Consider the following 101,814-nt stretch of genomic DNA (forward strand, 5'->3'; position numbering starts at 1 on the left):
GTTTACTTTATGATGATCTTGCAACTGAAGATGAGATGCATGGACTACGTGTAATGCCTACTTATTTCGATGGGGTAACGCCACTTTATACCATGTTGGGTTCACGCCGTAATGCAAAGTTTATTGCGGAGAAAGGTTTAGGCATGGTATTCGGTTTATTCTTCTCAGGCGATTTGGCTGAATGTATTGAGACGATTAAAATCTACCGGGAAAACTTTAAACCTTCAAAAGGAATGCCAAAACCTTCAGTATTGATCGCCCTTTATGCAGTGACGTCTACAAAGCGCAATATGAAGGAAGTATTAAACTATGCCTTAAATGATTGGATAGATGCACTAGAAGATGACAAACGGGCGTATCTAGAATTGATGGAAGTATCTGAAGCAAGGGACTTTGTGACAACGATTGATCCGGATGCAGAAGATAGACATGCTTCAAGAAAAGTGTATGGCACACCTAAACAAGTAGAAATGCAGTTACGCCGTTTGAAAGAAGAAACCAAAGCAGATGGCTTCTTGGTTGCCAACCAATTATCGGGATTTGCGAATCGACGCGCTTTGATTGAAATATTGAGTCAAGTAAATATTTAACGATATCATTGATTTTAGTAATAAGGTGAATTTAATAAAAGAAGCCTGGTTTGTCCGGGTTTCTTTCATTATAGCTAGTTATTTTAAGGAAAGGGGGGATTGTGATGGCACGAGCTTTATCCGATTCAGTGACGGTTTTGAAAGGTGTTGGCGCAAAAAAAGCGGCATTATTAGAAAAGGTTGGGATTTCAACGGTTGAAGAGTTACTTTACCATTTTCCTTTCCGTTACGAAGATGTGTCTGTAAAATCGGCTGGTGAATTGATGGATAATACCAAAGCTTCGGTAAAAGGCGTGGTAGTGACGGAACCCGTTGTCCAATACTTTGGGCGCAACCGTAACCGTTTGACCTTTCGCTTAGCTATGGACCATGAGGTGTTGCAGGTTATCTTCTTTAATCAGCCTTATTTAAAAAAGCATATTCAAGTCAACCAAGAAATTGTTGTTTATGGGAAATTTGAAGCGGCTAAACAGCAAATTGTAGGGATTAAACTCTTTTCCAACCACCAAGAAGATGAGAATGGTGATAATGATTTTGAAGCGATTTACCATTTAACTCAAGGCTTGTCGACTAAATCGTTAACGGACTTAATCAAACAAGCGATTGATTTATATGGAGACCTAGTGGTGGAATTATTGCCCGAAGCTTTGCGGGAAAAATACCAACTCATGCCGCATAAGTTCGCCATCCAGCAAATCCATTTTCCAGATAGTGAAGAAAATAACCGGCAAGCTAGGCGGCAATTGAAATACCAGGAACTTTTCTTGTACGCCTTGAAATTACAATGGCGCAAATTGCAACAACGCCGCATTGCCAATGGTGCCCAAGTACTTTATGATAACGACCACCTGCGTGACTTTATCCAGACGATTCCCTTTGAATTGACAGCTGGCCAAAAGGCTGTAGTGAATGAAATTTGTGCAGATTTACGGCAACCCTTTCAGATGAACCGCCTGCTTCAAGGAGATGTTGGATCAGGGAAGACGGTAGTAGCTATGATTTGCTTAGTGGCAACGATTGATGCTGGTTTTCAAGGCGCCATGATGGTACCTACTGAAATTTTAGCTGACCAACATTATGCCTCCATTGCAGGCTTTTTTGAAAAAACGGATTACAAAGTGGCTTTACTGACTGGTTCAACAAAAACTAAGGCACGACGGGAAATGTTAGCCGACTTGGTAAACGGGGACATTGACCTCTTAATTGGGACGCATGCCTTAATTCAAGATGATGTAAAATTCGCTGACTTAGGGATGGTGGTGATTGATGAGCAGCACCGGTTTGGGGTTAATCAACGGTCTAAATTAGTGGCAAAAGGGGAATTCAAAGCACCTAATGTTCTCTATATGACCGCGACCCCGATCCCTCGTACATTGGAGATTACCTTGATGGGGGATATGGACGTTTCTAAGTTAAAGGAAATGCCTTCGGGTCGTATTCCAATTGAAACGTCTTGGGTTCGTCATAACCGACAAGCTCAAGTAGATGAACAAATTTGGCGAGAAGTGCGAAAAGGCCGGCAAGCTTATATTATTTGTCCTTTAATCGGTGAATCAGAAGCCTTAGAAGCACAAAATGCTGAGCATATATACGAAACTTATGCTACTCAATTTGGCAGTCAGTTTTCAGTTGGTTTATTGCACGGACAAATGAGTGCGGACGAAAAAGACCAAGTCATGGAAGCCTTTAAAAACAATGCTATTCAAATACTGGTATCCACAACGGTGATCGAAGTAGGGGTTAACGTACCTAATGCGACTTATATGGTGATTTTAGATGCTGACCGGTTTGGTTTAGCCCAGCTCCATCAGTTAAGAGGGCGGGTAGGACGTGGTGAGCATGCATCATACTGCGTATTAGTAGCTGATCCAAGAACAGATAACGGTAAACAGCGGATGAATATCATGGTTGAATCGACAGATGGTTTTTACCTTAGTCAACAAGATCTGGAATTACGTGGTGCCGGTGATTACTTTGGTACCCGTCAGTCTGGTTTACCAGAATTTAAGGTGGCTGACCCAATAGAAGATGGTGTCATTTTAGAAGTGGCTCGTGAAGACGCCATACAGTTTATCCCTTATTTTGAAGGTAACCAAACTGAATTCGCTGATTTAGCCGGATGGCTTGACCAGCAAGTGACAACAATCAACGCTTAGGATTATTGGTGCAATAAAAATTGGGGAAGATAAGGACAATCAGGATCAAGGTGCTGTAAGTTTTCAAGCAGAAATCCTTTTGCCCTTATAGGCTACAAGTGTCACTGGGTATGCTATAATAAGAACAGATTTTTGAATTTATTGAATGTAGAAAGTAGGCATAGAAATGAGAATTGCAGTAGATGCAATGGGTGGCGATAACGCGCCTAAAGAAATCGTCTTGGGTGGCTTAAAAGCTGCAGCTGAACGTAAAGACGTCACCATCATATTTTATGGAGATGAAGATGCGATCAAAGCAGAAATTGAAGGGCCTACACCTGATAACGTGGAAATTATTCACGCAGCAGATAAGATTTTATCTGAAGATGATCCGGTTCGCGCTGTGCGTTCAAAACGTGAGTCATCAATGGTGATGGCAGCGCGTGCAGTCCGTAACGGTGAAGCAGATGCCTTGATTTCAGCAGGTAACACAGGTGCCTTATTAACATCAGGCTTACTAGTGGTTGGCCGAATGAAGGGTGTTGAGCGTCCAGCCTTAATGGCAGCTCTACCAAACTTAGCCAATATTGGGGACTCAGTATTATTAATAGACTGTGGTGCCAATGCGGAATCGAAAGCGTCTTATTTAAATCAATATGCAGTCATGGCGTCAGCTTATGCCCGTGCAGTCTTGAAAAAAGACGCACCTTCAGTTGGTTTATTGAATAACGGGACTGAAGACAATAAGGGGAATGACTTAACGAAAGAAGCCTTTGGTTTGTTGAAAGCCAATGATCAGATTCACTTTACTGGAAATGTAGAGTCTCGTGAAATTTTAAACGGGGTAGCAGATATTGTCGTAGCCGATGGATTTACCGGAAATGCCGTATTAAAATCAGTGGAAGGAACAGCGGCTGCTGTCATGAAATTGGTTAAAAATGCCATTATGGATGGTGGTGTGTCGTCAAAACTTGGTGGTTTATTGATTAAAGGGTCATTGAAAGATATGATGACAAAAATCGATTTAGACCAAGCTGGCGGTGGGATTTTATTTGGTGTTAAGGCACCTGTATTAAAGGCCCACGGGTCATCCAATGCGACGAGTGTCTTCCATACGATATTACAAGCGGCGACGATTGTGGATGCAGGTATTATTGAGGAATTAGCGACGACATTTGAAAATGAGATGGCTGCCAAGAAGGCAGAATAATTTAGATAATATTGGGGGCTAGCTCGGCCTAGTTTCCCCCTTTTAAAAAAAGAAAAATTTTTAGATGAAATGTTACTGAAGGTTTGATATAGGAGGATTTTCATGGCAGAGAGTACAACTTTTGATCAAGTAGCGGCTTTAATTGTGGAACGTTTCGGTGTGGAGGCTTCTAGTGTGACGCCTGAGATGTCGTTTACGGACGATTTGGGTGCGGATTCCTTGGATGTTGTGGAATTGGTGATGGAATTGGAAGACAATTTCGGCATCCAGATTTCTGATGATGATGTTGAAGAGATTAAAACTGTTGCGGATATTGTGAAGTATATCGATAGCCATAAATAGGCTTAGGAGTCGATGTTTGAGGAGGCTGGCAGTTGGTTGTCCAGCCTTATTTTATTGAAATTAAAGAAGGAGGAATTTTCATGGATTTGTCAGGTGTAAAGGCTCTATTAGCTGATCAGTTTGGTTTAGAGTTACAAGATGAAACGCACTATATTGAGGCGTTTACCCATTCTTCGTATGTGAATGAGAACCAAAAATTGGCGTTGTTGGATAATGAGCGGATTGAGTTTTTAGGGGATGCTGTTTTAGAGTTAGTGGTATCTAATTATTTATACCGAAATTATCCTAAGATGGATGAGGGACAGATGTCGTCTTTACGTGCTTTAATTGTTCGCGAGGAGTCATTAGCTAAACGTTGTGTTGAGTGTGGTTTTGACCAATTTGTCCGTTTGGGTAACGGTGAAGAAGCAAGTAATGGTCGCAAGCGTCCGTCTTTATTGTGTGACTTGTTTGAGTCTGTTTTAGGTGCGATTTATCTTGATCTTGGGTTAGATGCGATAGAGCATTTCATGTCCCTAACCATTTATCCTAAGATCAAGAATGGCGAATTTACGCGTTTATCTGATGCGAAGACGGCTTTACAGGAAGAATTACAGAAAAAGGGTGCTATCCAGTTGTCTTACGAATTAGAAAGTGAGTCTGGTCCAGCCCATAGTAAGGAGTTCCACGTGGCGGTTCGTTTATATGATGAAATCATTGGACGAGGTGTTGGCCATTCTAAGAAGGCGGCGGAACAAGCTGCGGCGGCCAATGCTTTAGAAATGTTGAAAAAATAGTGGGAGAAAGGAATTAGCCTGTGTACCTAAAAACAGTTGAAATGGTCGGCTTTAAGAGTTTTGCAGATAAGACGACAATCGAATTTGATAATGGGTTTACAGCTATTGTAGGACCAAACGGCTCAGGGAAGTCGAATATTACAGAGGCCATTAAGTGGGTTTTGGGGGAGCAATCTGCCAAGTCCTTGCGCGGGTCTAAGATGTCTGACGTGATTTTTGCTGGTGCGGAAGACCGCCGTAAGGGCCAATATGCCCAGGTAACCCTGACTTTTGATAACAGCGACCGGGCTTTGGATTTTGATACGGATGAGGTATCTGTCTCACGTCGTTATACAGCGGCTGGGGATTCTGAATATTTGATTAACCGCCGTCCATGTCGTTTGCGTGATATCACGGAATTGATGATGGATACGGGCATCGGACGAGATTCTTTCTCCATTATTTCCCAAGGTAAGGTGGAACAGATTTTCACCCAGAAACCGGAAGATAGACGGGGGATTTTTGAAGAAGCTGCTGGTGTTATGAAGTACAAGTCGCGTAAGCATGAAGCTGAACGGAAGTTGAAACATACTGAAGAGAACTTGCACCGAATTTATGATATTTTATCTGAACTTGCCGACCGGATTGAACCCCTTGAAATGCAAAAAAATGCAGCTTTACATTATAAGGAATCAAAGGCAGAGCTATCTGAAATTGAGATTGCTTTAACGGCTGTTCAGATTGAAACCTTGAATGAGCAGTGGCAAGTAGCGAAAAATGACATCGTAGCTTACGGTGAGGATATCCAGAAACGTCGAGCTGCGTTAACCGAAACGCAGACTTATCTAGCTGAACATAAAGGTAAAGCGAATGAAGCAGACGCGTCTGTTAATCAATTGCAAGAGCAATATGTTGATTTGGTGAAAAATGCGGAGCAACTACAAGCCAAAATTCAAGTTCATCATCAAAAAGTCCTTTTCAAGGAAAATAACCAAGCCAACCAAGCTGAAAACCTTGATAGTTTGAAGGCTGCAGTAAAAGACTTTAAAGCTTCTATTATCCAATTGAGAGCCCAGTTAGGGGATATGGAAAAGGCTATCGCAGAAAAAACGACTGACCGCGATAGTATACTGTCTGCGCTTGAAGACCTTTCGGATGATTCTGAAGCGGCAGTTCAAGCCAAACGGACCGAATATATTGCGGCCCTACAAAAGCAATCTAGCTTACAAAATGACTTGAGTCAGCTGGAAAAAGATATGGCGAATGAAGCGGCCTCAGTGGAAAAAGACCAATCTGACCGGTCTGAAAAAGAAGCGCAATTGGAAGACTTGAAAGACCAATTGGCCAAAGCTGTTGCTGATAAAGAAGCCCTGGGCCAAGAAATCGAAGCCTTGCTAAGCCAATACCAGGCTCAAGACCAAGCAGTCAAAGCCAAGCAAGACGAGGCCTACCGGGCCAACCAGGAAATGAACCAGGCCAATCAACGGTTGATGCAGGCTACTGCCCGTAAAGAGTCGCTAGAAGATTTGGACCGCGACCACGCTGGTTTCTACCAAGGAGTTAAGGCCGCTTTAGATCTATCGAGTTCTATCCAAGGGGTCCACGGGGCGGTAGCCCAATTGCTCCGCGTGCCAGATACTTATACTGGCGCCGTTGAAACAGCGCTAGCTGGCGCTATGCAAAATATTGTGACCCAAAATGGTCAGGTTGCTAGCCAATTAATTGGTGAATTGAAACGGCAACGTGCAGGGCGGGCAACTTTCCTACCTCTTGATGTAATTAAAGGCCGGTCAGTAAATCCCAATGACTTGAATAAAATCCAATCTATGCCTGGATTTATCGGTGTGATGGTTGATTTGGTTGACTTTGACAGCCAATACCAACACATCATGGCCAATTTAATGGGGAATGTCATTGTCGCTGATCATCTTGATAATGCCCGTGCGATTGCGAAAGCCTTGCATTCTCGCTACCGAATTGTGACCCTAGAATCAGATGTGATTAACGCTGGCGGGTCAATGACTGGTGGGGCAACGAAACGAAGTAACAATGCTGGTTTATTGTCAAGGAAAACGGACATCGACCACTTAAGCCAGGAAATCAAGACCTTGACCGCAACCGTAAGCAACTTGCAAGAAGAGATGCAGCACGCGTCACAAGAAGCTGAAGAGATGGTGAAAGACCTTGAAATCGTCAAGGCACAAGGGGATGAAGCGCGCTTTAGTGAACGGACTTTAACCAATCAAATTGACCAGTTAACCGGGCAAATTGCTGACTTAACTGAGGCTTTAAAAACCGGTGAAAGTCTGCAAGCTTCTGCTTCAAAAACAAAGGCCAAGCAAGAAAAAGCCAAAGCAAAGTTAGAAGCCGATTTAAAAGTTATTGACGACCAAGTAGACCAATTGAAAAATCTGATTGAGGATATGAACTTATCTGCTACAGATAAGGCTGAAAAACGGGCACAATTACAAGAACAATTGCAGGCTTCGGAGACCGAATTAGCGGTCTTGAGGTCCAAATATGAGCAAGTTGAAATCCAATTGCAGGGTCAGAAATCGGAACTAGCCGCAAAAGAAAACCAAGTCAGCCAAGTGGAAGCTGAACTCAAGTTAATGAGAGAGGCTATTTTGTCCAATTCTGAAACTTCAGGGACCTTGGAAGCTGACTATCAAGCGGCAGTTAAAGCCCAAAAAGACTGCGAAGCTGAATTGAAGGCCATACGCAAAGTCCGAAACGACGCCCAAACCAAGGCGGATGAACTGGACCAAGAAGTTCAAGAGATGAATACGCATCTCCAAGACTTGCTTGAAAAACAAGCTAAAGTGGAAGCAACAGCCTCACGTTATGAAGTGTCGATTGACAACCACTTGACCCACTTGCGGGAAGAGTACGGTTTGACCTTCGAACGGGCAAGAGCGACGTCAGAATTAACCATGTCCATGGAATCAGCGTCCCTTAAAGTGCGTCAGTTGAAAAAAGAAATTGAACAAATTGGACCGGTTAATTTAGCAGCCATTGATGAGTTTGAAGAAGTGAATCAACGGTTTACCTTTATGCAAAAGCAACGAGATGATGTGTTGGCTGCCAAAGAAAAACTCTATCAAACGATTTCTGAAATGGATGAAGAAGTGTCTGAACGGTTTGAACAAGCATTTGTTGCTATTCGGGACGCATTTGAAGAGATCTTCCCTAAACTATTTGGCGGGGGTCGGGCGAGTCTTAAATTGACACAACCGGACAACTTGCTGGAATCAGGGATTGATATTGAAGCGCAACCACCTGGCAAGCGACTTCAACACTTGTCCTTATTATCAGGTGGGGAGAAAGCCTTAACAGCAATCGCCTTATTATTCGCTATTTTAGATGTGAAAACAGTGCCTTTCTCTATCTTGGATGAGGTGGAAGCAGCCCTTGATGAAGCCAATGTTGCCCGTTACGGACGGTTCTTACGTGAATTTGCGGATAAGACGCAATTTATTGTGATTACTCATCGTAAGGGGACAATGGAGTCAGCTAATATCTTGTACGGGGTGACCATGCAAGATTCTGGGGTATCTAAATTAGCGGCAGTTCGTTTAGAAGATTTCGATGAGAAAATACTAGAATCATCAAATTAAATAGGAATTATTCGTGTTTCATTGGGAAATGTGGCAAAATGTAAGTAATTTAGTAGAAATATTGAATAGAAATATGAGGGTATTATGATTGAATTAATTGCAATTGATTTAGATGGCACTTTGTTACGGAACGATAAGACAATTAGTGAGGGTAACCGTGAAATGATCCGCAAGGCGATTGATAACGGTGTGGATGTCGCCATTTGTACTGGGCGACCACTTGAAGCCATTCAAAAATTTTTGGATACTTTAGAAACCAATTCTGCTGACCACTATTCAATTACTTATAACGGTGGGCTAGTTGTTCAAAATAAGACTGGTAAGGTGGCTAGCCAAGTGACCATGTCTATGGCAGATGCTAAACGGTTATATGACGTGATGGCGTCTTTAGAATTGCCACTTGAAGCCGTATTGATTGACGCAGTTTACCAATTCCCATTCCCTGAAAATCATCCAGGTCATTATCAACAAACAATGAATTTCTTACCGTTTAAACAATTTGATATGGCCAATTTAGATCCAGAAACGGCTATTTTTAAAGTAGTCGTGAATACAGAAACGGATCATTTAATGCGTGTGATTGATCAAATTCCAAACTGGGTATATGAAGATTTTGAAGTGATGCGTAGTCATCCTTTCCAATTAGAAATCATGCCTAAAGGGATTGATAAAGGAACTGGTGTGAGTCATTTAGCCGATATTTTAGAATTAACCAAAGACCAAGTGATGGTAATTGGTGACGAGGAGAATGACTTAGCGATGCTTAAGTGGGCTGGCACATCTGTGGTGATGGCAAATGGTCGACCAGATGTAAAAGCGTTCGCTGATTATATCACAGATTCTAATGAGAATGACGGTGTTGCTAAAGCAATCGACCATTTTGTTTTCTTTAAGACAGATGATTAAAAATAACGTTATAATTAGATTAATATACTGATTGATTTAAGTCCTTTAGGAGAATATTATAAGCCTTCGGCTTACACTTTTCCTATCATTGCCTTAAAATTAGGATGTGATGCAAGGATGTCCAGACAGGAGACGATGGAAGAATAGCGTGTATCACACAAGGTGTGATGCAAGGTATTCTGAAGCGGAAACCTGTCTATCCTGCAGAGCTCAACTTGCAGTGGGACCGGAATTAGCCAAGGTCTAATTCCTTGCCTGACGATTCATTCTGTAAGGAATAAATTTCAAACAGAATGATATGGGTCAGTCATCCTTTTTCACTGCGAAGGCATGATAGGAAAGTTCCAGCCTCATGCTGAATATGGAAAATACTATTTAGTACAATATATAATGAGTAAATTAAATTTATAAGTTGTATCAAAATAAATACTTTATTAAATATTGTTTGATTTTAGTAAAACTGTTTCAATTTTTACCAAAAATAGTATTTAACTTAGCGTTAAACAAGACAGTTATTTTTATCATATAAGTAGGTCTATTGGAATTATTACTTAACTTATAATGTTACGATTGCATTTAAAATTTTTAATTTAGTGAAGGAGTGATACGATGGGATTATTTGACCGTATTAAACGCGCGTTTACGGGTGAGGATGAGATTGTTGAACAACAGCGTCAATCTGAATCATCTAGTCAAGAGCAGATTGTCTTTGAAAAGTACGATAAGGGTGTTGAGAAAACACGTCGTTCTTTCTCTGACCGTATGAATGAATTATTTGCTGGTTTCCGCCAAGTGGATGATGAATTTTTTGATGACTTAGAGGAGACGTTCATTTCTTCTGATGTTGGTTTTGATATGACACTTGCCTTATCTGATGCAGTGCGGGAGGAAGTGCAACGTCGCGGTGCTAGTTCAGGTGAACAAGTAAAAGATGTCATCATTGAAAAAATGGTGGAGATTTACGACAAGGGTGGCGAGCCTAATGTTGAAATCAATGAAAATCCAGATGGTCCAACAGTCGTTTTATTTGTTGGCGTAAACGGTGTCGGCAAAACAACTACTATTGGGAAAATGGCTTACCAATTAAAACAAGATGGTAAAAAAGTCTTGCTTGCTGCAGGGGATACTTTCCGTGCGGGTGCGATTGAACAATTAGAAGAATGGGCACGCCGTATTGATGTGCCAATTGTGACCGGTAAGGCGCAAGGAGATCCGGCTTCTGTCGCTTTTGACGCAGCGAAAACTGCGCGTGAAGGTGGTTATGACTATTTATTAGTAGATACAGCTGGACGATTACAAACTAAAATTAACCTAATGAACGAATTAGATAAAATGAAACGTATCTTAACACGGGAATTACCTGGTTCACCGCATGAAATTTTATTGGTACTCGATGCAACAACGGGGCAAAATGCCTTAGTCCAAGCTAAAGAGTTTGATAAGACTGTAGATATTGACGGTATTGTCTTAACCAAACTTGATGGAACTGCTAAGGGTGGCGTGATTTTTGCAATTCGTTATGAGATGGATATTCCGGTTAAATTTATCGGACTGGGTGAAAAAGTGGATGACCTGCAAGTGTTTGATGCAGAGAAATTCATTTACCAATTAATTAAAGATGTTGTAGAAGTATAACTTTAATAGACAGAAATAGACTGACTTAGACCATCGATGAATGGATAAGTCAGTCTATTTTTTTGCATATACAACAAAGAATTGAATTTTGTTTAATCGTATTTCTGGTCACTATTGCCGGTGATGATCTTAATTTAAGGCATTTTCGTTATCTGATCACTTTAAACTGTGGCTTTTAGACAAATCTCTACGGTATTTCTGAAACTTATCCATAAAAAGGCAGTCCTGGAATGAGAGCAGGCCTATTCCTGAGGAAGAAAAATGTTTTAGCTGTTAGGCTAAAGTGAATGGATTTACTGAAAATTGTTGGTATGTGCTTCCAGTAAGCCTTTATTATAGTAATTTCAGCTTAGGTAGCGGTCATCAGTTTTACGTTTCTCAACCAGATTGTTGCTTGTCACGGATAGTATCAATCGAAAGAATAATCGCTAGTACAATAATAGGATCTACTTGAGTATCATCAATCGATATTTCAAAAGTATCTGACCAAGATAGCACTTTTGTTTTAACCTGCGCAATTGTCTGATTTTCTTCATCTTTAATGACGTAATGCCAACCTAAAAAGTCTCCTTCAATTGTCCATCCGATATCTTGAATGGCCATTTTGGTTTTAAATAAGGTCATTTTTTGTTGGATAGTCGCCACGTAATCATTGCCTTGGTAAACCTTTAGCTGGGTTAAAAAGCGAAAAGGCGATTCTTTTACATAAGCCAGTTCTTCATCTGTTAGGGCATCGTAAATCCGTAATTGGCGTCCAATTGAAAATAATTTACCTGATACACGAAATAGGGGCGTTTGATTGTGGTCGTAAATATTAAAATCCTGCTTTAATGAAAATAACTTTTGCTTCATATATAATTTCATGTTGTCACTCCCTCAAGCTCTTTTATAGAATGATAACTTATATCATCCAGAAAGGACAATATATGTACTAGTTGGTTGGAAATAGGAATCTTTTCTAGTCCTGAAAACACGAACATTGCGAGCGTTAATTTGTGAAAAAATAGTTTATAAACGTACGAAAATCCCAAAATTAAAGGTTATATTCTGTTTTTTATATGCACAAGGTGCTATTCGAATAAAAAATGAGAGAAAAATAAGTTGAAATTAGGGTAGATTAAAATTAAATGAAAGCATATAATAGTGGTGACGATGTGAAGTCGTTCAAAATATGCAAACCAATAGATGGAGGAAATTAAATGACAACTGTTTATAATTTCTCAGCTGGACCGGCAGTATTGCCAAAAGCTGTATTAGAACAAGCACAAGCGGAACTTTTAAATTACAACGGTACAGAGATGTCCGTGATGGAATTGAGTCACCGCTCATCCTCCTTTGTTGAGATTATCGAACGAGCTGAACAACAATTGCGCAATTTGATGCACATTCCTGATCATTATAAAGTGTTATTCTTACAGGGTGGGGCAACACAACAATTCACAATGGTACCAGCAAACCTAGCAAAAGGGCAAAAGGCTCAATATGTGAATACAGGTTCATGGGCTACAAAAGCCATTAAAGCAGCCGAAAATTTAGATGATGTGTCGGTTGATGTCATTGCATCTTCTAAGGCACAAGGGTTTACAGAAGTACCAGAAATTACTGCTGAAGCTGTTGATTCAGAGGCAGCTTACTTACATATCACGACGAATGAAACAATTGGTGGCGTAACTTTCCATGATATCCCGGCATTTGATGGGGTGACTTTAGTAGCGGATATGTCCTCTAATATTTTAGCAAATGACTATAAAGTAGAAGAGTTCGGTTTAATTTATGCGGGTGCACAAAAGAACTTGGGTCCTTCAGGGGTTACAATTGTTATTGTACGAGAAGATTTACTGAAAGATGATCAATCTCTACCGGATTTCTTCTCTTATGCAACACAAGCAGATAAAGACTCTATGATTAATACACCACCAACATTTGCTGTTTACATGGTTGGTTTGGTATTGGATTGGGTAGCAGCACAAGGTGGACAAGAAGCCATGTATGAGAATGCTAAACAACGTGCGAACTTATTGTATGACTACATTGATCAATCTGATTTATTTATCAACCATGTAAAAGCAGAAAACCGTTCATTAACCAATATTCCATTTTTAACGAATGATCCTGAATTAGACAAGAAATTTATTGCTGAAGCGGATGCTGCTGGATTTAAACAATTAAAAGGCCACCGTTCAGTGGGTGGTATGCGTGCTAGCTTGTATAATGCTTTCCCATTAGAAGGGGTTAAAGCACTAGTAGCATTTATGAAAGCATTTGAAGAGGAAAATAAATAGCCGATCAACAACTTAAATATGCGGCTTACAGTGTAATGATGGTCATCAACCGACATGTAACCGGATGTTGTGCCCACTTTAAAGTATGGAGGAATTATTTAACAAATGGAATTAAAGGATAAAGTTTATCAATTAACGACTTATAATGCGATTGCTGCAGAGGGTATGGAACGTTTTGAACGAGCAAAATATGCCATTAATGAAAATGATGATCCGGATGCATTAATTTTGCGTTCAAAAAATCTGCATGATATGACATTTAACGATTCATTAAAAGCGATTGCGCGAGCTGGTGCGGGTACAAATAATATCCCAACTGAGCGTGCTACTGAAGCAGGAATTGTTGTTTTCAATACCCCTGGTGCGAATGCGAATGCGGTTAAAGAGTTAGTGCTAGCTAATTTATTATTATCTGTTCGTCCTATTCTACAAGGACATGAATGGATACAAAATTACAAGTTTGGTCCAGGTGATGATGTAGAAGCAATTGTTGAAGCAAACAAGAAACAATTTGCGGGTAATGAGTTAGAAGGTAAGAAGTTAGGTGTTGTCGGACTAGGTGCAATTGGTGCTATGATTGCTAACGATGCTTACCGTTTAGGAATTGAAGTGTACGGTTATGATCCATATGTGTCTGTAGATACTGCTTGGAGTATTTCTCGTCGTGTGAACCGTGTGATGGAATTAGATGACCTATTGAAAATCTGTGACTTTATTACAGTTCACGTACCTTTAATGGATTCAACGCGTGGTATGATTGGCGAACGTGAGTTGGCTATGATGAAAGAGGATGCGCAGTTATATAACTTCGCCCGTGGCCCTATTGTTGATAAGGACGCAGTCTTAAAAGCAGTCAACGAAAACCGTATTGGTGGCTATACAACAGATTTTGCGGATGCTGATTTATTGCACCATGAAAAAATCCGTGTCTTACCACATTTAGGTGCCTCTACTGAGGAAGCTGAAATCAATTGCGCTCGTATGGCAGCTGGAAACCTAAAACGCTTCTTGAATACAGGGGATATTATCAATTCAGTGAACTTCCCATCTGTACAAATGAGCTTTAATTCACCAGTGCGTATCACCATTATCAACCGTAACATTCCAAACATGATTGGTAAGATTTCAACCTTTGTTGCGGAACAAGGAATGAATATCGCCAACATGGTGAACCGTGGTCGTGGTGACTTTGCTTATACAATAGTTGACTTAGAGGAATTAGATTATGAGAAAGTTGAGCGTTTAGTCGCAAAATTAGAGGAGATTCCAGATATTATCCGTGTTCGAGCAATTGAACATCCTGGTCAATTCTTTGAAGAAGTATAAATCACCAAGTAGATCATATAGCTAAAATAAATTTGTAGAGAGGTAGCCACAAAAGTGTCAGCCTCTCTTTTTATAATAATAGTAAGTATTGTATAATATGAGAAAAGAATACAACAATGGAGGCAATTAATCATGACAAGAGATTTATTATATGGTGGTATCGAAGCTGGTGGGACAAAATTTATCTGTGCGGTTTCTGACGCCGACTTGAATATTATCGACCAAGTGCGTATTGATACAACAGTCCCTGAAGAAACTATGGGTGAGTTGAAAGCATTCTTTGACCAATATGAAGTGGAAAGTTTCGGTATTTCATCTTTTGGGCCAATCGACATCAATCATGACTCGCCAACTTATGGTTATATCACCTCAACGCCTAAATTACCTTGGCAAAATTATGATTTTGTAGGGCAAATGAAAACTTGGTTTGGCGACAAGCCGATTGCTTGGACAACGGATGTAAATGGCGCGTCACTTGCTGAAAACACGATGGGTGCAGCTGAGGGTGCTAACTCTTGTCTTTATTTGACGATTGGGACTGGTGTTGGTGGTGGTTTCTCTATCAACGGGGAAATTTACCATGCACATAGTCATCCGGAAATGGGCCATATTAAAGTTGCTCAAGACCCTCATGACCACTTTGAAGGGGCTTGTCCATTCCATGGCAATTGTATTGAAGGACTTGTGTCAGGGCCTGCCATTGAAAAGAGAACAGGTATTAAAGGAGCAGACTTACCCTCTGATCATGAAGTATGGGATTATGTTGCGGACTATTTAGGGCAAGCCATTGCCAATTATACTTTAACTTTAGCACCAGAACGCGTCGTACTAGGTGGTGGCGTGATGCATCAAGACCAACTGCTAGATAAAGTTCGTCTACAAGTAGAAAAAGCGCTTGCTAATTATGTTGAATTGCCAGCATTGCCAGATTATATCCAGTTACCTAAGCTAGGTGATAATGCGGGGATTACTGGTTCGCTGCTATTAGCGAAACGCGCTTTAAAAGATGTAAAATAGGGTGAGCTAGTGACCAGTTCGGCTATTTCAGTCAGGTGTAATATAAAAGGTTGGAAGTTATCTTCCAGCCTTTTTTGATAGAAAGAATTTATGTTTGAGATGAGCAATGGCTAAAAATCGCATCTTCGCAAGTTGTATCATTTTTAATGAATAAAATATTATGTTAACATATTATGTAAATAGAGCTGAACGTTCTATTAAAGAAAGGAAGAGGCGATGAGCAAAAACATTTATCAAAAAAAGTTACAAGAGGTCATTGATGAATTAGAAACATCGAATACTGAAGGATTGAATGACCAGGAAGTTTCTAAGCGTTTAGAAACTTATGGGGAAAATAAGTTACAAGAATCGGATAGTAAGTCTAAGTGGGAGATCCTATTAGATAATTTAAATAATATTATCGTTTATTTACTAGCCGTCGCAGCCATAATTTCAATTGCAATGGGCGATTGGATTGAAGCTATAGCCGTGATGCTGGCCGTTTTAATTTCGGTGCTGACTGGATATTTTGTAGAAACTAAAGCGCAAAAGTCTGTGGAAGCCTTGCAGGATATGGTCAATACTAGTGTACATGTGATCCGAAACGGGGAAGAAGTGGAGATTGATTCATCTCAATTAGTCCCAGGTGATGTGATGGTTCTTGGTGAAGGAGACGCGATTGCTGCAGATGGTCGTTTATTAACGAGCAACAATTTTGCAGTCATGGAAGCGTCATTGACCGGTGAATCTGAAGCTGTGGACAAGGACCCGGATGCGACTTACGATGAAGAAGAGTCGATTGGTGACCGGTTGAACATGGTATTCTCAGGTACGGCTGTGACCCGTGGTAAGGCGCAAGTGGTCGTGACTGGTACTGGAATGGAAACTGAAGTAGGCCGTATTTCTGAAATGATGACGGGTGAAAAGGACATGCAAACCCCGTTAGACAAAGAGGTTGACCAATTAGGTAAAGCCTTGATTGTCGTAGCTTTTATAGCAGCAGCTTTAGTAGTTGCTATTGGTTTATTCAACGGCAACCCAGCAAGTGAAATCTTACATATTGCAGTAATCCTTGCAGTAGCAGCAATCCCTGAAGCTATGCCAGCTGTTCAAACGATTACCTTATCCAATGGGATGCAGACGATGGCAAAGCACCAAGCTTTAGTAAAGTCACTTTCTGCAGTTGAAACCCTAGGTGCTACGTCGATCATAGCGTCAGATAAGACGGGTACGTTAACAGAAAACCAAATGATGGTTGAAAGTATCATCATTAAAAATGATATTCAATATGAAGTTTCAGGTTCAGGTTATACACCTGAAGGCGATATTACAAAAGATGATGAAAAGGCCACTTTTGATATTGATTCGATTGAAGATGTTGATGATTTAAGCGACAACAAGGCTGTCTTATTGAAATTGATTACGGATGGGTACTTATCATCTGATGCCCGTTTAATCGAACGTGATCAACTAGATGATGAAGAAGCAGCTGAATTAGAAAACGATGCTGGAGATGAAGATAATCAAGACCCATATACCATTAAAGGTGACCCAACAGATGGTGCCTTAACGGTATTAGGTCATAAAGTCGGTCTATCACCACAGTGGGAAAAAGACAACGACTACAAACTTGTCCAAGAAATTCCCTTTGATTCTGAGAAGAAATATATGGCAGCACTTTATCATTTTCCAAATGACATCCACCGCCTAATCGTAAAAGGTGCCATGGATGTGGTCCTAGATTTAGTGGCGACTGAAGACGGTGAAGAAGATTTCTGGCAAGAGAAGAATGAAATCCTGACAGCAGACGGTAACCGTGTAATTGCCTTGGCTTCATATACCATTAAAGACCAAGGGGAGGCGGATAAAGTCGCTGACGACATGGAAGCTTGGTTGGATAACAATACAGACAAGTTAACGATGGACGGATTATTCGGGATCATTGACCCGCCACGTCAAGACGTGAAAGATGCTATTGCCCAAACACAAGCGGCCGGTATCCAGGTGAAAATGATTACTGGAGACCACCCAAGAACGGCATCTGTTATTGCTCGCGATATTGGGATTGAAAACCATGAAAATACCATGACCGGTAAAGAATTGGATGCAATCCATGAGGATAAAGACTTTATCGATAAAATCCGCGATGTAGCAGTATTTGCCCGCGTATCACCAGAAAACAAGTTACAAATTGTCCGTGCCTTCCGAGATGAAGGGGACGTTGTGGCGATGACAGGTGACGGGGTTAACGATGCACCGGCCTTAAATGGTGCAGATATCGGTGTTGCCATGGGTATCCGTGGTACTGAAGTTGCCAAAGAAGCATCAGACATGATTTTAACGGATGACGCTTACGGTACGATTGTGGACGCGGTTCGTGAAGGACGTATTATTTTTGAAAATATCAAAAAATACATTTCCTTCTTATTCGCATGTAACATGGTAGAGATTATGGCGATCTTAACAACGATTGTCTTTATGTTACCAATGCCAATTCAACCACTACACATCTTATTCTTAAACCTATTAGTAGACATTGGCCCAGCGATTGCTTTAGCCTATGAAAAAGCAGAGGACAATGTCATGGAACATCCGCCAAGAAATCCAGAATCTGGTTTAGTGAATAAGACATTCTTAAGTCGGATTATCATCTCAGGTGTGATTATTGGACTAGGTGCCTTCGGGGTATTCTACCTATTCCATAATATCTTTGGTATGAGCTTAACTTATGCACAAACTGCGACATTTACTTACATGGCAATTGCGCAGTTGTTCCATATCTTAAACGTTCGTCGTTTATCAGGATTTGGTCTAGATAAGACCTTCTTCCAAAACAAACTACTATTAGCCGCAATGGCTTTCTCAGTAGTCCTACAATTGTTGGTTGTCTACGTACCATTCTTAAACAATGTATTTGGTACAGAGCCATTGACATTAGCTACTTGGGGTATTATCCTAGCTATCGTTCTAGTGGTGACTATTATTGTATACTTAGTGAAGAAATTAGCTGGGTTGAAAGATCCGGAAGCTTAACTATTTAGGCAAGTGCGTGATCGGGGGCTAAATTTAGCCTCCGATTTTTTAATATTGTGCATAAAGTCTATCAAATAACTGAAGTCAATCACCTGTAAAAACGACCAAAGGACTTGGGGCATATCGTTGATTCAATAGGTTTGATAGTGTATACTAAACACTTGTAAAGGAAAACTGCTTGACAAATTTTTGACAGATGGATGTGGCTTAGATGGAGATTCAAAAAACGAATGAGATGAATACCCTGTTGATTTTTTATGGGGATTTGTTGACTGAAAAACAACGTGTTTATATTGAATTGTACTATGCTGAGGATTTTTCGTTAGGGGAAATTGCTGAACATTTTGATGTGTCGAGACAGGCGGTTTATGATAACATTCGGCGGACTGAGAAGAGTTTGTTGAAGTATGAGAATCATTTGCATTTGGCGCGTGATTATTACGCCCGTGAAGCGGTAGGGGAAAAGATGGCTGCCTATGTAGCAAAAAACTACCCAGATGATACGCAACTAGCTGACTATATGAAGCAATTAATTGCGATCGATAACCGTGATGAAGCAAGTGAAGAATTTTAACAATTTCTGATTTAATAAATGTCCGAACTGAATGCTTAAGATGAATGAATAAATAAGGAGTGTTACCAAGAATGGCTTTCGAAAGTTTATCGGATAGGCTACAAGGCGCTGTCCAAACGATGGGTAAGAAGGGTAAAATTACCGAGGGCGATTTAAAAGAAATGATGCGTGAAGTGCGTTTGGCTTTACTAGAAGCTGACGTGAACTTTAAAGTCGTGAAAGACTTTGTGAAACGTGTCAATGAACGTGCGCTAAACAGTGAGGTATTGCAATCACTATCGCCAGCGCAACAAGTCGTGAAGATTGTTAACGACGAATTAACTGACTTAATGGGTGGAGAACACGAAGATATTCAATTTGCGACTGCACCACCAACCGTGATTATGATGGCTGGTCTTCAAGGTGCCGGGAAAACGACTACCGTTGGTAAGTTAGCGGCCTTCTTGAAGAAAAATGACCACAAGAAACCCTTGCTGGTAGCCGGCGATATTTACCGTCCAGCTGCTATCAACCAGTTACAAACAATTGGTCAACAATTGGATTTACCAGTCTTTACTCTAGGTGACCAAGTAAGTCCAGTTGAGATTGCGACTCAAGCGATTGAACATGCTAAAATGAATGGTCATGACCTAGTCTTCATCGATACGGCCGGTCGTCTACAAATTGACGAACGGTTAATGACGGAGTTAAAAGATATTAAAGCAGCCGTTAATCCGGATGAAATCTTATTAACGGTTGACTCAATGACTGGTCAAGAGGCTGCCAACGTGGCTAAGGCCTTTGACGAAGAGTTAGATATCACAGGGGTTGTCTTAACGAAACTAGACGGTGATACCCGTGGTGGTGCTGCACTATCTATCGTTTCTGTAACTGGTAAACCGATTAAATTTACGGGTACTGGTGAGAAATTAAACGAAATTGAGCGCTTCTACCCAGACCGTATGGCGAACCGAATTTTGGGTATGGGGGATATGTTAACCCTTATCGAGAAAGCCCAAGCTGAGTTTGATGAAAATGAAGCAGAAGCAATGGCCGCTAAGATGCGTGAAAATACCTACGACTTCAATGATTTCATTAAAAACATGGACCAGATGAATAAGATGGGTTCTATGAAAGATATCTTGAAGATGATTCCAGGTATGAATAAAATGGGGAATTTGGACGACTTAAATGTTGATCCAAAACAAATGGCGCAAACTAAAGCCATGATTCAATCCATGACTCCGTATGAGCGTGAAAATCCAGATTCGATCAACCAATCACGCCGACGTCGTATCGCTAAAGGTTCAGCGACTACACTACAAGAAGTCAACCGTTTAATTAAACAATTTAACGAGTCACGTAAATTGATGTCCGCAATGTCTAATGGTAACATGGGCGCTCTTCAAAACATGCTGGGCGGCATGGGCGGAGGTTTTGGCGGTGGTGGCTTCGGAGGCGGCGGTAACCGCAACAAGAACCGCGTCGCTGAATTGCAAGCTAAACAAATGGCCCGCAAGCTGAAAAAAGCTAAGAAAAAAGGGAAATAAGCCTTTTTTCAGAGATAGGGGAAAATATATTCGCCCTGTAAAGAGAAAATACTTTACAAGCTGACAAAAACTTGTTATCATATTTACTTGTGATGAGCTTTTAAGGCTTTAAATATATAAAAACACTTAATTTTTAGGAGGAACTTACTCATGGCAGTAAAAATTCGTTTAAAACGTATGGGATCTAAACGTAACCCATTCTACCGTATCGTTGCAGCAGACGCACGTTCACCACGTGATGGTCGTATCATTGAAAAAATTGGTACTTACAACCCAACTACTCAACCAGAAACTATTGAGTTAGATGAAGAATTAGCTTTAAAATGGTTAAAAGATGGTGCGCAACCAACTGATACAGTTCGTGACATTTTATCTCGTCAAGGCGTGATGAAAAAACACCACGAAAACAAATTAGAAGCTAAAGCAGCTAATAAATAAGCGTAAACACTATGAATGATATGCCAAATATTGAAGATTTATTGTTAACAATTGTGAAACCATTGGTGAATCATCCTGATGAAATCCAATTGCACATTGTTGATGGAGATGAATTTTTAGAATACCATTTGTTGCTACATCCTGATGATGTAGGCCGGGTGATTGGCAAGGGTGGCCGCGTTGCAAACGCAATCCGTACAATTATCTATTCAGTTCGAGTTGAAGGACCAAAGAGAATTCGCTTGGTAATTGATAGAGAAAATTAAACAGGGTGTAAGAGTCGACGTTCAGAAAGAAAACCTTGGAAGATTAGAGCAGTAGCTGACGAAGTCAGTTACAATCTAATCTGAAACGCAGTTCTTTCTGGAGACTCGAACCCGACTAAACAGGGTGCGATAATAGCGCTCATCTTATAATTGGGTTTATACGAAGTTTGTAACAAAGCAATCCGCTTTAAGAGGGCGTAGACAAAAATGTCTGCGTCTTTTTTGTATTTTTTAGGTGATTTTTACTGATACCGTTTGTTAGTAGTATTTCATGTATTTACTGTGTTATCTTGGTTTTTAAGGTGCATTCATGTAAAATAAGACTGACGTTCGACCGTGATAATTTTTTAGTTACAGTGGTCGCTAGAAATGTGAGGTGTGTCCTTTTCTAATAAGTGGTTTGAATGTTGGAAGATAGGCACATAAGAAGGGAAGGCAATAGATATGGTAAAGATTGAAGGCATGGCTGAAGAGCAGTATTATTTGGTCGGGAAAATCGTGAATACGCAAGCTTTACGCGGGGAAGTGCGTGTGATGGCGACAACAGATTTCCCGGAAGAACGCTTTAGAATTGGTGCGACTTTGGCGATTTTTAATGGTAATAAATTGGTGGAGACTGTTGAAGTGGATGGTCACCGTCTGCATAAGAATTTCAATTTGTTGCATTTTAAGGGCAAGGACAATATTAATGATGTAGAAAAATTCAAAGGCTTTGATTTGAAGGTTGCGGGCACTGAGCGCGAGGCGGACGAATTGGATGAGAATGAGTTTTATTATGATGATATTATTGGTCTAGAAGTCTATACGACTGATGAGACTTATCTAGGCAAGGTCCGTGAGATTACGTCACTACCGTCGAACGATGTTTGGGCTATTCAGCGTCCAAATAAGGGGAAAGATATTTTGATTCCTTATATTGAAGATATTGTATTAGAGATTGATTTGGATGCTAACCGAGTGGTGATTGACCCAATGGAAGGTCTGATTGATGATGTGGACGCGGAAAAGGGTGACGCCTAATGCAGATTGATGTATTAAGCCTTTTTCCCGAGATGTTTGAAGGTCCAATGAACACGTCGATTATCGGGAAGGCCCAGGAAAAAGGGGTTGCCAATATTGATGTGACGGACTTTCGTAAGTTTGCAGTAAATAAACACGGACATGTGGATGATTACCCATATGGCGGTGGTGCTGGGATGTTGCTACGGGTTGACCCCATCAATGATGCCTTAGAAGAAATTGAGGGTAAACATCCTAATACTAAAAAACGCGTGATTTTGATGGATCCAGCTGGTGAAACTTTTACGCAGAAACATGCGGAATCTTTCGCAGAAGACGATCATCTGATCTTTATTTGTGGTCATTATGAAGGCTATGACGAGCGGATTCGGTCATATGTGACGGATGAAATTTCAGTTGGGGACTATGTCCTGACTGGAGGCGAACTTGGCGCGATGATTGTGATTGACGCTACTGTCCGCTTGCTTGAAGATGCTGTGGGGAACGAGCAATCGATTACGGGTGACTCCTTCTCGACTGGTTTGTTAGAGTATCCCCAATATACCCGCCCGGCTGAATATAAAGGCATGACCGTGCCAGATGTGTTGATGTCTGGTAACCATGCTAAGATTGCTGATTGGAAGGGGAAAGAATCCTTACGCCGGACCTATGAACGTCGGCCAGATATGTTAGAAAATTACCCATTAACAGATCAACAAGCTAAATGGCTAGAAGAAATTAAAGCAGAAACTGAGTAGGACTGATAAGAGTGGCCCATTGTGTGGACTACAGTTTCAAATTAGCTTAAGCAGGGATATTCTTTTGCTTCATCCACTATTCTTGATACAATATGAGTTAAGGATGGGGAGTGATTTTATGCCATGGAATATGCAAGATTATCCAGACAACTTAAAAAACTTCAATAAGGTTGAACGGAAAAAAATCATTGAGATTATGAATGCGATGGAAGCTGCAGGTTATAAAGAGGCAGATTTAATACCCATTGCAATCCAGCAAGGTAAAGAATGGTACCAAAATGCTTCTGATAAAGAAATTTCGGAAGTTAAACAGGCAACCAATCCCAAAAAGAGTGATAAGCATGATACTGAATCAGCCAATCCTGATTTGATGGATGAGGACGTTCAAGTGAAGTTTGATCACGAGAATGCGCAATGGCAAGTAATTACCGTGAAGGCAAAGCGTGCTGCGGATACTTTTGATGTAAAAGAGGATGCCATAAAGCGGGCTAAGGAAATTGCTGACAACAAGGGGACAAAAGTCATTACCTATACTAAAGATGGTAAGCGACAATAACAATCAAAATATTGTAGTTAGCCATTATAAAAACACCTACCTTTAGGATATTAGAGGTAGGTGTTTATTTTTATTCGAAAATGGTATTGGCGACGTTCAATTGCTTCATTAAGGCTGTCTTTTTGAATTGGTGTTCATCGATGTCTTCTAAAATTGACCGTAAGAGGTCAATCCCTTCGAGGATATGTTCACCTTTATTTAACATGACACATTCAGCTCGTGAACCCATAGATACATCCGAAATTTCAGCACGTGAAGGTACGCCTGATTTTACCAAGGACTCAAGGACCTGGGTGGCCCAAATCACAGGAATTTGCGCAGCCTCGCAGAACCAAAGAATTTCTTCTTGAACAACTGATAGCCGGAGATAGCCAACTTCTACAGCTAAGTCTCCTCTAGCGATCATAATGCCTGTTGGTCGGTAGCGGTTTGCTTCGATAATGATATTGATGAGGTTCTCAAAACCAGAGACAGTTTCTAATTTGATCGTCGCTAATTTGTCTTGGTCATTGGTTACTTTGTCAGCCATGACTTGGTTGATGTGACGGACGTCTTCTAAGTTATGAACGAAAGAGAAGCCAATCACATCAGCAGCTTCTTTAGAAAAAGCCAAATCATCGATATCTTTATCGGTTAATACAGGGATGTTTAACTCACGATCAGGGAAGTTGATGCCTTTCGTGGCTTTCACTTTCTTACCGTTTGATGCCATTTGGGTGATGCGAATTTTGACTCCTTCAGGATAAGTCTTTTGAACTTTACCTATAATTTTACCATCATCAAGTGACACTGCCTCATCAACCTTTAAATCTTGAATAATTTCTGGAATTGGACAGGATAAGACAATTTCACTATCATAAAAATCTTTTAATACCGTATCACTTGTGAGGAAAAAACTATCCCCCTCATAAAGCTTGGGATTTTGTAGGGTGGTATAGATGGCTTGAATACGTACTTTAGGACCAGCAATGTCGGTAAAAATTTTAATGTCGCGGTCGTATTTTTTGCCAGCTTGATGAATATTTTCAACCATTTTTCGCCAAGTAGCTACATCATCATGGGCGCAGTTAATACGGGCTACGTCTAAACCAGCCTCTACCATGCGATCAACGAGGTCTTGGTCAGTAGCGGCCTCATTGGGCATAGTCACCATTATACGGGAATAACGATCCTCAGCACCTGGGCCAAAGAAATCATTGGTGAGTTGGTCAAGTGTAGACCCATGTCCTTGACTGGTTTTCGTCATATGTTCAGGAAAATCAACTGCAGGCATGTTCGCGCTTTTTGCTAAGTGATAAGCGACTAAATCAAGGGTAGATAACACATGTCCTTCGAGCCGACCGAGTGAAGAAAGACCAAGATTTCCCAATTTTAATTGTAGGTTGCGAATATCACGGCGACGAAGCGCAACATAATAGGCAAAATTTAAGGCTGCTTCTTTAAAATCATCACGGAGGGTGGAAGGATCCCAGGATGCATAAATTTGTTGGCCATCCTTATAGACATTTTTACGTAAGTGGGATACTTCTAAATATAAATCTTTGTAAATGTTGTTTATTTCTTGTTTGTCGTTTGTCATCGCTACATCTCCTTTGTAGATATTTGTAACCGTTTCCTTCTCATTTATTATTGTAACGTGAACCAGAGCAACTAACAAATATTTGTATAGTGTGATGGGGGTGTTTTATTGAAGTGATGCCTATTGAGCTTACTTAGTCTGAGGATGCTAGTTTAGCATAAAGCACATGAGTGATCGCAACCGCTTATTTCAAATAGAACTGCCACTATTTATAACAAGAAACTTTCAACTTTCTATTTACAATAAGTAATAAATTTGATACACTATTAAAGGTGTTGTTTCAACACATACTTTATGATATTCCGCTGTGGCAAAATTGCCATATGAGTGTTGTTGGAAGGAGAGAATCTACATGAGTAATTTAATTGATCAAATCACTTCAGAACAACTACGTAACGATGTACCTGACTTCCGTCCTGGTGACACTGTTCGTGTACACGCGAAAGTTGTTGAGGGTGAACGTGAACGTATCCAGTTATTTGACGGTGTTGTTATCCAACGTCGTGGTGCTGGTATCAGCGAAACTTACACAGTTCGTAAAATTTCTAACGGTGTTGGTGTTGAACGTACTTTCCCAGTACACACGCCACGCGTAGCTAAAATTGAAGTATTACGTGAAGGTAAAGTTCGTCGTGCTAAATTGTTCTACTTACGTGACTTACATGGTAAAGCTGCACGTATTCCAGAACGTCGCCGTAAACAAAAATAATGCTACCACAGTAGCTATACAGAAAATCCCTACTGAGTTGTCTTGGTGGGGATTTTTTTGTGCAGATATTTAAATGAAGATTTAAAGGCAAGAAAGTTTGGCATGAATCAGGGCGTTTTGAGGCGTATAATAGATTAGGAGAAAGGATGATGCAGCGTATGGACGAAGGACGGTTGAACCATCGTTTAGGTCTATTGTCAGTTGTAACAGGTATTATCGTAGGAATTGTGGTGTCGGAATTTCGACTGGCTATTCCAGCAATCATGCATGTGGTTGAAAGTATTTTGGTTTGGGGGCAGACATCCATTTGGCACAGTATCGGCTTTGTTTTGATGTTTGCGGTTATTGGCTGCATTGTGGCTTGGACAGCTAAGCAGGAACCTATGATTGGTGGGTCTGGTATTCCACAAATTGCCGGGAAATTAAGCGGTAAACTCAATTTTCCATGGACATCGGTCTTATTTTATAAATTATTAGGTGGTTTATTGGCTATCGGATCAGGGTTGACGCTTGGACGTGAAGGACCATCCGTTCAGATTGGGGCGGCAATCGGTCAAGGGGTGGCTGAAGTCACTAAAACCCCAGCAAAATCGGGTAAATACTTGATTGTTGGGGCTGCAGGCGCCGGTTTAGCGACAGCTTTTAATGCCCCTGTTTCAGGTATTGTTTTCTGCTTAGAGGAATTATTGAAGAAGGTCACCCGTCGTGGTTTCTTGTCTGCCACTTTAACAATTATTACAGCATCTTTAGTATCGATAGCTCTTATTGGAGATGATGCTGCTATCACTATACCTCAAGCTTTACACGTTAAAATAGCTACTTATCCGTATTTAATTATTTTAGGGGTATTGCTTGGTTTATCGGGCGTTCTTTTCAACAAAGTAATCATGTGGTCCAAAGCTTTATATAGCCAATGGACTGCCCCTACCTTTTGGAAAATGGTTTTTCCCTTTGTGCTAACGGCACTTGTACTTTTGATAGATGTGCGGTTAATCGGGTCGGGTGAAGAATTGATTTTGCTACCATTTTTAGATAATCCGGGCTTGTTGACTTTGCTCTATCTGTTCCTGGCAAAACTAGTTCTGCTCGGTGTGGCATTCGGATCAGGTATACCTGGGGGCATCTTTTTCCCATTGTTATCACTTGGGGCTTTAGTAGGGAATTTCTATGCAAGTGGCTTACATGCTTTAGGTTTAGTGGATGTTTATACGATTACTGTCTTTACGGTGATTGCTATGGCCGCACACTTCGCAGCTATTGTGCGGGCGCCATTGACGGGAATATTCTTGATACTTGAAATGACGGGCGGGTCGATTCAATACCTGCTACCAATTGCCATCGTGACTTATATTGCTTACTTTATAGCTGAAATCTGCCAATCAAAACCGGTGTATGAATCATTGTTGGGGTTGATGGTGAAAGCGTAGAATGAGCCTATAGGAGGGAAAATATGCAGATAAATTCTAGGCAAGCAGCATTAAATGATTTAGACCGTATTATGGTCATTGAAGAGAGCGGTTTTACTCCTGAGGAAGCAGCGAGTCGAGAAGCTATGGCTGAGCGGCTAGCGGTCATTCCAGATACTTTTATACTGGCGATAGACCAGGAAGGGACAATATTGGGTTATGTTGTGGGTCCGGTGATTAAGGACCGGTATTTACGTGATGACTTGTTTGAGAAAACGGTAGCCAATCCGGCAGTTGGTGGCTATGTGGGTGTGTTGAGTCTGGTGGTGGATCCCGCATTTCACGGTCAAGGCATTGCCAGTAAGTTGTTGGATGAACTGGCAGATCGTGCGAAAAAGAGCGGCCGAGTTGGCATTAGCTTGACTTGTTTAGAGGGATTAATTCCTTTTTACGAGCGGAATGGCTATGTGAATGAAGGTATTTCGGATTCAACCCATGCCGGTGAAACATGGTACAACATGGTTTTGCATTTGAAATAGCTATGATAAAAACCTTGATTAAGGCGTCTGATTGATAGGATCGATCGGGCGTCTTTTTTGATGTGAAAAATTAAGCTATACTTGATAAGGTATATCTTTTTACGATAGACTAGAGGTAAGAAGTAGTTTTAACGATTAAATAAAAAATAGAAATGTTTGTTTTGGGGGGTAAAAATGAATAAACAATTACTATGGTCGCTCAATTTATTAGGCATATTGGGGTATGTGGTACTATCAATTGTTTTGCCATGGTCTCTAATTGTTAGAGTGTATCTATTTATATTGGTTTGTTCTTTCTACTACACAATTGATCAAATTAGTAAATTATTAAATACGAGACGAGGTTGGATAAGAGGGATCTTGCTAGGTTTATCTATAGTACTTTTTAGTCAAACTTTTTGGAGTGAAAGCAATCAGGTAGCAATCTACTTAATGTTGTTCATCATTTTTTGTACAGTAACTTACGCCTTGTTTTTCAAAAGTGAAGCGAGTTGAGATAAATCGTTTTAAGAATAAGCTGTTCAGTGAGAGGGATATAATGATTGTTGGAAAATTTGTTAAAAATAGTATATGGGTAGCGCTTCTAATCTATATTGGTGTTGTATTTATTTTTCCAGATAATAGAGCATTAGAAGATGCCATGCATAGACTGTTTACCGTTACTATTTTAATATATGGTTTCTTTATCGATAGAGAAGAAGATGATATCTTTAATCATACAATTTCAAGAATTTTGATAGGCATTCTGCTTGTATTCTTTATAGCCACTGCTATATTTGCCCCTTATAATCAGCAACTAAACAAAATTTCTGCTATCGCACTATTTACAGTGATTCTCACTATGTTGATTATTTATTACATAAGGAAGTATCTGATAAAAAGAACGTAATCTTTTTGACAATTATGGGAAGTGTTGTTTGAAGAGGTGGCATTAGACATAGGAATTAGAAAGTACATTAATATTGCTGGTGTAGTAGCCATAATATTTTATCTGGCTACCTTTGTCGTTCCATATAACGGCCAAGTCTATCGCTTTTCTGTGATACTATTATTCATTTCCTTATTTGTAATAATTATTGTAGAGATAAGAAATCATGATTTTAATGCAAAATAATTTATTTATATTCAAGCTACCTACGGTTTAGAAGACTGTTGCTCTCTAAAGAAAGGAAACTTTGAAGATTTTGCGGGTAAAAGAGATAAAGAGGAAGTAAATTTTAGTATATATTTTTTGGAGCAGGTGAGTTTCTGCTCTTTTTTTTGGCAAACCGGAAGAAGTTTAACTAGTTAAATTTTGAATATTTTACTTTTCAAGCTATTGGAGGAATTTCTAATTAGTCTACTCCAGATATTGTACACTAGCCATTTTATATTTTTATAAAGTATGCTAACAATTTCCAATTTATATAAAAATAATATACGATTGATTATAGAAAGAGCGCAGGGGTTGAATTGAAACATTATACCATAAATATTGGGAGTGAAGATATGGCTAAAAGTAAAGAAAAATCACGGAGCATCTCTATTTTTCTACATAAGGAAAAAGTTAGAAGTATCTACAGTTGTTTGAAAGAGGATGAAGGTAATGTTTATGAGTACTCCGAAGATTTAAATAACGAGTTAGGTTTAGAAGGTAAAATATTTATTGGCAGAACAACTTCAGGAATGCAACCGGGATGGACAGAAGATTTAAATAAAATGTCTGATAAAGAAATAGTACTAGATCCCAATATTTCTAACAGGGCTGTGGTTATAATAAAATGTAACAATCGTTTTTTTAGTATAACGTTTGGGTATGGGCGTGGAATGTTAAATATGAATAGCGTTGTCAGAAATTTCGGGTTAAAAGTGGCAGTTAATGTTTTAGATGATGATAAATTATCCAAGCTATCGATGTTGGATGTAAGCGATGCATCGATGGTGAACAATACTGCTCAGCCGATTTCTCCACTAAATATAAATCAGATGAATATTGATTTAAACACAAATATTTTCAAATCGATTGCTGGTACACCCTTAAAGGATAATATAGGAACATCTGTAAATGGATCTGATTCTTTATTAATTAAAGGAAAAATTGACTTTAATAACATTAAATCATATCTTGAAGAATATTATACAATTTATTCTAGTAATGATTATCAAAAAAACGGCTTTGGTTGGATTGATAATATACAAATTGAAAAAGACAATGAAATCAAAGATAAATTAGATAAAAAGTTGATTGAAGCCATTCAAAGTGAATCAGATAAGGTAATTATTCAGCCAAATATTGAAGTAGAAATCGATTCGATTGAGGGGTATTATTTAACAGGTACTGGCGCGAAAACAGACGATATTATTTCTGATCCAATAAAGTATGATTATTATTTTAATAATGTAAAAGAATATATAAATAAAGGAAAGACAGATCCTGTTAAAAAGTTACATAACAATAAGATTTTTGTTAGATATTTAAACGAGGGGAAAGAAATTGTTAGTAGTGTTTATCATGGAATTATATTTGAAACAGTACTTAATAGTGAAAAATATGTCTTATATTCTGGGGATTGGTATGTGATTAATAGCGATTATTACGGTAGAATAATCAAAAATATTAAAGCCATACCACACGCTCAATTTAGTCTTCCGAAATTTAGATATCTCAAAGAAAAGAAAAATAACAAGATTAAAGAGCGAGAAGAAGATTATAATTCAAGAGTCAGTAATGCAAGTTATATTTTAATAGACCAGAAAAATTTCTATACGAATGTAAATAATAGCTCAATTGAACCATGTGACCTTTTTGGTTTAGAACCCAAGAGATTTATTCATGTGAAGGTTGGAACAGGATCATCCAATTTAAGCCATCTATTTAATCAAGCTTATGTTTCAGCTCAAACTTTTGCTTCTGATAGTTCTTTCAAATCGCACATTCAGAACTTATTACCTATAGGAAGTCCAGATATCATAGGTCCTAATAATCAAAATTCAGATTTTGAAATCGTGATTGCAATAGTTGATAAAGCAAGTAGAACAATTTACGAAGCAATCCCTTTTTTCTCAAAAGTTTCTTTAGATAATATTGCTAGAAGCATTCAAACCATGGGTTACCGTTTATCACTACTAAAAATTGATGTTGAAGTTGTGGATGAACTTTAGAAGATTTCACTAAAATAACTTCCGTGCAAATAGTTTTAGTGAATCTAGATACATAATTTTTATAAAAAAGACTATTGATTATTTTCCATATCATGGGAGGCACGAAGCAATTTTTGACTTACGACATCTGATTTGGGTACTTAACTTTAAAATGAAAGTAACTCCGAGATCTATAGTGTAATCATTAAATTAAAAAACGTTCAATTTATAAAAATATATAATAATCACGATTCTAATCTAAAATAGCGACATGTATTGCTGAAATTTATCTTTTTCTTTCATATGTGTAAGATCATATGAATTTTACAACAATCATCGTTATCAGAAGAAATTAAAAAAGATGACCCCGACTGCTTATCGGGATCATCTTTTGTGGGTAGTATAATGTTCTTTTTTATTTGTTCAGTTTATTGGTAGGGGTTCACATTGAATCACTCCCGCTCATGCTTTTTATAGTTATGTTATTTCGAATGGTATCATCTATTATTTGTTTTCAAGTAAATTATCGTAAAAAGTATATTATTCCATAATTATTGACATGATCTTCATCTGTTGCATATTCATTCTTCGTTATGACCAATTTTAAAGCCCTGATATTAGGTGGTGTAAACTACCTAATATCAGGGCTTTTTTGATAAACTAATATGAATTTTTCTTAATATGCTATTATTTAATCTTCTAAGAAAATCGCTTTTGTTTCTAAGTAGTCTTCAACACCGTATAGACCGTTTTCGCGACCTAATCCGGATTGTTTGTAGCCTCCAAATGGCGCAAGTGGGTTACGTTCTGATTTGTTTACGAAGATATTACCAGTTCGTAATTGCTTAGCTACTCTGTATGCATCTTCAGTAGGACCAACTACCGCACCTGAAAGACCGTAAATTGAGTCATTTGCGATTTCAATCGCTTCTTCTTCAGTATCATATGTGATGATAACAAGTACAGGTCCAAAAATTTCTTCTTGGGCAATCGTCATATCATTAGTGACATTTGTAAAGACAGTAGGGGTAACGAAGTGTCCTGTTTCTTGGGCTGGTTCTTTATCACCAACTAGGACAGTGGCACCTTCTGCTTTCCCTTTTTCAATATATTCGAGCACTGTATTCTTTTGATTAGCGGATACCATTGGCCCAACAAGCGTATTTGGATCAGCAGGATCACCGATAATGGCGTTGTTTTCATAGAAGGATTTTACTTCAGCTTCTACATCAGCTAATTCGTCTTTAGGCACTAATAGTCTTGTAAGTGCAGTACAAGTTTGCCCTTGGTTGTTTAAAATAGTGCCCATTGATTTTTTAACTGCAAAGGATAAATCGCCACCAGGTAAGTAAACTAACGCAGATTTACCACCCAGTTCAAGAATGATGTGTTTGATGCCTTTAGCAGCATTTTCGTATAGCCCTTGACCAACTTCAGTTGACCCAGTAAAGGAAACAACGGCGACATCTTCATGTTCTGCTAGATAGTTACCAGCACCACTACCACTTCCTAGGATTAGATTGAATACACCTTTTGGAAAGCTTACTTTTTCAGCTAATTCAAATAGTTTGACTGCAGTGAGTGGTGTATCAGATGCTGGTTTAACAACTACGGTATTCCCAGCTAATAAAGCAGGTGTGATTTTCCGTTGAATTTGATTTAACGGATAGTTCCAAGGTGTGATGGCAGCAACTACACCATAACCTTCTTTAATCACTTTAGTATTTCCAATTTCTTCCGTTAAATTGTAATCTTTAATGGCCTCAACTGTAGCTGACATTTCATCAATGGCTAAACCAACTTGTCCTGACTCGGAGAAGGTCTTGGCAGCACCAAATTCTTCGACAATAATGTCACGAATTTCATCTTTGTGGGCTTTGATTTCATCTAATAATTTTTCTACATAACGGGTTCTTTCTTCAAGAGATAGATTATTCCAAGCAGGAAAGGCGGTCTTAGCTGCTTCAACTGCTTGATCAACATCTTCATTTGCAGAGTATGCAACTTGGGCAAACGTTTCTTCAGTTGTCGGGTTTTCTACTTCTTTGTATTCATTATTGGTAGGGGCTGTCCACTCACCGTTAATGAAATTGTTATACTTTTTCATGAGAAATCCTCCTTAAAATCTTTTGCCTAACTATTTTATATGATAAAGGACATTGGAGTGGCTGGCTAGTGAAACGAATTGACGTTAGCTTGTTTTTGTTCGTAACCGGGGAGTTTGAAAGCGCCTCTTTATTTTAAAACAGCAACTTATCAGATACTTTGTATAAAATTTAACGAAAAATAAAATTTCTGTCAAAAAGGGCTAGAATTTGTGGGTTTAGAGGCTTATAATTAGCTATCAGAAAACAATGTTAACACCTAATTTGGCGGTATCTTTAGGTTAATGGAGGGGTAGATTTGAAATTAGGGATAGCAGGGACTGGAAAAGTCGTTGAGCAATTTTTACCGGTAATTGCTGAGTTGCCAGAAATACAAGTAACTGCAATTAACTCAACACCTAAAAGCGTTGACAAGGCAATCGCCTTTCAAAAACAATATGGCATTGACCAAGTGTATAGTGATTACACCCAATTTTTGACTGAAGCAGATATTGATACAGTGTATGTTGCCGTCATTAATAACTTACATTTTCCTTTTGCTAAGGAAGCCTTACTCCATGGTAAGCATGTGATATGTGAGAAACCTTTTACGATGTCACAAAAGGAATTAATCGAATTAGAACGACTATCCATTGATTACGATTTAGTATTGGCTGAGGCTGTAACAGGGCAGTTCGTTGAAAATTATGGTAAAATCCGTGAACTTTTACCACTTCTTGGAGATATTAAGTTAATTGAATGCAATTTCTCAAAATATTCGAGTAAGTATGACTCTTTCACAGCAGGTAACGTGTTACCAGCCTTTGATATCAAAAATGGTGGCGGTGCCTTAATGGATTTAAATTCATCCAATATACATTTCGTTGTTGGCTTAATTGGTAGACCAAAGAAAGTTACTTACTACCCCAACATCGAAAATGCTATCGATACATCTGGCGTTTTAATCATGGACTATGGATACACAAAAGCTGTATGCATGGCTTCAAAGGATTCTACAGGGGAAAATGGGGCAACTATTCAAGGAACTAAAGGCACTATTAGGGTCAATAGCGCTACTAATAGGGTCACTTCATTTGATATTTGGACAAATGATGGCTATACAGATCATTTTGAATTGAATACATGCGAGCATAAAATGGGTGCAGAATTTAAGATTTTTGCCAATTGGATTGATCATGAGGATACCATGTATGCAGAAGAACATTTAGCCCAAAGTTTAACAGTTATGGAAATACTAGATATGGCTATTGCTGATTCAAACCTAATAGAACAACCAATTTGGGAACCAAAGCTAACATTTTAAAATTACCTAGGCCTGAATATTTTATTTGGGCTTTTTTCTATATCTTAGAAATATTGTGGTGGGTTAATACAGATAGATTTTTATGTATCACTTATCATGTTATGATTATTTTAAGAAAATCCTTTAGGAGGTTCCTATGAAAACTTGGACAAAAGCTGCACTAGGCGCATTAACAGGTATTGTTGCCAGTCAAATAATCAGGGCCCGTAAGGTGAATATTTCTTACGCTGCGCAATTGGTCGAGGATAGTTTGACCCTGGCTTCCAGTATTCTTCCTGGTCAAAATTCCAACTATGACCGCCTTTATTCCGTCGCTTACAACCGTAATGAATTGCCCCTAGAACTCACCTTGACCAAGCGTTCAATGGGTTTTGATTATTTAGACGATTTTACGGATACCTTTACCGTGCAAAACATGCAAAAGGACAGCCAGTCACCAAGCTCACAAAGGTCCGAAAAGGTCGTTTTCTATCTTTCGGGTGGTGGCTATTGGTTACAACCAACTTTATTGCACTTTAATATGGCCCGTAAATTGGCAGACCTAACTAATCGACAAGTAGTCATGCCTATTTTTCCAAAGGGACCAACCCACAACGTTGTTGATGCTCACAAAATGATTTTAAAACGCTACTTATATTTAATCGAAGAGAAGGGGATTGCACCAAAAAACATTGCTATTCTTGGTGATTCGACAGGTGGTGCTTTGGCGGTTTCCTTTATGCAGCAATTACGTGACTATGGTTTACCTTTGCCAGAGTCGGCAGTACTTATCGCACCCATTTTGGATGGAACCTTGCAAAATTTCCTGGTAGAATATGACCATGTGGAGTACGAACCCTTTTTACAACCAAAATTAATTGCGCTTGAAACAGAAACTTTTGCTAAACCTTTTCCGGCAATTAGTCCTTTAGTTTCACCATGGTATGGATCATTTAATGACTTACCACCCATATTAGTTGTCAGCGGAACGAGAGATTTAACCTTGACTTACACACTTGCCTTGAAAGAAAAAGTTGAAGCTGAGGGATTACCGATTTATTTCAAAATCTATCAGCATATGGCCCATATCTTCCCAATTTATCCGATTCCTGAAGCAGATGAGGCACTAGAAATGATGGCAGAATTTGTAGCTAAGAGGCGAGAGCCGACGCCAAGAAAGGAAACGTTGGAAGTTTAAGGCAGTGGCTGACAACGTCAGTAGCAACTTAAACTGAAACGCAGTCCTTTTTGGAGGCTCGAACCCGATTTTAGTTTAGCTAACAGGGGAGATAACGCTGCAGTCTTTAACCGCCTAATGAATTAAAAGTAATAAAGCTATGCAACTTTTGACCAACCTTGTTCTAGGTTTCTGACAAGCTTATGTTACAATGATGATAGTAATGAATTTAGAAGATAAACGGAGGAATACCATGCCATCAATTCAACCAATTTTAGAGAAAATGTTTAACGATAAGAAAGTGCCCGTTAAGAAGAATCAATTCAACGAAGATCAAGTTGTTTTCTCTGGTGCTTACCGTATTGCTGAAGATAAAACAATTCCCTTTAACGTGGTAGCGCGTGAATTTAAAGAAGGTTCGTCGGTTACAGAATTCCAAATCACTTATCGTAAATTAGTCCAAGTAGAGGACTTCAACAACCAAACAAAAGCCTTAGCGGTGATCAATGAAATTAACTTAAAACGTGCAGGCTACTACACTTTAATCTTGACTGGTGACGGGGAAATTTACCTGCGTTTATTATCAAGAACCACTGAAGATCCACAATTATTGTATGAATTAATGGTCTTTGGTTCAGCGACCGCGCGTCTTGTGTACCCGGAATTAGAAGAGAAAATTAATGGCAAAAAGGTTGAAGTGCTCAAAACCCAACCAAAAGCTGAATAAAAATTCGAATATTTAAAAGCTAACTCGCCCCAAAGTGCATGCCCAACCTTACATGCAAGGGCAGATAGGCCGTCATCAGTGCGCAACACGCTGCACTGATGGCGGTCTTTTTTTTGCCAATTTTTCCGGTTTGGCTAGCAGATTTTGATAAAATACAAAAGTTGCACTATTTCCATCGACAATATTAAATTCTTAACAATAAATGCATATCAAAATTCGAATGTTCGTTTATAGGAGTTGTTTTTCGACCTGAATTTACTTTTTCTATTAAAATGTTCAGTTTTACCCTTGTCTTTACGCTTGAAGTTCGTTAAGGTAAGCACATGATTATCCGGAAAACGAATATTCATAAGTAATTCAGTGGAAACGTATGTGTTTAAAAAAGGAGCGATTTTTAGCAATGCTTATTTATTCAGGTAAGACAAAAAACTTATTACAAGATGATAACGGCCAATATTATTTCCAATTTAAAGACGATGTTACGGGTAAAGATGGGGTATTTGACCCAGGTGAAAACCAAGTAGGGGCGACGATTGAAGGGTCAGGCCACTCGAATGTTGTGCTTTCAACATACTTTTTTGAATTATTTAAAGAAAAGAATATTCCAACGCATTATATTTCTTCAAACACTGAAGAAAACACCATGCAGATTGAAAAAGCTTCTGTATTTGGTGAAGGGTTAGAAGTGATTTGTCGTTTTAAAGCTGTTGGTAGCTTTATCAGACGTTACGGCGCTTACATTGAATCAGGTACACCACTTGATGCCTACGTAGAGTTCACTTTAAAAGATGATGACCGTCAAGATCCATTGATCACCCAAGATGCCTTAGAACAATTAAATATTTTAAAAGCTGGCGAATACGACCAATTGAAAAAACTAACCCAAGATATCTCCCTAGTTATCAAAGAAGCATTAGCCGAAAAAGGCCTAGAACTTTATGATATTAAATTAGAATTTGGTCGCTTAGACAATTCTGATGACATTGTCTTAATTGATGAAGTTGCAGGTGGCAATATGCGTGTCTATAAAGGTGATGAATACATCGAACCTTTAGCGCTAGTGCATTACTTTGAATAATTGGTGGCCAAACATGCAAGTTATTACAAAAAATAACGCCCAGTTCGATGTTGAAGGCCAAAAATACACTAAAGAGGCCTTAGAGTTTTTAAATTTTGCTGCGGATACTGAAATTGCTTTCTACAATCTTTATCAATTTGAGGGGGCTTCTGAAGCCACCCTTGAAGCGGTTCAAAAAGCCTTATTCGATACTGAGAAACTAACTTTTATCGAAGAAATCCCGACCGCTGACTACACTTTCCGCTACCGTCAAGTGACTGGTCAATACAATGAACATGAGCAAATGATGACGGAAATGATCCAACATGTGCTTGGCTTTGAAGAAGTCAAAGTTTTCCATTCTAAAGTCGTGACTTTAAATAATGTCACACCAAACCAAGGACAAATTTTTGAAAATTACTTCATCAATCCGGTTGAAAATACCGTCATTGCCATGGATGAACCCCCATTTGAGATTTACCCTTCATCTACAGAAGAGCTTGAGGAAGTTGTTGGTTTCACCGAAATGACTGAAGCTGATTTAGTCAACCTAGCTCAAAAATTCTCTATGGATTTAGACGACTTGCGATTCTGCCAAGAATATTTTAAATCTGAAAACCGTAATCCCAATTTAACTGAGTTGAAAGTCATTGATACATACTGGTCAGACCACTGTCGTCACACCACTTTCAACACTCAAATCGATATCGTGACCATCGATGCCGGTCGCTATGAACCCTTATTCAAGGCAGCTTTAAATGATTATTTAGAGAAAAGGGCACAACTTGGCCGATCTGAACGTCCTATCACCTTGATGGACCTAGGAACAATTCAAAGCCGTTACTTACGGGAATATGGCATCCTTGACAATGTTGAGATTTCACCCGAGGTCAACGCTTGTGCTTTAGAAATTAAAGTAGACGTTGATGACACTGAAGAAGATTGGATTCTTTACTTTAAAAACGAAACCCATAACCACCCGACAGAAATTGAACCATTTGGTGGTGCGTCTACTTGTGTTGGTGGTGGGGTTCGTGATCCATTATCTGGTAGAAGTTGGGTATACCAAGGGATGCGTATTTCGGGTGCTAAAAACCCGAATCTTCCGCTTGATGCCACTCATCCTGAAAAATTATCGCAAAGAACCATCGCGAAACGTGCCTTAGAAGGCAATAGTGATTACGCCAACCAAATCGGTTTAACGGGTGGTTACGCTGAAGAGATCTACCATCCTGGTTATGAAGCTAAACGTTTGGAAACAGGAGCCTTAATTTCAGCGGCACCAAAAGAAAATATTGTCCGCGAAGAACCTGTTGCAACTGACAAAATCATCTTATTAGGTGGTCGGACTGGTCGTGACGGATTGGGTGCAGCCGTTGGGTCATCACAAATTCAAACCGAACAATCTCTTGAAAATGCAGGTGCTGAAGTGCAAAAAGGGGCAGCGGCCATTGAAAGAAAAATTACCCGTTTATTTAGACGCGGTGAAGCAACACGTTTAATCAAACGTTGTAACGACTTTGGTGCTGGTGGGATTTCTGTTGCTGTTGGTGAGCTTGCAGACGGATTGGATATTCAACTGGATGATGTACCGGTGAAATATCCTGGTATGCATGGTGGTGAAATTGCCCTTTCTGAATCGCAAGAACGTATGGCTGTTGTGGTTGCTGAGAAAGATATTGAAGCCTTTTTACAATACTGCGAAGAGGAAGATGTTGAGTCGACGATTATTGCTGAAGTGACTGGTAATGACCGGATGCAAATGACTTGGTCAGGTAAGCAAATTATTGATTTATCAAGAGCCTTCTTAGATTTAAACGGGGCGGCTAAACACGCGAATGCAACCTTACTACAACCGAAAACCCTTTTCCAAAATGATGTGAAAGCTGGGACAGTCTGGGATGAAGCGTCATTAAAAGCTTATATGTCAACCTTAAATAGAGCGGGCCAAAAGGCTATGGCGGAACAATTTGACGGTTCGATTGGCCGTGCATCTGTGCTCTTCCCATTCGGCGGAAAATACCGAGCAACGCCTGAATTAGGGATGGTTTCAAAATTACCAGTTGCTGGTGGTAAAACGACAACAACGTCTGGTATGGCTTACGGATTTGACCCTTACTTATCAGAACAATCACCATTCCACGGGGCTTTCTACTCAGTCATTGAATCAGTTAGCCGCATGGTGGCCTTAGGATTCGACTACAAAGATTTACGTCTATCCTTCCAAGAATTCTTTGAAAACTTACAAAATGATCCAGAACGCTGGGGTAAACCTGTTTTATCTCTATTAGGAGCCAACTTAGCTATGTCTGGACTTGATTTAGCGAGCATCGGTGGGAAGGATTCTATGTCAGGCACCTTTGATGATATCGACGTACCGCCAACTTTATTGTCATTCGCGGTTGCACAAGGCCATGTAGACCAAGTGGTTTCTCGTGCCTTCAAGCAAGTAGGTTCAACAGTTGTCTTAGTGGAAAACCCCTTAAACCGTGACTGGACCATTGATTTAGACCAAGAAAAAGCTATTTATGAAACCATCCATCAATTGGCTAAAGGGGACGCTTTATTAGCTGCTTCGACTGTTGGTTTTAACGGCATGTTGAAAGATTTAATCGAAATGTCTTATGGAAATGGGATTTCTGTCGCTGTTTCAGAGGACTTCACCAACCGCTTGGCTGAACCAATGATGGGGGCTTTCCTTTTAGAATTAGTTGGCGATCCTAAAGACTTACTTGGAGATATTCCTTACCAGGTTGTTGGCCAAACGCAAGCGGATACTATTCAAATTGCGGGTCAAGACTACGCGGTTAAGGCGATTGAAAATGCTTCAAATGAAGTTTTCGCTTCTGTATTTGATCAGATTGAAACTGCTGACCGCCAAACACCTAAGATCGTTGCAGGCAATAGCTTTGCGTGCCCTAATGGTTTCCTTGGCAATACAGCAACCCCTGTCAAAGCCTTGATTCCTGTTTTATACGGAACTAATGGTGAATATGACTTACAATTTGCCCTTGAAGAAGCTGGATTTGACTGCCAAGTGATGGTTATCGCTGACTCATCAAATGCCAAATTCGAGCAATCAATTCAAACGTTAATTGAAAAGTTAAAAGAGACACAATTACTGGCTTTACCAAATGGTTCAATTTTTGGTAACCAAACGGATGAACAAGGCCGTGCTTGGGAATTGATCCTTAATAGACCGGATGTTAGCCAAGCCATTGACGCTCATTTAAAAGCCGACCGCTTAATTATCGGGTCTGGATCTGCTTTTTCAGCCTTAATCCGCACTGGTTTAATTGAATTTGGCCAAGTGACTGGTCATTCAGCAATTCGTGTTTTACCAAATCAAAACGGCAAGTTCGTGTCTGATTTAACTACTGGCCGTGTCGTTTCTGAAAAATCAGCCTTTACCACTGGTCGGGCTAACAAAACCTATACCGCACCAATTGCCACAGCATTTGGTCGTGTCGTATTAGGTGAAGCAGCAGAAAAAATCAAAGCTAATGGTCAAGTGATTGCTGCTTTTGATACTTATTTTGCAGAAGAAAATATTGACGGCTTAGCTAGTCCAAACGGTTTAGTCTTTGGGACCATCTCTTCATTTGAGAGAAGTGGCCAAGACCTCTACCAAAATGTGCCAAGTCAAGGTGAAAATCCATTCTTAACTGAAGCTTTTGCGTATTTAAACGCCAAATAGGAGGAAATTATGTTCGTTAGAATTATTATGGGTAGTTCAAGTGATGTTGAAATCGCCCGCAAAGTAACTAGTAACCTAAGTAAATTTGAAATTCCTTACCAAGTATCTGTGATTTCTGCCCACCGTGCCTTAGATGATCTACAAGCCTTAGTTGGGCAAAATGACGCTGACCTTTACATCGGCATTGCCGGTAAAGCGGCGCATTTACCAGGGGTGATTGCTGGCATGACGGTTAAACCAGTAATCGGTGTACCGGTTAAATCATCTACCTTGTCAGGTTTAGATGCCTTATTATCTATCGTTCAAATGCCAAAAGGTGTCCCAGTTGCGACTGTGGCCCTTGATGGTGGGGAAAACGCGGCTGTTTTAGCCGTACAAATATTAGCAGTAGCAGACCAAGCTTTAACAGAAAAATTAAACGACTATAAAAAAGAGTTAAGTGCCGGCGTTCGTGATATGAACAACGAAGCAGCGATTCAAGCGTTGTAGTAGGTGGGACTAAATGAGTGGTATTTTAGGCGTTTACTCTTTCAATAATATTGAAGCATTTCCACATTTATATTACGGTCTCTATGCCTTGCAACACCGGGGGCAAGCGACCGTTGGTATTGGGACCATTACGCCAGATGGTGACAGTCAATTAATCCGTGAAAAAGGGTTAATCAGTGAACATTTTGGTGACGGTTTGATTGAACATATGCCGGGGAATAAGGGGATTGGATTTGTCCAATACCCCTTTGAAAACCGTGAAAGTGAGCCTATGCCTTTTTACCATGAGGGGGCTTTAATGGCGATTGATGGGGAAATTGAAAATGAAGATTTCACCTACCAGGCTTGTATTGAAGTACTTGGGCAAGATGTTGAAATAATTAAGGCTTATTTTGAAGCTTTAATCGGGAAATTTACCTTGATCTATATGAATAACGACCGGTTTATCGCCTATAAACATTTGGACGGGATTAAACCTTTAGCCATTGGGAGAATGGACGATACCATCATTGCGAGTTCAGAAACGGCGGCGATTGATTCAATCGCTGGACACGTGATTCGTGAAATCCAACCGGGTGAATTGTTTATTCAAACAAAAACACAATGCATTTCTCATTACCTATCGGCCAACATGGCAGCAACTGAAAACCTGGATGCCTTCGAGTTTATTTATACGGCGCGTCCCGATTCAATTCTGGACGGGATTTCTGTCTATGATGCGCGTTATCGTTTAGGGGAAACCTTGTGGCAAGAAGACCAATTGCATAAAGGCATTGTGATTGGGGCACCGGAATCGGGTGTGATTTCGTCTATGGGTTACGCTAAGGCGTCAGGATTACCTTATGAGCAAGGATTTGTCCGTAACCGCTATATTGGCCGGACCTTTATCCAGTCATCGCAAACCATTCGCGAACGAAATATTGAAATCAAATTGACCCCAATTAAAAGTATTGTGGCCAATCGTGAAGTCATTTTAATCGATGATTCTATTGTGCGGGGCTCAACTATTAAACGAACGGTCAATACCTTAAAAGAAGCAGGGGCAAGTAAGATTCATGTCCGCATTGCCGCGCCACCAGTTGTGAAGGGTGAATCGATGACGGTGGATATTCCAGACAAGCATCAACTTGTCGCTTACAACCGAACGATTGAGGAAGTGAGAGATTTGATTGGCTGTGACAGCTTGAAATATATTTCTTTAGATGGCTTTCACCGTGCCATCGGGCGCAATAAACTGTATGAACCTTATTTTACTGAAGAATAAGCGACAGATAGAAGATAATAGGAGATCAAAATGGGATTAGATTATAAGTCTGCTGGGGTCAACAAAGAAGCCGGCTACCAGCAGGTGCAATTAATTAAAGACATGATGAAAGCCACTTATACAGATCAGGTGATGACTGAAACGGGTGGCTTTTCAGGTATGGTTGAACTGGGTGCGCCGGATATGAAGGCGCCCGTTCTTGTTTCAGGTACTGACGGCGTGGGAACCAAATTAATGGTAGCCCAAGAAGTTGGTATCCATGACACCGTTGGGATTGACCTTGTCGCGATGTGTGTCAATGATATTATCTGCCAAGGTGCCAAGCCCTTATTTTTCCTGGACTATATTGCGACAGGTAAATTAGTCCCCGGGAAAATGGCCAGTATCGTCCAAGGCGTAGCCGATGGTTGTAAACAAGCTGGTGCTGCCTTAATCGGTGGTGAAACTGCTGAAATGCCAGGTATGTACGGCGAAGACGACTATGATTTAGCTGGATTTGCTGTCGGCCTTGTCGATAAAGAAAAAATCATTTCAGGAAAAGACATCAAAGCGGGCGATATCGCTGTTGCCTTGCCATCTTCAGGTGTCCATTCTAATGGATTTTCTTTGGTTAGAGCCATATTAGAAAAAAATAAGATTGATTTTAATGATCAATATCGAGATACTAATAAGACGGTGGGCGAAGTTTTACTGACACCTACAAAAATCTATGCTAAAGATGTGCTGGCTTTAGTCAATGCCGTGACTGTTAAAGGTTTGGCCCATATTACAGGCGGTGGTTTATTTGAAAACGTACCGCGTACTTTACCTGAAGGGCTTGGTTTAACGGTTAATCGTGATCAAATCCCAACGCTAGATGTTTTTGATTATTTACAAGATCTAGGCCAGGTGGCAGAGGATGAAATGTTTGGAACCTTTAACATGGGGATCGGCATGGTCATTTTCCTAGACCCAGCGGATGTTGATGCGGCCTTACAAGTTTTAGCGGCTAATGACAGCGGCGCCTTTAAATTAGGTCAGGTGACGACGCAAGCTGATGGAGTATCTTTTGTATGATCAAAATTGGCGTTTTAATTTCTGGCGGTGGAACCAATCTGCAGGCCATTATAGATGGTTGTCGGCTAGGTGACCTACCAGCTGAAGTGTCAGTAGTTATTTCAAATAAGGTGGATGCTTATGGTTTAGAACGGGCCAAAAAGGCCGGGATTGACCAATTGTATACCAATGATGATGACCGGATTTTAGCGACCTTGCAGACCTATGACGTGGATATTGTGGTCTTAGCAGGCTACTTGAAATTGATTGCTAAAGACTTGGTCCAAGCTTTTGAAGGGCGGATGTTGAATATTCATCCGTCACTTATTCCGGCTTTTTCAGGTAAGGGGTATTACGGGTTGAAAGTCCATCAAGCAGCCATTGATAGCGGGGTTAAAGTAACTGGGGCGACCGTTCATTTAGTGGATGAAAACTTTGATGAGGGGAAAATCTTGATTCAAGAAGTGGTTGCTGTTTTGCCGACAGATACTGCAGAAACCTTGCAGGCACGCGTTTTAGCAGTAGAACACAGGATATTAATCACAGCTATTGCTGAAGTCATTAGCGGTCTAGACGGCTAGGTTTAGCGATTAAGCAAAGAAAAAATATTACGGAGACATAAGGAGACAAAAATGAAAAGAGCTTTAATTTCTGTTTACGATAAGACTGGTATTGTTGAATTTGCGACCAAATTAGACCAATTAGGTTGGGAAATCATCTCTACAGGTGGGACAAAATCTTTATTAGAAGAAGCTGGCATTAAGGTGATTGCTGTTGAAGAAGTGACCAATTCACCTGAAATTTTACAGGGGCGTGTGAAGACTTTACATCCACATATTCATGGTGGCATTTTATTCAACCGTGACATTCCTGAACATCAAGAAACAGTTGACGAATTAGGGATTCATGCCATTGATATGGTGATCAACAGCTTATATCCATTTGAAGAAACCGTAAAAAATACGGCCTCATCTAAGGCAGAAATTATCGAAAAAATCGATGTTGGTGGTCCTTCAATGATCCGTGCAGCAGCTAAAAACTACAAAGACGTCTTAATTGTTACTGACGCAGCGGATTATGATTTAGTTGTTGACGCTTTGGAAAATGATAAGAATACTCTTGAATTACGGGAAAATCTAGCGGCAAAAGCCTTTAGATTAACGGCTTTCTATGATGCCATGATCGCTGAATACTTTACTGGACTAGCTGATGAAAAATTCCCAGAATTATTGACGAAAGCCTTCCGTTATAAGGAAGAATTGCGTTACGGTGAAAACCCTCATCAAGCGGCTGTTTACTATGAAAGTCCGCTTGAAGATGACTTTGACTTAGAACAATTACACGGGAAACAAATTTCTTACAACAACTACAATGACATGCGGGCTAATATGGACCTTGTCCAAGAGTTTGACGAGCCAGTTTGTGTGGCAGTCAAACATGCCAACCCTTGTGGGGTAGCGGTTGCTGATACACCGGCAGACGCTTACAGAAAAGCATTTGCTGGGGACCCAGTGTCTATTTTCGGTGGGATTATTGGTTTTAACCGTACGGTGGATGCTGAAACGGCTGAAGAATTGTCGAAAATTTTCCTAGAAATTATCGTGGCGCCTGACTTTACGGAAGAAGCTTTTGCCATTTTAGCCAAAAAGAAAAATCTACGTTTAGTGAAATCAACGAAATTAGGTGAATTCAAGGGTAAAGAGACGACTTACAAGGAAACAGTGGGCGGCTTGTTAATCCAAGATAAAGACTTACCAATCTACGCTGAAACAGGTCTTGAACTTAAAACAGACCGTCAAGTAACGGACAAAGAGTTAGAAGATATGGACTTTGCTTGGAAAGTAGCTAAACACTGTGCGTCAAACGCCATGGTCATTGCAAAAGACAAACAAACCTACGCTTTAGGTCACGGGGAAGTGCGTCGCGTATGGGCGCTTGAAGATGCCTTACAACGGTCTGAATTCCCGTTAGAAGGGGCAGTTGTCGCTTCAGACGGCTTTTTCTTCCCAGATACCATCGACAGTTTACATGAATATGGCATTAAAGCCATCGTGCAACCAGGTGGTTCTGTCCAAGATGAGAAAGTGATTCAAGCAGCTAAAGCTTACGATATTTCAGTTGTGTTCACTGGCATGCGTCATTTCAAACACTAATGACGAGCTGTTCATTCCTAAGGAGAAATCATGAAAATTTTAATTATTGGTGCTGGTGGTAGAGAACATGCCATTGCTTGGAAATTGGCCCAATCCAACCGACCAGTTGATATTTTTCTAGCACCTGGAAATGCAGGTACCGCAAGTGCTTATACCAATGTCCCAATCGATGTGATGGATTTTGATGGCTTACTTGATTTTGCCTTAACTGAGGCCGTCGACCTTGTCATTGTAGGCCCAGAAGATCCGCTTTGTGCCGGCATTGTGGATGTCTTTAAAGCGGCTGGTATTGCTGTTTTTGGCCCAGACAAGATAAGTGCCCAACTAGAAGCGAGCAAGGATTTGACCAAGCAATTTTTGAATAAATATCAAATTCCAACTGCCAATTCTTTCACCACAGGCGACTTTGATCAAGCTAAGGCCTATATCAACCAAGCTGACCTGCCAATCGTTATTAAGGCGGACGGTTTATGCAAGGGTAAGGGCGTTGTGATTTGTCACAGTCTTGAAGCAGCAGAAACTACTTTAAAAGACATGTTGCTTGATCAAAGTTTCGGTGATTCCGCTAGCCAAGTGGTTATTGAAGACTATTTAGACGGCTACGAGCAGTCACTTTTATGTTTCGTGTCCAATAACCAATTGGTCGCCATGGATACGGCCCAAGATTATAAGAAGGCATTTGATGGCGATTTAGGGCCCAACACGGGTGGCGTGGGTGTTTATTCTTTACCAAAAACGCCTGAAACCACAGATCCAGCCTTGGATGCACAGATCAAAGCTATTTTGGGGCAGATTGAACGTGGGTTAATTGCTGAAAAATTTTCTTTTTATGGGATTTTGTTTATTGGCTTTATGATTCAAGATGGCCAAGCGAAAGTCTTAGAATTTAATGTCCGTTTTGGGGATCCTGAGACGGAAGTCCTTTTACCAAGACTTGAAAGTGACTTGCTGACGGTATTTGAAAAGACCCTTGCTGGCACTTTAAAACCCAGCGATTTAACCTGGTCTAAACAAGCTGCAGTCGGCGTGGTCTTATATTCTAAAGGCTATCCTGGTGCTTACGACAATCATGTTGCGATTGAATCCGTACCTGAAGATGCCTTGATTTTCCATAACGGGACGACGACAGATGAAGCAGGGCAATTGATTACAAACGGTGGTCGTGTCCTCACGCCAGTTGCCTTAGCAGACGACATTCAAAGCGCCCGCAAGGCAGCCTACAAGCTTGTGGACCAGATTCACGGCGCGTCACTGACTTATCGGACCGATATTGCCAAGTTATAAATGTAAATACTTTTTCCAAAGCTAGTATGCGACAGCTATCCCAATGGGGTGGTTGAGTATACTAGTTTTTTTATTGGCAAAATGGTTTAGTCATGGTAAAACGTTGTCATAAAATAAAAAACGTTTTCATAGAAAAATCCATATTTTTCTGAATCTAATCCGTTGACATTGGTGAATTTCTAAGTAAAATGGTTAGTATGCGAACTATAAGGTTCGGGTGCGAACTAATCAAAAATAGACATGCAAGGAAGGTGAAGAAGTGATACATGAGGATCGTCCATTATATATAGGTGGTTTGCTACGGGAGTTAACAATTGCAGTCCACCGAAATATTGGTGTAGAACTTAGTGAGCACGAATTGGGAGATATGAAGGGTCCACAATCGATGGCATTGGGTTATCTAATCCATGCGTCAGCACAAGATGAAATCTATGTGAAAGACCTGGAAAAATATATGAAGATTCGTAAATCTACTGCGTCTGAATTGGTCAGCCGATTAGAGAAGAATGGGTACGTAAAAACGGAGAAATCGCAAAAAGATGGTCGTTTAAAAAGGCTAATTGTTACAGAGGAAGGACATGAAGCCCATGACCGTATTCTCCAATTTTTACAAGAGATAGATGACAGACTAGTTGAAGGTCTCTCAAAGGAAGAGGTCGACACTCTTGTCAACTTATTAAATAGACTAATTCAGAACATGCTACCTTAAAAAGGTGGGTATTAGGAGGTAATGAAAGGTGCTAAAAATATTAGCGAAAGCAAATAAAAAGGAAAAATTTTTCGCTTTACTAAGCGTGCTGCTGATAATGCTGCAGGTTTATTTAGAGTTAGAAATCCCTGACTATATGTCAGAAATTACAGAATTACTACAGATGCCAGATACCGTGACTGCGGATATTTTACAACCAGGTTTCATCATGGTTGGTTTATCACTAGCATCATTTGCTTCAGCCATTTTGGTAGGATTCTTTGCTGCACGCATTGCCGCAAGTTTAACTGCCCGTATTCGTGGGGAAGTGTTTGATAAAGTCATGAGCTATTCAGCCAATGAAATCAACCAATTTTCAGTTCCAAGTTTAGTGACCCGTTCTACCAATGACTTGACCCAAATCCAAATGTTAATCGCATTAGGACTACAAGTCGTGTTACGGGGTCCAATCATGTCTATTTGGGCGATTGCGAAAATTTCCGGTCAAAACTGGCAATGGTCAACGACAACTGCTGTCGCTGTGGGTGTTTTATTATTGATGATTGGATTTATCATGTACTTCGCTGTACCTCGTTTCAGCAAAATCCAAACCTTGACTGATAATTTAAATGCCGTGACTCGTGAAAATTTAACTGGTTTACGTGTTATTAGAGCTTACAACGCAGAAAATTATCAAAATAAAAAATTCGCTAAAGCTAACGATGATTTAACCAATACCCAACTCTTCGTTAACCGAGTGATGGGGATCATGCAACCAGGTATGACCCTTGTATCAAGTGGTTTAACTCTAGTAGTATACTGGTCAGGTGCTTACTTAATCGCCGATGCAGCACAAGGGACAGAACAAATTAGCCTATTCTCAGACATGGTTGTTTTCTCCTCTTACGCAATGCAGGTAATCATTGGATTCCTATTGATGGTCATGATTTTCATGATTTTACCGCGTGCCATCGTTTCGGCAAAACGGATCAACGAAGTGCTTGATCTAGCACCATCCATTGAATTTAAAGAAGATGCCATTCAAACTAGTGAGGAGGGATCTGTTGAATTCAAAAACGTGACTTTTAAATACGGTGACGATGCCAAACCAGCCCTTAAAGATATTAATTTCAAAATCAACAAGGGTGAAACCTTAGCCATTATCGGATCAACTGGTTCAGGTAAATCCACTTTAATCCAAATGATTCCACGTTTATACGACGTATCTGAAGGACAAGTACTTGTCGATGGGCAAAATGTCAAAGACTTTGACCACGCTGGCTTGAATAATATTGTCGGCTACATGCCACAAAAACCAGTTCTATTTTCAGGCACAATTCGTTCAAATATGAACCTTGGTGAAAGTAACGAACACCTTGAACATGAGTCCTTATCAGACGATGAAATTTGGGCTGCCTTAGACACCGCACAAGCAAGAGATTTTGTTGAAGGAGAACCTGACCAATTAGATACCCATGTTGCCCAAGGTGGTAACAACTTCTCCGGTGGTCAAAAGCAACGTTTAGGGATTGCCCGCGTACTTGCCCGTAAACCTGAGATTCTAATCTTTGATGACTCATTCTCTGCTTTGGACTACCAGACAGATAAGACCTTGCGTAGCGTTTTAGCCGAACGTATGGCTGACACCACTAAGATCATTGTAGCCCAACGTATTTCAACTATTATGGATGCGGACGAGATTTTAGTACTAGATAGAGGCGAAATTGTTGGCCGTGGTACACACCAAGAATTATTAGCGGACAACAAGGTATATCAAGAAATTGCTTATTCACAATTATCAGAGGAGGAATTAGCAAATGAGTAAGAAAAAAGATGCAAATCAACCTTCATTGATGGCGAATATTTTGACATATGCGCGTGAATATAAATGGCCGTTCGTTGCAGCGGTTGTCCTAGCCATGATTGGTTCTATGGCTTCAATTATCGGTCCCGACCGGTTAGGAGATATGACCGATAAAATTACGGAAGGCTTGATGTCACCAAATGGGATTGACCTAGAGAGTATTTCACACATAGCAATTACTTTAGTGGTTATCTATGTCCTTGGGGCTGTCTTCACTTATATTCAAACTTTCGTGATGGCCACAATTATTCAAAACTTTTCAAAAAAATTACGGAAGAATGTATCCGATAAAATTGACCGTTTGACTTTACGCTATTTTGATAGCCATAGTCACGGAGACACCTTAAGTCGGGTAACCAACGATTTGGACCTGGTTGGACAATCTCTAAACCAAACCATGCCGTCATTTGTACCATCAGTGACTTTATTAATTGGTACTTTGGCTATGATGTTCTACAATAATGCTATTCTAACCCTAGTAGCCTTGGCTTCAGTGGTTATCGGTTTTGTAGGGATCGTCTTGATTCTAGGTCGTTCTCAAGGATACTTTACTTCACAACAAAAAAATCTAGCCAATGTGAACAGTATTGCCGAAGAGTCGTATACTGGGCAAAGTGTTTTAACAACTATTAACGCCCGTAACCAAATGATTGAAACCTTCAACGAAGCGAATGAAGCTTTATATGATAGTGTTTGGCATGCCCAATTCTTATCAGGTATCATGCAACCCCTGATGCAATTCATCGGGAACTTTGGTTATGTAGCCGTTTCTGTTGTCGGTTCAATTATGGCCTTAAATGGCGATATTACCTTCGGGGTCGTTGTGTCATTTATGGTTTACGTCCGCATGTTCACCCAACCTCTAGGTCAATTATCACAATCATTCGCCTCATTCCAATCTGCGTCAGCAGCCTTAAATCGGGTATTTGAGTTCCTAAATGAAGAGGAAATGGTTGACGATACAAACCTATTGAGCGAATTGCCGGATGTCCATGGTGACGTGACTTTTGAACACGTACACTTCGGATATGAAGCAGATCAACCAATTATCAAAGACTTCTCAGTAGCTGCTAAATCTGGTCAGAAGATTGCTATCGTAGGACCTACCGGTGCTGGGAAGACGACAATCGTCAACTTGCTGATGAAATTCTATCCAATCGACTCAGGTGAAATTTACATTGATGGGATACCAACCAGTGAAATCTCACGTGCAGCTGTCCACGACCAATTCTCAATGGTATTACAGGATACTTGGTTATTTGAAGGGACTATTCGTGAGAACTTAATCTTCAACCAAGACCACATTACCGATGAAATGGTTGAATCAGCAGCCGCTGCAGTAGGTATCGACCACTTTATCAATACATTACCGAAAGGCTACGACACCGTATTAGATGACTCTGTAACCTTATCCGTAGGGCAAAAACAATTATTTACCATTGCACGTGCCTTATTGAAAGATGCACCTTTATTGATTCTAGATGAAGCGACATCTTCAGTTGATACCCGTACAGAAGTCTTATTACAAGAAGCCATGGACAAATTGATGGAAGGTAGAACATCATTCGTGATCGCCCACCGTTTATCCACTATCCGTAATGCTGATATTATCTTAGTTATGGATAAAGGGAACATTATTGAACAAGGAAACCACGAGGCTTTAATGGCTGAGGGTGGCTTCTATGCAGACCTTTATAACAGTCAATTTGCCAAATAGATATAACCATAAAATAAAAATAAGAGAACAGGTTGATAAAATGCCTGTTCTCTTTTTTTACTCTTGGTGCACTTCCGTTTCATATTTTCTCCCTTTCTTCAACACTGGTATTAGGCTTGCCGAAATAGATTTCTATAAGAGTACCTATTTGAATTAACCGACGTATTGATTCATTTCCTCATTTTTTGATTCTCCTTACACTTGTCGCTATGATTTTCTAATTTCTTGTTCTTCTGCGATAAAAAATAGGCATATCTTTAATATCCTTGTTCAATTTTCAATGTCTTTCCAAATCACAAGATGCGCTTAAATGACCTATTATATTCAAGCCTATTTAACACTGTTTGCTAGTGCGATATCTGGGAAACAAATAAAATATCAAAAAATGTTATTTGCCTTTTGCAATATTCGGTAAGAAAAAACTTTACAAAAAATACGTACGGGGGTATACTCAGGATACGGATAGGGGTATTTGAATAAATAGATTCCTCATCCTTTTGCCAATTATGAAAGAAGATTAAAAAGGGATTTTACCGTCGCTTCCGCCGAGTGGTCGCGAGTATCCCACGTGCGCCGATTACGGTGTTTAAGGTGTTGGAAAACACGGCGCAACAAAAGGATCTCTGATGCAGGCTGGAGGTATCTTGCGGTGACGTCCATTTGTTAAAGGTAGGTATGATTTAGCGCCAAGTACATTTTCAGTGTAAAGAAATCCCAAACCAAAGATAAATAGAGAGGAACAACCAAATGACAGTAAAAGTGACTGATCGCACTTTAGTATCCGAAGTACAAGAGGGGATTACATTAGTCGATTTTTGGGCGCCTTGGTGTGGACCATGTAAAATGCTAGGACCAGTATTAGAAGAATTAGCAGCAGAGTTTGCGCCTAAAATTAAAATTGCAAAGTTGAATATTGACGAAAATAAGGAAACAGCCAGTCAACTGGGTATCATGAGTATTCCGACTATGGTTTTATATAAAAATGGTCAACCGGTCGAAAAAATAGTTGGCTATCAACCAAAAGAAGTACTGAAAGAGTATTTAACGGAAAAAGTAACCATGAAATAATCGTCTATTGAGGAGAAAAAATATGTTTTTTAAAAAATTGCCTACGATTTCAACCACTGAATTGGAAAAGAAATTAGCCGATAAACCGCAAATTATTGACGTGAGAGAACCATATGAATTTAAAAATGGTCATATTCCAGGAGCAAAAAATATACCATTGTCTAAAGTTCCTAACTACACACCTAAAGCTCAAGTTTATGTAGTGTGTCAATCGGGGATGCGTAGTAAACGAGCAACGAAAATGTTACTGAAACAAGGACATGATGTTATTAATGTCCGTGGCGGCATGATGGCTTGGACAGGCGCAACAAAAGGAGGTAAAAATTAATGAAAATTGTCATTATAGGTGGTGTAGCAGGCGGAATGTCTGCCGCTACAAGGTTAAGACGGTTGAATGAAACAGCAGAAATTATCGTATTAGAAAAAGGGCCTTATGTGTCATTTGCGAACTGTGGTTTGCCTTATTATATCGCTGGAGAAATCGATGAACGGACGGATTTGTTAGTTCAAACGCCAGAAACTTTGCAAGCAAGATTCGATTTAGATGTGCGACCAAATAGTGAAGCTATTTCTATCGATTCCGATAACAAAGAAGTGGTCGTGCAAACTGATCAAGAAACATACACGCTGGGGTATGATAAATTAATCTTATCCCCAGGCGCAAAACCATTCATTCCTCAAGCAAAGGGATTAGAAGAAGCAGAGAATATTTTTACCTTACGTTCCGTTCCCGATGTCGATGCGATTGCCAACTTTATCAATATACACGACGCAAAAAAAGCAGTGGTCATAGGTGCTGGATTTATTGGGCTAGAAATGGCAGAAAGTTTAGCCCATCGAGGAATGTCAGTTACTATTGTGGAGAAAGCACCACATGTACTACCGCCTTTTGATGAAGAAATGGCAGCTTATATAACGAAAGAATTGATAGCTAATGGTATAAAATTGTATACAGGATTGGCTGCTGAATCATTTGAAGAAAAAGGTAAAATCGTAGTATTAGAAAATGGAGAACGCTTGGAGAGTGACATCACTTTAATGTCTGTCGGTGTAAAACCAGAAACAACGGTAGCTTTAACAGCCGGTGTCGAAACAGGTTTACGCGGCGGGATAGTCGTTGATGACCAATATGAAACTAGTCAAAAAGATATTTACGCCGTGGGGGATGCGATTGTCGTTAAACAGCAAATCAACGGAGCAGACACAATGATTGCATTGGCTTCGCCAGCTAACCGTCAAGGCCGTCAAGTGGCTGATGTCATTAGCGGATTAGACCGTAAAAATAAAGGTAGCATAGGGACAGCGATTGTACGAGTGTTCAAATTGGCAGCAGCGTCGACCGGTTTGAATGAACGCCAATTGCAACAAGCGGATGAGGCATACGAAGTGATACACATTCAAGGTAAAAGTCATGCTGGCTATTATCCTAATGCAAAAACCATTGTATTAAAGTTATTGTTTCATCCGACCACAGGTAAAATTTATGGTGCTCAAGCCATCGGAGAAGATGGTGTAGATAAACGGATTGATATCATTGCTACAGCTATTAAAGCAGGAATGACGGTGCAAGATTTGCCGGAATTAGAGTTCACTTACGCCCCTCCATTTGGCTCTGCTAAAGATCCTGTTAATATGGCTGGGTATGCAGCTTTAAATCTTATGGAAGGCATTAGTGAGTCTATTCAATGGTATGAATTAGAAGACAAGCAAGCAGAAGGATATTTACTGTTGGATGTTCGAAATGAAGGTGAACTGAAATCCAACGGACGCTTAAAAGGTGCAGTCAATATTCCTTTAGATAGTTTGCGAGACCGTATGGCGGAGTTGCCCAAAGATCAACCGATTATTGTCAGCTGTCACAGTGGACTGCGTAGCTATGCAGCAGAAAGAATATTAAAACAAAATGGCTACCAAGCCAAAAATTTAGATGGCGCATTTGCTCTTTACTCAACTGTAAAACCAGAAAAGGTGGTAAAATAATGTATCAATCAATATCAATGTCAGAATTTGAACAAAAATGGAAAGAAAATAATCTTCCTTTAGTAGACGTTAGAGAAATCGACGAATGGGAAAATGGTCACCTGGACGGCGCAATCCATGTTCCTTTAAGTAATCTTTCAGCTGAAAAAAATAAATTGGATAAAAATCAAGAGTATTATGTAATGTGTCACTCCGGAGCGCGTTCTTCAATGGCTTGTCAACAATTATCACAAGAAGGATACAAAGTGATAAATGTAATGGGCGGAATTTCTGCTTGGAATGGAGAAATCGTTTAATGGAATACGATAAAAAAATTGTGAACCGTTTGAAACGTTCTGACGGTCAATTGCATGGCGTTTTGAATATGATGGAAGAAGGAAAAGATTGCGTAGATATTGTGACTCAATTATCAGCGGTTCGCTCTAGTATCGATCGTACGATTAGTTTAATTGTTGCTGAAAATTTAGTAGAATGTGTGCAAGAAAATATTAAAGATGGCAGCACAGGTGAAGAGCGTATTCAACAAGCCATTCAGTTACTAATGAAGAGTCGCTAGGCTTGTGTTATAGGTTTGGACATCAAAAAGAGCGGTTATAGGAGTTGTTTTGGCTTTTAATAATTAACGATGAAAATCATAATTTCTGATTCCGTAACAAACGAATAAGAAAAAATATGCTTACCAAACACAAGCATAAAAATTTACTCGATATTTTTGCGTATTCACCAATAAGGTGTTTATCTATATTTTTTAAACGTTTTGTTTGTATAGTTAATGATTGACATTAAATTCTAACTTTGATATATTACTTTCACATCGGAGGATGAATTAAGTCAGTAGATAAATTCTTAAATTCAAACCGGATAAGATGACTAGTTTAATTAGTTATCTTATCCGGTTTTTTGTATTTAAAGAAAGTGAGGATATAATTTATGGAAATAAAAGAAAGTGATTATATAGAAAATAAAAATATTACAAAAACAGAGCTTGATAAGTATACAAAAGAAATCTTCCCTGAATTAGATAACGAATCAAAAGAGTTTAGTTTTCTTTATGAGGAGAAGGGAAAAATTTTAGGAAGGATTGTTGGTTTCCAACACTGGGATCATATTCAAATAGAATTATTTTTTGTTTCGAAAGACGCACGAGGCAAGGGCGTGGGCATAAGTTTATTTTCTAAGATAGAAGAACTAGCTAAACAAAATAAAGTATCTTATATTTTATTAGAGACGATGAGTTTTAATGCACCAACCTTTTATGAGAAAAGAGGATTTGAACTTTTAGCAACAATAGAAAATTCTCCTGTAAAAAATGAAAATAGATTTTTTTATATAAAGAGATATTCATACGAATCTTAATCATAGGGGAGAATGAAAAACATTATTTAATGATTAGGAAGACTAAAAAGCCCTCAAAATTGATTTTGAGAGCTTTGAAATTTTTATAGTATATTTATTTTGAAAGTTAACATAGTCGAATATTATACTAAGTTCCAGTATTATCAAGGGTTACAGACGGTGAGATTGTGAAAACGGACTTGTCTACCTAAAATAAAAAAGCAGCACCTTGATTTAAAAAGTAGCTGCTTCTTTTTGGTTTATATATTTTTAATCAATAAATATAGGCCAATAAGAAGTAAGGATAGGGTCAAGAAACCATGGACGATTTTTGTCGATTGAAATTCTTTGGGGTATTTAAATAAGAAGATATACCCGTTAACGAAACCGGCGACAACGAGCAAGATAGCGAAAATGGTTAAATACATAATAACTCCTTTACGATAATGAATTCCTTTTCCAATTATACCTTAGATTTCGGTCTTTGGTACGAGGGTTACGGTGTGAATTTCCGCTAGTATAAAGGTATAATTAACTATAAGTTAAGAAGGGGAAGGTTGATAAACCATGAAATTATACATGAAAAACCAATTACTATCGTTGAAACGTGACTTTAATTTGAAGAATGAAGATGGCGATCCTGTTTATAAAATCAAGAATAAATGGCTGTCAATTGGCCAACAATTTCGCATTATTGACCTGGTGCAAGATAAAGAAGTGGCGCAAGTGAAAGAGCAAATCATTGATTTGATGCCAACGGTCGATGTGTATGATGAAAATAATGACAAGGTAGCTGAAATTCGCAAGAAGATTTCTTTATTTAGAGATAACTACAAGGTCACGTCCTTGGATTGGGATGTGAAGGGGAATATCCTTGATTTTGATTTCCGTATTACGGATGAAAATGGCGACCGGATTGCCCGCATCGATCGCAAGTTGATTTCAATTCGCGATACTTTTGTGATTGATATTGAAGACCATGTGCCAGCAGACGTGGTGCCGATTATTTTAGGTGTGGTGATGGCGATTGACTTAGTAGTTGAGCGCGAAGAAGAGTAAGACGAAGAAGATAAAAAAGGAAGACTAAAATTGTATTTAAATAGTTAACTGAGGAGGCTGCGACCGTATGGATCGTGGCCTTTTTATTTTCCTTTCAAAATTTCCTTCGAAACCACTTGTATTTACCGAACGTACGTTCTATTATTAATGGGAACATACGTTCTGTTTTTAAGGGCGTAAATTTAAATGTCTAAGCGAAGGAGGGCTAAAGATGTTTGCGAATAATGTAACGTTTGACTATTCAAAGGAACCTAGCCGCGATATTTTGTGTATTGATTGTAAGTCATTTTACGCCTCAGTGGAGGCAGTAGAACGTGGTTTAGACCCATTAACGACCAAATTAGTTGTCATGTCCTACCATGATGAGGCTGGCGGTCAGAGTAGGGGATCGGGGCTTATTTTGGCTAGTTCACCAGCCGCTAAGAAAGCCTTTAATATTTCCAACGTGACCCGGGCCCGCGATTTACCTTATCCCTATCCAGATGATTTGGTGATTGTCCAACCGCGCATGCGGGTTTATATGGAGAAGAACCAAGAAATTAACCGGATCTATAAAAGCTACGTGGACGAAGCTAACCACCACGTGTTTTCAGTGGACGAAAGTTTCCTAGATGTGACCGATTCATTCAAACTATTTAAGGTCAGTAGTGCCTACGAAATGGCCCAGAAAATTCAAAAGGATGTCCATGACCAGACCGGTATTTATACAACGATTGGTATTGGCGATAACCCGTTTCTAGCTAAAGTAGCCCTAGATATTGGCGCAAAAAAGGAGGGCGACATGATTGCTGAATGGCGGTATGAGGATGTCCCGGATACCCTTTGGCAGATTGCTGATTTAACAGAAGTGTGCGGTATTGGTCACCGAATGGCCCGCCGGCTAAAGGGGATGGGTATTAATAATGTCTACGACCTTGCCCATTCTTCGTATCACGTATTAAAAGATAAATTAGGGGTCATTGGTGCCCAACTTTATGCCCATTCGTGGGGCGTAGACCGGTCTTTTCTCGGCACCCCTTATACCACAAAGGACAAGTCTATCGGCAACAGTCAAGTGCTCCCAAGAGACTACACCGACAAGGACGAAATTGCTGTCGTCGTCAAGGAAATGGCTGATCAAATTGGGTCTCGTTTAAGGCGGGCTGGCGCGCAAACACAAGTCGTCGGTCTTGGCTTAGGCTATTCTATGGGCTACTTTGATGCAAGTGGTAAAAGGGGTATTCATAAGCAAGTTAAGGTAATACCGACTAATCAAAGTAAGGTGATTGCTGAAGTGGCCTTGTACCTGCTGTCCTTACTCTATGATGATCAAGTAATTCGGCATATTTCTTTATATAGCGGCAACCTTGTTTACCATCGAGCAATTCAATTAAATTTATTTGAAAGTGAAAATAATCAAGTAGCGGATATGAAAACAGATGTGATTGTAGATACCATCCGTAAGAAATACGGTTTTAAGAGTTTGGTCTATGCCTCGTCTCTTAAAGCTGGCGGTCGGGCAATTGACCGGTCTAGTTTGGTCGGCGGACATGCTGGTGGTATGGCGGGTATCGAAGGTGAGGCGCATGGCTAAGCGTCTTGAACCTTGGGAACTCCCGAACGCTACAAGACGAGCCCAATTGTCTTGGTTGAAAAAGCAACGACACCCAAGAACCCGTAAATATTTTACGCCTTATAACGAATACGAAGACCGGACCTTTGGTATGAAGTGGGCTACTGCTTATGCCATGGATGAATTGGTCAAAGGCATTCAAACCAACCATAAGGATGCAGCTAAGGCATCTATTCCATTGCCAGAGATGACCAGGGAAGAGGTTGACCAAGTCTTGCAGGAAGCTTGGTTAAACCACTATCCTGTTTCTATTCAATTGTCTTTGAAAGATCATTTAGGCCGTTACCTTGATCATATCTTTGGTTGGTTTAATGGGGAGAGTAATTATTTCTATTTTTTAATCGGTAGTCAGAAGATTTTGTGGGATGATGTGCGCCATATTGAATTGGTCAAAGAAAGTAAGTGGTCACATATTGACCTTTAGTTTGATGTTTAGAGTCAAGTATTAGTGTAATACTGATATATCAAGGTTTCTGAAGGTTAAAAAAGGCAAGAATATCACTAATAAATGTTTGACCTTTACTGACCTTCTTGCTATACTATATACATAAAGTGAAAAGGAGAGATGTGAAATGGCAAACATGGAAATGACTACAACCTTACAAGAGGCTATCGCAAATGCCCAACAAATTGCTGTGACACGTAAACATCAAGAAATTGGGATTCCCCATATGTTTACAGCGTTGGTGCAACCTGGAAACTTTGCTTATGACTTTTATGAAGATTTAAATGTGCCAATGGCAGAACTTACAGAAGAACTAAACCGTGAATTAGATGCGGTACCAGTGGTCCAAGGTACAAATGTACAATATGGCCAAGGAATATCACGTGGTTTGGGTGAATTGATTCAAAAAGCCCAAGCGCGTGCAGAAAAACAAGGTGACGAATTCTTAGCCACCGAAATGGTGCTAGCGGCACTGAATGATGTCGCTTATACAGACCTTGCAAAATGGTTTAAAAAACATCAAATTACCGCCAAAGCAGTAGAAGAAAAAATTGAAGATTTGAGAAAGGGTGATCGTGTGACAAGTAAACAAGCAGAAGAAAATTACGAAGCTTTAGAGAAATATGGCGTCGACTTAGTCGAACAAGTTAAAGCAGGTAAAATGGATCCTATCATCGGACGTGATGAAGAAATTCGTGATGTGGTCCGTATCTTGTCTCGTAAATCTAAAAATAACCCGGTCCTAATTGGTGAACCTGGTGTAGGTAAAACCGCTATCGTTGAAGGTTTAGCCCAACGTATTGTGAAAAAAGATGTCCCTGACAACTTAAAAGACAAAACAGTCTTCTCACTAGATATGGGTGCCTTGATTTCAGGGGCTAAATATCGGGGTGAATTTGAAGAACGGTTGAAAGCTGTCTTAAACGAAGTTAAAAAGGCAGACGGACGGATTATCTTATTTATCGATGAAATCCACAACATTGTAGGTGCCGGTAAGACTGAAGGGTCAATGGACGCTGGGAACTTACTTAAACCGATGTTGGCTCGTGGCGAATTGCACTGCATTGGTGCTACAACCTTAGATGAATACCGTCAATACATGGAAAAAGACAAGGCTTTAGAACGTCGTTTTCAACGTGTCTTAGTTAAAGAGCCAAGTGTTGAAGATACTATTTCAATCTTACGTGGTTTGAAAGAACGATATGAATTGCACCATGAAGTAACGATTCATGACCAAGCTTTAGTAGCAGCAGCTGAATTGTCAGACCGCTACATCACTGACCGGTACTTACCAGATAAGGCCCTTGATTTGGTGGATGAAGCTAGTGCTGAAATCCGCGTGCAAATGAATTCATTGCCAACAGAATTAGACCAAGAACGTCGTCGTTTAATTCAACTAGAAATTGAAGAGAAAGCCTTACAAGCAGAAAAAGATGAGGCAAGTAAACGCCGGTTAGCTGACCTTCAAGAAGAGTTAGCCGAGGTCCGTGAAAAAACTAATCAATTAACCATGCAATGGCAAGTTGAAAAAGGCGGTATGTCTGAGATCAACGCTAAACGTCAAGAAATTGACAATGCCAAACATGCTTTGGAGCAAGCGGAAAATGACTACAATCTTGAAGAAGCAGCCAAATTACAACATGCGATTATTCCAACTTTGGAACAAGAATTGGCAGATATGGAAAAAGCCTACCACGAGCATGCAGACAAGAGTGCTGACCGTTTGGTAGAAGAATCTGTAACTGAAGACTCTATCGCAGCAGTGGTTTCAAGAGTGACTGGGATCCCCGTGACTAAATTAGTCGAAGGGGAACGTGAAAAATTACTTCATTTAGATGACACCTTACATGCACGTGTCGTAGGTCAAGATGAAGCAGTTGATAGCGTGACAAATGCGGTATTACGTTCACGTGCCGGTGTTCAAGATCCAAACCGCCCGTTAGGTTCATTCTTATTCTTAGGACCGACTGGTGTTGGTAAAACTGAGTTGGCTAAAGCCTTAGCTGAAGCCATGTTTGATTCAGAAAACAACATGGTCCGTCTTGATATGAGTGAATACATGGATAAAATCAATGTGACCCGTTTAATCGGGGCAGCGCCTGGTTATGTTGGTTACGAAGAAGGTGGCCAATTAACTGAAGCCGTCCGTCGTAATCCATATACAGTGGTCTTACTAGATGAGGTCGAAAAAGCCCATCCAGATGTTTTCAATATCCTATTACAAATCTTAGATGACGGTCGCCTAACTGACTCACAAGGTCGGATTGTAGACTTTAAAAATACCATCATCATTATGACAAGTAACTTAGGATCAGATGCCTTGTTAGACGGTACTGATGAAAACGGGGTAATCGATGATGAAGCAAGAGAAGCTGTTCAAAGTGCTTTAAAAATGCACTTCAGACCTGAATTCTTAAACCGTATCGATGACACTATCTTATTCAGACCATTATCACACAATGATATGGACGGTATCGTACGCAAGATGTTAGCACAATTAAGCGATCGCTTAGCTAGCCAAGAAATTATGGTAACATTTAGTGATGAATTGGTGAGCTGGATTGGTGACACTGCTTATGATCCACAATTTGGTGCACGACCATTGCGTCGTTTCATCACCAACCAAGTGGAAACACCAGTAGCACGTGCCATCATTGCAGGTACGATCAGTAAACAACAGGCAGTGAATATCTCAATTGATGAAAATCATGAAATCACCTTTGATGTGACCCCATTAGACCAAAATTAAATCTATATAAAAAATAAGTAATTAATCAATCAATTCTCCACAAACTAGGCATACTACTTGCCAGCTTGTGGAGAATTTTTTATTGCATACGTCTATTTTCAGGCAGGAGAAACTGTTGGGCCTAAGCTATCATTATGAAAGCGGTCTTTCAGTATGGTAAAATATATAGTATAGAAGATGGATGGAGGTGGAGAAATGGAGACAGTATTATTTTCCATTGGTATCCTAGCCATTATCGCTGGAATGATGACGCGTCATTATATGCTTGGAGGCATTGTGGGCGCGGGATCCTTCTTATTGTATTTTGGTTTGTATGACAATGGGTCTTGGTTGTCGCTGGTGCTTTTCGCTTTAGGGACAGTCTTGATTATTTCCGAAGTATTTTTACCTACTTACGGAATATTGGGTGTCGTAGGTTTGTTGATCGGTGCCTGGGGATTGATGGGACAGACTGCTGATATCGGCGACGCGATGGTAGATTTAACTATCGGTGTTGTTGTGGGTATCGTGGCCTTTTATATTTTAGTCAAGTTGGGTTACCGGATTCCTTTTAACGATCAAATCGTACTGAATACATCTTTGAATCGGGAGCGAGGATATCAATCGCAGAGTGTGTCTGTTGCAGATTATGTTTCGCAAGAGGCTGTGACGCTTACGCCACTGAGACCGACTGGGAAGGCAACTTTCTCGGACGGTAATATCTTGGAAGTGATGAGTGACAATGAAGTGATTGGTAGTGATGAACGGGTGGTTGTTGTGAGGATTCGTAACAATCAATTATTAGTAAGGAGAGTGAACCATGAGTAGTTCGTATGGAAATGATACAAGTATTTGGGGGATTTTAATTTTAGCCATCATTATTCTAGTCGTTTTAACGCTGTTCTTTACCTTTGTGCCAGTTGGCCTTTGGGTAACAGCTTATTTCTCAGGGGTAAAAGTGGGGATTGGCGATTTAGTCGGTATGCGTCTACGTCGTGTAAATCCAAATAACATTATTAAACCTTTGATTAAGGCGACAAAAGCCGGATTAACCATTGATTTAAATGATTTAGAAGCCCACTATTTAGCAGGTGGGGATATCAATATGGTCGTGGATGCCTTAATCGCAGCCCAACGTGCCAATATTGACCTAGAATTTGAACAAGCTGCGGCTATTGACTTAGCAGGTCGTGACGTGTTTGAGGCCGTTCAAGTGTCCGTAAACCCTAAAGTGATTGAAACACCGATTATTTCGGCGGTTGCGATGAACGGTATTGAAGTGCGCGCGAAAGCCAAAGTAACTGTTCGTGCTAATATTGAACGTTTAGTTGGGGGTGCTGGTGAATCTACTATTATCGCCCGTGTTGGTGAAGGTATTGTAACCACCGTTGGTTCTGCGGCGACACATTCAGAAGTCTTGGAAAACCCAGATGCCATTTCACAAACTATTTTGCGAAAAGGTTTAGACTCCGGTACAGCATTTGAAATTCTATCGATTGATATTGCGGATGTAGATGTAGGTCGTAATATTGGGGCTAAACTACAAGCAGAGCAAGCGGAAGCGGACAAACGAATTGCCCAAGCGAAAGCTGAGGAACGTCGTGCGATGGCCGTTGCCCAAGAGCAAGAAAATATTGCGAAAACCCAAGAAATGCGTGCGAAAGTAGTGGAAGCACAATCTCAAGTACCAGAAGCCTTAGCTGAGGCCTTTAGAAACGGTAAAATTGGGGTAATGGATTACTACAATATGCAAAATATTCAAGCAGATACGAAGATGCGTGAAAGTCTTTCTGAAGGAGATTCTGAACACAATTCAGGTGATCAATAATGGAACTGATTGCAATTCTTTTCTTCATATTTGGACTGACGCACAGCTTTTACAAGGATTATCGAAAGAAGCTGGAAGCAGAAGAGAAGGCGGCGGCGAAACGATTTGATGCGTCCAACCAGCCTTCGCGGATGAGTGAAAATGGCGTGGATCGACAAAGGAACACGCGCCAAACGCAAAATACTAGTCGCGGTAGACAGCAAGAGGACAAGAAACCAAAAACTTTGACGGATTATCTAGCTAAAGCGCAAGCGTATTTAGATGAAATTGATTCGGATGCGCAAATGACTTTTGAAGAAGTGAAGGCTGAAAAGGTTCAAGCTAAAAAGCAGAATAAGCAAAAACGAAATGCAGGTCAACAAAATCGAAGTCAGCAGTATGCTAAACAAAATCAAGCTATGCGGGCCCAGAAACGTCAACACCAACATGCAACCTTAAAGCAAGCTGAGGGCGGTCAAAGTACCGCGCTTGCTGGTGAGGGGACCGGTTGGGATGAGTCGGATGTATATGCTGACGGTCGTGGCTATTCTACAGAAGGTCGTGGCTCTAATGAAGGTTCTGTATCTGAAACTGCAATGTCGAAGGGTAATTATTTAAACCAAGAAATAGCTGTCAGTGACCTCGAATTAGGGAATGCATTGCAGCAAATTGATGAAATGTATGACCGTGAGGCGGACCGTTTGGATAGAGAGTTAGGCCGATTGTTTAAGGAAATGGAAGATCCAGGTAAAGATTTACATGTGACGACTGAAAGCAAGAAAAAATCACGAAATCCACGCGAAATGTTAGCTTTATCTAATCAAAATGACCTAAAACGTGGTATATTATTAAAAGAAATACTGGACAAACCAGTAGCTAAACGTCACCAAGCCTAGCTTGGTGATTTTAGTTTATTCGAATTTTTAGATCGGAAAGGATGTATCAATAATGATCTGGGTTTTAAATACAATTGCTTATGGTGACTTGCTGGCACAAGATGATTTTGGGCAATTAGACATGATTGATTCTGTTAAAGGGTTAGGTTTTGACTATATTGAATTGAGAAGTGAGTACTTTGACGGTTCAGACCAAGAATTGGCCGACTTAAAGGCTGCAAACAAAGAAGCGGGCTTAACTGTTTTCCTTTCTGTGCCAGCAACTCTATTTGAAGAAGGTTTGGTGAACCCTGAATTAGAAAAATTCTTTGAATTGGCTCAAGCGGTGGGCGCTGTACAATTGAAGGTCAACTTAGGTACCTACAGCCCAGAAACAGTGGCTGAAGATATGACCCTAGTCAACAACTTAATTGATCGTTTCGGCATTTCCCTAGCCTTGGAAAATGACAACGTGCAAGCAACAGGCGCTAGCAATTACTTTAAAGCCTTTTTACAAGATAATGGCAACGACAAAGTGGGTATGTGCTTCGATGTGGGCAATTTCTTATATTTCAATGAAGATCCAGTAGCAGCGGTGAAAAATGTCTTACCACTGGTCTATTATGTCCACCTAAAACAAGTGGAACAAGCGACAAATACTAGTCTAGCAGGCTTATCAGTCGGGGATGTGGACATTTTTGCTGTCTTAAAGGAGGTAGACCAAGCCATTCCGGTTGCGGTTGAGTGTCAATATAAAGCTTCTGATATTTCTGAAGTTGAAGGACAAATCAAAAATGATATCGAAAATATCCTATCTGGCTTAAATTAGAAAACAGCTAGAAATGCCTATGGGCTAGTTTGTGGACCTTGCTTGCAAGGCAGATGCATGTTAACATTGTTTGGTTGTCAATATGTTGGACTAGGTAGAAATCTAGTCATACACACATCGCTTATGTTGATACATTTTGTTGTTTGTGTGGTAGAAAGAAAGGAATTCTAATGACGAGTAGTGCATTAAAATATACATTACATAAAAAAGAAAAGCATACAGGTGCGCGTTTAGGCCAAGTGGAAACACCACATGGTACAATCGAAACACCGGTGTTTATGCCTGTTGGTACGCAAGCATCTGTAAAGGCTGTGTCTCCTGAAGAGTTAACGGATATGAATGCCCAAATCATTCTGTCAAACACTTATCATTTATGGTTACGTCCAGGTGATGACCTAGTCAAAGAAGCGGGTGGCTTACACCAATTCATGAACTGGGACAAACCAATTCTAACCGATTCAGGTGGATTCCAGGTGTTCTCGCTGGCAGATTCTCGAAAAATTGAGGAAGAAGGGGTTACCTTCAAATCTCATTTAGACGGTAAAAAGTTATTCTTATCTCCGGAAAAAGCCATCCATATCGAAAACAACTTGGGTGCGGACATCATTATGTCATTTGACGAATGTCCAGACTTCAACCACGACCACAACTATGTTGAAAAATCGATTCACCGTACAACGCGTTGGGCTGAACGTGGTTTAAATGCCCACCAAAGACCCAATGATCAAGCCTTATTTGGCATTTTACAGGGTGCTGGCTACAAAGATTTACGCCTACAACATGCCAAAGATATGATTGGTTTAGACTTCCCAGGTTACTCAATTGGTGGTTTATCAGTTGGTGAATCAAAAGAAGATATGTACAAGGTTTTAGATTACCTAACACCTGTCATGCCTGAAGATAAACCGCGTTACCTAATGGGTGTGGGTAGTCCGGATGCCTTGATTGAAGGGGTCATCCGTGGTGTTGATATGTTTGACTGTGTATTGCCTACTCGTATTGCACGTAACGGGACTACCATGACTAGTCAAGGCCGTGTGGTTATCAAAAATGCTCAATACGCTCGTGACTTTACGCCATTAGATCCAAACTGCGACTGCTACACTTGCCGTAACTACACACGTGCTTACATCCGTCACTTATTAAAAGCCAATGAAACATTTGCGCTGCGTTTAACATCGATCCACAACTTGCATTTCTTAATCAATTTGATGGAGCAAATTAAAGACGCCATTCGCGAAGACCGTCTATTGGACTTTAGAGACGAATTCTTCTTGCAATATTACGGTAAGGTTCAAAAAACCGCCTTCTAGGTCAAGCCCTTTCTTTTGAAAAAGGGCTGAGTGCGGTCTTGCTAAAACTTTTGCCGCATAAGGCTAAACTTATGTAAATAACGGGTACTTTATGGTACGATTATGCTAATGATGAAAAAAAATTAAGCGTTCATATGTGAACAAATAATCAAACAGGAGGTTATGCTTATTATGGGATTAGGAACAGTATTATATATCGTTGTTTTAGTGGCTTTAATGTACTTCATGTTAATTAGACCACAACAAAAACGTCAAAAAGAAACACAAGAAATGATGGCTGCAATGGCAGTTGGTGATTCAGCAGTAACAATCGGTGGGTTACACGGTGTCATTGCTGAAATCGATGAAACTAAAAACACTATCACTTTAGACTGTGAAGGTGTCTACTTAGTATTTGACCGTCGTGCGATTGCGCGTACACAAAAAGCTGACCCAATGAATACTGAAATGGCTAACGATATCATGAGCGATGCTGCTGAAGAAGAAGCACGCGAAAATGATGTTATCATTGAAGATGTAGAAGCAGGCGACCAACAAGAGGACGATCAAATCTAGTCAAAGCAACTGCTTGATTCAGAATGATTGAACCTTTCGTTACGGAGGCCATTATGAAAGTTTCGAACTTTGAATTCCTCTGTCTTCGTCCATGGTTTCATTCAAAATCTCAAAGTATTAAAAAACAAGGGTATAATGGGATAGAATGGCAAGACATTGAAGAATATTTTAAAGATTTTGCGTGGAAACGTCAGGCACCAAAGAAATTTAGGGCCCGTATTCAAGAAATCAAGAAATTGCACGCAAATGACTATTTAGATTATGCAAAACTACAAGCGACCGTATATGATGTTCATCCGCTAGATGAAATGAATATCGACGACTTGTTAAAATAGCATGATTTCAAAAATGAAAAATGGAGAAGGGTATGACGATGTGTCATGCTCTTTTTGATTATATGAATGACTATTGAATAGAGATTAGTAACAAGTCAATCATATTGATTAATTTATAATAGTAAACCTTCAACTTTCGCTTTTCCTATTATTGCCTTAGATGCAGTAAGGCCGGCATTAGCCACGGTCTAGTGCCTCGTACTTTTGGACGTTAAAGAAACGTGAAGTATTTCAATTCAAAACATTTTTTTTAGGTATATCTATAAAAATAAAGTAGGTAATTTCCAAAAATACCTAAAAATAAGGTATAATAGTACTAATGAGCGTAAGCATTGAGGAAAGGTGATTAACCATGTCTAAAAGTAGAGAAGATTATATGAAAGTCATATTTGAGTTCGGTGGCAAGATGGACCGTGTAGGCAACAAAGCCATTAGCGAAGCCTTAAATATTTCCGCAGCCTCTGTAACTGAAATGATTTCTAAATTACAAGAAGAGGGTTGGGTCACTTACATTCCTTACCAAGGTGTCCAATTAACTGAAGAAGGCATTAAAATGGGTGCTTCTTTAGTACGTCGTCACCGTTTATGGGAAATGTTCTTATATGAAAAATTAGGTTACAACTGGGATCAAGTTCATGCGGAAGCTGAACAGTTAGAGCATACTGGGACAGAGTTCTTCATTGACCAGTTAGATGAATTCTTAGGTAAACCTGTATACTGTCCGCACGGTGGGGCTATTCCTGATAAGGATGGCGTGATGGCTAAAGAGGCTACGGTGCCTTTAGCTGATTTAGCGGTTGGTGATAAGTTTAAAATCCAACGTGTAACAGATGATAAAGATTTATTAAACTACCTAGATAAGTTAGATATTAAACTAGATAAAAAATATACAATCGATGAAATTGAACCTTTTGACAAATCATTTACGATTTCACGTAAAGGGGAATCAATTGTATTGAATCCTAAGGCGACTGTGAATATTTTTGTCGACGAAGACTAATCATCACAAGTAACCCAGTGTTTAAAGGGGGTAGGTGTCATGCGCACGATAGGGATATTATCATTTGAGGACCCAAAAATTGATGGGTCGAGGAAAATATTACATGTCGATATGGATGCTTTCTTCGCCTCGGTTGAACAAAGGGATAATCCTGCTTATCGGGGAAAACCGGTGATTATTGCCCGCCATCCAAAAGAGAATTCGGGTAAGGGTGTTGTATCAACGGCTTCTTATGAAGCGCGTAAATACGGTGTCCACTCAGCCATGTCTGCGGCTGAGGCTTACCGCTTATGTCCGCAAGGGATTTTTGTGTCGGGCAACTATGCCTTATATCGAGAGGTATCAGAACAAGTACGGGAAATTTTCAAGCGGTATACAGATATTATTGAACCCCTTTCCATTGATGAAGCCTTTTTAGACGTCACTGACAATAAGAAGGGAATTCCTTACGCCATGGACGTGGCCAAGGAAATCCAAGAAACCATCTATAAAGAATTGAATTTAACTTGTTCGATTGGGGTGTCTTATAATAAGTTTATTGCCAAATTAGCGTCTGACTATCAAAAACCTTTTGGTATGACGGTCATTACACCTAAACGAGCGATTCCCTTTTTAGAGCAATTGCCAATTGAAGATTTCTATGGGGTCGGGACACGGTCAACCGAAAAAATGCATGAACTGTCTATTTATACAGGCGCAGACTTGAAGAAATTATCACAAGATGAATGCATTCAGTACTTCGGAAAAGCTGGTTTGGCCTTGTATGAAAGGGTCCGCGGTGTTGATGACCGGCCGGTTAAAGTTACCCGGATCCGTAAATCGATTGGAAAGGAGCGGACCTTTTATCCTTTCCTTTACCATGATAATGAGGTGGAAGAAACCTTGCGTAAGCTAGCTAATTCTGTGTCTGATGCCTTGGGTGAAAAGGGCATGCACGGAAAAGTGGTGACTTTGAAGTTTCGGAATGCGGATTTTGAGACGGTTACACGGCAGACGTCACTTGTGGACGCCATTTCAGATAGCCAGGATATTTATTTCTACGCCTTGGACCTATGGCAAACATATGGGGATGTCAGTCAAGGAATCCGGTTGCTTGGAATTACGGTGAGTGATTTGTCGCAGTTAGCTTTTGAAAATATTCGCTTGAATTTATATACCAATGAAGCAAAAGAAGCGGGAACGCTGGCCTACAAATCCAACACATTATTATCAGAGAATGAAGATATATATGAAAATAAAAATATAAAAGAAGATGCAGCAATTCAACCTGCCCCAGATCAGACGTCATCTAAAGAAGAGAATGATGACGACTAGAACCGAATGGGTCAGATTTTAAACGGAGGTGCAATGCCAATGGCAACTAAACACGAACAAATCATACAATATATTCAAAACCTCCCCATTGATGCCAAAATTTCGGTTCGGTCTATCGCACGCAATTTGAAGGTATCAGAGGGGACAGCTTATCGAGCGATTAAATCGGCTGAGAACTTGCATTTAGTGGCGACCAAAGAGCGGGTGGGAACCGTCCGAATTGAAGAAAACGAAAACCGCCGCATGCACCATTTAACCATCGAAGAGATTATCCAGGTAACGGATTGTCAGGTCTTGGGTGGGGCTTCAGGTGTGAGCCGTCAGGTCCGTAAATTTATTATTGGCGCCATGGAAGCGGACGGGATGCGTCGTTATATCGAACCAGATTCCTTGATTATCGTTGGTAACCGTGATGAAATTCAACGGATTGCCTTGGAGAATGACGTCGCTGTCTTAATATCGGGCGGCTTTAAACCCTCAGATGCCATTGTGGACTTGGCTAACAAGCGGGAAGTACCACTTTTAAGTGTCAACTTCGATACCTATGCAACGGCTACTTTAATCAATAAAGCGATGATAGAACGGTCTATGCAGAAGGATATTTTACTTGTTGAAGATATCTACATTCCGCTTGAGCAAACGCAATTTTTATACACGGATGACACGATTACGGCCTACCGGCAATTGTCAGAAAACTCGGGGCATACCCGTTTTCCAATTTGTGAAAGAGATGGTAAGTTAGCGGGGATCTTAACAGCTAAGGATATCTTAGATTTCGCACCGGATACCCCTTTAGCTAAAGCCATGACACCAACGCCGATTTCGGCTAAAAAGCCAATGAGTGTTGCTTCAATTACACATATGATGATTTGGGATGGGTTAGAAATACTACCGGTTGTGGATGAAGAGGATTATTTACAAGGCATCCTATCTAGACAAGATGTCTTACGGACTTTACAGTATACCCAACAAACGGAACAGAGTGAAAACCGGATTGAGATGCTATTAGCTGATAAGTTGAAATTTGTTGCACAAAATGAGGATATGACAAAAGCTCGCTACCGATTTCTAAGTGATGTTTCATTAACGAATGATTTCGGTGCCTTATCTAATGCCTTACAACATAGTATTATCCAACTATCGGTTAAACAATTTGTCAAGAAGATGCAAGATAAATCAATCGTTGTCGATAAGGTAAGTGCATATTATTTAAAATTAGTACCCTTACAATCTACCATCGATATCGTCTTAGAATTCTTAGATGTTTCTAGACGGTCTATGGAGATTGATATTACGGTTTACCACGGCAAGCAAGTGATGACTAAAGCCTTGGCAAGTGTGAAAACACTGACCAATTAATGACGAATCTGTCAATCAAGGGTATAATGATAAAAGAGAAAATTTTTAGGACTTAGAAAGAGGTCAACATGTTAGATAAAATATTAGCGGCAATTGAGGCACATGATACTATCATTATTCATCGCCATGTTCGCCCAGATCCGGATGCATTAGGTTCGCAAATGGGATTAAAGGCAGTTTTGGAAGAAACTTACCCACATAAAGATATCTACGCAGTAGGGCAAGATGACGATTCATTAGCAGAATTTGGCGATATGGACGATATTTCGGATGATACTTACAAGCATGCACTTGTTATCGTGAACGATTCAGCTAACCGACCACGGATTGATGATCAACGGTATAAAAAAGGGGCGACCCTTGTCAAAGTTGACCACCATCCGAATGATGATCCATACGGGGACTTTATGATCGTTGAGCCAAGTATCTCATCGACCTCAGAATTATGGGCATCTATTGTTTTGCGTGAGGACAACAAGTTGCAAATGAATGATGAAGCAGCTAAATGCTTCTTCTTAGGAATTGTAGGGGATACTGGTCGTTTCTTATATGACAACACAACCCGCGATACTATGCACATTGCCGGTGAATTATTGAACTACGACTTCCCAGCTTCTGAATTGATGCAAGAATCGAATACACAAACTATTTCTCAAGCTCGCTTGCAAGCTTATGTCCTACAAAACATGAAATTGTCAGCACAAGGGACTGTGAATTCAGTTTATATTTCACAAGATTTACTGCAGTCGCTTGATTTAACAGCCAATGAAACCTACCAAATAGTCCAAATTCCAGGAACGATTGAAGGGGTTATTACTTGGGTAACCTTTATCGAACAACCAGATGGTAAAGTGCGTTGCCGAATCCGCTCTAAAGGGCCAGCAATCAACCATATTGCTGCACAACATGATGGTGGTGGCCACGAGAAAGCCTCAGGCGCTAACGTTTATTCTTCAGAGGAGAAAGACGAATTATTAGCTCAACTAGGTGAAGTGGCTATGAAATACCGTCGCGACCAATTTTTTGACTAATAGAAAAATAGGCTATAGCTTTCAAGACCCCAACCTGGATGTAAAATTCAGTTGCGGTCTTTTTTTGTTCGGCTTTACAAAGTGAATCGGCTATTTTACTGAAATTATAGCGTGTAAATGTGTAATATAACGAACGATAATAAATAAAACCATTTATACATATGGATTTAGTAATAAAACTATGCTAAAGTAATGGGGTAAAGAAAAGAATAATGCGAATAAACGAACATTACCGTTTTTCGTTGGGAGGAAAATCAATTCATGTCTTCAACATTTAAGACCATTCTTATTTCAAGTGCTGCCTTACTTTTAGTGGCCTGCCAAGGGCAAAATGCCGGTACGGATGCCAATGCTGGCACAGCGTCATCATCCAGTTCACAAGCGAGTGAATCAACAGCTACCGATGCCTTATCAATCGGTATGGTAACCAATGAAGGGGGCGTTGATGACCGGTCGTTCAACCAATCTGCTTGGGAAGGGCTACAAGCTTGGCAAGCGGAAACTGGGGCCAAGGTCCAATACTATGAATCACCTGATCAATCTGAATTGATCCCTAATTTAAATGTTGCGGTTGCAGACCAATACGATATTATCGTTGGTCTTGGGTATACAACTGCAGAAGCCTTAAGTGAAGTGGCCTCGCAAAATCCTGATCAAAATTTTGCTTTGATTGATGGGGAAGTTGACCTAGACAATGCGGTATCTATCGCCTTTAAAGACCAAGAATCTGCCTTCTTAGCTGGAGTTGCGGCTGCTTTAACTACAGAAACGAATCAAGTTGGTTTTATTGGTGGGACTAGAATCCCAGTGATTGACCGTTTTGAAACAGGTTTTAAAGCGGGTGTTGCCTATATTGACGAGAATATTGAAGTAGAAAGCCAATATACGGAATCATTTAGCGATGCCTCTAAAGGACAACAAATTGCTAATGCAATGTATACCCAGGGGGTTGACGTGATTTATACAGCTGCTGGTGGGTCTGGTAACGGTGTTTTCACTGAGACCCGTAACCGTCTAGAAGCAAATCCAGAAGAGCAATTATGGGTACTTGGCGTTGACCGAGATCAAACTGACGAGGGCGAGTGGACTGGCGGAAACTTTACCTTAGCATCGACCCTTAAAGATACCGGCGCCGCCATTATTGCTTTAGCTGAGGAAACGAGAGACAATGCCTTTCCTGCAGGTGAAAGTTTAGCTTATGGCTTGGAAAATGACGGCGTTTCGCTAACTCAAGGACAATTGTTAGATGAAGAATGGGCGCAAATTGAAGAAGTAAAAGCTGCGATCATCGCCGGTGACATTCAAGTGCCAGAGTTCACTTACTCTGAAAGTTAGTTTGCTTATAAGGCAATTGAAACCAGGTGCGTTAAACTAGTGAACACAAAAAACCAGGAACCACGATTTTCATCTTAGTTCCTGGTTTTGTTTATATGGATTAGATTGTGTGAAATATACTGTTTCTTCTATAAGGCAATGTTCAATAAAACTATTTTACCCAAACATGGCCGTTTTGGCGTAATAATTCATCTGCCTCTTTAGGACCACGTGTTTTACCAACATATGTAGGTAAGGTCTTAGTACCGGCATTTTTCCAATTTTCAATAATTGAATCGACGATACGCCACTGTTCAGCCAATTCATCCCATGTAGAGAAGTTGGTTTGGTCACCGATTAAGGCATCGTAAATCAATTTTTCATAAGCATCTGGTACATAAGCAGCGTTTAATTCGTCTACATTAGAATGAATAGACACCAGTGTTGGCAATAATTCCTCACCAGGTAATTTTTGATTTAGGTTAAAAGCTAAACCAGTTTCTGGTTGAATGTTGAAGGTAATGCGACTTTGACTTGGGTTACAACCCTTATCGATGTCTGTTTTATCACCGGCATCTTTTAGGATGATTTCAACGGTTGTCCGTTTGTCATCCAAGGCTTTACCTGTTTTGAAGTAGAAGGGTACTTGGCCCCAACGATCGTTGTTGACTTGGAAGTAGCCCGCCAAATAAGTTTCAGTCACAGAATCAGCCGCGACCTCATTTTCCTCTAAGTAGTTGATGAATTCACCATCTTCACTTGCAAGATATTGGGCGCGCACAGTTTGTTTAGCGGTTTGGTCAGCTGTTAATGAATCGATTTGTTTCATGAAAGCTAACTTGTTGGCATGCACATCGTCTTGATCTGGTGAAGCGGGCAGGTCCATACCAAGTAATGTCGCCACTTGTAGGATATGGTTTTGTAGCATGTCACGAATAGCACCTGATTTGTCGTAGTAACCACCACGGCTACCAACTGGCATGTCTTCTGCTAAGGTGATTTGAATATTTGAAACGAATTCCTGGTTTAATAAAGCTTCAACTGCAGGGTTAAAGAAACGTGTCGCTAAGATATTTTGCACCATTTCTTTACCAAGATAGTGGTCAATACGGTAGATATCTTTTTCATCGAAAGAAATCGCTAAGGCATCATTTAATTCTTTGGCTGATGATAGGTCAGTACCGAATGGTTTTTCTAAGATGACTCGGTGTGTACCGCCATCTGTCACAATCTCAGCATCCTTCAATCCCTGGGTAATTTCGGGAAATAGGGCTGGTGAAGTCGATAGGTAGTATAAATTTTTCTCACCGGTATTAAATTCATTTCTTAATCTTGCCATTTCATTATTCAAATGCTCATAATCATCCGCTTGAGTGGCGTCATGAGATGTGTAGAAGAAATGTTTGATAAAGTTGTTGATTGTTTCTTCGTCTGCTTCTTGGTCAGAAATTGAATCTAAGACGATATCACGGAAATAATCGTCAGTCCATTCACGTCTAGAGTTTCCTAGCAAGGCAAAGTTTTCAGATAATAATTGACGCTGATATAATCGGAATAAAGATGGGTATAGTTTACGGCGCGCTAAATCTCCTGCTGCACCAAACATAACGATAAGCCCACCAACTTGTTTGTTAGTCATTATGCTACATCCTTTCATAGTTCATCTTCAATTATATACGAACTTTCATCACTTACACAAGAATTAGTCCTGACTATTCTTAGTATTTTTTAATATTCTATTATTTTCGATTTAAGAAGGATAATGGTACAATAGTACGGATGAGCAAAAAGAACCGCACTTGCCTAAGCTGGCAAGCAGAGAAAGGTGGGAGACCATGTCTTTTACACAATTTAATTTAAAACCATTTATCAACGACGCACTCGCAGATTTAAATTTCTATGAGCCGTCTCCAATTCAAGCGACAGTTATTCCAGTCATTCAATCAGGCCGCGATGTCATTGCCCAAAGCCAAACAGGATCAGGGAAAACGCACGCCTTCTTATTACCACTTTTAAATAAGATTACAGCTGAAAACCACACACAGTTAGTTATTACAGCACCTAGTCGTGAACTTGCGGAGCAGTTATACCAAGCTGGGCGTCAAATCTTGTCATTTTCAGATGAAGATTTGCATATCGAGCGCGCTTTTGGTGGGACAGATACTGTTAAACAAGCCAACCGTCTAGAAAATGCCGTACCGCAAGTCGTTGTTGCGACACCAGGGCGTCTATTAGACTTGATTAACAACCAATTGATTTCTGTACACCAAGTAACAGATTTCGTTGTCGATGAAGCAGACATGACCCTTGATTTAGGTTTCTTAAACGAAGTAGACCAAATTGCAGGTCGTATGCCGAAATCATTGAACATGTACGTTTTCTCAGCAACTATTCCGGACAAATTGAAACCATTCTTGAGAAAATACTTAAGCAATCCTGAATGGGTCACAATTGAAGCCCGTCACAAAATTTCAGATACCATTGATAACTACTTGGTACCCGTTAAAGGGCGCGACCGTAAATCATTGTTATTCGATGCCTTAACAATTGGTCAACCATACTTAGCTTTAATCTTTGCTAACACCAAGGAAACTGTACAAGAATTGTTCAAATATTTGAAATCTCAAGGTTTAAATGTCGGCCAAATTCATGGTGACTTACCATCGCGTGAACGTCGTCGTGTAATGAAACAAGTACAAAACTTGGACTTCCAATATGTGGTAGCCACTGACTTAGCTGCTCGTGGGATCGATATTGAGGGTGTATCTCACGTAATCAACTACGAAGTACCGAATGAATTAGAGTTCTTCATCCACCGCGTTGGTCGTACTGGTCGTCAAGGCAAACCAGGTACTGCCATTACCTTCTACGTGCCGGATGAATTGAAAGATATTGAATGGTTGGAAAATAAGGGGATCATCTTTGAAAATAAAGATATCAAAGATCATCAATTAATCGACGGTAAAGACCACGATGCCCGTGCTGCCCGTCAAAAAGCACCTGAAGTTGACCATACTGTAGTGGGGATGATTGAGCGAAACAAACGTCGTAAAGTTAAACCAGGCTACAAGAAAAAACTAAGCCGTCAAATTTCTAAACATAACAAAGACAACCGCATGGCTGACCAACGTAAAAAACGTCGTGACCAACGTCGTAAAAACAAAGAAGACAACCAAGTGGATTTCTAAATTCACTAACATCTTCAAAATAAAAATCCGAGGAATGATCGTTTTGATCAATTCCTCGGATTTTTGTGTTACTGATAAATTGTTTTTTGACGCTCGCAACCTAGTCAGGTTCGCTCGATCAGCTCAAGTCCACTTCAGAATAGTTTGCAACATACTTTGTTTGATACGGCACTATTCTTCCAGTTTATGAGCGAGTTGATGCTTTAGCACTCACTCGCTTAAATGCGTTAGAAGTTGTTAAGCTGAGCGGACCCACTCACCTCTTCTATTATTTTTGCATTTTTATGACTTGTACTTTTTTCAACAATCGCCATAAACGAATCAATGCGAAGACATACATGATTTCTAATTGATAGACAACATAGAAGCCAAATAGGTTAAAGAGGGTGATGACCATTAGTGGCATAGTTAATGACGCAAGGGCTAAAGACAACCGCATTTTAAAGGTTAGTCTTAACCGGGTTGAATCAGGCAGCATTCCAATTACAAGGGCAATCATCAGGCTAGCTAGCACTAGATTTAATAGGCTAGACAGGGTTACAATGACGAAGATAACCGGGTAGTAGGCCCAAGTTAGGCTAGTCATTGACTGGATAATGCCTTTGACACCATCACTATTGGCAGTGTCACCTAATTGTGCGTAGGTGAAGGCAATGGGTTGTCCCATAAATGATAAAGTTAGGTTATCTGAGTTGTTTTCAACAGTGATCAGATTGTTTTGACTAGTCGCCACATCTTGATTGGCGATTTCATCATTTGGATCAAAGGCATAGGTCATCAGGTCAGTTTCAAAAATGAAGGCCGATTGGTCATCGCTGGTGGCTATCTTGCCATCTGTCACTTGATAGTCAGGGATTTGATTAACGATTGATGTTGCGTTGGTTTCTAGTAAATCAAATACTTTCAAGGTATCGAAGAAGGTCGGAATTGCTGATATACCTGCAATTAATAGGGCATAGACCAACATTCTCTTAAAGCTATAGGAAATGACACGGATAATTTTTGGATAATTCAATAGGGCATCGTATAAGATGACGAGGATATTGCTTTCTTTCATACATTCGCTCTTTTCTGTTCTCATATTCCCACTCTTAGCTGGTGGATCTGGAAAATGACTAAGCATTCTCACGTTAACATTCATTATAACAAAGATTGGTCAAAAACAATGAACGGATGATTGGAAAAGGAAAAAGTTTTCTTAAAAATAAGTGAGCGCTTTAAGTCGATTCCTTTGAATTTTATGTTCTGACTTGATATAGTGATTTTAGTAAGAAAATAATGATAAGTTTTATAGGAGGAATTTTACATGGCTTTTGAATTACCAGAATTACCATACGCTTATGATGCATTAGAACCGTATTTCGACGAGGAAACAATGCACTTGCATCATGACAAACACCATAATACTTATGTAACAAATGCAAATGCAGCTTTAGCAGGTACTGATTTAGCAGACAAATCTGCTGAAGAAATCTTATCTAACTTTGACGCTGTACCTGAAGACAAAAAAACTGCTGTTCGTAACAATGTTGGTGGACACGCAAACCACACATTATTCTGGGAACAATTCGCAGCAAATGCTGGCGGTGAACCTACTGGCGCTTTGAAAGAAGCTATCGACGCTAAGTTCGGTTCATTTGCAGACTTCCAAGAAGCATTCAAAACTGCAGCAACTGGTCGTTTCGGATCTGGTTGGGCTTGGCTAGTTTTAGCTAACGGTGAAGTGGCAATTACTTCTACACCAAACCAAGACTCACCACTAATGGATGGTCAAACACCATTATTAGGTATTGATGTTTGGGAACATGCCTACTACTTGAAATATAAAAACGTTCGTCCAGACTACATTGCAGCATTCTGGAACATTGTAAACTGGGATGAAGTTGCAAAACGTTTCGACGCAGCAAAATAATGTGATCGCCATTAAATTGGTAATAGAGGGGTTAGCTTTGGCTAGCCTCTTTTTTTTTCGCAAATTTCGTAAAATGCCTCTAAAAAACGCCTGCCGACAATTATCAGCAGACGTTTTGTATTTATTTCGTTTTCACTTTTTTCTTGTTGAAGACATATACACAAACTAGAATTAATCCGGTTGCGATTGTAATGGCGACACCTAATATCAAGCCATGTGGGATGTAATAGAAGGTGACTTCATAATCACCGGCTTCTTTGAATTGGAGACCCATAAAGCCACCGTTTAATAGGGGCAGGGTATCGACTTCTTGGCCGTTGACTTTGGCGTGCCAACCTTCTGCATATGGGACAGTAACCATCAAGTATTCACTCGGATCGTCAACAGTAACGGTGCCTGAGAAAGCCCCATTTGAGAAGTCAGTTAGTGCCAACTGATTTTGCTTCAACTCTTCTGCCATGGTGGACACTTTTTCCTGGTCAAGGGTATAGAGGTTGATATCCGCTAGGGTTGTGTCGTCATCTAGCAACTGGATGGTAAATACTTTCTCTTCTCCTTTTTCGTCGTTTGCGATATTAAAAAGTTGAATCGACTGGTAAGAAGAATCGTAGTCTAAAGGTTCGCCGTCTAGGTAATACTTCACTTCTTCATCATTTAAGAATGAAGGAACGGTGATATAGTACGCTTGGCTGGTTTTCACATTGATATGGATATCAATAAATGAATCTTCTCCGGTGTCATCGCGGGTATAAGCTGTATTTACCACTGAAGCATCTTGTGAATCCACATGGAAAAGGTCTATGCTCGCAAAGTTGGCAATCTCAAATTGAGAGAGGTCAATGCCATCCGTCGTACCATTTCCGCTTAAGACATTCAACAATTCATCTTGCAGGTAAACTGGGTTGACATCATCTATGGCGACGTCTTGGATGTCTTGGCTAACCATATAGGCAAGAGACAAGGCATTGGGATTTTCATGGATGATTAATTGGTCTGTGACTTCTAGAACAGGGTATTCACTCAAGTCAGCTCGTGTTGACCTGACCCGGTCTTTTAAGGCGCCTTGATCATCTTCAAACGGGGTAACGTCAAAGTAATATTTTACACCAAATAGGGCGTCTGTCAGTAGGGTCCCAGTTGTATAGTTGGTAAAGCCATCTGACATGGGTTGCCCTAATTGTTTGAACAATTGGGTGGTGTTTCGTTCCATTGTCGAGTTGAAATGGTTTAAGTCATAATAACCCAGCTGCATGGCATCGTTTTTTGTCCGCTGGAAGGTCTTGGTCATCCGGTAGAATTCGTTTTCTCCTGGCGCATAGGATGCGATTTCTGGTTTGATTTCGGTGACATAATCCGCAAAGTCATCTTGTTTCAAGTAAGAAATAGAAGAAACCGTGATCACAGAGTTGGCGAACACTTCGCTTATAGTGATGAACATTAATAGGATGTAAATCAACCGGTCGAAGTCAACAGCCATCATCAATAGGGCAGTAATCCCAACGAATAAGACAAAGGAGACTAGGACGGTTGTGACTGAAATATAGTCGAATTCTTCTATCTTATAGAGCAAGTAACCGTAGGCAATGGCGAAAGGGATCAGCAAGGCTACTGCACTTTTAATGGATAAAAATGGTTTTTGCCGGTAAAGCTGGTAGCCGATAAATAGTAGGAAGAATGAAAAGACGAATGAAAAACGGTATGGGTACCAGATTGGGTACTGGAGCCCGTGCCAAATCAGGTTCAGTCCTGAAATATTCATGGATAATAGTAGGAATGTCGTCAATCCACCGGCAGCTAAACGTTCTTGCCAAGGAGTCTTCTTGTTGAAAAAGTAAAGTATGGCCATGATAAGTGCTAGACTACCTACGAAAATATTGGGCAATCCTTCTGGCATTTGGTCAAAGTTAAAGGGCCCAAGGATGAATTTTGACACAATATCGTATAAAGGATAATCGGTGGTTAATTCAAGTTCGGGTGACGATTGTTGCCCTTTACTGGTTGATAATGCATAGAATGTTGGCATTAAAATAAAGGCAGCTAAACCACCACCTGCGAGTGACCAACCGGCAAATTTACCAAATGTTTGTATGAAATAGGTTTTCAAATTGATAAAGTAGCTTGCTTGATATTGCGCTGTTGGCGCCAAGTCCTGGTTGAATCTTTCCATCTGGTCTTGACCATGTAAGTCAGCTCGTCCATGAGCGACCATCCGGTAGCAAAAAAATAGGATTAAGAATAAACAAATCATGTAGCCGATATAGTAATTCGAGATTAGGATAAGGGCTAGCCAGCCTACATAGGTCCAGCCAGATCGACCGCGCATGACCTTTTCCAAACCCCAAATGAGGAAGGGAAGGAAGATGACACCGTCTAGCCACATGACGTTTAGTTGGTTGGCGGACAGGTAACCGATGAAGGCATAGGCGAATGAAAATGTGAGTGATTGCCAAGTCACTTCGTTATAGAACCGACCTAACATGAACTGGAAGGCGGATGCTGCGGTGGCGAGTTTGAGTATGACAATCAAGGCGACGGCAAAGGAAAGCCAGGATTGCGGGAAAAATAGCAAGAAAATTAAGTAGGGGGACATGAGGTAGTAAGACCAGGTCCCGACCATTTCGCCTCCGGTGGCTTTTGAGAAGGAATAGAAAATCTGATCCCAATTACCTTGGAAGATGTCTCGGTAGTATTGATAGAAATCGATATATTGTTGGCCTAGGTCGACAGTCATGATGGTGCCATTGCCGAATGGAAATATTTTTAGGCCAAAGATAAAGAAGAGTCCCATCAGGATAAAGACTGCTAGAAACAAGCCAATCATTGAAGCTTTGAGTGGGTGTTTCTGACATTTCTGTTGAATCGTTTTTATGTATTGCGTCATGACACGAACTCCTTTTTGATAATTGCTTTTAGCATATCATATTTCGCAGATTGATTGCCTTGTTTAAAGATTTTTTACAAAAATAAAAACTTCTGTGATTTTTAGGTGGATATAGGGATTCTTAATAATTTACTCGAGTCTTATGACCGTTTTTTGTGTATAATTAAAAAAGGTTATGCTGGCCTGAGTGGACTGACCTATTTTGGCTGCATATAAGTGTTTTATTTGAAAGTAGGTGACAAGTTGGATCAAGGTGATCAAAATAAACAACCGAAGCAACATGAGGTTGCTGAGGAAAAGTTGAATAAAATGGGTTCTGATGATCAAGACCAACCAAAAAGGCGTGCACCCATATGGGGCTCCTTTTTAAACCGTTTGAACGTGATGATGATAGGGATTTTTGTCCTGTTTGCAATGCTTATTTTACGTTTATCTTATCTGCAACTAGTTCAAGGCGATATGTTCTCTGATCTGGTGAATGCAACAGAAACAACTATTGTCGAGGAATCGGTCCCGCGTGGTTTGATTATTGATTCTGAAGGAGAGTTGATGGTGTCTAATGAGGCTTTACCAGCAATTTCTTATACACGTGGCCAGGACACTTCCGGTGAGGATATGGCCCGAACGGCGCAGAATCTAGCTAAATATATAGCTGTCGATTTCGAGGATGTATCCGATCGTGACCTGCAGGATTATTTTGTGGCAGCCAATACAGATGTCATCAATGACCGGTTGACAGACGATGAGGCCGCTGCAGCGGATGATGAAATCTACGCCATCCAAGTGAGTAAGGTGACTGACGACGACTTGAATGGTCTAAGTGACCAAGATAAGGAAGCAGCAGTTATTTTCGCCAAAATGAATGCCGCCTCGTCCCTCTCAACTGTCATGATTAAAAATGATGGGGTAACCACTGAAGAAACGGCCGTTGTGGCAGAGCATTCAGCTGAGTTACCAGGTGTCAATGTGACAACCGACTGGAAACGGACTTACCCGCAAGATTCATTACTACGTTCATTGCTTGGTAGTGTGTCTTCTACAGAAGAAGGAATCCCAAGTGACCAACAAGATTTCTACCTAGCTAAGGGTTATGCCCTAAATGATCGGGTAGGAGTATCTTATATTGAAGAACAGTATGAAGCGAATTTACGTGGTTCAAAAACAACCTATGAAACAGAAGTGAGTCAAGACGGAGAGATTGTCAATTCTAAACAAACTTATGCTGGTGAAATGGGGAATACGGTTCAGTTGACCATTGACTCTGAATACCAAGCGGAATTAGAAGCTTATGCAACTCAGTATTTAGAAGATGCAACGACTGATGAAAACAATTCTATCTATATTGTAGCGTCTGATCCTGATACGGGGGCTATTTACGCCTTAGTGGGTAAGAAGAAAAATTCAGATGGTGAAATCGTGGATGATGCCTTAGGTACGATTAATAGCGTCTTTCCATCTGGGTCTGTCGTGAAACCTGCAACGATTTCCGCTGCTTACGGAGAAGGCTTGCTTGAAGTTGGTTCAGATAATGAAATTACCGATGAACCCTTATACTTCTCCGGTACGCCAGTTAAAGCTTCTTGGTGGTTTACTTCTGGTAACGATGCAACACCAAGGGTCTTAACGGATAAACAAGCCTTAGCTCAATCTTCAAACGTCTACATGATTAAATTGGCCATGGCAATGGGTGGTGTAAACTACTACGAACCGTACATGGACTTGTCTGGACTGGATACAGATGCCGTTTATGATACCTTACGGAGTTATTATGCAGAATTCGGTTTAGGGGTATCGACTGGTATTGACTTGGAAAATGAATCAACTGGTATAATCGGACAAGATACTGGTGACCCAGGTAACGCACTTGACTTGGCTTTCGGTCAGTTTGATACCTACTCACCAATTCAATTAAACCAATATATTTCAACCATTGCGAATGGTGGTACCCGCTATGCTTTACATGTGTTGGATAAAATTTTGGCACCTACTGAAGACGAGGAGACAGCTGGTGGTGGGGCAACGGTTTATGAATATCAACCAACTGTATTGAATGAATTATCGATTACAGATGAAATGCTTGCGGAAGTGCAAGAGGGTATCTGGTCTGTTATTCATACCTCAACTGGTTTGGGGAACGCTATTTTTGCTAATTTCCCAATTGAGGTAGCGGGTAAATCAGGTACTGCGACAAGAACTGATACCCTTGAAAACTCAACTTGGGCTGGATGGGCACCATATGATGATCCTGAAATTGCGGTGTCGATCGTTATTCCAGGAACAACCCCCAATGTGTCTGTATCTGCCCAAGCAGCTGCACCAAATGTCTTAGGTTTATACTATGATATTGAGGAATATCAAAATAAAGTAGCTGACCAATTGGCAGAAAACGCGGAAGCATCAGCAGAAGAGGCGGAAGCCTTGGAAGAAGCGGATCCACAATAATTGCATGTGGCGCTGTGATACTCAATTCACAGCCACATGCTGATTGTTTTAAGTGTCTGACCAAATTTTTTACAATACTAAAAAACATTTGGCATATAGGTTAAGATTATGGTACAATATTCGAGTATGGTTACTGTATATCAGTTAATAATTTTATTGTATTGGAGGGGTATCACATGCGTGTGAACATTATTTTAGAAAACACTGAATTAAAAGGCGAACGTGTTTACTTGACAGAGAAAAACCGTCGTAACAATCCAGACCGTTTAGAATTAAAAAAATATAGTCCAAAATTACGTAAAGTTTGTGTCTTCAAAGAGGTAAAATAATCTAATGCAAATTAGATAACTGACTCGGTAACACACAAATAATAAATACGTATTTACTATTGGAGACCTGCATTGGCGTTCGCGTTGGTGTGGGTCTTTTTTTCTTTGTTTGGGGTATCACGTGCCAGAATGCTAAAGTTTTTTTTGTAGGTAGCTGCCATTTTGTGATTATCCTGAAAACTAGGGTATAATATGTAAAAGTACATTCACTATTTTAAAAGGAGTTAATCATGTCTAAGAGAAAACCTTTTGTGACGTATACCTTGCTAGGTATTCAAATTATTTTATTTATTATGATGGAATTTATGGGCAGTTCCGAAAGTTCTGCCACCTTATTATTATTCGGGGCTAAATTTAATCCATTGATTGCTGCTGGGGAGTATTGGCGGTTAATTACCCCCATGTTCTTGCATATTGGCATTGTTCATTTATTAATTAATTCTATTACCCTGTATTATTTAGGTAGTATGGTTGAAAATATTGTGGGTCACTGGCGCTACTCGGTGATTTACCTGGCTTCTGGCTTGATGGGGAACTTGTTCTCTTACCAATTTTCAGAAAATATCTCAGCTGGGGCATCGACTGCCTTATTTGGTTTGTTTGCTGTCTTTCTAGCGCTTAAAAATCTATTCCCGAGAAATCGTTATATTCAAAGCATCGGTTCGCAATATTTAACTCTTGTGGTAATTAACTTGGTCTTTGGTATGATGGGTTCAGGGATTGATATTTGGGGCCATGTGGGCGGATTAGTAGGTGGTTTCTTAATGACCATGGCGCTCCTTCAGGGGGAAGGGCCAGATCAACGGTTGACCCAACGAATTGGTTCAGCTGCTACCTTTGTGGTGATTGCTGGATTTATTTTGATCAACCATGGCATTTTCAATACTTTAATTGGTGGTTAGGAGCGTTTACTTGACAGAAGAAATGAAAACAATTTTAGACAAGAAGGCCATTCGCGACCGGACATTTAAATACTGGGCAGCCTTATCAGAGGTTGACCGAATTGCTTTGCAGGCGGATATTTACGCCCAATTATTTACCAATGAAGCCTTTATTCAAGCCGATACCATTACCACAACCATTGCCCATCCAGGTGAAATAGATACGAAACCTATTATTGATTACGCTTTAACCGTTGGCAAGAAGGTATATGTGCCTAAAACCTATCCCAAACGTAAAATGGCATTTGCCAAGTATCAAGGGATGGATGCTTTGCAGAAGACTAAATTTGGTATCTATGAACCAACAGCTGACGCTGATTTTATTGAGAAAGACGCGATTGATTTAATGCTTGTACCAGGTTTGTTTTTTAGGTCGGATGGGTATCGTGTTGGGCATGGGGGCGGTTTTTATGATATTTTTCTAGCGGATTATCCAGGAACCAAGATTGCCTTAGCATTTCCAGGTATGATCTCTAATGAAGTGACCTTTGAAATAGATGATTTTGATATGCCAGTGGACCAAATTATTGTTGGGGAAATATAAATATTATGCAACCGGTATCATTTTTTGATTAAAAACCTAAATTTTTTTGCTAAAGTCTGATAAAATAGAGTTATGTAACTAAAAGATGAGAAGGAGTTATGATAATGACTAAGAAAATATTCGGTATCGACCTTGGTGGTACATCAATTAAATTATCCGTTGTTTCAACTGAAGGTGAAATTATTGATAAATGGGCTGTGCCTACAGATATTAAAGAAGATGGCCAACACATTATTCCAGATTTAATTCTAGCTGTTCAAGAAAAAATGCTAGAAAACAATTGGACTAACGAAGATATTTTAGGTATTGGTATGGGGTCTCCAGGCTTTGTAAATCGGGAAAAAGGTACGGTTGCCGGTGCGTATAATCTAGCTTGGGTTGAAGAACAGCCCGTTGCAGAACTGATTCGTAGCCACTTTAATGCAGATTGGCCAATTTTAATCGAAAACGACGCTAACGTTGCGGCTTTAGGGGAGCAATGGAAGGGTGCCGGTGACCACGCGGCCAATGTGGTCATGGTAACTTTAGGTACTGGTGTTGGTGGTGGTGTTATTGTCAACGACCAATTGGTGGTTGGACAAGGTGCTGCTGGTGAAATTGGGCATATGTTCTCTAAAGATGGTGGCCGTAAATGTACTTGTGGTCAACATGGCTGTTTAGAAACTGTGGCCTCTGCGTCAGGTATCGTATGGACTGCTGGTGAATTAGCGTATACTATGGATGATACGGGTTCTACCATTCAAGGCCGTATTTTTAACGGAGACCCTGTAACGTCTGAAGATATCTTTAGAGCGGCCGAAGCAGGTGACCGTTTTGCGGAAGCAGTTGTTGATGACACGATGGGACATTTAGGCCGTGCTTTGGGCCAAGTGGCTGCCGTAACGAATCCACAATATATTTTAATTGGTGGTGGGGTTGCCAATGCTGGTCAATACTTACTAGATAAAGTAACAGACTATTTCCATAATTCGGTATATCCTGGTGTTGGACAGACCACAAGTATTCGTCTAGCTACTTTGGGGAATGATGCAGGTGTGTATGGTGCTGCGTCATTAGTTATGAAAAATGTCTAGTATTTGTCGTTAGAAGGGAAAACAACACTTATGATCAACTTTGGTACTATTTCTTGGATTATTTTAATTGTCGTATTATTGGTTTGGGGAGGCTTCTGGTTATACAGCTACTTATTGCGTCGTAACAACGCAACCATGATTTCTCAAGAAGATTTCCAACAAACCATGCAATCGGCACAAATTATTGATATCCGAGAAGCAAATGAATTTAACTCTGCCCACATTTTTGGTGCCCGTAATGTACCGTATTCTACATTACAACAAGGGGTACCAGGATTTAGTAAATCACGTCCAATTTATTTATATGCAGATGTACATAATTTAACTGGTCGTGCTGCGAAGAAATTAAAAGATGCAGGTTACGATAAAATTTATATCTTAAAGGGCGGCCTGAGTGAGTGGGAAGGCAAAACAAAACGTCAAGATTAATCATTTTGGAAAAGTCAGGAGTGAGCGCTCCTGGCTTTTTCTGAATGTTGTTTATCTTTAAAATGCTTAAGCTAAGTAAGATTCGATTAGTAGGGGGGATACTGATGTTGATTAGACAAATGAAGAAATCAGAGACCGGCTTGTTAAAAGATTATTTCTACAAAGCGCTGTTTGTTCCTGAAGGAGCGTCACTTTTTCCGCGATCGATTTTGAATGAAGCGCATGTACAGAAATATTTTAATCATATTGATTTAGATAAAGACCTTTGTTTTGTAGCAGAAATCAATGGACAAGTTGTTGGCGCTATTTGAGGACGTTACTTTACTTCAGACAATCAAAGATATATTTCTTCCAATAGTTAAAATGTATTGGTGTAAGAAAGTTGTTAGATGAATATATTAGGTTATAACGAATATTAAGCGGGCAATAGAGACGGACGCTTTCTAGCATGCCCCCGCATATATAGTCGGGTTCGGGTCTCCAGAAAAGACTGCGTTTCAGATTAGTTTGTAACTGACTGCGTCATTTACTGCACTAATCTTCCAACGGTTCTTTCCTTAGCGTCGACCCTCGCGCCCTGTCTCACATCCTATAGTCGGGTTCGCTTTGGCAGTCCGGTCTCCACTTCAGGAATATTAGCAGCAAGTGAACTTGCTACGGTATATTCCTTCCAGTGGTACCTGACTGAGCGCCAAAGCTCTCACCCTTTTCTTGCTTTCTGTTTTTTTCCATGCTATTATTGGCTATGCAAATAATTTAAGTAATTGCTGTGAGGTTTATTGTGTTTGTCTTTAAGAGAGCTTGTGGTTGGTGTGAACAGGTAAGACAGTCAATAATGGTTGCGCAGTAGGCAAAGTGTCGCTTTACTTCGGTACATACCGTTATCATGTCCTTACAATGAAGTAAAAATGTAGGTGGTACCGAGCAATGAAATTTGCGCCCTATACTATAATTGTCTAACCATAGATTGTTATAGTATAGGGCTTTTATTTTGCCAAAAATATGAATCAAAGAAAGAGGGAAACTTTCATGAAAGAGACTAATATGTCTACTAAATACCAACCGAATGCGGTTGAAGAAGGACGCTATGATAAATGGGTAGCGTCTGGTGTATTCGCCCCTAATGAAGATAAAACTGCTGAACCATATTCAATTGTTATTCCACCTCCCAATGTAACAGGTAAATTGCATTTAGGTCATGCTTGGGATGTAACTTTACAAGATATGTCTATCCGTCAAAAACGGATGCAAGGATACGATACTTTATGGTTACCAGGTATGGACCACGCGGGTATTGCGACGCAAGCTAAGGTAGAAGCGAAATTAGCCGAAGAAGGTATTTCTCGTTATGACCTAGGCCGCGAAAAATTCATTGACCAAGTGTGGGATTGGAAAGAAGAATATGCTGAAACAATCCGTCAACAATGGGGTAAAATGGGTATTTCTGTTGATTATTCTCGTGAACGTTTTACCTTAGATGACGGTTTAAGCGAAGCTGTGCGTAAAGTCTTCGTTGATTTATATAATAAAGATTTGATTTACCGCGGTGAATACATTATCAACTGGGATCCAAAAGCACAAACTGCCTTATCTGATATGGAAGTAATCTACTCTGATGATAACGGTGCTTTCTACCACATTTCATACCCATTAACAGATGGATCAGGTTCGTTAGAAATCGCTACAACACGTCCAGAAACCCTGTTAGGGGATACAGCGGTTGCAGTTCACCCTGATGACGACCGTTACACCCACTTAGTTGGTAAAACCATTACTTTACCGCTTGTTGGCCGGGAAATTCCAATCGTTGCGGACGATTACGTAGAACGTGAATTTGGGACTGGTATTGTAAAAATTACCCCTGCCCATGACCCTAACGACTTTGCAGTAGGGAACCGTCATGATTTACCACGGATCAACGTGATGAACGCTGATGCAACTATGAACGAAAATGCTGGTGAATTTGCAGGTATGACTCGTGAAGAAGCCCGTAAAGCAGTTGTTGCTGCCTTAGACGAACAAGGTTTCCTAATCCGCACAGAAGAAATGGTCCACTCAGTGGGTCACTCTGAGCGTACTGGTGTTGTTGTTGAACCACGACTTTCAACACAGTGGTTCGTTAAAATGCGTCCATTAGCGGATAATTCATTAGAAAACCAACACACTGAAGACCGTGTTGATTTCTACCCTCCTCGTTTTGAAAATACCTTTAAGACTTGGATGGAAAATGCCCACGACTGGGTTATCTCACGTCAATTATGGTGGGGACACCAAATTCCAGCTTGGTATCATAAAGAATCTGGTGAAATGTATGTTGGTATGGAAGCACCAGCTGACAGCGAAAACTGGGAACAAGATCCAGACGTATTAGATACGTGGTTCTCATCTGCCTTATGGCCGTTTTCAACTATGGGGTGGCCTGATACAGATGCAGAAGACTTTAAACGTTACTACCCAACATCAACATTGGTCACTGGGTATGACATCATCTTCTTCTGGGTTGCGCGTATGATTTTCCAAGGGTTGGAATTCACTGGTCGTCGTCCATTCAAAAATGTGTTAATCCATGGTTTAATCCGTGATAGCCAAGGCCGTAAGATGTCTAAATCATTAGGTAACGGGGTTGACCCAATGGAAGTTGTTAACGAGTATGGTGCAGACGCTTTACGTTGGTTCCTAGCAACTGGTTCAACACCTGGTCAAGATATTCGTTATAACGAAGAAAAACTTGAGGCAGCTTGGAACTTCATCAACAAGATCTGGAATGCTTCTCGTTATGCCATTATGAACCTTGATGACTTAACGTATGATGAAATTGATTTATCAAATGTGAATGAAATCAAGGACCAATGGATTTTAACACGTCTAAATGAAACCATTGCATCAGTTACCGCAAACTTTGATAAGTTTGAGTTTGGTGAAGCAGGTCGTTCATTGTACCACTTCATCTGGGATGAATTTTGTAACTGGTATATTGAAATGGCCAAAGAAACCTTACAAGGTGAGGACGAAGCAGCGAAAGCAACAACTCGTTCAGTATTGGCTTACACATTAAACAACATTCTACGTTTAATGCACCCAATCATGCCATTTGTAACAGAAGAAATCTGGGCGCATATTCCACACAAAGAGGCCTCAATCGTTACAGCTGCGTACCCAACAGTAGACGAAAACTTATCTAATCCAAAAGCTGCTTCTGATATGAACTACGTTATTTCATTGGTTAAAGCAATCCGTAACGCCCGTAACAAACAAAACGTGGCCTTATCTAAACCAATCGAAATCATTGTGAAACCACGGAACGGTGAAATTGGTCAAGCCCTTGAAGACAATATTGCCTTCATTAACCGCTTTACCAACCCAGAAAGCTTTACGATTGATACAAGTGCTGTAGCACCAGATCAAGCCGTAACCTTATTCTTTGACGGTGGAGATATTTACTTACCATTAGCTGGTTTCATTAACATCGAAGAAGAAATAGCTCGTTTGGAGAAAGAATTAGCCAAATGGCAATCTGAAGTAGACCGGGTTGAGAAGAAATTGTCTAACGAACGCTTTGTGGCCAATGCTCCTGAAGCTGTCGTTGAAGAAGAACGTCAAAAAGGTCAAGATTACCAAGAGAAATTAGCTTCTACTAAAGAAAGAATCGCTGAATTACAAGGTTAATTTGACCCAAAATAACCATTTAAGAAGCCGACTTAAGCTAAATAGTCGGCTTCTTTTTTCGATTTAATCTAGGCCATACAGAAAAATATACCCAGTGATTTACACAAATAACATACTTTTAAAGGACTTTCCGTGCTAGAATGATGTCTGGTAAGATGATAATTGAAAAAATGGGGGCATGAAATTGGCTATTTTAATGCATAATATGGTGCAAATCGAACAATGGTTGGCAATGTACACCAAGTCGACGCCAAAAGATTTTTCACGGATTAAAAGCGTGCTTGACCGCTACGACCACCCAGAGTTAAAAACACCCGCAATCCACGTGACTGGTACCAACGGCAAGGGGTCAACCTGTCGTTATATCGAGCAAATGGCGACAGCTCACGGTTACTCGACCCTTCTATTCACGTCACCACATTTGACGTCCTTAACCGAACGTATTCGCCACGATAAAGAAAACATCGACGACCAAGCCTTTATTCAATTGATGAACGAAGTCCGTCACCATATCGAAGCCCTAAAAATCGAAGCCATGTCCTATTTCGAAGTCCTCACTTTAGCCTTCTTTATCTATGCGGGCCAGGTGGACGTCGACATCCTGATCGTTGAAGTAGGGATTGGTGGCAAGAAAGACTACACCAATATTCTTCCACATGCTGTCCGGGTCATCACTTCTATTGGTAAAGACCATATTCCCGATTTAGGTAAAGATGAATTCGCCATTACCAAGCAAAAAGCCGGCATTATGCGCCAAGGCGATACCATGGTTGTTGGGGAAATTGCCCCAGAATACTTGGCTATTATCCAAGACAAAGTCACTCAAGAGGAAGGTCAATTGATTTCTTATAAATTGCAACCGCAGCTAGACGTTCCGCAACTTGGTTTTTACCAAGTATGGAATGCGCGGACAGCTTACGGGGCTTTTGCCGCTTTTACAAAGGAAAATAGCTTGTATTTCAACCAACAAACAGCCATTGCAGCTATTCAAGCGACGGCTTTACCAGGTCGGATGGAATTAATCGCTAACCAGCCAGCCACCTATATTGATGGCGCCCACAATATTTCAGCCATTAAGGTGTTACTGGAAGCATTAAAAGTAACTTTTGCAGATAAAAAAATGATCATGTATTTTTCAAGTTTAGACCGTAAGGAAATTAACGACTCACTGGACTATATCCAAGCACATTCAGACATTGAATTATATGTCACCACTTTTGATTATGAAGAAGCAAGAAAAGAAAACGATTATTTAGCCACGACAGATGCGAAATTTGTGAATAATTGGTATGATGATTATAAGCAATCCGCACCAGCAAATGTAGATGCCGTAGTAGTGTTCTGTGGCTCTTTCTACTTTATCTCTGAAGTGCGAGAAAAACTACAAAGTGAGGATATCTATGAAAACATCAGTAATTTTTGACATGGACGGGTTAATGCTAGACACTGAGAAGGTCTACGCCCAAGTAAATCAAGAAGGATTCGAATCGTTAGGCATTGAATTTACCATGGATGACTACCTAAAATATGTTGGGGTTGGCGAGAAGGAAACCCTTCAAATGTACGAGGAAGCCATTGGTGATAGAGAAACGGCAGAAGCTTTATTGGCCCGCGAAGATAAACGATACCTTGAAATCATCAAAGATAAAGCGCCTGATTTAAAAGATGACTTGATCAAAGTGTTGGATACGCTAGCAGCTAAAAATGTTGATTGCTATGTCGCGTCATCAACAAATATTGAAACAGTAGAGTATTTACTAGAGGCAACAGGCATCCGCAAATACTTCAAAGGTGTGCTTGGTGGTGACCAAGTAGAAAACGCTAAGCCCGACCCAGAAATTTATCTAAAAGTTGTGGCTGATTTCAACTTAGACAAAGAAAAAACAATCGTATTAGAGGACTCTATTCATGGCGTGAATGCCGCTTATCAAGCAGGTTTAGACGTGATCATGGTCCCTGATTTGGTAGCGCCGGATGATGAAACCTACGACCGCGTTTTAGCAGTCGTTGGCCGTCTTGGTGACGCCTTACCATTTTTAGATTAAATAAATTCGACTGGTACTCTCGTGGGCCAGTCTTTTTTTAGTGCGAAAGTGCTTTTGGGCAAAAAGGAGTAGACGTTAACTTGCTGGCCCCCTGATCTATGGCGGTTTGGCCAGCCAAGACAAGAAGCGTCCTTTTTCAAGAAAATATTAGATTTGCAGTCAAGTATGCTAGAATATAATGAGAAAATGATGTCATAGAAAGAGGTTTTGTCATGTTAACAGATATTCAAATTGCACAACAAAATGCGTTGGCACCGATAAGTGAAATTGCTGAAAAAGTTGGTTTTAATGTGGACGATATCGATTTATATGGAAAATATAAGGCCAAGGTACCTGCAAAAACCTTGGAAAAAATTGAATCGAATGAAAACGGCAAGTTGATTTTGGTGACAGCCATAAACCCGACCCCTGCAGGTGAAGGGAAATCGACAACTACAGTCGGTTTAGGGGATGCTTTGAGTCAGCGCGGCAAGTCAACCATGATCGCCTTACGTGAGCCTTCGTTAGGGCCAACTATGGGGGTTAAGGGTGGTGCTGCCGGTGGTGGTTACGCGCAAATCCAACCGATGGAAGATATTAACCTGCATTTCACAGGTGACATGCATGCCATTACAACAGCCAATAATACCTTATCTGCTTTAATCGACAACCACATCCACCAAGGGAATGAGTTGGATATCGACGTCCGTCGGGTGACTTGGAAGCGGGCGGTTGACTTGAATGACCGGGCTTTACGTGAGGTTACAGTGGCCTTAGGGGGCATTGGGAACGGCTTCCCGCGGCAAGACGGATTTGACATTACCGTGGCATCAGAAATTATGGCGATTTTATGTTTAGCGACAGACTTAGAAGACATGCGTGCGCGGTTTGCTCGGATTGTTATTGGGGAAAACCGCGACCGTCAGCCAATTACTGTAGCTGACTTAGGTGCTGAAGGGGCTTTAACCTTGGTCATGAAGGACGCAATTGCGCCGAATTTAGTGCAGACTTTAGAGCATACGCCAGCTTTTGTGCATGGGGGGCCTTTTGCTAATATCGCCCACGGTTGTAACTCAGTTGTGGCGACACACGCAGCCTTGAAATTGGCGGATTATGTGGTAACTGAAGCGGGGTTTGGGGCTGATTTAGGGGCCGAAAAATTCATGGACATTAAAGTGCCCGTACTTGGAAAAGCGCCGGATGCAGTCGTTGTTGTGGCGACCATCCGTTCATTGAAAATGCACGGTGGCGTTGCAGTGAAAGACTTGAATGCAGGAGAAAATGTTGAAGCGGTGGCGGCTGGCTTTGCCAATCTGCAAAAACATATTGAAACCATGCAAAAGTTCCAAGTACCAGTGGTTGTTTGTGTGAATGAATTTGTGACGGATACCGAAGCGGAAGAACAGGTTGTCTTAGATAAGTGTACTGAACTTGGGGTCGTTTGTGTGAAATCATCTGTATGGGCTGATGGTGGCCAGGGTGGTTTGGACTTGGCGGACGCTGTCGTAGCTGCAATTGACGGGAATGACCAGGAATTTAAAGCGACTTATGCTTATGAAGCAACGAATTTAGAAGAGAAAGCCCGTGCCATTGTGCAGAAAGTTTATGGCGGACGTGATGTTGTCTTTTCTAAGAAAGCGCAAAATCAAATGCGTCGTTTCGAGAAAAATGGCTGGGGTAACTTACCAATCTGTATGGCGAAAACCCAATATTCACTATCTGATGATCCGAAAGCTTTGGGTCGACCAGAAGACTTTGATGTGACAGTACGTGAATTGGTGCCAAAAATTGGGGCTGGTTTTATTGTGGCCTTGACGGGCGATGTGTTAACGATGCCAGGCTTGCCAAAACATCCAGCAGCCTTGGATATGGATATTAAAAAAGATGGAGAAATCACTGGCTTGTTCTAGGATTTTCTGTGACATCGGTCGAAATTACAAGTGAATTGAGGAGAATGCGTGTAACGAAAGTTGCACGTTTTTCTTTTTGTCAAAATAAATGAAATCTGATTTCTATTCATATTTAGATTGGTCAAGTTAGCACTTTTTCCACGTATAAATATGGTAGAGGGGTGTGAATGAATGACTGAAAATCAAGTGTTATTAAAGACAACCATACATGAGCTGCCAGAGGAGATTAGGCCGAGGGAACGTTTGATGACCCACGGGGCGGAATCGTTAACTATGTATGAGTTATTGGCTATTGTGTTGCGGACAGGGAACCGGAGTTTGAACGCCATTCAATTGGCTATGAAAATTATCCAGCATTTCGGGACGAGATATGATTTGCGTACGGCTTCTTACCATGATTTAATCCAGTTGCCAGGTGTTGGACCAGCTAAGGCGGTTGAAATACAGGCCGCTATAGAGTTTGGTCGGCGCTTATATCAATCTAACCAGGAAAAATTGGGCGTGATTATGTCAACAAAAGATGCGGGGAATTATTGTATTGAGAAGTTGAAAGACCTGCAGCAGGAAAATGTGATGGCCTTATATCTAAATACAAAAAATCAAATCGTTAAAGAGAAGACCATATTTATAGGCTCGCTCAATGCTTCAGTTGCACATCCAAGGGAAATTTTTAAAGAAGGGGTTCGAGCGTCTGCTGCGCGAATTATTGTCGCCCACAATCATCCGTCCGGTAATCCGTCGCCTTCTCAGGCGGATATTGATTTTACTAGACGGTTGGCTGAGGTGGGGGATTTGATTGGCATCGAAATATTGGATCATATCATTGTAGGTGGCGATGCTTTCTTAAGTTTACAGGAATATGGTATTTTTGAATGATAAAAATAACTTTACTTATTAATAATCATTGCTAAAAATATTTGTCCATGTTACAATAAAGTAAGAATTTTTGGATAGGTAAAAAGTTATACATTTTTAAAAGTGCTAAGCACTTAAAAGTTTTACTCGAGCCGTGCAAGAATTACTAAAGAAATATGTGCATGAGCACGAGGAGGATTCTATTATTATGGAACAAGGTAAAGTTAAATGGTTTAACGCAGAAAAAGGTTTTGGATTTATCGAACGCGACGGCGCTGACGACGTATTCGTTCACTTCACAGCTATTCAAGGTGAAGGTTTCAAATCTTTAGAAGAAGGTCAAGAAGTTTCTTTCGAAATCGAAGACGGAAACCGTGGACCACAAGCAGCTAACGTTGTTAAAGCGTAATCAAATAAGATTGATATGGCGGGGTTTATAAACCTCGTCTTTTTTTTGTATCTAAAATTCGATGCCATAAAGGGAGCGCTAGGGAGCATAAAGGGAGCAAAATATATCTGAAAGCTATGTAATTTATCTGCAATGTCTTGCTCCATCTTTTCGGTAATGTGTAAATAAATATTATCAATCATTTTAGTATTAGCATGCCCAACTTGTTTAGCTATCGTATCTTTATCTATTCCTTGTTCAACTGCCAGACTGACATAAGTATGTCTAAAGATATGTGATGTCAAATGCTTGTTAGGAATTTGTATTTTATGTAATTCGGTATTTAAAAACTTAGGCCGTCTAGGCAACCCAGCACCACACGTTTATTTAATTAAGACAAGCGTTAAAGGTACGGTGGCAATCTATGCGGGACCAGGAACTGGCGCTACTATCACAGGTAAGGGTGGTTCAGTATCTAACACCACCAAAAAACTATACTTACCAGCAAGTGCTTATACTTGTCGTGTGTATCGTGTAAAAGGACCTTTTACAGTTGGCAATTAGATCCATCTGTTAACACCTAAGAAATACGGTGGGTTGACTTACAATATCGTTGGTAACCCAGCTAAAGATATATACTTAATTGACACAGACGTGAAAGGACGAGTGGCGATTTACGCTGGGTCAGGAACTGGTGCGACAGTTAAATAGTTTTAAATTAGTAGAGGTAGTGGACTTAATTGTCTGCTACCTCTTTTTCTGCAAATATCATTCGCTCTGTATGGATTAATGGTAATATAAGATAATATTATATAAAAAAATTTAGAGGAGGCGCTTATGTTTACGCGATTCAAGCAGTCCAAGTTGTTTTTTTGGACAGTGGAAATAGTCTTAACGATTATTGGCATTTATTTTATTTCACAAATGGCCAACATTTTCAAACCGCTGATTGGGATGGCTTCGGCAATACTTCTGCCATTGATAGTTGCAGGTTTTTTTTATTATATGTTTGATCCAATCGTTGTTTTTTTAGAGGAAAGAGGTGGGGTGCCAAGGGTGATTGGATTTCTCCTATCATTTATTGTGGTGGTCTTTGCTGGTGCTCTAATATTGCTGAATGTAGTTCCTAAAATGATTGAACAAACCACTGAGCTAACACAAAATTTACCAATCTATGCTGAGGAAACAGGTCGTTGGTTAAATGAACTTTCAAATAAGGAAGAGTTTAAAAACCTGAATTTAGTTGAACAGTTGAACTCAGCAAACCTATCGATTAATAATTTAATCAGAGTTGGAGTCATCAATGCAACCACTGGGTTGTCACTAATCGTGGGATTTGCAATGAATTTTCTTGTGCTGTTGTTCACAGTGCCATTTATTTTGGTTTTCATGTTTAAAGATGGACACGGTTTTTTAGATGCTGTTTCAAAATTCTTCCCGTTAACGATCCGTAAGGAGCTACGGCAAACGGTACGTGAATTAAACGAGACGTTGTCTGCTTACATCAGCAGTACGGTTTTAGATGCGTTTATTATTGGAATTTTAAGTTTTTTAGCGATGATGATCTTTAAACAACCCTATGGACTACTGTTGGCTATTTTTTGTGGGGTTACGAATATTATTCCGTATGTTGGACCATTTATCGGTGCAGTGCCGGCGGTGATAGTAGGACTTTTTATTTCACCATTACAAGCATTGTACATGGGGCTATCGATCTTAGTTATCCAACAGTTGGACGGTAATTTGATCAAGCCACTATTATTTGGTAAGTCCATGAATATCCATCCTCTGACCATCATTTTACTATTGATTGGGGCTGGAAGTATTGCAGGCATCTTGGGCATGCTAATCTGTATACCGGTATATGCCGTCATAAAGACGTTAATCATCAATATTCATAAGATTTATCAAATCCAGAAAAAGAGGAATTTGCAAGAATACCCTAGAGAATGGAAATAAAAATAAGGAAAAATCTTTAAAATAAGTTATATTATATAGGAGCTTTGCTCCCAACTTAGCACAGTAAAGCTCTTACTTCCTATTCGGAGGTAGGGGGCTTTTTTTGTGTTTCCTGTTATAATATGAAATTAATATCTAAGTCAGTGGTAGATATCAATTTTAGTATTCCTAATTTTCTAAATAAAAAAGGATATAGCCAGAAGTTTGACTATATTCGTTATACGCATGCTGGTGATTGCCAGTTGATGTTTATGTGTTGTTTACCAATGATAATAATTTTATACTCTATATAGAAGAAAACACTTTACATATCTATCAAAGCACTGGTAAACATTTAGCTAGCGATGTGCTGGAGCATTTTGATTAGGGAGCATAACATGGAGTAGAAAGGGAGCAAATTTACTAAATCTTTTCTACTCGTAGCTATGCTTAGTGAAATTTCTTTACTATTAAATACCCATTTCTATGCACTTTGATGTTTGGTTATAACATTATCCTGAAAGAAATCGAAGACGGAAAGCGTGGGCCACAAGCAGCTAACGTTGTTAAAGCGTAAATCTAATTTAAATTTTAACAATTAGGGCAACAGCCCACCAGACTAGTTAAACATCTGTTTACCTAGTCTTTTTTTCGATATAGATTTTCTATATATAGAAAATCTATATCTTTTATGTCCTAGAAGCATCAAAAAGCTAGCATTCATTACCAAACACGCTAACAATATCACAAAAGCCCGCTTTGCTATGGTGCTTACAACCATTCAAAGCGGGCTTTTTTCAATTACTATGCTTTCTTTTTAAGGAATAAACTGTAAATCATCATCACTAATGAAATGATGATTAAAGCGATTGTTTGACCATTCAATGAATCCGGAATAATGAAGCTTGCAGCGATAGCGATGATTAAGACGGTGACTGCAAAGCTTGCCAGTAATCTCATCATTCTTGCTGAATTTGATTTTTTACCAGCGATTTCTACGCCTTCAGAACGGTAATCCATGAATAAGCTAGACAACCAGGAGAATACTGCAAAGTAGAATAGGAATTTGATAAGGCCTAAACCGGTTAATAAAACTTGCGCGTTAGCCATTTCTACAATGTTTTGCATGATAACCATTTCCATTGCGATGAATAATGGGGGCAATACTGGCAGTAGGTTATGCGTGCCAATCACTAAATGAATCAGTAACCATTGTAGGAAGAGTAATCCTTTTGCCAAAATAGTTACGGGACTAAAAACTAACATAGCGAATAGGGCCACTTCGACCACACCTAAGACGATCATGTTCTTAATGAGTGTGAGTTCTTTTTGCTTAGAAAATAATAAGTAGACCTGTGTAAGTAAAAATTGCCAGAATATTAATAGTAGAAAATTTGTCCAGTTAATCGTGTTGACTGCTTGTAATGTTATGAAGGCAGGGACCGCCATGAGACATACGAGTAAGACATGGAAAATTGCTGGAACAATAATTTGGCGGTTTTTACTACCGGCTATGGATTTGATTGCTGCCATTTATTGTCTCCTTTCAACGATAAATAATCGTGGAGGTAGGTTTTTTTGGTTCAAAAAATTGAACATAGCTACATTATAACCTTTTTGGTCGCATTTTTCGAGATAAGATTGAACCGCTTCGAATTCTTCCATACCACCCGGATGACCAACATATGAAGCAATCAGTAACAAACCCATCTTATCCAAACGTTCAAGGACTGTTTGGATGGCTTTAACAGTGGTCTCTGATTGGGTAATGATCTCCTTATCACCGCTAGGCAAATAACCAAGGTTGAAGATGGCTAATTGTAATTTTTCATCGCTTGGAATGACTTGGTTTAATTCGCTATGGTTTTTTACAAATAACTTTGTATTTTTAAATTTTGCCTCTTCAGAAAGGCGTTTTTCAGCGAATGCAATCGCCTGTGCTTGTATGTCTAAGCCGTAGACGATACCTTCTTTACCAACTAGTTGTGAAAGTAGCAGGGTATCGTTCCCTTTACCCACCGTCGCATCTAATACATGGTCGCCTTTGTGAACTTTTTCCTTCATAATTTGATGTGTCACGGTAACAATATTTTGAAACATTTCATACCTTCTTTCTATAATTAATAGCTTAATCTACCGTAGGGTTTTCAGTAAACAATATTACACTAATATTACAAATATTAAATAATAACATCAACACAAATTAAGTCTTTCTTAATAAAATTATTTTCGATAGAATTTAGGTTGTGAAAGTTTAGTTTTTTTGACAATTAAAAAATTACAAGGGGGAGTATAATTGGTTATTGAGGAAAATAAAGCAGGGTCGCGCAAATCGATTGCGTCAATTTCCAAAAAAACAGCAACTTTAGGGGCCATCGTTTTAGGGTCTGCTTTTGCTGTATCAAGTTTAAGTGCAAATATCGATATGCCAACAGTAAAAGCGAGCGAAGGGACGACAGTTACTTTTGCATCAACCAATAATGCTTTCTTAGATAGCATCATTCCAGATGCTTATAAGCTAGCAAATGATAACGACTTGTATGCTTCAGTAATGATTGCTCAAGCGATTTTAGAGTCTAACTGGGGTGTATCAGGTTTATCAGCAGCACCATACTACAACTTATTCGGGATAAAAGGGACATACAACGGTAAGGGTGTAACTTTCTACACACTAGAAGATGATGGTTCTGGAAACTACTACCAAATCAGAGATTCATTCCGTGATTACCCATCTTATAAAGAGTCATTAACTGACTACGCGGATAAAATGGTTAACGGTGTAACTTGGGATTCTGAATTCTATTCTGGTACTTGGAAATCAAATACACGCTCATACACAGATGCGACTGCTGCCTTAACTGGTACTTACGCAACTGATACCCGCTATGGTGGTAAATTAAACAACTTGATTACGACACATGGTTTAACACAATACGATACACCTGCTGGTTCAACTTCAGGTACATCTGCATCAGTTTCAGGTGCAACTACAAACTTATCCGCACAAGGGACAACATCATCTACAAATGGTGGGAAATCTTATACTGTTAAAGCTGGTGACGGTTTATACACTGTAGCACGTGCTTTAGGTGTAACTGTTGCAGAGGTTAAGGCGCAAAATGGCTTAACTTCTAACTTGATTCACCCAGGCCAAGTATTATCTGTAGCTTCATCTAGCGCATCTTCATCGTCTAGCTCAGCAAGCACAGAAACAGCAACTAACACTAATTCATCTTCAGCATCTACATCAGGTAAATCATACACAGTTAAATCTGGTGATGGTTTATACGCTGTAGCGAAAGCCTTAGGTATTTCAGTATCAGAAGCACGTTCATTAAACGGTGGTTCTGACTTAATTCACCCAGGCCAAGTATTTAAAGCAGGTCAGTCGACGACTTCTACATCAAGTTCGTCTTCTTCATCAAGCGCAAGTGCAAATACTGGTTCATCTTCAGCATCTACATCAACTGGTAAGTCATACACAGTTAAATCTGGC

88 protein-coding genes (1 of these 88 cut by a window edge) are annotated in these 101,814 nt (G+C 40.1%); 79 read left to right on the forward strand and 9 right to left on the reverse strand.

The window, feature by feature from the left end:
* The 8 genes from ACFW0C_RS00300 to ftsY all read left to right on the forward strand — a co-directional run.
* A protein-coding gene (locus ACFW0C_RS00300; RefSeq protein WP_378104361.1) for an MsnO8 family LLM class oxidoreductase crosses the window boundary here: on the forward strand, positions 1-590 show its 3' portion. The gene continues 418 nt to the left of window position 1, outside the view; 590 of the gene's 1,008 nt are visible here — the last part of the coding sequence; its start codon lies off the left edge, out of view; the stop codon is at positions 588-590.
* A gap of 104 nt (positions 591-694) precedes the next feature.
* Complete coding sequence (gene recG, locus ACFW0C_RS00305; protein ID WP_378104362.1) at positions 695-2,746, forward strand: ATP-dependent DNA helicase RecG; 2,052 nt, start codon at positions 695-697, stop codon at positions 2,744-2,746.
* A gap of 166 nt (positions 2,747-2,912) precedes the next feature.
* Entirely contained in the window at positions 2,913-3,935 is a 1,023-nt protein-coding gene (plsX, locus tag ACFW0C_RS00310) for a phosphate acyltransferase PlsX (RefSeq protein ID WP_378104363.1), read from the forward strand.
* A gap of 102 nt (positions 3,936-4,037) precedes the next feature.
* Positions 4,038-4,277: an acyl carrier protein gene (locus tag ACFW0C_RS00315; RefSeq protein ID WP_378104364.1), complete on the forward strand. Its 240-nt coding sequence runs from the start codon at positions 4,038-4,040 to the stop codon at positions 4,275-4,277.
* An 86-nt stretch (positions 4,278-4,363) separates the two neighbouring features.
* On the forward strand, positions 4,364-5,053 hold the full coding sequence (gene rnc, locus ACFW0C_RS00320) for a ribonuclease III (protein WP_378104721.1): 690 nt from the start codon (positions 4,364-4,366) through the stop codon (positions 5,051-5,053).
* A gap of 20 nt (positions 5,054-5,073) precedes the next feature.
* A complete protein-coding gene (smc, locus tag ACFW0C_RS00325; protein WP_378104365.1) occupies positions 5,074-8,649 on the forward strand; it encodes a chromosome segregation protein SMC in 3,576 nt (1,191 codons plus the stop codon).
* An 84-nt stretch (positions 8,650-8,733) separates the two neighbouring features.
* Entirely contained in the window at positions 8,734-9,555 is an 822-nt protein-coding gene (locus tag ACFW0C_RS00330) for a Cof-type HAD-IIB family hydrolase (RefSeq protein ID WP_378104367.1), read from the forward strand.
* A gap of 609 nt (positions 9,556-10,164) precedes the next feature.
* Positions 10,165-11,190 (forward strand): signal recognition particle-docking protein FtsY, encoded by a 1,026-nt coding sequence (ftsY, locus tag ACFW0C_RS00335; protein WP_378104369.1) that lies wholly within the window; start codon positions 10,165-10,167, stop codon positions 11,188-11,190.
* A 378-nt stretch (positions 11,191-11,568) separates the two neighbouring features.
* Here ftsY and ACFW0C_RS00340 read toward each other — a convergent pair whose 3' ends face one another.
* A complete protein-coding gene (locus ACFW0C_RS00340) occupies positions 11,569-12,054 on the reverse strand; it encodes an LURP-one-related/scramblase family protein (RefSeq protein ID WP_378104370.1) in 486 nt (161 codons plus the stop codon).
* A gap of 335 nt (positions 12,055-12,389) precedes the next feature.
* Between ACFW0C_RS00340 and serC the strand changes: the two genes are divergently transcribed.
* The 11 genes from serC to ACFW0C_RS00395 all read left to right on the forward strand — a co-directional run bounded on the left by serC (position 12,390) and on the right by ACFW0C_RS00395 (position 23,947).
* Entirely contained in the window at positions 12,390-13,472 is a 1,083-nt protein-coding gene (gene serC / locus ACFW0C_RS00345) for a 3-phosphoserine/phosphohydroxythreonine transaminase (RefSeq protein ID WP_378104372.1), read from the forward strand.
* A gap of 105 nt (positions 13,473-13,577) precedes the next feature.
* Positions 13,578-14,798 (forward strand): phosphoglycerate dehydrogenase, encoded by a 1,221-nt coding sequence (locus tag ACFW0C_RS00350; RefSeq protein WP_378104373.1) that lies wholly within the window; start codon positions 13,578-13,580, stop codon positions 14,796-14,798.
* Positions 14,799-14,930: 132 nt separating this feature from the next.
* The gene (locus ACFW0C_RS00355; RefSeq protein ID WP_378104374.1) at positions 14,931-15,815 is read left to right on the forward strand and encodes an ROK family protein; all 885 of its coding nucleotides are present in this window, start codon (positions 14,931-14,933) and stop codon (positions 15,813-15,815) included.
* A 216-nt stretch (positions 15,816-16,031) separates the two neighbouring features.
* Positions 16,032-18,827, forward strand: a complete 2,796-nt coding sequence (locus ACFW0C_RS00360; RefSeq protein ID WP_378104376.1) for a cation-translocating P-type ATPase — start codon at positions 16,032-16,034, stop codon at positions 18,825-18,827.
* Positions 18,828-19,038: 211 nt separating this feature from the next.
* Positions 19,039-19,401, forward strand: a complete 363-nt coding sequence (locus ACFW0C_RS00365; RefSeq protein WP_378104378.1) for a putative DNA-binding protein — start codon at positions 19,039-19,041, stop codon at positions 19,399-19,401.
* Positions 19,402-19,472: 71 nt separating this feature from the next.
* Positions 19,473-20,930 carry a signal recognition particle protein gene (gene ffh, locus ACFW0C_RS00370; RefSeq protein WP_338191512.1) on the forward strand — a complete coding sequence of 486 codons (1,458 nt, stop codon included), beginning with the start codon at positions 19,473-19,475 and terminating at the stop codon, positions 20,928-20,930.
* A gap of 150 nt (positions 20,931-21,080) precedes the next feature.
* The gene (gene rpsP, locus ACFW0C_RS00375) at positions 21,081-21,368 is read left to right on the forward strand and encodes a 30S ribosomal protein S16 (protein WP_004262395.1); all 288 of its coding nucleotides are present in this window, start codon (positions 21,081-21,083) and stop codon (positions 21,366-21,368) included.
* 20 nt (positions 21,369-21,388) lie between these two features.
* Entirely contained in the window at positions 21,389-21,634 is a 246-nt protein-coding gene (locus tag ACFW0C_RS00380; protein ID WP_193756674.1) for a KH domain-containing protein, read from the forward strand.
* A 444-nt stretch (positions 21,635-22,078) separates the two neighbouring features.
* A complete protein-coding gene (rimM, locus tag ACFW0C_RS00385) occupies positions 22,079-22,654 on the forward strand; it encodes a ribosome maturation factor RimM (protein WP_378104380.1) in 576 nt (191 codons plus the stop codon).
* On the forward strand, positions 22,654-23,391 hold the full coding sequence (gene trmD / locus ACFW0C_RS00390) for a tRNA (guanosine(37)-N1)-methyltransferase TrmD (protein ID WP_378104383.1): 738 nt from the start codon (positions 22,654-22,656) through the stop codon (positions 23,389-23,391). Before rimM ends, trmD begins: the two co-directional genes overlap by 1 nt.
* Positions 23,392-23,509: 118 nt before the next feature.
* Positions 23,510-23,947, forward strand: a complete 438-nt coding sequence (locus tag ACFW0C_RS00395; RefSeq protein WP_378104385.1) for a DUF2188 domain-containing protein — start codon at positions 23,510-23,512, stop codon at positions 23,945-23,947.
* Positions 23,948-24,017: 70 nt separating this feature from the next.
* On the opposite strand, the gene ACFW0C_RS00400 is transcribed toward ACFW0C_RS00395, so the two are convergent.
* Positions 24,018-25,526 carry a pyruvate kinase gene (locus ACFW0C_RS00400; protein ID WP_378104387.1) on the reverse strand — a complete coding sequence of 503 codons (1,509 nt, stop codon included), beginning with the start codon at positions 25,524-25,526 and terminating at the stop codon, positions 24,018-24,020.
* A gap of 352 nt (positions 25,527-25,878) precedes the next feature.
* Between ACFW0C_RS00400 and rplS the strand changes: the two genes are divergently transcribed.
* From rplS to ACFW0C_RS00430, 6 genes are all read left to right on the forward strand, one after another.
* Positions 25,879-26,235 carry a 50S ribosomal protein L19 gene (rplS, locus tag ACFW0C_RS00405; RefSeq protein WP_004262406.1) on the forward strand — a complete coding sequence of 119 codons (357 nt, stop codon included), beginning with the start codon at positions 25,879-25,881 and terminating at the stop codon, positions 26,233-26,235.
* 146 nt (positions 26,236-26,381) lie between these two features.
* Positions 26,382-27,662 carry a ClC family H(+)/Cl(-) exchange transporter gene (locus ACFW0C_RS00410; RefSeq protein WP_378104389.1) on the forward strand — a complete coding sequence of 427 codons (1,281 nt, stop codon included), beginning with the start codon at positions 26,382-26,384 and terminating at the stop codon, positions 27,660-27,662.
* 23 nt (positions 27,663-27,685) lie between these two features.
* Positions 27,686-28,180, forward strand: a complete 495-nt coding sequence (locus tag ACFW0C_RS00415; protein WP_378104391.1) for a GNAT family N-acetyltransferase — start codon at positions 27,686-27,688, stop codon at positions 28,178-28,180.
* Positions 28,181-28,718: 538 nt separating this feature from the next.
* A complete protein-coding gene (locus tag ACFW0C_RS00420; RefSeq protein ID WP_378104392.1) occupies positions 28,719-29,069 on the forward strand; it encodes a hypothetical protein in 351 nt (116 codons plus the stop codon).
* Positions 29,070-29,668: 599 nt separating this feature from the next.
* Entirely contained in the window at positions 29,669-31,321 is a 1,653-nt protein-coding gene (locus ACFW0C_RS00425) for a DUF6119 family protein (RefSeq protein ID WP_378104393.1), read from the forward strand.
* Positions 31,322-31,601: 280 nt separating this feature from the next.
* Entirely contained in the window at positions 31,602-31,706 is a 105-nt protein-coding gene (locus ACFW0C_RS00430; RefSeq protein ID WP_378104724.1) for an IS3 family transposase, read from the forward strand.
* A gap of 285 nt (positions 31,707-31,991) precedes the next feature.
* On the opposite strand, the gene ACFW0C_RS00435 is transcribed toward ACFW0C_RS00430, so the two are convergent.
* Positions 31,992-33,407, reverse strand: a complete 1,416-nt coding sequence (locus ACFW0C_RS00435; protein WP_378104394.1) for an aldehyde dehydrogenase family protein — start codon at positions 33,405-33,407, stop codon at positions 31,992-31,994.
* A gap of 296 nt (positions 33,408-33,703) precedes the next feature.
* On the opposite strand from ACFW0C_RS00435, the gene ACFW0C_RS00440 reads away from it, so the two are divergent.
* The 36 genes from ACFW0C_RS00440 (at position 33,704) to ACFW0C_RS00615 (ending at position 73,819) form a co-directional block, all read left to right on the forward strand.
* Positions 33,704-34,708, forward strand: coding sequence for a Gfo/Idh/MocA family protein (locus tag ACFW0C_RS00440; RefSeq protein WP_378104396.1), 1,005 nt, complete (start codon positions 33,704-33,706; stop codon positions 34,706-34,708).
* A gap of 136 nt (positions 34,709-34,844) precedes the next feature.
* Positions 34,845-35,885 (forward strand): alpha/beta hydrolase, encoded by a 1,041-nt coding sequence (locus ACFW0C_RS00445; protein ID WP_378104398.1) that lies wholly within the window; start codon positions 34,845-34,847, stop codon positions 35,883-35,885.
* A 232-nt stretch (positions 35,886-36,117) separates the two neighbouring features.
* Positions 36,118-36,591 carry a hypothetical protein gene (locus ACFW0C_RS00450; protein WP_111857266.1) on the forward strand — a complete coding sequence of 158 codons (474 nt, stop codon included), beginning with the start codon at positions 36,118-36,120 and terminating at the stop codon, positions 36,589-36,591.
* Positions 36,592-36,991: 400 nt separating this feature from the next.
* Entirely contained in the window at positions 36,992-37,669 is a 678-nt protein-coding gene (locus ACFW0C_RS00455; RefSeq protein WP_378104400.1) for a phosphoribosylaminoimidazolesuccinocarboxamide synthase, read from the forward strand.
* A 13-nt stretch (positions 37,670-37,682) separates the two neighbouring features.
* Positions 37,683-41,345, forward strand: a complete 3,663-nt coding sequence (locus ACFW0C_RS00460; RefSeq protein WP_378104401.1) for a phosphoribosylformylglycinamidine synthase — start codon at positions 37,683-37,685, stop codon at positions 41,343-41,345.
* Between the two features lie 9 nt (positions 41,346-41,354).
* Positions 41,355-41,834, forward strand: a complete 480-nt coding sequence (purE, locus tag ACFW0C_RS00465; protein WP_111857263.1) for a 5-(carboxyamino)imidazole ribonucleotide mutase — start codon at positions 41,355-41,357, stop codon at positions 41,832-41,834.
* Positions 41,835-41,847: 13 nt separating this feature from the next.
* Positions 41,848-43,098: an amidophosphoribosyltransferase gene (locus ACFW0C_RS00470; protein ID WP_378104403.1), complete on the forward strand. Its 1,251-nt coding sequence runs from the start codon at positions 41,848-41,850 to the stop codon at positions 43,096-43,098.
* Between the two features lie 30 nt (positions 43,099-43,128).
* Complete coding sequence (gene purM, locus ACFW0C_RS00475; RefSeq protein WP_378104404.1) at positions 43,129-44,154, forward strand: phosphoribosylformylglycinamidine cyclo-ligase; 1,026 nt, start codon at positions 43,129-43,131, stop codon at positions 44,152-44,154.
* The gene (gene purN, locus ACFW0C_RS00480; RefSeq protein ID WP_378104405.1) at positions 44,151-44,714 is read left to right on the forward strand and encodes a phosphoribosylglycinamide formyltransferase; all 564 of its coding nucleotides are present in this window, start codon (positions 44,151-44,153) and stop codon (positions 44,712-44,714) included. Before purM ends, purN begins: the two co-directional genes overlap by 4 nt.
* A 51-nt stretch (positions 44,715-44,765) precedes the next feature.
* On the forward strand, positions 44,766-46,286 hold the full coding sequence (gene purH / locus ACFW0C_RS00485) for a bifunctional phosphoribosylaminoimidazolecarboxamide formyltransferase/IMP cyclohydrolase (protein ID WP_378104406.1): 1,521 nt from the start codon (positions 44,766-44,768) through the stop codon (positions 46,284-46,286).
* Positions 46,287-46,316: 30 nt separating this feature from the next.
* Positions 46,317-47,570: a phosphoribosylamine--glycine ligase gene (gene purD, locus ACFW0C_RS00490; protein ID WP_378104408.1), complete on the forward strand. Its 1,254-nt coding sequence runs from the start codon at positions 46,317-46,319 to the stop codon at positions 47,568-47,570.
* 259 nt (positions 47,571-47,829) lie between these two features.
* Entirely contained in the window at positions 47,830-48,279 is a 450-nt protein-coding gene (locus ACFW0C_RS00495; RefSeq protein WP_083227241.1) for a MarR family winged helix-turn-helix transcriptional regulator, read from the forward strand.
* A 28-nt stretch (positions 48,280-48,307) separates the two neighbouring features.
* Entirely contained in the window at positions 48,308-50,083 is a 1,776-nt protein-coding gene (locus ACFW0C_RS00500) for an ABC transporter ATP-binding protein (RefSeq protein ID WP_378104410.1), read from the forward strand.
* Positions 50,076-51,839 carry an ABC transporter ATP-binding protein gene (locus ACFW0C_RS00505; protein WP_378104411.1) on the forward strand — a complete coding sequence of 588 codons (1,764 nt, stop codon included), beginning with the start codon at positions 50,076-50,078 and terminating at the stop codon, positions 51,837-51,839. The genes ACFW0C_RS00500 and ACFW0C_RS00505 overlap by 8 nt, the downstream gene beginning before the upstream one ends.
* Before the next feature lie 747 nt (positions 51,840-52,586).
* A complete protein-coding gene (gene trxA, locus ACFW0C_RS00510) occupies positions 52,587-52,907 on the forward strand; it encodes a thioredoxin (protein ID WP_378104413.1) in 321 nt (106 codons plus the stop codon).
* A 22-nt stretch (positions 52,908-52,929) separates the two neighbouring features.
* Complete coding sequence (locus ACFW0C_RS00515) at positions 52,930-53,235, forward strand: rhodanese-like domain-containing protein (protein ID WP_378104415.1); 306 nt, start codon at positions 52,930-52,932, stop codon at positions 53,233-53,235.
* Complete coding sequence (locus tag ACFW0C_RS00520; protein ID WP_378104417.1) at positions 53,235-54,887, forward strand: FAD-dependent oxidoreductase; 1,653 nt, start codon at positions 53,235-53,237, stop codon at positions 54,885-54,887. The genes ACFW0C_RS00515 and ACFW0C_RS00520 overlap by 1 nt, the downstream gene beginning before the upstream one ends.
* Positions 54,887-55,183 (forward strand): rhodanese-like domain-containing protein, encoded by a 297-nt coding sequence (locus tag ACFW0C_RS00525; RefSeq protein WP_378104419.1) that lies wholly within the window; start codon positions 54,887-54,889, stop codon positions 55,181-55,183. Before ACFW0C_RS00520 ends, ACFW0C_RS00525 begins: the two co-directional genes overlap by 1 nt.
* Complete coding sequence (locus ACFW0C_RS00530; RefSeq protein WP_016896863.1) at positions 55,183-55,443, forward strand: metal-sensitive transcriptional regulator; 261 nt, start codon at positions 55,183-55,185, stop codon at positions 55,441-55,443. The genes ACFW0C_RS00525 and ACFW0C_RS00530 overlap by 1 nt, the downstream gene beginning before the upstream one ends.
* A 374-nt stretch (positions 55,444-55,817) precedes the next feature.
* Entirely contained in the window at positions 55,818-56,243 is a 426-nt protein-coding gene (locus tag ACFW0C_RS00535; protein WP_378104421.1) for a GNAT family N-acetyltransferase, read from the forward strand.
* A gap of 546 nt (positions 56,244-56,789) precedes the next feature.
* Complete coding sequence (locus tag ACFW0C_RS00540) at positions 56,790-57,281, forward strand: LURP-one-related/scramblase family protein (RefSeq protein WP_378104422.1); 492 nt, start codon at positions 56,790-56,792, stop codon at positions 57,279-57,281.
* Between the two features lie 211 nt (positions 57,282-57,492).
* Positions 57,493-58,854, forward strand: coding sequence for a Y-family DNA polymerase (locus tag ACFW0C_RS00545; RefSeq protein WP_378104423.1), 1,362 nt, complete (start codon positions 57,493-57,495; stop codon positions 58,852-58,854).
* Complete coding sequence (locus tag ACFW0C_RS00550; RefSeq protein WP_378104424.1) at positions 58,847-59,317, forward strand: hypothetical protein; 471 nt, start codon at positions 58,847-58,849, stop codon at positions 59,315-59,317. Before ACFW0C_RS00545 ends, ACFW0C_RS00550 begins: the two co-directional genes overlap by 8 nt.
* A 148-nt stretch (positions 59,318-59,465) precedes the next feature.
* A complete protein-coding gene (clpB, locus tag ACFW0C_RS00555) occupies positions 59,466-62,087 on the forward strand; it encodes an ATP-dependent chaperone ClpB (RefSeq protein ID WP_378104426.1) in 2,622 nt (873 codons plus the stop codon).
* 195 nt (positions 62,088-62,282) lie between these two features.
* Positions 62,283-62,894 carry an NfeD family protein gene (locus ACFW0C_RS00560; RefSeq protein WP_378104428.1) on the forward strand — a complete coding sequence of 204 codons (612 nt, stop codon included), beginning with the start codon at positions 62,283-62,285 and terminating at the stop codon, positions 62,892-62,894.
* The gene (gene floA, locus ACFW0C_RS00565; protein ID WP_290491058.1) at positions 62,887-63,894 is read left to right on the forward strand and encodes a flotillin-like protein FloA; all 1,008 of its coding nucleotides are present in this window, start codon (positions 62,887-62,889) and stop codon (positions 63,892-63,894) included. The genes ACFW0C_RS00560 and floA overlap by 8 nt, the downstream gene beginning before the upstream one ends.
* Positions 63,894-64,769: a hypothetical protein gene (locus tag ACFW0C_RS00570; RefSeq protein WP_378104431.1), complete on the forward strand. Its 876-nt coding sequence runs from the start codon at positions 63,894-63,896 to the stop codon at positions 64,767-64,769. The genes floA and ACFW0C_RS00570 overlap by 1 nt, the downstream gene beginning before the upstream one ends.
* A gap of 52 nt (positions 64,770-64,821) precedes the next feature.
* Entirely contained in the window at positions 64,822-65,577 is a 756-nt protein-coding gene (locus tag ACFW0C_RS00575) for a sugar phosphate isomerase/epimerase family protein (protein WP_378104432.1), read from the forward strand.
* 170 nt (positions 65,578-65,747) lie between these two features.
* On the forward strand, positions 65,748-66,890 hold the full coding sequence (gene tgt / locus ACFW0C_RS00580) for a tRNA guanosine(34) transglycosylase Tgt (protein WP_111857246.1): 1,143 nt from the start codon (positions 65,748-65,750) through the stop codon (positions 66,888-66,890).
* Between the two features lie 171 nt (positions 66,891-67,061).
* A complete protein-coding gene (gene yajC, locus ACFW0C_RS00585) occupies positions 67,062-67,445 on the forward strand; it encodes a preprotein translocase subunit YajC (RefSeq protein ID WP_378104434.1) in 384 nt (127 codons plus the stop codon).
* A 53-nt stretch (positions 67,446-67,498) separates the two neighbouring features.
* Positions 67,499-67,780, forward strand: a complete 282-nt coding sequence (locus ACFW0C_RS00590) for a post-transcriptional regulator (protein WP_378104437.1) — start codon at positions 67,499-67,501, stop codon at positions 67,778-67,780.
* A 352-nt stretch (positions 67,781-68,132) separates the two neighbouring features.
* Positions 68,133-68,780, forward strand: coding sequence for a metal-dependent transcriptional regulator (locus tag ACFW0C_RS00595; RefSeq protein WP_378104440.1), 648 nt, complete (start codon positions 68,133-68,135; stop codon positions 68,778-68,780).
* 39 nt (positions 68,781-68,819) lie between these two features.
* Positions 68,820-70,094 (forward strand): DNA polymerase IV, encoded by a 1,275-nt coding sequence (gene dinB / locus ACFW0C_RS00600; RefSeq protein WP_378104441.1) that lies wholly within the window; start codon positions 68,820-68,822, stop codon positions 70,092-70,094.
* A gap of 39 nt (positions 70,095-70,133) precedes the next feature.
* Positions 70,134-71,453, forward strand: a complete 1,320-nt coding sequence (locus tag ACFW0C_RS00605; RefSeq protein WP_378104442.1) for a DRTGG domain-containing protein — start codon at positions 70,134-70,136, stop codon at positions 71,451-71,453.
* Between the two features lie 68 nt (positions 71,454-71,521).
* Positions 71,522-72,484 carry a bifunctional oligoribonuclease/PAP phosphatase NrnA gene (locus ACFW0C_RS00610; RefSeq protein WP_378104443.1) on the forward strand — a complete coding sequence of 321 codons (963 nt, stop codon included), beginning with the start codon at positions 71,522-71,524 and terminating at the stop codon, positions 72,482-72,484.
* A 261-nt stretch (positions 72,485-72,745) separates the two neighbouring features.
* The gene (locus ACFW0C_RS00615) at positions 72,746-73,819 is read left to right on the forward strand and encodes a BMP family protein (RefSeq protein WP_378104445.1); all 1,074 of its coding nucleotides are present in this window, start codon (positions 72,746-72,748) and stop codon (positions 73,817-73,819) included.
* A gap of 151 nt (positions 73,820-73,970) precedes the next feature.
* On the opposite strand, the gene zwf is transcribed toward ACFW0C_RS00615, so the two are convergent.
* Positions 73,971-75,437: a glucose-6-phosphate dehydrogenase gene (zwf, locus tag ACFW0C_RS00620; RefSeq protein WP_378104447.1), complete on the reverse strand. Its 1,467-nt coding sequence runs from the start codon at positions 75,435-75,437 to the stop codon at positions 73,971-73,973.
* Positions 75,438-75,633: 196 nt separating this feature from the next.
* Here zwf and ACFW0C_RS00625 point away from each other — a divergent pair, with 196 nt between their 5' ends.
* Positions 75,634-76,986 carry a DEAD/DEAH box helicase gene (locus tag ACFW0C_RS00625; protein ID WP_378104448.1) on the forward strand — a complete coding sequence of 451 codons (1,353 nt, stop codon included), beginning with the start codon at positions 75,634-75,636 and terminating at the stop codon, positions 76,984-76,986.
* A gap of 268 nt (positions 76,987-77,254) precedes the next feature.
* Here the strand turns inward: ACFW0C_RS00625 and ACFW0C_RS00630 are convergent, their stop codons facing one another.
* Positions 77,255-78,067 (reverse strand): DUF1189 family protein, encoded by an 813-nt coding sequence (locus ACFW0C_RS00630; protein WP_378104450.1) that lies wholly within the window; start codon positions 78,065-78,067, stop codon positions 77,255-77,257.
* Between the two features lie 225 nt (positions 78,068-78,292).
* Here ACFW0C_RS00630 and ACFW0C_RS00635 point away from each other — a divergent pair, with 225 nt between their 5' ends.
* Positions 78,293-78,898, forward strand: a complete 606-nt coding sequence (locus ACFW0C_RS00635; RefSeq protein WP_003141755.1) for a superoxide dismutase — start codon at positions 78,293-78,295, stop codon at positions 78,896-78,898.
* Positions 78,899-79,019: 121 nt separating this feature from the next.
* On the opposite strand, the gene ACFW0C_RS00640 is transcribed toward ACFW0C_RS00635, so the two are convergent.
* Positions 79,020-81,779, reverse strand: a complete 2,760-nt coding sequence (locus tag ACFW0C_RS00640) for a YfhO family protein (protein ID WP_378104453.1) — start codon at positions 81,777-81,779, stop codon at positions 79,020-79,022.
* Positions 81,780-82,022: 243 nt separating this feature from the next.
* Between ACFW0C_RS00640 and ACFW0C_RS00645 the strand changes: the two genes are divergently transcribed.
* The 13 genes from ACFW0C_RS00645 to cspD all read left to right on the forward strand — a co-directional run bounded on the left by ACFW0C_RS00645 (position 82,023) and on the right by cspD (position 96,401).
* Positions 82,023-84,221, forward strand: coding sequence for a peptidoglycan D,D-transpeptidase FtsI family protein (locus ACFW0C_RS00645; RefSeq protein ID WP_378104455.1), 2,199 nt, complete (start codon positions 82,023-82,025; stop codon positions 84,219-84,221).
* A 176-nt stretch (positions 84,222-84,397) separates the two neighbouring features.
* Entirely contained in the window at positions 84,398-84,550 is a 153-nt protein-coding gene (gene rpmG, locus ACFW0C_RS00650) for a 50S ribosomal protein L33 (RefSeq protein ID WP_003141750.1), read from the forward strand.
* Positions 84,551-84,780: 230 nt separating this feature from the next.
* Positions 84,781-85,452, forward strand: a complete 672-nt coding sequence (locus tag ACFW0C_RS00655; protein WP_290490898.1) for a rhomboid family intramembrane serine protease — start codon at positions 84,781-84,783, stop codon at positions 85,450-85,452.
* A 10-nt stretch (positions 85,453-85,462) separates the two neighbouring features.
* Positions 85,463-86,035 (forward strand): 5-formyltetrahydrofolate cyclo-ligase, encoded by a 573-nt coding sequence (locus tag ACFW0C_RS00660; RefSeq protein WP_378104458.1) that lies wholly within the window; start codon positions 85,463-85,465, stop codon positions 86,033-86,035.
* Between the two features lie 104 nt (positions 86,036-86,139).
* Positions 86,140-87,108 carry an ROK family glucokinase gene (locus ACFW0C_RS00665; RefSeq protein ID WP_378104461.1) on the forward strand — a complete coding sequence of 323 codons (969 nt, stop codon included), beginning with the start codon at positions 86,140-86,142 and terminating at the stop codon, positions 87,106-87,108.
* 30 nt (positions 87,109-87,138) lie between these two features.
* Positions 87,139-87,537, forward strand: a complete 399-nt coding sequence (locus ACFW0C_RS00670; protein ID WP_290490895.1) for a rhodanese-like domain-containing protein — start codon at positions 87,139-87,141, stop codon at positions 87,535-87,537.
* A gap of 104 nt (positions 87,538-87,641) precedes the next feature.
* On the forward strand, positions 87,642-87,848 hold the full coding sequence (locus tag ACFW0C_RS00675; RefSeq protein WP_378104464.1) for a hypothetical protein: 207 nt from the start codon (positions 87,642-87,644) through the stop codon (positions 87,846-87,848).
* Positions 87,849-88,566: 718 nt separating this feature from the next.
* Complete coding sequence (locus ACFW0C_RS00680; protein WP_378104466.1) at positions 88,567-91,203, forward strand: valine--tRNA ligase; 2,637 nt, start codon at positions 88,567-88,569, stop codon at positions 91,201-91,203.
* A gap of 178 nt (positions 91,204-91,381) precedes the next feature.
* On the forward strand, positions 91,382-92,626 hold the full coding sequence (locus tag ACFW0C_RS00685) for a bifunctional folylpolyglutamate synthase/dihydrofolate synthase (protein ID WP_378104468.1): 1,245 nt from the start codon (positions 91,382-91,384) through the stop codon (positions 92,624-92,626).
* Positions 92,604-93,248, forward strand: coding sequence for an HAD family hydrolase (locus ACFW0C_RS00690; RefSeq protein WP_378104470.1), 645 nt, complete (start codon positions 92,604-92,606; stop codon positions 93,246-93,248). Before ACFW0C_RS00685 ends, ACFW0C_RS00690 begins: the two co-directional genes overlap by 23 nt.
* Before the next feature lie 212 nt (positions 93,249-93,460).
* The gene (locus ACFW0C_RS00695) at positions 93,461-95,137 is read left to right on the forward strand and encodes a formate--tetrahydrofolate ligase (RefSeq protein ID WP_378104472.1); all 1,677 of its coding nucleotides are present in this window, start codon (positions 93,461-93,463) and stop codon (positions 95,135-95,137) included.
* 171 nt (positions 95,138-95,308) lie between these two features.
* Positions 95,309-96,013, forward strand: coding sequence for a DNA repair protein RadC (gene radC, locus ACFW0C_RS00700; protein WP_268403453.1), 705 nt, complete (start codon positions 95,309-95,311; stop codon positions 96,011-96,013).
* 187 nt (positions 96,014-96,200) lie between these two features.
* Positions 96,201-96,401: a cold-shock protein CspD gene (gene cspD, locus ACFW0C_RS00705; RefSeq protein WP_290491314.1), complete on the forward strand. Its 201-nt coding sequence runs from the start codon at positions 96,201-96,203 to the stop codon at positions 96,399-96,401.
* Here cspD and ACFW0C_RS00710 read toward each other — a convergent pair.
* Positions 96,332-96,748, reverse strand: a complete 417-nt coding sequence (locus tag ACFW0C_RS00710; protein ID WP_378104473.1) for a tyrosine-type recombinase/integrase — start codon at positions 96,746-96,748, stop codon at positions 96,332-96,334. The genes cspD and ACFW0C_RS00710 overlap by 70 nt on opposite strands.
* Between ACFW0C_RS00710 and ACFW0C_RS00715 the strand changes: the two genes are divergently transcribed.
* Together ACFW0C_RS00715 and ACFW0C_RS00720 are read left to right on the forward strand one after the other, a co-directional pair.
* Positions 96,690-96,944 carry a hypothetical protein gene (locus ACFW0C_RS00715; protein ID WP_378104737.1) on the forward strand — a complete coding sequence of 85 codons (255 nt, stop codon included), beginning with the start codon at positions 96,690-96,692 and terminating at the stop codon, positions 96,942-96,944. The two genes, ACFW0C_RS00710 and ACFW0C_RS00715, sit on opposite strands and share 59 nt — an antisense overlap.
* A 273-nt stretch (positions 96,945-97,217) precedes the next feature.
* Positions 97,218-98,339, forward strand: a complete 1,122-nt coding sequence (locus ACFW0C_RS00720) for an AI-2E family transporter (protein ID WP_378104475.1) — start codon at positions 97,218-97,220, stop codon at positions 98,337-98,339.
* 783 nt (positions 98,340-99,122) lie between these two features.
* Here ACFW0C_RS00720 and ACFW0C_RS00725 read toward each other — a convergent pair.
* Positions 99,123-99,851, reverse strand: coding sequence for a hypothetical protein (locus ACFW0C_RS00725; protein WP_378104477.1), 729 nt, complete (start codon positions 99,849-99,851; stop codon positions 99,123-99,125).
* Entirely contained in the window at positions 99,852-100,418 is a 567-nt protein-coding gene (locus ACFW0C_RS00730; RefSeq protein ID WP_378104478.1) for a class I SAM-dependent methyltransferase, read from the reverse strand.
* Positions 100,419-100,614: 196 nt separating this feature from the next.
* Between ACFW0C_RS00730 and ACFW0C_RS00735 the strand changes: the two genes are divergently transcribed.
* Positions 100,615-101,814 (forward strand): glucosaminidase domain-containing protein (locus ACFW0C_RS00735; RefSeq protein WP_378104480.1); only part of this gene is annotated, 1,200 nt, incomplete at its 3' end.

The organism is Aerococcus sp. NPDC058936, assembly GCF_042741995.1.
Classification (GTDB): domain Bacteria; phylum Bacillota; class Bacilli; order Lactobacillales; family Aerococcaceae; genus Aerococcus.

Bases quoted from the DNA above. Each gene is read 5' to 3' on its own strand.
- purD (WP_378104408.1), top strand. From the start codon at position 46,317: ATGAAAATTTTAATTATTGGTGCTGGTGGTAGAGAACATGCCATTGCT.
- ACFW0C_RS00615 (WP_378104445.1), top strand. From the start codon at position 72,746: ATGTCTTCAACATTTAAGACCATTCTTATTTCAAGTGCTGCCTTACTT.
- ffh (WP_338191512.1), top strand. From the start codon at position 19,473: ATGGCTTTCGAAAGTTTATCGGATAGGCTACAAGGCGCTGTCCAAACG.
- ACFW0C_RS00455 (WP_378104400.1), top strand. From the start codon at position 36,992: ATGCTTATTTATTCAGGTAAGACAAAAAACTTATTACAAGATGATAAC.
- tgt (WP_111857246.1), top strand. From the start codon at position 65,748: ATGACGAGTAGTGCATTAAAATATACATTACATAAAAAAGAAAAGCAT.
- rplS (WP_004262406.1), top strand. From the start codon at position 25,879: ATGAGTAATTTAATTGATCAAATCACTTCAGAACAACTACGTAACGAT.
- ACFW0C_RS00675 (WP_378104464.1), top strand. From the start codon at position 87,642: ATGTTGATTAGACAAATGAAGAAATCAGAGACCGGCTTGTTAAAAGAT.
- ACFW0C_RS00340 (WP_378104370.1), bottom strand. From the start codon at position 12,054: ATGAAATTATATATGAAGCAAAAGTTATTTTCATTAAAGCAGGATTTT.
- floA (WP_290491058.1), top strand. From the start codon at position 62,887: ATGAGTAGTTCGTATGGAAATGATACAAGTATTTGGGGGATTTTAATT.
- ACFW0C_RS00540 (WP_378104422.1), top strand. From the start codon at position 56,790: ATGAAATTATACATGAAAAACCAATTACTATCGTTGAAACGTGACTTT.
- ACFW0C_RS00595 (WP_378104440.1), top strand. From the start codon at position 68,133: ATGTCTAAAAGTAGAGAAGATTATATGAAAGTCATATTTGAGTTCGGT.
- ACFW0C_RS00515 (WP_378104415.1), top strand. From the start codon at position 52,930: ATGTTTTTTAAAAAATTGCCTACGATTTCAACCACTGAATTGGAAAAG.
- ACFW0C_RS00505 (WP_378104411.1), top strand. From the start codon at position 50,076: ATGAGTAAGAAAAAAGATGCAAATCAACCTTCATTGATGGCGAATATT.
- plsX (WP_378104363.1), top strand. From the start codon at position 2,913: ATGAGAATTGCAGTAGATGCAATGGGTGGCGATAACGCGCCTAAAGAA.
- ACFW0C_RS00380 (WP_193756674.1), top strand. From the start codon at position 21,389: ATGCCAAATATTGAAGATTTATTGTTAACAATTGTGAAACCATTGGTG.
- yajC (WP_378104434.1), top strand. From the start codon at position 67,062: ATGGGATTAGGAACAGTATTATATATCGTTGTTTTAGTGGCTTTAATG.
- rimM (WP_378104380.1), top strand. From the start codon at position 22,079: ATGGTAAAGATTGAAGGCATGGCTGAAGAGCAGTATTATTTGGTCGGG.
- ACFW0C_RS00625 (WP_378104448.1), top strand. From the start codon at position 75,634: ATGTCTTTTACACAATTTAATTTAAAACCATTTATCAACGACGCACTC.
- ACFW0C_RS00665 (WP_378104461.1), top strand. From the start codon at position 86,140: ATGACTAAGAAAATATTCGGTATCGACCTTGGTGGTACATCAATTAAA.
- ACFW0C_RS00560 (WP_378104428.1), top strand. From the start codon at position 62,283: ATGGAGACAGTATTATTTTCCATTGGTATCCTAGCCATTATCGCTGGA.
- recG (WP_378104362.1), top strand. From the start codon at position 695: ATGGCACGAGCTTTATCCGATTCAGTGACGGTTTTGAAAGGTGTTGGC.
- ACFW0C_RS00655 (WP_290490898.1), top strand. From the start codon at position 84,781: ATGTCTAAGAGAAAACCTTTTGTGACGTATACCTTGCTAGGTATTCAA.
- serC (WP_378104372.1), top strand. From the start codon at position 12,390: ATGACAACTGTTTATAATTTCTCAGCTGGACCGGCAGTATTGCCAAAA.
- ACFW0C_RS00530 (WP_016896863.1), top strand. From the start codon at position 55,183: ATGGAATACGATAAAAAAATTGTGAACCGTTTGAAACGTTCTGACGGT.
- ACFW0C_RS00695 (WP_378104472.1), top strand. From the start codon at position 93,461: ATGTTAACAGATATTCAAATTGCACAACAAAATGCGTTGGCACCGATA.
- purH (WP_378104406.1), top strand. From the start codon at position 44,766: ATGAAAAGAGCTTTAATTTCTGTTTACGATAAGACTGGTATTGTTGAA.
- ACFW0C_RS00420 (WP_378104392.1), top strand. From the start codon at position 28,719: ATGATTGTTGGAAAATTTGTTAAAAATAGTATATGGGTAGCGCTTCTA.
- ACFW0C_RS00535 (WP_378104421.1), top strand. From the start codon at position 55,818: ATGGAAATAAAAGAAAGTGATTATATAGAAAATAAAAATATTACAAAA.
- ACFW0C_RS00575 (WP_378104432.1), top strand. From the start codon at position 64,822: ATGATCTGGGTTTTAAATACAATTGCTTATGGTGACTTGCTGGCACAA.
- ACFW0C_RS00570 (WP_378104431.1), top strand. From the start codon at position 63,894: ATGGAACTGATTGCAATTCTTTTCTTCATATTTGGACTGACGCACAGC.
- dinB (WP_378104441.1), top strand. From the start codon at position 68,820: ATGCGCACGATAGGGATATTATCATTTGAGGACCCAAAAATTGATGGG.
- ACFW0C_RS00525 (WP_378104419.1), top strand. From the start codon at position 54,887: ATGTATCAATCAATATCAATGTCAGAATTTGAACAAAAATGGAAAGAA.
- ACFW0C_RS00450 (WP_111857266.1), top strand. From the start codon at position 36,118: ATGCCATCAATTCAACCAATTTTAGAGAAAATGTTTAACGATAAGAAA.
- zwf (WP_378104447.1), bottom strand. From the start codon at position 75,437: ATGACTAACAAACAAGTTGGTGGGCTTATCGTTATGTTTGGTGCAGCA.
- ACFW0C_RS00680 (WP_378104466.1), top strand. From the start codon at position 88,567: ATGAAAGAGACTAATATGTCTACTAAATACCAACCGAATGCGGTTGAA.
- ACFW0C_RS00635 (WP_003141755.1), top strand. From the start codon at position 78,293: ATGGCTTTTGAATTACCAGAATTACCATACGCTTATGATGCATTAGAA.
- rpmG (WP_003141750.1), top strand. From the start codon at position 84,398: ATGCGTGTGAACATTATTTTAGAAAACACTGAATTAAAAGGCGAACGT.
- ACFW0C_RS00445 (WP_378104398.1), top strand. From the start codon at position 34,845: ATGAAAACTTGGACAAAAGCTGCACTAGGCGCATTAACAGGTATTGTT.
- ACFW0C_RS00435 (WP_378104394.1), bottom strand. From the start codon at position 33,407: ATGAAAAAGTATAACAATTTCATTAACGGTGAGTGGACAGCCCCTACC.
- ACFW0C_RS00400 (WP_378104387.1), bottom strand. From the start codon at position 25,526: ATGACAAACGACAAACAAGAAATAAACAACATTTACAAAGATTTATAT.
- ftsY (WP_378104369.1), top strand. From the start codon at position 10,165: ATGGGATTATTTGACCGTATTAAACGCGCGTTTACGGGTGAGGATGAG.
- ACFW0C_RS00610 (WP_378104443.1), top strand. From the start codon at position 71,522: ATGTTAGATAAAATATTAGCGGCAATTGAGGCACATGATACTATCATT.
- ACFW0C_RS00630 (WP_378104450.1), bottom strand. From the start codon at position 78,067: ATGAGAACAGAAAAGAGCGAATGTATGAAAGAAAGCAATATCCTCGTC.
- ACFW0C_RS00670 (WP_290490895.1), top strand. From the start codon at position 87,139: ATGATCAACTTTGGTACTATTTCTTGGATTATTTTAATTGTCGTATTA.
- ACFW0C_RS00360 (WP_378104376.1), top strand. From the start codon at position 16,032: ATGAGCAAAAACATTTATCAAAAAAAGTTACAAGAGGTCATTGATGAA.
- ACFW0C_RS00425 (WP_378104393.1), top strand. From the start codon at position 29,669: ATGGCTAAAAGTAAAGAAAAATCACGGAGCATCTCTATTTTTCTACAT.
- clpB (WP_378104426.1), top strand. From the start codon at position 59,466: ATGGCAAACATGGAAATGACTACAACCTTACAAGAGGCTATCGCAAAT.
- ACFW0C_RS00365 (WP_378104378.1), top strand. From the start codon at position 19,039: ATGGAGATTCAAAAAACGAATGAGATGAATACCCTGTTGATTTTTTAT.
- ACFW0C_RS00470 (WP_378104403.1), top strand. From the start codon at position 41,848: ATGAGTGGTATTTTAGGCGTTTACTCTTTCAATAATATTGAAGCATTT.
- trmD (WP_378104383.1), top strand. From the start codon at position 22,654: ATGCAGATTGATGTATTAAGCCTTTTTCCCGAGATGTTTGAAGGTCCA.
- ACFW0C_RS00720 (WP_378104475.1), top strand. From the start codon at position 97,218: ATGTTTACGCGATTCAAGCAGTCCAAGTTGTTTTTTTGGACAGTGGAA.
- ACFW0C_RS00725 (WP_378104477.1), bottom strand. From the start codon at position 99,851: ATGGCAGCAATCAAATCCATAGCCGGTAGTAAAAACCGCCAAATTATT.
- ACFW0C_RS00355 (WP_378104374.1), top strand. From the start codon at position 14,931: ATGACAAGAGATTTATTATATGGTGGTATCGAAGCTGGTGGGACAAAA.
- ACFW0C_RS00690 (WP_378104470.1), top strand. From the start codon at position 92,604: ATGAAAACATCAGTAATTTTTGACATGGACGGGTTAATGCTAGACACT.
- cspD (WP_290491314.1), top strand. From the start codon at position 96,201: ATGGAACAAGGTAAAGTTAAATGGTTTAACGCAGAAAAAGGTTTTGGA.
- ACFW0C_RS00685 (WP_378104468.1), top strand. From the start codon at position 91,382: ATGAAATTGGCTATTTTAATGCATAATATGGTGCAAATCGAACAATGG.
- ACFW0C_RS00410 (WP_378104389.1), top strand. From the start codon at position 26,382: ATGATGCAGCGTATGGACGAAGGACGGTTGAACCATCGTTTAGGTCTA.
- ACFW0C_RS00395 (WP_378104385.1), top strand. From the start codon at position 23,510: ATGCCATGGAATATGCAAGATTATCCAGACAACTTAAAAAACTTCAAT.
- ACFW0C_RS00640 (WP_378104453.1), bottom strand. From the start codon at position 81,779: ATGACGCAATACATAAAAACGATTCAACAGAAATGTCAGAAACACCCA.
- ACFW0C_RS00590 (WP_378104437.1), top strand. From the start codon at position 67,499: ATGAAAGTTTCGAACTTTGAATTCCTCTGTCTTCGTCCATGGTTTCAT.
- trxA (WP_378104413.1), top strand. From the start codon at position 52,587: ATGACAGTAAAAGTGACTGATCGCACTTTAGTATCCGAAGTACAAGAG.
- purN (WP_378104405.1), top strand. From the start codon at position 44,151: ATGATCAAAATTGGCGTTTTAATTTCTGGCGGTGGAACCAATCTGCAG.
- ACFW0C_RS00605 (WP_378104442.1), top strand. From the start codon at position 70,134: ATGGCAACTAAACACGAACAAATCATACAATATATTCAAAACCTCCCC.
- rpsP (WP_004262395.1), top strand. From the start codon at position 21,081: ATGGCAGTAAAAATTCGTTTAAAACGTATGGGATCTAAACGTAACCCA.
- purE (WP_111857263.1), top strand. From the start codon at position 41,355: ATGTTCGTTAGAATTATTATGGGTAGTTCAAGTGATGTTGAAATCGCC.
- ACFW0C_RS00315 (WP_378104364.1), top strand. From the start codon at position 4,038: ATGGCAGAGAGTACAACTTTTGATCAAGTAGCGGCTTTAATTGTGGAA.
- ACFW0C_RS00550 (WP_378104424.1), top strand. From the start codon at position 58,847: ATGGCTAAGCGTCTTGAACCTTGGGAACTCCCGAACGCTACAAGACGA.
- ACFW0C_RS00415 (WP_378104391.1), top strand. From the start codon at position 27,686: ATGCAGATAAATTCTAGGCAAGCAGCATTAAATGATTTAGACCGTATT.
- purM (WP_378104404.1), top strand. From the start codon at position 43,129: ATGGGATTAGATTATAAGTCTGCTGGGGTCAACAAAGAAGCCGGCTAC.
- ACFW0C_RS00520 (WP_378104417.1), top strand. From the start codon at position 53,235: ATGAAAATTGTCATTATAGGTGGTGTAGCAGGCGGAATGTCTGCCGCT.
- ACFW0C_RS00730 (WP_378104478.1), bottom strand. From the start codon at position 100,418: ATGTTTCAAAATATTGTTACCGTGACACATCAAATTATGAAGGAAAAA.
- ACFW0C_RS00545 (WP_378104423.1), top strand. From the start codon at position 57,493: ATGTTTGCGAATAATGTAACGTTTGACTATTCAAAGGAACCTAGCCGC.
- ACFW0C_RS00330 (WP_378104367.1), top strand. From the start codon at position 8,734: ATGATTGAATTAATTGCAATTGATTTAGATGGCACTTTGTTACGGAAC.
- ACFW0C_RS00460 (WP_378104401.1), top strand. From the start codon at position 37,683: ATGCAAGTTATTACAAAAAATAACGCCCAGTTCGATGTTGAAGGCCAA.
- ACFW0C_RS00350 (WP_378104373.1), top strand. From the start codon at position 13,578: ATGGAATTAAAGGATAAAGTTTATCAATTAACGACTTATAATGCGATT.
- radC (WP_268403453.1), top strand. From the start codon at position 95,309: ATGACTGAAAATCAAGTGTTATTAAAGACAACCATACATGAGCTGCCA.